Raw genomic sequence first — 87,993 nt, 5'->3', positions numbered from 1 at the left:
ACTACGCTGGCCACGAGGTCTCCGGTATTTCGTTCTTCTTGGTCGTTGAACCATCTACCGGAGACCTCTTCGTTCAACGATCACCGACACGCCTCACACGTGATCTTTCGAAACACGGCCTAGGGGCGCCAGCATCGCGCCGTGCATGTCGACGATGTGCCGTACGACGTCCCTGGCCGTCCACCTGGCGCACGGCGACGGGTCCGGCCACTGGTCAGGGCGCACGGACACGACCTTGCGCTCGAACGCGTCGGCGCGCCGCCGGTAGCGGTCGGCGATCTCACTCGTCATCAGGGCTCCTTGAGGCGATGGCGTCGAGGGACCGGCGGCATGTGCTCAGCCCGCCGCTGTTATGAAACCACCTCCATCTCCGATCTCTCTGAGAGAGCGCTCTCCCTCACCTGGAGGTCCCGTGTCCCGACCCTCGTCATGGGCGGCTCTCGCCCTGGTCGCCTCGCTGGTCGTCGCGCCGCGGGCGGCCGCGGCCGCGGAGCCGTTCACCGTCACCGACGTCGAGTCCGAGAGCGTCCCCGCCGGCGTGTACGCCTGGGGCAACGACGCGCCCTCGACCCCCGTCCTCACGGTCGAGCCGGGCCCCGCCAGGCCGGGGGCGCCCGCGGGCAACCGGGTGCTCAGGACTGTCTATGACGTGAGCCAGTGGGGCGGCTGGTCGCACGATCTGGCCGCACCCCAGGACTGGTCCCCGTACGAGGGCTTCTCCTTCTGGGTGGACGGCGCCGGCTCGGGCCGGCGGATCTTCTTCGAGATCAAGGACGGCGGCGCGGGGGCGGGCGCGGCGGAGCTGTTCGAGTCGTCGTTCACCGACGACGAGGCGGGCTGGCGGCAGGTGAAGGTGCCGTTCGAGAGCTTCACCAGGCGCGCCGACTACCAGCCCGGCGGCGCGCCCACCGACGGCGAGCTCGACCTGGTGGCCATGTGGGGCTACTCGATGCGACTGCCGGCCGCGCGGGGCACGCTGGAGTGGGACCAGGTCGAGCTCTACGGGACGGCGCCCCCGCGTCCGGCCCGGCTCTCCACCGCCCAGCCGGTCTACCCGGTGGACGAGAACGGCCAGGCCAGGATCAACGTCACCGTCACCACCGCGGACGGCCGGCCGCTGCCCGCCGACCTGGCGGTGGCGTACGGGACCGGCAGGGGCACCGCGACGCCGGGCGACGATTACACGGCGGCGGAGGGCACCCTGACGTTCCCGGCGGGGACGGCGTCCGGTTCGGCCAGGGCGTTCACGGTCAGGATCAAGAGGGACGGCCGGGGCGAGGTGGCCGAGACCATCCCGATCGAGCTGTCCGGCAGCGGCGTCAGGCCGCCGGCCGAGGCGCCCGTCATCGTGATCAACGCGCACGACCTCCCGTACCTGAACCGCAGCAAACCCGTCAAAGAGCGCGTCGCCGACCTGCTCGGGCGGATGACGCCGGAGGAGAAGATCGGGCAGATGACGCAGGCCGAGCGCGGCGCGCTGCGGCAGCAGAGCGACATCGCCACGTACCGCCTGGGCTCGGTCCTGTCCGGCGGCGGCTCCGCCCCCGCGCCCAACACGCCCGAGGCGTGGGCCGACATGATCGACGCGTTCCAGCTGCAGGCCCGGCGGACCCGCCTGCAGGTGCCGCTCCTCTACGGCGTGGACGCGGTGCACGGGCACAACAACGTGGTGGGGGCGACGATCTTCCCGCACAACGTCGGCATGGGCGCCACCCGCGACCCCGAGCTGGTCGAGCGGGAGGGCGCTATCACCGCGAGCGAGGTCAGGGCGACCGGCATCCCGTGGAACTTCGCGCCCTGCCTGTGCGTGTCGCGCGACGACCGGTGGGGCCGGGCGTACGAGTCGTTCGGTGAGGACCCGGCACTGGTGTCGCGGATGGCCACGATCATCGACGGGCTCCAGGACAACGGCGTGCTGGCCACCGCCAAGCACTACGTGGGCGACGGCGGCACCGCGTACGGCTCCTCGACCAGCGGCGACTACACCATCGACCAGGGCGTCACCAAGGTGGGCCGGAAGGAGCTGGAGGAGGTGCACCTGGCGCCCTTCGAGGAGGCGGTCAGGCGCGGCGTGGCCACCGTGATGCCGTCGTTCTCCAGCGTCGACCTCGGCGACGGGCCGCTCAAGATGCACGCCCACAAGGAGCTCGTCACGGACGTGCTCAAAGGCCGCCTCGGCTTCAAGGGTTTCGTGGTCAGCGACTGGCAGGCCATCGACCAGATCCCCGGCGACTACGCGAGCGACGTGCGTACCTCGGTCAACGCGGGCCTTGACATGATCATGGTGCCGTACGCCTACCCGGACTTCGAGAGCACGCTCAAGGCCGAGGTCGAGGCCGGGCGCGTGCCGCTCGACCGGGTGGACGACGCGGTGGCGAGGATCCTGACGCGGAAGTTCGGGCTGGGGCTGTTCGAGCACCCGTACGCCGACCGCTCGCGGCTCGGCGACGTCGGCTCGGCGGCGCACCGGGCGGTCGCCCGCACGGCCGCGGCCCGGTCACAGGTGCTGCTGAAGAACGACGGCGGCCTGCTCCCCCTGCGCCGCGACGCCAGGGTCTACGTGGCCGGCTCGAACGCCGACGACCTCGGCAACCAGGCCGGCGGCTGGACGATCACCTGGCAGGGCTCGTCCGGGCCGATCACGCCCGGCACCACGATCCTGTCGGCCATCCGCTCCCGCGCCTCCTCCGTGACGTACTCCCGCGACGCCTCGGCCGACCCGTCCGGGCACGACGTGGGGGTCGTGGTGGTGGGCGAGACCCCGTACGCGGAGGGCCAGGGCGACGTGGGCCGCGCCGGGCGCACGCTGGAGCTGTCGGCCGCCGACCGGGCCGCGGTCGACAGGGTGTGCGGGGCCATGAAGTGCGTCGTCCTGATCGTCTCGGGGCGCCCGCTGCTGCTCGGCGACCTGTCGGGCGTGGAGGCCGTGGTGGCCGCGTGGCTGCCGGGCACCGAGGGCGACGGGGTGGCCGACCCGCTGTTCGGCGCGGTCCCCTACACGGGGCGGCTGCCGTTCACCTGGTTCCGCTCCGTGGAGCAGCTGCCGATCAACGTGGGCGACCCCGCGTACGATCCGCTCTGGCCCTACGGGTGGGGCCTGCGCACGGACCGGGCCCGCGACCGGCTCGAGGCCGCGCGCGACGAGCTCGCCTCCGGTGACGGGTTCTCCAGGGCCGCCGCGGCGGTCCTGACGGTGTCCCGCCGCCACTGGAACCCCGACGGGTCCGTACGGGACGCGCGCGCCGTCCTAGCCGTCCTGAACGCGGCCGCGGCGCTCCTCGAACGCTCGAAGAGCGACCCGTACGCCGTGGACGACGCGGTCGTGTCGGTGGCCAGGGACATCGCCCAGAGCGCCGGCGGGCGGCCCGACCTCCAGGCGGCGGCCGACCACGAGCTGGCGGCGGGCCACCCGAGGAAGGCGGTGAGCCTGCTGGCCCGGGCCGCCCGCTGAACCTCCGGCCGGGACCTCAGGGGTAGCTCCCCTCCCCCGGGCGCGGCCCACCGTTGCGGTGGGCGGTCCCCTCGCGCCCGGGGGAAGCCATCCCGCCGGACCACCGCGCCCGGCGCGGGGCCGGGCTCTGGCGCGGTCGCGGCCAGGCCCGGCAGGCGGGCTCAGGCCCGGCCAGGCCCGGCAGACGGGTTCAATCGCGGCCAGGCCCGGCAGGAAGGTTCAATCCCGGCACAGGCAGAACGGGTGCCCCGCCGGGTCCAGGAACACCCGGAAGTCGTCGTCCTCGCTGGGCTGGTGGTCGTGCTTGACCGCGCCGATCTCGATGGCCTGCTTCTCCGCCGTGTCCAGGTCGTCGACCGTCAGGTCGAGGTGGATCTGCTGGGGCCGTTCGGGATCGGGCCACGTCGGCGCCCGGAAGTCGGCCGCGAGCTGGAACGCCAGCCGCCGGGGAGAGCCGCCGTCGCTCACCACCACCCAGTCGTCGTCGGCGTACGTGACCGGCCAGCCGAGCAGGCGGGAGTAGAAATCCGCCAGCGCGCGCGGATCGGGGCAGTCGAACACGACGCTCCGGAACTCGGCGATGCCACTCACCCGATTCACCTCTCCTCTTCGTTTTGCCGGCACGTGCGCCGACAAGAATCCATGGCATGGCTGCCAACTCGTTCATGGTCCCGCTGGGCACCCCGGCGCCCGCCTTCGACCTGACCGCCATCAACGGCGGCAGTGTCTCGCTCGAAGACCTCAAGGGCTCGCCCGCCACCCTTGTGATCTTTCTGTCCAACCATTGTCCGTATGTCCGCCACATCGAGAAAGGTCTCGCCGCTCTGGCCGCAGACTACGGCGCCAGGGTGTCGATCGTCGCGATCTGCAGCAACGACAGCGTGAACTACCCCGACGATGATCCGACACACCTGGCGGAGCAGGCGGCGCGGGCCGGGTTCGCCTTTCCGTACCTGCTGGACGAGACGCAGGAGGTGGCCAAGGCGTATCGGGCGGCGTGCACGCCGGACTTCTTCCTCTATGACGGGCAGTTCCGGCTCGTCTACCGGGGCGAGTTCGACGGTGCCAGGCCGGGCAACTCGGTGCCGGTGACGGGCGGGTCCCTGCGGGCGGCCATCGACGCCGTGCTCGAAGGGCGACCGGTGGGCGAGGAGCAGCGCCCGTCGCTCGGCTGCGGCATCAAGTGGAAACCGGGCAACGCGCCCGCCTGACTCACAGGGCTCCCCACCGCGGGCACCGCACCCGGCCGCCTCCGGACCCGTGCCCGGCCTCACGCAGGCGCGATGGGGGCGCGCGCAAGGATTAGCAGCGGCGCCCCCCGCCTCCTCACCGTGCGGGCGGACCGGCCGGCCGCCCGGCGCGGCCTATTGACCGGCGCCGCTGATCGCGGACGGGAGCGCGAGCAGCAGTTCGTGCGGCTCGCCACCCTGCCAGTGGCGGACCAGGCGGTTGCCCGCCTCACCCGGGTCGAAACCCTCACAGCCGAGAGGCCCGAAGCAGCCCGCCTGGTCCAGCATGAGGATCAGCGGGTCGTCGTCGGGCAGGCTGGCCGCGTAGGCGGCGGTGTCGAGGAGGGCCAGGGCCGTCCTGGCGTTGCGGCCCTCGTCCCTGGCCTCCACCCGGTCAAGGCGACGCCGGGCCTGGGTACGGAGATACGCGGCGAGCGATTCGGACCTACTCACGACTAACCTTCTTCGATCACGTACATGCGGCTACGACATCATCACGCAAGGTGATGTGGTTCCGTGGGACGTTTGCCAACTCCAGCCAGTCGGGACCCCCGGTCCATCAGCAGAATTGAGGTGCAGTGCATGATTTACGACATGAGTGCGTTCGACGATGTGTATGCCGGTAATGAGAAGTTTGCTCAGGAATTCGAGCATTCCGGCCTCACCGGCCGGGCGGCCCGCGGGCTGGCCGTCGTGACCTGCATGGACTCCCGCATCGACCCGCTCGGCCTGCTCGGCCTCAAGCCCGGCGACGCGAAGATCCTCCGCAACGCCGGCGCCCGGGTGACGGACGACGTGCTCCGTACGCTGGTCCTCGCCGTCTACGTGCTCGGGGTCGAACGCGTGCTGGTGATGCCCCACACGGACTGCGGCATGACCAAGGTGGGCGACTCGGACGTACACGCTCTCACCCAGGAGCGCGGGATCGACACCCGCAGCCTGGACTTCCACACCGTCCCGGACCAGCACGCGGCGCTGCGCCACGATCTCACCCGCATCAGGAGCACGCCGTTCCTGCCCAAGGACATGCCGGTGGCGGGCGCCATCTACGACGTCTTCACCGGCCGCCTGACACCTGCGGAGCTCTAGTCCGTACGGGCCTCTCCCACACCGACCGGAGACCCGGCCGCCCGCCACGGGGCCGCCCGCCGCCCGGCCCGCACACCTCAGCCGGTCCGGGCGGCCCGATCGGCCCGCACACGGCCGTCAGATCGGACGTGGCGCCCAAGATTCTGGACCTCCTGACCGCCGGCCCTCGATCCGCGGCCGCCCGGACCGTCATGGTCGTCGCATGACTGACATCTCCCCCACACCTGCCACCCTCTTCGCCGAGCAGGCGGCCGGGACAGGGCGAGCGGGCCGATCGCCGGCGGGCCGGGCGCTCCGGTTCGCCGCGCGCCGATGGCCGGCCTGGTGCGGGCTGGCCATGGCCGTCCTGTCGCTCCTGGATCTGGAGGACGGCCGCGGCCAGGCGGTCATCGTGTTCCTCGCCGCCCTCATCTATCTCGGCACCGCGATCGTCGGCAAGCCCGGCGTCGTGTGGATCCTCTTCGGCGCCAGCGTGGTGGCGATCACCGTGCTGCGTGTGTTCCAGGTGGATCCGTGGGTTCCGCTGATCGGCGGCGCCGTCGCCCTCCTCGTCCTCGGCCTGGTCAGCGATCTTCCCCGGCAGCCACGCCTCGCCGCCGCCCAGCTCCCGGCCATGGTCGTCTTCGGTGGCGCCGCCCTCACGGCCCTGTCGCTCTCGCCCGCCCTCGGCAGCTACCTCGTCGCCGCGGCCCTCATCGGCCATGCCACCCTGGACACGATCGTCTGGCGGGCCGACAAGGTCGTCATCCGCTCGCTCGCCGAGTTCTGCGCCGTCCTCGACCTCACGCTCGGCCTTCTGATCATCGCCCTGCAACTGATCTGACCTAGGCGGGAACCGAGAGATCCCGCCCACCACGGAAAATCCGGTGGGCCGGGGTCAGGTGGCGTCATCCAGCTGCTCGGCCAGCCGCTCCAGGCCGCCCTTGATGAGCTGCCCGTACTCGTCGTCGCCGAGCGCGCCGATCCCGTCCCGCGCCTGCTGGAGGTGCTGACGAGCGCGATCGAGGTCGCCCAGCTTGCGATAGCAGTCGCACAGGTTGAGGTGCAACGACGGATACAGGCCGGCCACGGAGAGCGTCACGCCTGCTTGGGCCGCCCGCTCGTCGGTGATCCGATCGGCGGCGGCGATCGCCCGCAGGTCCCATTCGAGCTCCTGGTGCACGTCCTCCTGCACGTCGGCCATCGCGTGGGCCAGGACGCAGACATGCAGCGGGTCACCTTGCTCACCGCCGATGTCGTCCCAGATCTGCGCGAACAGGTCGCGCGCGGCGTCAGGCTGCCCCCGGTGGTGATGCAACTCCACCCCCTGGCCGATCCGGGTCAGTGTTGGGTCGGTGATCATGAATGGCTCCTTCATCGACGCGGCATCCGCATGCCGGCCTGCGTGCCTCACGTGGCTTGACGACCTTCAAGCTTCTGATCGGGTGGCTCGCCCGGCAACCCCGGCAACCATCGAGCCGGCCGCCCAGAAGCCCGGCTCTCGGGCGAGGCTCGGCGCTCGCTCGCCAGGCGTTGTCGGCTGATCTCCCGAGCCCGCGGCCGACCGCGGCACCTCGACGACGAAACACAGGAAGCTGAGCTTGTTCTTGAATTCATCGAAGTCGTCCGGGAACAGCTCACGGGCGGCGGGGTCGGCCTGCGGCTCGCTGAGGACGGCGATGCGGAAGCCCGCGGCGGTGAAGGCGTCGGTCATCGCGTGCAACGGCCTGCGCCAGAAGGTCATCGGGAAGGGCTGCCCGTCGAACGTCCACTCGTCGGTATAGCTGGTGGTCGAGAAATAGCTGGGCCGGGGAGGATCCTGGATCAGGTGGTCCACGAACGGGTGCTGCACCGACGCGATCAGCCGGCCGCCGGGCCGCAGCACACGCCGCATTTCGCCCAGCGTCGGCCCCCAGTCCTCCAGGTAGTGCAGCACCAGCGACGCGACCACGTCATCGAACGCACCATCGGCGAACGGCAGCGGATCACGCACGTCGACCACGTGCAGGTCCGCGTCCGCACCGAGCCGCTGCCTGGCCAGCGCCAGCATCCCGGCGCTGGAGTCGATGCCCGTGACGACGGCACCGCGATCGCGCAGTGCCGCCGACAGGGGGCCTGAGCCGCACCCGGCGTCCAGGATCCTGCGACCGGCCACGTCCCCGGCGAGGGCCATGATCGCGGGCCGCGCCAGATGCGCGTTGATGATGTTGCTCTCGGTCTCCGCCGAGTACCCCTCGGCGAAGCTGTCGTAGTCATTCACCGCCTGGGCCGGATCCGCGGGCTGGGGCGGGGTCGAGACCCACGCGGGACGATCTGGCGTGAAGGTCTCGGGCACGTCGGGTACGCGTTCCATCGTCGCAGCCTAGCGATCTTGACTTCGCGATTCTGGATGCTTCTGGCAAATGTCCCAACCCACGCGCACCATCGGCGAGGTAGGCCGCTCAAGGTTCGAGGACGCAGGACACCCGATTCCCGATCCTCCCGAGCAGGGGCCGCCACAGAGCTCCACAGGCGCCTCAGAGCCCTCAGATGCCTCCTTGCACCCTCCGCCTCTGGGACGTCCAGGAGAGGCTGCCAGGACGGCATCCAGCGGCTCACCGACCCCACACTGCCCAGTCACCCGCAACGGAAGCCCGGGGGGTCAAGGCATCCGATGGAGGGTCATGAGCCGTCGGTCAACGGCATCCCGCGCCCGAAGGCTCGTTCGACGGCGATGCGGGTGAGCCACCCGAGGCCGGCGGTGAACAGCGGCGGCCACACGATCGGCCCGAAGCTGTAGGCGACCACCACCACGAGCGGGATCCACACGCGATGCAGAGCCTGGTGGAGCACGCCGGGCGGGCGAACCCCGGCGAGCCGCGCGAGGTCGATCAGGGCGAAGAACAGGAGCATGGCGACAGTGGTCGGCAGGCCGTACTTGACGCTCTCGAAGATCGCGAACGCGGCCAGGAAGAGCGCAAGCGCTCCCCAGCCAAGCCTCCGCAGCCGACCGGCCCCTCGCCGCCGACCGGCATCATCCGGCACGGGCCGGGACTCCCCGCCACGCCCGCGTCCTGTCGTCACCGGCACACCCCCAAGCCCGAATCGGAGCGCGCACCCGCGCCGAGCCCGAGAGCGACCTCAGGCGTCGATGTGGTCGCGGTCGACCTCGGCGGCGCTGTTGACGATGAACTCGCGCCGGGGCGCCACATCGCTGCCCATCAGCAGGTTGAAGATGCCCTCGGCCTCCTCCGCGTCCTCGATGCGGACGCGGCGCAGGATGCGGTGCCGCGGGTCCATGGTGGTCTCGGCCAGCTGGTCGGCGTCCATCTCGCCCAGGCCCTTGTAGCGCTGCACCGGGTCCTTCCACCGCTTGCCGCGCCGTTCGAGGTCGCGCAGCACCTTCTGCAGCTCGGCGTCGGAGTAGCAGTAGATGTACTTCTCCTTGCCCCGCCCCGGGTTGGTCAGCTCGATGCGGTGCAGCGGCGGCACGGCGGCGAACACGCGGCCCGCCTCGACCATCGGCCGCATGTAGCGGTGGAAGAGGGTCAGGAGCAGGCAGCGGATGTGGGCGCCGTCGACGTCGGCGTCGGCCATCAGGATGACCTTGCCGTAGCGGGCGGACTCGATGTCGAACGAGCGCCCGGAGCCCGCGCCGACGACCTGGATGATGGCGGCGCACTCGGCGTTCTTGAGCATGTCGCTCACGGACGCCTTCTGCACGTTGAGGATCTTGCCGCGGATCGGCAGCAACGCCTGGAACTCGGAGTCGCGGGCCAGCTTGGCGGTGCCGAGCGCCGAGTCGCCCTCCACGATGAACAGCTCGCTGCGGTCGACCCCGTCGCTGCGGCAGTCGACCAGCTTGGCCGGGAGCGCGGAGTTCTCCAGCGCGCTCTTGCGCCGCTGGTTGTCGCGGTGCTCGCGGGCCGCGATGCGGGCCTTGGCGGCGGCGACGATCTTCTCCAGGACGGCGCGCAGCGGCTGCTTGTAGCCGCGCGGCGGGTTGGTGAAGAGCTCCTTGAGCTCGCGCGAGACCACGTGGGAGACGATGCGGGTGGCCGCGGAGGTGCCGAGCACCTCCTTGGTCTGCCCCTCGAACTGCGGCTCGGGCACCCGAACCGTGACCACGCCGGTCAGGCCCTCGGAGATGTCGTCCTTGGTGACCGGGTCGTCGCCGTTCTTCAGCAGCCGGGTCTCGCGCAGCAACTCGTTGATCGTGCGGACCATGCCGCGATCGAAGCCCGTGAGGTGGGTGCCGCCCTTGGGGGTGGCGATCACGTTGACGAACGAGCGGACGGTCGACTCGTAGCCCTTGCCCCAGCGGACCGCCACGTCGACGGTGAGCTCGCGCTGCACCTCGGTGGGCGTCATGTGGCCCTGGTCGTCGAGGACGGGCACGGTCTCGTGGAAGTGCCCCACGCCCTGCAGGCGCAGCACCTCGCAGACGGCCTCGTCGCGCGCCAGGAACTCGGTGAACTCGGAGATGCCGCCGTCGAAGCGGAACTCCTCCTCCACGCGCTCCTCGTGCCTGCTGTCATAGACGGCCAGGGTCAGGCCGGGCACCAGGAACGCGGTCTGCCGCAGGCGCACGTGGATCTCGTCGAGCGAGACCTCGGCGTCGGGCAGGAAGATCTGCTTGTCGGCCCAGAACCGCACGCGGGTGCCGGTGGGGTGCTTGGGGCGCTTGTCGCTGATCCGCAGCCCGGACTTCTTCTTGAACTTCGCGCCCGGCCCGGGGCCGTCGAAGATGCCGGTGACGCCGCGGCGGAAGCTGATCTCGTAGACGCGGCCGTCGCGATCGACCTCGACGTCGACCCGCGAGGACAGGGCGTTGACCACGGAGGCGCCGACGCCGTGCAGGCCGCCGGACGCGCCGTAGGAGCCGCCGCCGAACTTCCCGCCCGCGTGGAGCTTGGTGTAGACGAGCTCGACGCCGGCCAGGCCGGTCTTGGGCTCGACGTCCACGGGGATGCCCCGGCCGTTGTCGCGCACCTCGATGGACCCGTCGGGATGGAGCTCGACCTCGATGCGGTCGCAGTGGCCCGCGAGCGCCTCGTCGACGCCGTTGTCCACGATCTCCCAGAGGCAGTGCATGAGCCCGCGGCTGTCGGTGGACCCGATGTACATGCCAGGGCGCTTGCGGACGGCCTCAAGCCCCTCAAGCACCGACAGGTGACGAGCCGTGTAACCCGCCTCCACTAGCGTCACTCCAGCTCCCCTGGTCTAGGCATCGAACACGTGTGCGTAGCTTACCGTTCTTCCCGTACGCGCGCGTACAAGCTTGCCACGCTGTCATGTTTGCCGTTACCAACGGACTGATCGTCATTACTTTCGGACACATTCCGCTCTGGGCGTAGCGACCGGGCGGTTGGGAACGTCCACGTCCGGTTAGATGTTGTTCCAAGTGACTGACGCCAGATCCTCGCTTCGGCGGGGGTGACCCGAAAGGCGATACGTGACTGGAGCTCTCGCCCCCGTTAAGCCGCTGACGGCCCTCGACCGCTGCGACCGCTGCGGCGCCCAGGCCTACATTCGCGCGACCCTGCCCGTGGGTGGGGAGTTGCTGTTCTGCGCCCACCACGGGCGTCAGCACATCGCAGCGCTGCGCGAAAAGGGCGCCGACATCCTGGACGAGTCGGCTCGGCTCAGCGAAACCCCTTCCAATGCCCCTAACGACGAGCGCTGAGGCGGCGCTGGTCGTGCTGAGATAACCACATATTGCACGACGCAGAACGGCGACTCCGGATTTGTCCAGAGCCGCCGTTCTGTCACGCCCGGGGCCGGCCAATCGCTGCGCCACGCCACGCCCGAAGCCGACCCACCGCACCGCCGCACTCAGGTCGTGAAGATTCAGTGGCCTCGAACGACGCATCGCCTTCGTCGACGACGCCATTGCGCGCGTTGCGGGCGAAACCGCCAGGAGAATGTCACGCCTGGCCCAACTGGACCCGGCGGGCGGGCGGGTCAGCGGACCCGGTAGTGGTACCCGCCCACGACCTCGAAACCCTCGCCGCGATACAGCGCCTGGGCGGCCAGGTTCGGGGCGGTGGTCACCAGGTAGGCGCGCTCGGCGCGCGCATGCCGTACGAGCGCTCGCAGGACCGCGCGGGCCAGCCCTCGACGGCGGGCCTGCGGCAGGGTGGCCATGCAGTAAATGCCGAGCATGTCACCACATGACGCAGCCGGCTCCTCCATACCTGGAGTCCCAGGTACGTCCCCCTGTGCCGCGTCCGGCGTGTCGCCCTGCGGTACGGCGCGGCCGACGGCGAGCGCCACCCCGTCCTCCTCGTACGCCGCATACCACGCCGGCACTCCCGTGCAGATGCGCTCCGCATCCTCGAAGCCGCTGCCGTAGCGGCCGTCCACGGCCCACCATGCCTCCAGCCAGCCCCGCCACGGCCGGTCCTCGATCCGGACCTCGCGTGCAGCCCGACCAGCGGGCGAACCGGCCATGACGACGGTCGGGTCCACCAGCTCGTAGCCTCTCCGCTCCAGCGCCTCGTCCAGCCCTGGCGCGGCGTTGGGGCCCAGCGAGAAGACGCAACGCTGCCCGCGCTCCCCGTAGAAGCCCTCCGCCGCTTCGATGGCGCCGTCCAGGTCGGCGGGCCGCGTGAGCGCGAGTACGGAGTTGGCCCGCTTGGTCACGCCACCGGCGTAACGAAACACCCATCCGTCGTGGACGTGCTGCTCGTAGGCGGGCCATGCCTCGTGGACGAGGAGGTCGTAATTCACCCGAGCAGCGTATTCGACCCATTTCGCGAGGAATAACCGACCCGCATCCTGAAGCAACCGCCCTCCTTGAGGCACCGCCCCGCGGCCATGTCTCAGGACTTCGCGGAGAGCCGCCCATGCCGCATCGCGACAGCAGCAGCCGCACCTTGCGACGGTGACCTCACCGCACCTCGCGGCAACCCTCACCTCACCCCCCTTGACCAACCGGACTGCAGTCCGATAGTTTCTGATCGTCCGATTAACCGGACCATGGTCCGAATAGAGGAGTGCAAGGATGACCACACTCATCACCCGGGAAGAGCTCAAGGCGGCCATCGACGCCGGCGCGGTCACAGTCGTTGACGCGCTGGGCGGCGATTACTACGCGAAGCAGCACCTTCCCGGCGCGATCCCGCTGGTCGAGGCCGAGGTCGCCGGCCGTGCCGCAGAGCTGCTGCCCGACAAGGACGCCGCGATCGTCACCTACTGCAGCAACCCCGCCTGCACCAACAGCCAGGCGGTCGCCACCCGCCTGGAGCGGCTCGGCTACACCCGCGTCCGTAAGTACCGCGAGGGCATCGAGGACTGGGCCGCTGCTGGTCTTCCCCTGGAAGGATCGAGCATCGACTGACGGGCACGCCACCCGGCGCCGGACAGGGGCGATGGCCTCGCATCGCCCCTGTCCGGCCTCTTCCCTGCCTCAGAGCTTGGAGAAAATTCCGAGCTGTCACACTCAGCCGGGCTTCCTCGTCTCCCTGGCGATAGCGCTGAACTGGCGACGAAGGAGCCCGCTATATGCAAGCCATCACGGCACGAGACCGCCAGGCCGGTCTCACCGGCCTGACCCTCACGGACATGCCGTACCCGCAGGCCACCGTGCACGACGTCATCGTCCAGGTGCACGCCGCAGGTTTCACACCGGGGGAGCTCGACTGGCCCGCCACCTGGTACGACCGCGCCGGCCACGACCGGACCCCGAGCATCCCCGGCCACGAGCTCTCCGGCGTGGTCGCCGAACTGGGGCACGGGGCAACCGGCTTCAGCGTAGGTCAACGGGTGTTCGGCCTGGCCGACTTCACCCGCAACGGAGCATTCGCCGAGTACGTCGCGGTCGAGGCGCGCAACCTGGCACCGCTGCCGGCGGAGGTGGACCACACCACCGCTGCCGCGCTGCCGATTTCCGGGCTGACCGCCTGGCAGGGCATGGTCGATCACGGCCGCCTTGCTTCCGGCCAAACCGTGCTCATCCACGGCATCGCCGGTGCGGTCGGATCAATCGCCGCACAGCTGGCCCGCGAGGTCGGCGCCCGAGTGATCGGCACCGGCCGGTCGTCGGACCGCGAGCGGGCGGGTGAGCTGGGCGTCGACACCTTCCTCGACCTCGAGACCCAGGAGATGGAGGAGATCGGCGCGGTCGATCTCGTGTTCGACCTGATCGGCGGGGAGGTCCTCGATCGGTCGACTCCCCTGGTTCGATCCGGTGGCACCCTCGTCACCATCACGCAGCCGGATGTCCGGCTTGTCGACGGCCGATCTGTCTTCTTCGTCGTCGAACCCGATCGCTCCCGTCTCACCGACCTCGCCGACCGGGTACGTGCTGGGAAGCTGCACCCGCTGGTGAGCACTGTCCGGCCGCTGGCTGAAGCACCCATCACGCTCGCCCCAGGGACGCGCGCACGAGGCAAGACCATCATCCGTGTCCAGGAAAACTGATCAGGAGACCGGCGTGACTCGAATCCGTACGGCCGGTGCGCTGTTGGCCGGGACCGTGTTGGCGCTGGCCACGGGCTGTTCGTCCGCTGACCAGGACGCCTCCGCCACGATCCGGGCCGCCGCCACGACGATCTCGGCCCCGAACCCCGATCGTCCCGCTGAAGCGTTCAAGCCGCTGTTCCAGCAGGCCCTCCCGAACGTGGAAGGCAAGACGTTCACCTCGGCGATCGTCGACTTCCCAGCCGACGCGAAGGCGCTACCGCATCGGCACGGCGACGCGTTCGTGTACGCCCACGTCCTCGAGGGCTCCGTACGCAGCCAGGTCGCGGGCAGCCCCGCGCGCACGTACCACAAGGGCGAGAACTGGGTTGAGCAACCGGGTGCGCATCACATCCTCACCGAGAACGCCAGCGCAACCGAGGAAGCAAAGCTCCTGGTCGTCTTCATCTCCGACACCGGCGATGAACTCAAGAGCGACGACCACCACTCCTAGCAGCGACGACACTCCCGCATCAGATGACCGAACTGGAGGAATCATGACGAACGCCCACCGCACCAACATCGGTGAACAGCATCCAACCGCCTACAAGGCCCTCATCGCCTTGTCGATGGAAGCTGACAAGAACGCCGCGGCGGCGGGACTCGACCCGCTCCTGGTCGAGTTGATCCGGATCCGCGCCTCGCAGATCAACGGTTGTGCCTTCTGTCTGCGCATGCACACCCGCGAGGCGCTCAAGAAGGGCGAGAACCCCGACCGGATCGCCGTTCTGCCCGCATGGGCCGAGTCCGCCTATTTCTCCGAGCGTGACCGCGCCGCGCTCCGCCTGACTGAGGCAATCACGCTGGTGTCGGTCGGGCACGTCACCGACGAGGACTATGCTGCCGCCGCCGACGTGCTGACCTCGGATCAGATCTCGGCTGTCGCCTGGTTGACCACGGTGATGAACTCCTTCAACCGGGTCGCGATCACGAGCCGCTACCACGTCGGCGACTGATCGGAAGCGCCGGCCGATCGGATTGACCCGGACCTGCGCCTGGGCCCCGGTCGGCGGCGCGACGTGGCACAGCCTCATGGAGGCTTTCCGGCAGCCGATCGGCGCCGTCCCCTTTGACGCGTTCGGCTACGCCGACCCGCCTGGCCGAGCAGGTCTGCGCGAATGCATTGCTCGGTATCTGACTCGCGCTCGTGGATTCGGTTGGCTCGTGGTCCCGGACCACTCCGCGGCAAGGCGGGACGGCGGGCGCGTGTGCTCAGATCCCCGGCAGGCGTACGGCGATCATGGCGATGTCGTCCTTGTACGCCACGGGCAGCTGGAGCAGTCTGTCGCAGAAGTGGTCAAGAGGCTCACAAGCCAGCGTGGCGGAGCCGCGGCGGAGCCGTTCCAGCCCCACGTCGAGATGCTCTCCCGGCACTTCCACCAGGCCGTCGGTGTAGAGCAGCAGCGTGCTACGCGCGGGAAGCACCGCGACGGAGCTGCTGCGCGACACGTCGCAGCCGGTGCCCAGGAGGGGGTTGGCGGCGCCTTCGAGGAAGCGCGCCTCGCCCTCGTGGGTGACGAGCAGGGGCGGAGGGTGGCCGGCCACTGAGTAATGAAGCGACCAGCCGCCGCTGTCCGGAGCTTCCAGGTGGGCGAGGACGCAGGTCGCCGTGCCCTCGCCGTCCAGCAACTCGGTGGCGACGTCCACACGGCGCAGGATGTCACCGGGAGGCTCCTGGCGGTCCATCGCCAGCCCTCTGAGCATGTTGCGCAGCTGGCTCATCGTCACCGCCGCCGCCAGGTCGTGGCCGGCCACGTCGCCGATCGTCAGCACGGTGGAGCCGTCGGGCCGTACGAAGGAGTCGTACCAGTCGCCGCCGATCTCCGCCGAGCTGGCGCTGGCCCGGTAACGGGCGGCGATCTCCAGCCTCGGCACCCGCGGCGGGTCGGGGAGCAGGTAGTTCTGCAACGCCAGGGCCATGCACTGGGTGCGCTGGAACCGCATGGCGTTGCTGAGATGGACATGCGCGTGAGCCAGCATCCGGCCCATCAGATCGACATCATCCGGATCGAGCTTTTCGCGCTCCCCGTAGCGCCCGGCGGCGACCACCGCCGCCACCGCGCCGTCCACGATCACCGGCACCATGGCGACGCTGTTACCTTGCGCGCGGGCAAAATAGTTCTCGGCGCCCGGCGGTACGCTGCCCGGGAGCGGTTCTCCCTTGGGGAAGCCCCGCAGGATCGGGAGGCGGGTCCTGATCACCGTGACGAAGTCGCGCTCTTCGTCGATCGTCTGCGGGCCTACCTTCGGTGGGATGCCCGTCCGCGCGACGCTGATGAGGCGTTCGGCGACGAAGGGCAGCCGGATCGACTCGCACTCGAACTCCGGCAGCAGGAAGATGGCGCACACGTCGGCCAGCGCGGGCACGATCACGTCGGCCAGTGTGCGTAGCACCTCATCCAGGCTCCCGAGGTCGGCGGTGGCCGCGGCGGCGCGGTCGAGCAGTGCCCTGCGGCGTTCCTCCTGCCACTCCTGCTCGACGTCGGTGAAGGTGCCGACCCACTCGACCACCTCACCGCCCTCGACGACGGGTACGGCGCGTTCGCGAACATGCCGATAGGTGTCGTCAAGTGTCTTCACGCGGTAGACGTAGTCCCAGCGATCCAGCCGTTCGACGGCCTTGCGCCATGCGACCACGGTCGGTTCGCGGTCGTCGGGGTGCACGGCATCCAGCCAGCCGTTTTCGCGGGACTCCCACGGCTGCCCGGTGAACCGGTGCCAGCCGGGACACGGCTCGATCACCTCCCCCCTGGGATCGGACACCCATATCTCCTGCCCCTCCAGCTGGATCAGGCTCTGGTAGCGATGCAGGAACCTGTCCCGCTCCGCGGCGACGGAGGCGCCCAGCCGTGCGGACTCGGCCTGGTCCATGACCTCCACGGCCGTGATCATCACGCCGTACTCACCCTTCTCCGGTGAGATCCTCGACACGCCGGCCGAGATGTGACGCTTCCGTCCAGCCGGCCGGTGATCGCGGTACTCGAACGGGATCTCCTTCAGGCTGACGGCCTTTCCCGTTTCCCTGACCTGATCGAGCAGCGTGAAGAATCTCTCCTGGGTGATGTCGTGAAACGCTTCCCTCGCCGGGGATCCGAACGGGCGTTCTCCCACGATCTTCTGGTAGGCGTCGTTCATGTAGATCAGCCGATGATCGGCACCGCTGAACACCGCCACGCCCACCGGGGCGGGATCGAAGACGCCGAGCGGCAGGTCGCCGGCTCTTCTGGTGTGCTCGTCCTTCATCCGTGCCTTCCTGTCCACCAGCATCGGCGCACTGGTCGTCGATCTCCCCTGCTACGGGCCTGTGGCGTGCGCCGTGCACCTCGGGCGCGTCTGGGTGGCCGGTGTCCGGGCCCCGGCAGGGGAAGTGGGTTCGTGCGGGCTGCGTAGGACGGGCTACGGCCGCGGGTCGTCGACCCTGAGGTCGTCGCCGGTGTTGGAGATGAAGACGGCCAGGATCTTGGCCCGTTCGGTCCGGCTGGTGTTCTCGGCGAGGACGTAGGCGTGGACGGGCTGCTCCGAGGCGGAGTGGGCCGCCGCGGTCACCGTGGCGACGGCCGGCAGGGCACCGGCGATCGGCATTCCGATCATGCTTGGTCTCCCGTTCAGTCTTCTGCGACGGGGATGCTCGGCCTCATGGCTCGCACGAGGCCTTACCGGGGAGGGCGCCTGATCGCGCGGCACGTTCGCGCGCGGAGCTCATCGCGACACTCGTCGCGGCTCGTCGTCGCCCGGCCGGGGGAACGCAGCAGGTGGACGCGTGCCGTCCGGCACGATCGACCTCATCTGCTCACGAGCATTCCGTTGTCTGTCCCGTTGTGGTTCTCGTCAGGGAGACGAGGCAGCTTCTCGGAGTGTGACAGCTCAGAGGCGAGAAAGCTTGTCCGGGTTGATGACCCTGCGGTACGCGGTGATCAGGCCGTCGGTGATCTGCAGCGTGTCCACGGAGTAGACCTTGCCCTCCCGCTGGAACACCAGGGCGGGCTCGCCGCCGACCTCGACGAGGTCGATGCGGTCCGGACGCCACTGGCGGCCCACGCGCACCATCACCTCGGCGATGCGTACACCACCATGGATGGGTTTGCGCGCGGCGGCGGCCTTGTCGCCGCCATCGGTGACGTAGACGGCGTTCGGGTGCAGCAACCTGACCAGCCCATCCAGATCCCCGGCCTCGTAGGCGGCACGGAAGACCGCCAGCACACGTTCACGCTCCGCCTTTGACGCCTGCGGCGAGGACGGCTTCGCCGTGGCCACCCGCCGCCGTGCCCGCGAGGCCAGCTGCCGGGCACCCGGCACGGACACATCCAGCACCCGGGCGATCCGCCCGAACTCGAGACCGAAGACATCGTGCAGGACGAAGGCCACTCGCTCCGGCGGGCTCAACTCCTCCATGATCAGGAGCATGGCCGTGCCGACGGACTCGTCGACCAGGACTCGCTCGGACGCGTCCGGCCCCGTCAGCAGCGGCTCCGGCAGCCATGGCCCGACGTAGGTCTCACGGCGGCAACGGGCACTCTTGAGAATGTCGTACGACCGTCGTGCGGCCACCGTCACCAGCCAGGCCCGCAGATCATCGATCTCCCGCAGATCTGCTTCGGCCGCCCGTAGCCACACATCCTGGGTGACGTCCTCGGCATCGGCCACACTGCCCAGGAGCCGATAGGCCACGCCGAAGACCGCGGGCCTGTGGCTCTCCCAGTCGGCTCCGAGCACGTGCTCAGACCGGCCAGGCGCATGCCCGTCGCCCATACAGATCGCCGCCTCCTCTCGCGTACGGATCCAGCGTAGTCATCCGGGCCCGGGATCCACGCAGGCAGGGGCCGGGCGCCGGCAGCGAGGAAGGAGATGAAGATGTTGCACAGGGCGCCGTTGCGGCGGCTGGGCGTGTGCGCCCGGTGAGCGTCACCCTGGGTGGAACCCGGCCACGGTCGGCGGGTGGTGCCCACCCGGGCCACCGTAAAATATGGGAGCGCTCACGGGTACGGGGGGAAAGTCTGTGTTGATGGTGTTGCCGCCGTCGGAGGGGAAGGCGTGCGAGGGGAGCGGCCCGCCCGTGGGGTCGCTGTCGTTCCCCGCCCTCGACAGGCACCGCAAGCGCGTGATGAACGCGCTCGTCCGGGCCTCCAAGCGGCGCGACGCCCTCGGCGTGCTCGGCCTCACGCCCGGGCTGGCCGGTGAGCTGGCCAAGAACGCGGCGCTCAAGACCGCTCCCACCATGCCCGCCGCCGACCTCTACACCGGTGTCCTCTACGACAATCTCGGCCTCGGCACCCTTGAGGAGGAGTCGAGGAGGCGGGCTGAGGAGTCGGTGCTGATCTTCTCCGGCCTCTGGGGTGTGGTGCGGATCACCGACCACATCCCGCCCTACCGCCTCTCCATGGGCGTCAGCCTCCCGCCTCTCGGGGGGCTGGCCGCGTTCTGGCGACCGCTGATCGCCAAGGAGCTGGATCGGGTCGGCGGGCTGGTGGTGGATCTCCGTTCGGCCACGTACGCGGGTGCCTGGCAGGCCGGGGAGCGTTCGGTGACGGTCCGGGTGTTCAGGGACGGCAAGGTCGTCAGCCACATGGCCAAGGCGACCCGTGGCGAGATCGCCCGGGCCCTGCTGCGGCACGACGCCGCTCCCGGCAGCCCTGACGAGCTGGCCAAGACGTTGGATGCGCTGGGCTACACCGTCGACCTTGCCGAACCGGTCCGTGCCGGGCGGCCGTGGACCCTGGACGTCCACGTCACCGACCACTCCTCCTAGAGGGCGGGACCCGGCCGGGCGACCGTCCGTTGGATCCTGGCACGGCCCTGGGGGTCCGCCTCCGGCGCCTGGGACACGGGACGGCCCCAGGCGGCCTGGTCGCGATGAACGGCGTGGCTCCGCGGCGACGAGCGGAGTGACCAGGTCAGGCAAGGACGAGGCCGACCATCCCGCTGATCCACGCGAAGCACCCAGGAGACGCGTGCGCCCCGGGCGGCTCCGAGGAGCGCGCCCGGGGCGAACAAGCACCCGAGCACCCAGGCGACCGGGCGACCGGAGCACACGAACGGCCAAGGACCGGAAGACCGGCAACGCCCGGCACCTGTCCGGGCGTTCTGGAGGAGCCGGGCTCAGTCCAGGTAGTCCCGCAGCACCTGAGAGCGCGACGGGTGGCGCAGCTTGGACATGGTCTTCGACTCGATCTGCCGGATGCGCTCCCGCGTCACCCCGTAGACCTTGCCGATCTCGTCCAGCGTCTTGGGCTGCCCGTCGGTGAGCCCGAAGCGCATCGAGACGACGCCCGCCTCCCGCTCCGACAGCGTGTCGAGAACGGAGTGCAGCTGCTCCTGGAGCAGCGTGAAGCTGACGGCGTCGGCCGGGACGATGGCCTCGGAGTCTTCGATGAGGTCGCCGAACTCGCTGTCGCCCTCCTCGCCCAGCGGGGTGTGGAGGGAGATCGGCTCGCGGCCGTACTTCTGGACCTCGACGACCTTCTCGGGCGTCATGTCCAGCTCGCGGGCCAGCTCTTCCGGCGTGGGCTCGCGGCCGAGGTCCTGCAGCATCTGCCGCTGGACGCGGGCCAGCTTGTTGATCACTTCGACCATGTGGACCGGGATGCGGATGGTCCGCGCCTGGTCGGCCATGGCCCTGGTGATCGCCTGCCGGATCCACCACGTGGCGTAGGTGGAGAACTTGTAGCCCTTGGTGTAGTCGAACTTCTCGACGGCCCTGATCAGGCCGAGGTTGCCTTCCTGGATCAGGTCGAGGAAGAGCATGCCGCGGCCGGTGTAGCGCTTGGCCAGCGAGACCACGAGCCGGAGGTTGGCCTCCAGCAGGTGGTTCTTGGCGCGGCGGCCGTCCTCGGCGATCCACTCCAGCTCGGCCTTGACGTCGACCGGCAGCCCCTCGGTCTCGCCGCCGCCCAGCTGCTCCTCGGCGAACAGGCCCGCCTCGATGCGCTTGGCGAGCTCGACCTCCTGCTCGGCGTTGAGCAGGGGGACCTTGCCGATCTGCTTGAGGTAGTCCTTGACCGGGTCGGCGGTGGCGCCGGCGGCGGCGACCTGGGCGACCGGGGCGTCATCGTCGTCGTCGGAGAGGATGAGGACCTCGTCCTCGCTCTTCTCCTTCGCGGCGACCTCGGCGGCCTTGGCCTCCTCGTCGGGCTCCGATTCGGACTCGGAGTCGTCGGAGTCACCCTCGTCGGAGTCGCCCTCGGCGGTGATCTCGTCGTCCTCGACGTCGAGATCGTCGAGGTCTTCCAGCTCGACGTCGCCGTCGAGCTCGAGGTCCTCGTCGTCGTCCCCGTCGGCCCGCTCGGGTGCCTTCGGCTTGGTCTCGGCAGGCCCAGCGCTCTTGGACTCGGCCTTCTTGGCGGCGGCGGGAGCCGCGGCCTTCTTCGCCGCCGGAGCGGCCTTCTTGGCGGGGGCCGGCTTCTTGGCGGCCGGCTCGGCTTCGGCGGTGCCCACGACCGCGGTCACGGTCTCGGGCTGCTGCTCTTTGGCGGCCGCCGCCGTCTTGGTCTTGACGGGCGCGGCGGTCTGGCGCTTTGCTGATCCTCGAGACTTCTTCTTCGGCGCAGCCGAATCCGCGGCGGTCACCACCACGGTCACGCCCTCTTTGCTGAGGTTCCGCAAGAACGCGGCGGCGTGCGACATGGGGATGTCCGCCTCCTCGAAGGCCTGACGGACATCCTCAGACTCGAGGAAACCCTGCGAGCGCCCACGCTCGAGCAGTCGCTGAATGACGGGCTCGTTCAGCTCTTGTGGCTTCGAGCGAGTCGAACTTGCAGGCGACACGAACACCTCTCGAACGAACGCGTGGCGACAATGGACCCAGATGCCCGCTGGGGGGCTGTTGCCTCTCTCGGAGATCGGTGAGGCCGTGCGGACCGCGACGGACCTGCACAGCATTGTGGCACGACCCCGCACTCCATACGGCCACCTCCCGGCGGTTGACCTCCACCCTAGGCCGACCGAGACAGTAGTGCGTACGTAAGCGGGGCACTGATACCCGAAAGCAACCGTTATGACTGTTTCATTCAGTCACTCTTCGTGGCCGGCGGGACGTGAATTGCTAGCGCAGTAACGTCATCATCCTGTTCATATCCAGACAACATCCGGTCAACCAGGAAGTCCAGCAACATATGCGGACTACTTACGACCTCAGGCGGCGCTTCGGTCACAACACTGCAAATCTCTGCCAACCCGGCATCCAGTCCGCGCTTCCTGTTCTCCACGAGACCGTCGGAGTAGAGCACGGCTGTATGGCCGGGCGGCACCACGAACCGGAACTGCCTGCGGCTGGTGGGCCAGCCTAGCGGAGTGCCGGGCACGGCGTCGCACAGAATCGCCGTGCCCTGGGGCGAGACCAGTACGGGCGGCAGGTGGCCGGCCAGGGCCATCGTGCCCTCGCCCGTGACGGGCTCGACCACCATGTAGGCCAGCGTCGTGACCTGCTCCTCGTCCTCGGTGGCCTCGAAGACCCGGTCGAGGCCGGTGAGCACGGCCGCGGGCGGCGGGTTGGTCAGCGCCAGCGCCCGCATGGCGTTGCGGATGCGGCCCATGCCCGCCGCGGCCTTGACGCCTTTGCCCATGACGTCGCCGACGACCGCCGCGACACGCCCGTCCTGCAGCACGAAGGCGTCGTACCAGTCGCCGCCGACCTGGACGTGGCGGCTGCCGGAACGGAAGCGCTGGGCCAGCTCCAGGCCCTTGACCACGGGCAGGCGGTCGGGCAGCAGGCTGCGCTGGAGCGTCTCGGCGGTGCGGTGCTCGCGCTCGAACAGCGTGGCCCGCTCGACCGCCAGCGCGCACTGACCGGCCAGCGCCTCCAGGAAGACGCCGTCCTCCTGCGAGATCTTCTGCGGCCTGGTGAAGGAGAAGCGGAGCGCTCCCAGGGCGCGCCCGGCGGCCAGCAGCGGCAGGCCCACCCAGGCGCGCTCGTCGTCGTGGGTGAGGAAGCCCGCCAGGACCTCCTCGTCGTCGCCCGCCTCCAGCAGCTGGGCCTTCAGCGACTCGGGCGACTCGGCGAACACCGGCCGCCGGCTGTTGACGGCCATGGTCATCACGTTGGAGTGGGACAGCGGGATCTCGTCACCGGTGACCCCGGAGGCCTCCAGGATGCCCTCGCCGTTGATCAGCTTGAGCGCCGCCCGGTCGGAGTCGAGCAGCGCCACGGCCGAGCGGTCGGCGGCCAGGGCGGTGCGGCCGACGTCGATGATGACCTGCACCACCTGCTCGACCGTCAGGGCCTCGGCCAGCTGCGCCGTGGCGCCCTGGAGCCGGGCGGTGCGCAGGGCGGCGGCGCCGAGCTGGTCGGTCAGCCTGCCGCGCATCTCCTCGGCCTCGCGCTGCGGCGTGACGTCGGTGTTGGCGCCCACCCACTCGACGACCCTGCCGTGCCTGATGATCGGCACGGCCCGGACCTCGAAGTGGCGGTAGCCGCTGGCGCGGGTGCGCACGCGGTAGTTCCACTCGAACATGGTGCGGCCGCGCAGCGCCTCCTTCCAGGCCTCCTCGGTCTGCTGGCGCTCCTCCGGGTGGACGACCTCCAGCCAGCCGTTGGCGAGGTATTCCTCCAGGCCCTGGCCGGTGATGGCGCGCCACTGGGGCGCGTCCTCGACGACCGCGCCGGTGGGCGAGGTGATCCAGACCAGCTGCGACTGGGCCTCGACGAGCGAGCGGTAGCGCTCCTCGCTGCGGCGCAGCGCCTCCTCGGTCTGGCGGCTCTCGGTCACGTCGAGCCCGATCAGCGCGATCGCGCGCAGCTCGCCCGCCTCGTCGTGGACCGGCGAGAACGACAGCGACCAGTGCCTGGTGTCGCCCTCGGCCGAGCGCACGCGCACGCGCCCCTCGGTGACCGGGGCGTCGCTCTCGATGACGGCCTGCACCGCGTGGGTGATGACCTGGCTCAGGTCGGCGGCGAGCACCTCGACGGGCTGGCTGCCGGCCATCCGCTCGGCGGGCACGTTGACGACGTCGCTGAACACGTCGTTGACCCGCTGGATGCGGCCGTCGCCGTCGAAGAACGCGAAGGCGAACTCGGCCTCCGACAGCATGCCCTTGAGGAGGGCGGAGTCTGAGATGTCCACATCCGACTCCCGGGGACGGGGAACGGAGGTCTCGGCGCTCATGGTCGGCACCTCCGTCGCGTGCCAGGGTCTCCCACGCGGCACATCTCCATAACTGTGTATCGGCGTAGCGCAGCTCCGGGCGACCGGATTCTGCAGTACATCATCGGCGATGGGCAGGTGTGGACGGAAGCCCCCGCCGTGGCCCGGTCGCCTTTAGGGTCTACGCATCCTGTCAAAGTCGCTCCACGTTGCGCAGCAAGATCAGGTTACAGCGCCAGATTGCCGGGAGCCGAGTCCCGGCCCCAACTACGTGGCCGCGCGCTTGGCCTCCTGCTTGGCGGCCCGCACGCGGGCCAGGCTGTCGGCGTCGACCACGTCGGCGACCGACCGGTGTGATCCCTCCTCGCCGTACGGGCCCGCCGCCTCCCGCCAGCCTGGCGGCCGAACCCCCATTTGCTTGCCCAGCAATGCCAGAAAGATCTGGGCCTTCTGCTTGCCGTATCCCGGCAGGGCCATCAATCGTTTCAACAACTCTTTGCCGTCGGCGGCGTCGGCCCACATCCGCTCGGGGCGGCCGTCGTAGTGCTCGACGAGGTAGGCCGCGAGCTGCTGGACCCGGGCCGCCATGGACTTGGGGTAGCGGTGCACGGCCGGCTTGCCCGCCAGCAGGGCGGCGAACGCGTCGGGGTCGTAGGAGGCGATCTCGGCGGCGGTCAGGTCGTGCCCCAGCCGCTGGGAGATCGTGTATGGCCCCGTGAACGCCCACTCCATGGGGATCTGCTGGTCGAGGAGCATGCCGACGAGCAGGGCGAGGGGACTGCGGCCGAGGAGATCGTCTGCCTCGCTCCGCTGGGCGAGCTGGATGCGCATGGAGACAGCTTCGCACGGATGGGCGCCCGGTGACGTGAACCCGACCGTCGCGGAGCCTTGACAGTCGCCGGATAAAAGGTGAAATGAGAGCGCAAGTCGCCCTGCAGACATTCCTGGGGGTTTGCCCCCGGGTCCCCAGAGGAATCTCACTCCTATGCTCGCTCTGGCCACAAGGTTCCTGCGGGAGCCGGTCAGTCTCAGGCTGGCCGAAGAGTTCCTGACCGTGCCCGTGGACACGATCGACCGCTGCGTGGCCGACGTGTGCGCGTGCGCACGGCATCTCGGCGTCTCGGCGACGCCGGAGATCGTGGAGCGCATCGCCCGCGAGCGCCTGCTCGCGATCGTCAACTCAGCTCCGCCGCCGCGAAGTTCCCGCTGAGACAAAGAAAGGCCCGGAAGTCCGGATAAGTGCCGTCCAGAACTCCCCTATAACATCGGGGTCACCAGGCCGAGTTCCTCGCACCGTTTGAGCCTGGAATACGAGAGAGTGAAGGTGTGCGCCGACACCGACGAGATCCCCGGGAGAGCAGCCCGCCAGACGACGTGTTCAAGGAGATGGTGCAGGCGGCCCGCGAGCTGCTCGCCGTACGCACCCCGCTGGACGCGGAGCTGATGGTATCCGACATGATCGGCGCCTGGTGGGGCAGACGGGTCAGGGGCGGCGACGTCGAGCAGGTGCTCGGCGAGGGGCTGGTCGACTACGCGGCCAAGGCCGGCACCCCCGCCTCGCTGACGCTGCTGATCTGCCTGGCCTATCTCGGCACGGCCCGCCAGGGCGCCAAGGCCGAGGGCGCGGCGCTGGCGATGATGGAGTCGGGGGTGGCCAGGCCGGGCTGGGCCGACCGGGTGGGCGCGGTCAAGCCGACCGGCTGCTATGTCTCCCGCGACGCGTACGGCGACCAGGACACCGTGATCTGCACCTTCGCCTACCGGCACAACGACGACGCGCTCCCGGTGGACCGGCACGCGCTCGTGCTGGTCGTCGACTACAACATGAGCGGCATGGCCCGCGACGCCTGGGTGTCCTCGCAGGTCGACAAGTTGCTGGAGCAGGCCAGGGCCGAGGCGGCGGGCAACCCGCTGCTGGTGTTCTCGGAGATCGAGCCCGACCAGGCCAGGGCGCTGCTGGAGTCGGCCATGAAGGCCACGCGCGAGCCGAAGACGCCGCCGCCGGTCAGCGACAGCTACAGCGCCTACCACGCCTTCGCGCGGGCGCGGCTCAAGGCGCTGCCGCCGGGGCGCAAGAGGCCGGCGCCGCTGCACACCGAGGCCCCGTACAGCAGGGAGCGGCGGGCCATGCTGGCGGCGGAGTTCCTGGCCTCCGACGCGGCCGAGCACCTGTCCGACCCGTCGGCGGCCTCGCGCTGCGCCGACCACATCATCGACTACGGCTGCGACCAGGACTTCAACCGCCCGCTCCGGGTCAGCCCGACCAAGTGCCAGACGTTCCTGCTCGACTGGCTGCCGCGCAAGGTGATGCTGAGCGTGGCGGAGCAGGAGGCGATGCCGCACGTGATGTCGGCATGGGTGCGCTTCGCCGCCACCCGTACGGGCCTGCCGGAGCAGGGCCTCAAGGCGACGCTCGACGCGGTGTGGGAGGCGATCGGCAAGTTCCCCGAGGCCTACCGCGACCCGACGTCGTTCGGCCTGGACCGGCCGCTGCTGGAGCGGCTGCTGCCGGACGGCGACCTGTCGGCGCTGGCCAGGCGGGCCTTCGCGTTCCCGTTCCTGCAGGGCTCCCACAACGGCATCGACCTCGACCTGCTCAACCCGGCCGACGAGGCCGACCGGCGCACGCTGCTGGAGATCGACCACGGCGGCACGATCGACCAGGAGCACCTGGCCTGGCACGAGGAGATCGCCACCCGGCTGTGGGAGGGCGACCCGCCCCAGTTGTGGGAGGCCGCGCAGCGCCTGCTCGACCTCGGCCACGACCGCCACGACGTGCTGCACGTGCTGATCGAGATCGCCGAGCGGATCGGCGGCGACCCGGAGGAGCTGGCCGCCGCCCTCGACGACATCGCCGACATTCCGGATGAGATCTAGGTACGCCCGCCCCCGCCGGCTCTCGACCACCGGGATAGGCCCACCGGGGCGGGCGAGGGAAAGATAGCCTCTACTGCCATGGTGATCGACCTCAACGCGGACCTGGGCGAGGGCTTCGGGATCTGGCGGCTCGGCGACGACCTCGCGCTGCTCGACGTCGTCACGAGCGCCAACGTGGCCTGCGGCTTCCACGCGGGCGACCCGGTGACCATCAGGCGCACGTGCGCGGCGGCCGTCGACCGCGGGGTGACGATCGGGGCGCAGGTGTCCTACCGCGACCTGGCGCACTTCGGCCGCAGGGAGATGGACGTCGAGCCGGAGGAGCTGTGCGCCGAGGTGCTCTACCAGATCGCGGCCGTCGACGGCGTGGCCAGGGCGATGGGCGGCCGGGTCTCCTACGTCAAGCCGCACGGCGCGCTCTACAACCGGATCTGCCGCGACGAGACGCAGGCGGCGGCGGTGATCGACGCGGTGGCCGACTACGACCCGTCGCTGCCGGTGCTGACGCTGCCGGGGTCGGCGGTGCACGCGGTGGCGGCGGCCGAGGGCGTCCCGACGGTGTGCGAGGCGTTCGCCGACCGCGCCTACACCCCCGCGGGGACGCTGGTGCCGCGCAGGGAGCCGGGCGCCGTCATCCACGACGCCGGCGCGGTGACCGCCAGGGCCCGCCAGATGGCCGTGGAGGGCTCTGTGACGGCCGTGGACGGAAGTTCGGTGCCGATCGCGGCCCGTTCCATCTGCGTCCACGGCGACACGCCTGACGCGGTCAGGCTGGCGCGGGGGGTGCGGGACACGTTGCTGGCGGCGGGAGTGGTCCTGCAGGCGTTCGCGTGATCCGCCCGGCCGGTGAGCACGGGCTGCTCGTGGAGACCGGCTCGCTGGAGCTGTCGCACCGGCTGGACGCGGCGCTGCGGGCCGAGCGGCCCGCCGGGGTGGTCGAGATCGTGCCGGGTCCCGAGACCGTGCTCGTCGTGGCTCCGGGCGCCGACCAGGGACGGCTGCGCGCCCTGCTGGCGGACGTCGTCGCGCGCGAGCGCGGCAGGGGCGGAGCGCGTACGGCCGAGGGCGAGGTCGTGACGATCCCCGTCGTCTATGACGGCGCGGACCTCGGTTCCGTGGCGGTGCTGGCCGGCATCACGGTGGACGAGGTGGTCTCCCGGCACGCGGGGCGCGAGCTGGTGGTGGGCTGGCTGGGGTTCGCCCCGGGCTTCGCCTATCTGACCGGGCTCGATCCGGCGCTGCGCATGCCCAGGCTGGACACGCCGCGCACGTCGGTGCCCGCCGGGTCGGTGGCGGTGGCGGGGCCGTACTCCGCGGTGTATCCGAGCGCCTCGCCGGGCGGGTGGCGGCTGCTGGGGCGCACGTCCGTGCGGGTGTGGGACGCGGCGGGCGACCCGCCGTCCCTGTTCAGGCCGGGCATGCGCGTACGGTTCGTACCGGCATGATCGAGGTGCTGGCGCCCGGTCCGTACGCGACCGTCCAGGACCTGGGGCGGCCCGGACTGGCCCACCTGGGGGTGCCCCGGTCGGGAGCGGCCGACGCGCCGAGCCTGCGGCTGGCCAACCGGCTGGTGGGCAACCCGGAGAGGCTGGCGGGGATCGAGCTGACGTTCGGCATGGCGCGGCTGCTGTTCCACGACGGGGCCTGGGCCGCGCTCACGGGCGCGCCGGTGGACGGCCCCGCGGGCATGGGGGCGCCGTTCTGGATGCCGCCGGGGTCGGAGCTGCGGCTCGGGACGCCCGCCTGGGGGCTGCGCACCTACCTGGCCGTGCGCGGCGGGATCGCGGTCGAGCCGGTGCTCGGCAGCCGCTCCACCGACTCGCTGTCGGGGCTCGGGCCCGAGCCGCTGCGGGCGGGCACGCTGCTCCCGGTCGGGAGGCCGGAGGGCGAGATCCGCGCCGACCTGGCGCCGCCGCCCGGGCCCCGGCCCGCCGTGCTGCGGGTGACGCCGGGGCCGCGTGACGACTGGTTCGCGGCGGGCGCTCTGGACGTGCTGTGCGCGCGGCCGTACTCCGTGAGCCAGGACAGCAACCGCGTCGGGGTACGCCTGCGCGGCGCCGAGCTGGTCAGGGCCAGGCAGGGCGAGCTGCCGAGCGAGGGCGTGGTGACGGGCGCGATCCAGGTGCCGCCGAGCGGGCAGCCGATCGTCTTCCTGGCCGACCACCCGCCGACCGGCGGCTACCCGGTGATCGGCGTCGTGCGCGAGGCGGACCTGCCGGTCGCCGCCCAGCTCAGGCCGGGCGACGAGGTGCGGTTCACAGTGCGACCCGCCCGCTGACGCAGGTCACGACCGAGCCGCCGACCCACACGGCGCCCTGCTCGTCCGTGGAGATGCGCACCCGGCCCGAGCGGCCGAGCACCGTGCCCTGGCTCGCCACGTACGGGGCCGCGGCGCGGCCGGTGCGCAGCAGCCACTGCGCCATGGAGGCGTTGAGGCTGCCCGTCACGGGGTCCTCGATGGTGGAGCCGTGCGCGTGGGTGAACGCCCGCACCTCGAAGGCGTGCGGCGACCCCTCCGGATGCGGGCCGGCCACACCCACCTTGCAGGGGACGAGGCCGGGGCGCAGCGCGAGCACGGCGTCGGCGTCGGCCAGCAGCACCGCCACCCAGCCGGGGCCGTTGTCGGCCCACTCGGCGTCCACGATGTCGGCGCGCCTGATCCCCAGCGCCCCGGCGATCCGATCGAGGAGCGGCTCCTCCACGGGCCCCGACCTCACCAGCGGCGGCGCCTGGAAGGCCAGCCCGTCGCCCGTCCTGCGGACGCGTACCGGCCCGGCCGCGCACTCCTGCACGATCTCGTCCGCGTCGCGCGGCGCTCCCCCGGCCTCCAGCCAGGCGTGGCAGGTGCCCAGGGTCGGGTGACCGGCGAACGGCAGCTCGGCGGACGCGGTGAAGATCCGCACCCGGTAATCGGCCTCGGGCGTGGTGGGGGGCAGCAGGAAGGTGGTCTCGGCCAGGTTGGTCCACGCGGCGAACCGCTGCATCTCCTCGGCCGTCAGTCCCTCGCCGTCGAGCACGACCGCGAGCGCGTTTCCGTAGTAGGGGGTGGCGGTGAAGACGTCCACCTCGGTGAAGGGGCGCAACATGCCCGCCAGTCTGGCAGACGGCCCTCACCTCACGCGCTGCGGTCTCAGCCGGAGGTGGAGCGGCGGGTGCGGGGCTGCGGCTTCTTGCGGCCCGCCACCAGCGTGTCGCCGGGGGCCGGGGCCGGGTCCTCCGCGCCGGTGGCGTCGCCCTTGGCGCGCGGCCGTGGGTGCGGGGCCGTGTCGTCGCCGGCCTTCGAGGCGGGCTCGGCCTTCGCGTCGGAGGCCGCCTTCGCGTCGGGGGCCGGAGGTTTCTCGGGCTCGCGGAACGAGGCGATGACGCGGTCGGCCTCCGTGTCGGCGGCGAACTCGCTCGCCGCCTCCGACTCCCTCCGCCGGATCACCACCATGTGGTCCACCGACACCCGTCCCGCGCCGACCACGGCGAGCAGGAGCGAGGCGGCTCCGAGGAGGATGAGCTCGTTGAGGCTGATCGGGTTGAGCGGCGGCGCGACGAGGAAGACCGCAAGCGCCTCGGCGAAGAGCACGAGGCCGGTGATCGCGACGGCCAGGCCGGCGATGAGGAGCGCGCCGCCGATGAGCTCGGCGAGCATGGTGAACGTGGCCCACGCGCCGGGGGCGGGGGCGCCCTGCTCGAGGAACTTCGCCCCGGTGGCCTTCAGCCCGTCTTCCAGCTTCGTCCAGCCGTTGGCGAAGAAGATGCCGCCCACGCCGACCCGGGCGACTAACGCGGCAAGATCACGCAGGGCCTGTTTCACGGTAGTTGTCTGCCCTAATCGGGACACGGCACACCTCAATCACGGCTGAGCAGCATGGCCACCGCGATGGCGGTCAGGCTGAGCAGGACGACACTGACGACCACGGTCGTGTGCAGGGCGTTGACGAAGGCCCAGCGGGCGGCGTCCATGAGCGCGCCTCCCGCGCTGCCGCCGACCTCGTGGGCGACGTGCGCGGCCGACGCGAGGGACTGGCGGGCCTCGTTCATCTCGCCCGCGGGCACGCCGGGCACGGCGGGCAGCGCCGGGGCGTACACGATCGTGGTGATCGTGCCGAGCACTGCCACGCCGAGCCCGGCACCCAGCTCGTACGCGGTCTCCTCGATGGCCGCGGCCCCGCCCGCCTGGGTCTCCGACGCCGAGGACATGATCGTGTCGGAGGCGGCGAGCAGCGCCACCTGCACCCCGAACCCGATGCCCACGAAGCAGAGCGCGAGCATCACGGGATGGCCTTCGACGCCCCAGCCCAGGGTGGGGGTCAGGGACAGCGCGACGAGCCCGAGCCCGCCGCTCATCGTGGCCCGCATGCCGATCCTGGGCAGGATGTGGGCGGCGGCGAGCCCGCCGGTGATGGCCGAGACGACCAGCGGCAGCATCCTGATCGCGGCGCGCAGCGGGCTGTCGCCGAGCACGAGCTGGAGGTACTGGGCGAGCATGAGCTGCAGGCCCACCAGCGAGAACACGCCGAGCAGCACGCCCGCCACGCCGGTCGCGAACTCGCGCCGCCTGAACAGCCCGATCTCCAGCAGCGGCACGCGCAGCCGCCGCTGGCGGCGGACGAAGGCGCCCAGCAGGCCGAGCCCGCCCAGGAACACCAGCACCGACGCCCACAGCGGCATGAGGGTGCCCGCGCCGGCCTCCTTCAGCCCGAACGCCAGCGCCAGGATGCCGAATACCGACAGCACGGCGCTCCGGCCGTCCCACGGGCGGTCCTTGCGCACGGGAGAGTCGGGGAGCAGGCGGACCGCGGCGGGCAGCAGGGCCAGCAGGATCGGCACGTTGATCAGGAAGACGGCGGGCCACCAGATGCCGACGAGGACCCCGCCGATGAGCGGGCCGACCGCGGCTCCGGCCGCCGCGACCGCGCTCCAGACGCCCAGCGCGATGGCGCGCTCGCGCCTGTCGGTGAACACCTGGCGGATCAGCGAGAGCGTGGCCGGCATGATCATGGCGCCGCCGACGCCCAGCAGCGCCCTGGCCCCGATGAGGGCCGTCGGTGTGGGGGCTAGCGCGGCCCCGGCCGAGGCCAGGCCGAACAGCACGTAGCCGCACAGGACCAGCCGTTTTCGCCCGTACCGGTCGCCGAGCGTGCCGAACACGATCAGCAGCGGCGCGACCACCAGGGAGTAGACGTCGATGATCCACAGCAGCTGCACCGCGGAGGGATCGAGCGCGGCCGTCAGCGCGGGCACCGCGATGTGCAGCACCGTCGCGTCGATGGTGATCAGCAGCAGGCTCACGCACAGCAGCACGAGAATGGACCAGCGGCGGTCCCGCTGCTCCCGATCGGCATTCTTCCGGACGGGCGCGGCCTGCGTGACGGTCATGGGCCTCCTTGCAGGCCGATCCGTCGACAGGGCCCGCACGTGCTCTTGGGTCGGTGGTGCGGGAAGCTCCGCTCGACGCGCACTGCTCCTGGGCTGGTCAGCCGCGACTTCCACCGCTCCGGCTTCCGTCGCAGCTTAGGGCATGTCCGGGACTTGTCATAGCGGTATCGGACGATCCACCCGCACCCTCGCACCTCTCTAGAGAGATACAGCCATATGTCGGCATCTATCCAACTTTCGCCCTCCCGCCGATCATAGAGACGTGGGGACGGACGCAAGTGGCACGAATGGCAATATTTCCGACCGATCCTCACGTGAATGGTGTGACGAGGCCCTGAACAGGCTGAACGCCGGCCGCCCCGAGTCCGCTCTCGACGCCGCCCGCCACGCCGCCGACCTGGACCCCGGGGCGGAGTGGGCGTACCGGCTCATCAGCCTCGCCCACGAGAGGCTGGGCCGCGACGCCGACGCCGCGCCCGCCGCCGAGCGGGCGGTGCGGCTGGCGGGCGGCTCGTGGCCGGCCCGCCTGCGCCTGGCCTCCGTCCTGCGCCGCCTGCCCGGCCGCTGGCGGGACGCGGTGGAGCAGGCCGCGCTCGCCGCGCGGTTCGCGCCCGAGGAGCCCGGCCCCGAGGTGGCGCTGGGCGACCTGGCCCTGCTGCGCGGCGACCACGCCGGCGCCGAGCGGGCGTACCGGGCCGCGCTCGCCCTCCACCCCGGCCATCCCCAGGCACGGGTGAACCTCGGGCTGTCCCTCCTGCGCTGGGAGCCGCCCCGCCCGCACCACGACCCCGCCTGGCCGGTGGACCCGCGCCAGACGGGCCGGGCCAGGCGGGCGCTGGAGGTGTGGTCGCGCCAGGTCCGCCTCCTGACGGCCGTCGCCACGCTCGCGATCGTCGGGGCCGCGCTGTTCCTCGACTGGGGCGCGCAGGCGCAGCTGAGCGGGTTCGCGCTGCTCGTGCTGCTGGTGCCGCTCACCGTCCGCCAGGCCCGGCGGGTGGGCGTCTGGTCGTACGTGCCCGCGATGCTCGGCAGGGACCCCTGGCTCGGCGCGGCGGCCGGGTCCGCTGCGGTGTCGGCGGCCGCGTTCGCCGCCTGGCTGCTGCTGGGGGCGATGCCGTCGGTGCCGCCGGTGTTCGACCCGATATGGGCGGGACTCGCCGGAATCGTCGTGCTGGGCTGGCCCGCGCTGGCCGCCGTACGCGCGCTGGCGGAGGCGTGGCGCGGCCGGCCGCTGAAGGCGCTGGCGGAGATCGGGCGTGTCCGGACGGACACCCCTCCCGCCCAGGCGGAGCGGGTCGCGAGGCGCGACGCCGTCGTGACCCTCTGGGTGGTGCTCGCCAGGACGTGGTCCGTGCTGGTCCCGCTGGTCGGCGGGGCGCTGGCGGTCGAGCCGGGGGCGGCCGTGGCGGCGCTCGCGGTGCCGTACCCGATGGTCCGCGGCTACCTGCGGGTCCGCCCCCGCGGCGACCGGTGGCTGGCCGTCGCCACCGCGCTCGTCGTCCTGTCGGCCCTCGCCTGCGCGCTGGGCGGCCTGTCGCCGGCGCTGGGCCTGCAGGAGGACCGGGCGGCGTGGGCGTGGCGGGCCGGGCTGGGGGCGATGGGGGCGGCGGTGGCGGTGTTCGCCGTACGGGCGGCGCGGGCCTGGTGGCGGGGCGGGCCGGGCCCGTGGCGCTCCTCGCTGCTCATGTGCGACCTGCCGGTGGGCGCCGAGCCGTCCGTGGCGCTGGACCCGGAGGTGCGCCAGACCTTCTCGTACGCCAGGAGCGTCGTCCTGTCCTACGGCGACTCCCTCGGCCCCAGGGTCGCCGGCGCGGTCGCGTCCGTCACGTCGTCGGGCGAGCTGCGGGTGATCATGGAGTCGGAGGCGTGGGAGGCCGTCGAGGAGGACCCCAGGGTGGCGGTCTTCGCGGCGGACCCGTTGCAGCGGCGGTTCTGGGTGGAGGTGCGCGGGATCGCCCTGGCCGACGCGGACGTGCTGCGCGTCACCCCCAAACAGGTCCTCGTGGGCGAATTCCCCGGACGGCACCAGCGGCGCTAGAATCTTGTTCTATGCGTACGCTGCGCACCCCCGAAGAGCGCTTCGCGAACCTGCCCGGCTTCCCGTACGAACCCCGCTACGCCGAGATCGACGGCGGCCCGCGCATGGCGTACGTCGAGGCGGGCCCTTCCGGCGGGGAGCCCGTCGTCCTGCTGCACGGCGAGCCGAGCTGGTCGTTCCTCTACCGCCACGTCATGCCCGAGCTGGCCGCGGCGGGGCTGCGCGCCATCGCCGTGGACCTCGTCGGGTTCGGTCGCTCCGACAAGCCGGCCGACCAGGCCGACCACACCTACGCCAGGCACGTCGAGTGGACCCGGGCCCTGCTGTTCGACGCGCTCGACCTGAGCGGCGTCACCATGGTCGGCCAGGACTGGGGCGGCCTGATCGGCCTGCGGATCGCCGCCGAGCACCCCGGCAGGATCGCCAGGATCGTCGCGGCCAACACGGGCTTGCCCACCGGTGACATTCCCATGCCCGAGGTCTGGCACCGGTTCAGGAACGCCGTGCTCAAGGCGCCCGTGCTGGACATCGCCCGGCTCGTCCAGGCCGGCTGCAGGACGGAGCTGCCGGAGGAGGTGCGGGCGGCCTACGACGCGCCGTTCCCCGACGAGTCCTACAAGGCGGGCCCGCGCGCCATGCCGGGGCTCGTCCCGATCACGCCCGACGACCCGGCCTCCCCCGCTAACCGCGCCGCCTGGGAGGTTCTCACCACGCTCGACCGGCCGTTCCTGGTGGCGTTCTCCGACGGCGACCCGATCACCGGAGGCATGGCGCCCGTCCTGCTCAGGTCGATCTCGGGCACGTCCGGGCTGAGGCACCCCGTGATCAGGGGCGCGGGACATTTCCTCCAGGAGGACGCGGGCGCGGAGCTCGGCCGGCGGATCGCCGGCTTCGTCGCCGCCACCTGACGCGGCGAGCGCGCGGGACCGCGACCCCAGCGTGTCAGGAACGCCCAATCGTCGGCCCGGTGCGGTATAACCGGGGGCGGACCGGGGAGGCGTGATGCAGGAGTCCGGCAGGGCCCAGGCCGCGGGGAGGGCCGCGGCGCGGGATCTGTTCGAGAAGGTTCGGCTGCGTTATTACCAGATTCCGCCGGCCGTGCGCCGGGTCCTCTACGTGGTCGTGCTGGTCGCCGTCATGGGCGTGGGCGCGGCACTCGGATGGGATCTGCTCAGCACCTTCCCCGCCGTCCTGCTGCTGCTCGCGTTCGTCGCGCTGGCCATGCGCTTCCCCCGCGCCGCCGCCACCGTGCTGGTGGTCGCGGGCTGGATCCCGCTGGCGCTCGTGGTCTTCTCCGGGCTGTTCCCCGCGGGCTCCGGCTCGGTGCACCTGATGGTCGCGCTGGCCCTGCCCGTCGCCGCGGCCGCCCACCTCATCCGCTGGGTGGCGCCCTGGGCGACCACGCTGCTCGCGCTCGCCTCCGCCGGGGTGATCGCGGTGCCGCTCACCTTCGTCGCCGCCGGCGCGGCGGTCTGGGTGGCGTACGCCGTGGCCGCCGCCCTGCTGATCTACCGGTTCGCGCTGGCCCGCAGGGTCAGGGCGGCGAGCGCGGCGGCCGAGGAGCGGCAGGTGCGGGTCCGGGTCCGCGAGGGCCGGCCGGAGGCACTGCCCGACAAGGCCGGCGGGCTGCCGCAGATCTCCGTCGAGGAGGCGCTCGGCGAGCTGGAGAGCATGGTCGGCCTGGCCCCGGTGAAGGAGCAGGTGCGCTCGATCGCCGCCTCCATCGAGGCGTCCAGGCTGCGCGCCGAGGCCGGCTACACCACCGAGCGGCCGACCAGGCACTTCGTGTTCGTCGGCCCGCCCGGCACCGGCAAGACCAGCGTGGCCCGCGCGCTCGCCAAGATCTTCTACGCGTTCGGCCTGCTGGAGACCCCTTACGTGGTCGAGGCGCAGCGGGCCGACCTGGTCGGCGAGTTCCTGGGCGCGACCGCGATCAAGACCAACGAGCTGGTCGACCGGGCGCTCGGCGGCGTGCTCTTCATCGACGAGGCGTACGGGCTGGTCAACTCCTCCGACGGGCAGCCCGACAGGTTCGGCGCCGAGGCCGTGCAGACGCTGCTCAAGCGCGCCGAGGACGACCGCGACCGGCTGATCATCATCCTGGCCGGCTACGAGCAGGAGATGGGCTCGTTCCTGTCCAGCAACCCCGGCCTGGCCAGCAGGTTCGCCACCCGGGTGCGCTTTCCCGGCTACTCCCCGGCCGAGCTGGTCGAGGTCACCGAGCTGCTGCAGCGGCGCAGGGGCGACACGATGGACGCCGCGACCGGGCGGGTGCTGCTCGGCCTGTTCGAGGACGTGCACCGGCGCGGCCTGGTCGACGAGCTGGGCAACGCCCGGTTCGCGCGCAGCCTGGTCGAGGCCGCCGCGCAGGCGCGCGACGTGCGGGTGGTGGGCGCGGGCGGCACCCCGACCACGCAGGATCTCGTCACCACGACCACGCCCGACGTCACCAAGGCGTTCGAGGACCTGACGGCCCGCTTCCGCGGCTACGTCGCCACGCCCACCCTCGAGGAGGCGCTGGCCGACCTCGACAGGATGGCGGGCCTGGCGCCGGTCAAGCGGCAGGTGCACGCCATCGCCGCTCAGCTGCAGGTGGCGCGGATGCGCCAGGAACGCGGGCTGCCCACGCCGCAGCAGATGCGCCACTTCGTGTTCGTCGGCCCGCCCGGCACCGGCAAGACCACGGTCGCCAGGGTCGTGGGCCGGGTCTTCGCCGCGCTCGGCCTGCTGGCCAGGCCCGACGTGGTCGAGGCGCACCGGGCCGATCTGGTCGGCCAGCACCTCGGCGCGACCGCGATCAAGACCAACGAGCTCGTCGACCGGGCGCTCGGCGGCGTGCTCTTCATCGACGAGGCCTACAGCCTGGTCAACCCCGGCTACCAGGGCGGCGACGCGTTCGGCGCCGAGGCCGTGCAGACGCTGCTCAAGCGGGCCGAGGACGACCGCGACCGGCTGGTCATCGTGCTGGCCGGCTACGAGCGCGAGATGGACGCGTTCCTGTCCACCAATCCGGGCCTGGCCAGCCGGTTCAACCAGCGCGTGGCCTTTCCCAGCTACTCCCCGCGCGAGCTGTCCGAGATCGCGGTGCTGCTGGCGGACAAGTCCGGCGACCGCTTCGACGACGAGGCGCTGCGCGACCTCGACGAGGTGTTCGCCTGGGTGTGCGAGGAGCGGCTGATCGACGGCCTGGGCAACGGCCGTTTCGCCAGGTCGCTGTTCGAGCGCGCCGCCATGCGCCGCGACGTGCGGCTGGCCGCCCACGCCTCGCGGGGCGGATCCGCCAGCTCGGCCGAGCTGACGACGATCACCAGCGAGGACGTGCGTACCGCGGTCGACGAGCTGTCCGGGCGCTGACCCTGCGGCGCCGGCTCCGGCGCCGCTGACATCGCCGGAACGGCTCTCCGAGTTCGCTCTTTGTGTCGGCTCGATGTCGTAGAGTGAGCGGCGTCGGTCGCGCGTAGGAAGGGGAGCGATGGCGGGGTTCCTGGCCCGCAGGCTGCTCAACTACGCCGTGCTGGTCGTCGTGGCCGCCAGTCTCGCCTACCTTCTGGCGGCCACGGCGCTCGATCCCCGGTCCAACTACGCCGACCGCACGCCCAAGCCGCCGCCCGCCGTCGTCGACGCGCAGCTCTCGGCGCTCAACCTCAACGACAAGACGCCGCTGATGCAGCGCTACGCCACGTGGGCGAGCGGGGTGCTGCACGGCGACTTCGGCAAATCCGTGGGGGGCGCCACGGTCAACGACGACCTCAGGCGGCGCATGGGCGTGACGTTCCGGCTCGTCGTGCTGGGGCTGCTGTTCGGGAGCCTGCTCGGGGTGCTGGTGGGCGCGCTCGCCGCGGTCAAGCAGTACGGCTGGTTCGACCGGCTCTCGACCGCGCTGTCCTTCGTGGTGCTCGCCGTGCCGGTGGTCGTCCTGGCCAACATGCTGATATTGGTCGCCGCCTGGGCCAACGAGCACGTCTTCGGCAGCTCGGTGCTCCTGGTGAGCGGCGAATACAGCGTCGGGCTCACCGCCGGGTTCTGGGGGCAGCTGCTCGACCGGCTCCAGCACCTCGTCCTGCCGACGATCTCGCTGTCGCTGGGGCTGACCGCGGTCTTCAGCCGCTACCAGCGCAACATGATGCTCGACGTGCTCGGCGCCGACTTCGTCCGCACGGCCAGGGCCAAGGGGCTGAGCAGGCGCCGGGCGCTCACCCGGCACGCGCTGCGCACGGCCCTCATCCCCGTGGTGACCTATTTCGCGTTCACGTTCGGGGCGCTGCTGGTCGGCGCCACCTTCACGGAGAAGATCTTCGGCTGGCACGGGCTGGGCGAGCAGCTGATCAACTCCATCTTCAGCAACGACGTCAACACCGTGGCTGCCATCTCGCTCCTCGCGGCCGTCTCCGTGCTGTGCGCCTCGCTCGCCTCCGACCTGCTGCGCGCCGCCCTCGACCCGAGGGTGCGGGCATGATGACGCTCTCCGAGGAGGAGCTGGCTGAAGAGCTGTCCGACGGCGGCCTGACCCGGGCCCCGTCCCGGGTGCGGGTGGTCTCGGGGCGGTTCTTCTCCTCCCGGCAGGGGCAGATCGGGTTCGCGGTGCTGACGCTGATGTTCGTGCTGGCCTTCGCGGGGCCGCTGTTCGGCAGGTGGACCTACACCGACAAGGACTTCACGGCGTTCATGCAGCCGCCGTCGGCCAGCCACTGGTTCGGAACGCTCCAAACCGGGTCAGACGTGTACGCGGTGACGCTGCGCGGCATGCAGAAGTCGCTCGTCGTGGGGCTGCTCGCGGCCCTGGTCTCCACGGCGCTGTCGGCCGTGGTCGGGGCGTTCGCGGGCTACTTCCTGGGCTGGACGGACCGCGCGCTGAGCTGGCTGACGGACCTGCTGCTCGTGCTGCCCGCCTTCCTCATCCTGGCGATCATGTCGCCGCTGTTCGGCGCCGGGCAGTGGCCGCTGTTCGTGATCATGCTGGCGCTCTTCCTCTGGATGGTCACCTCCAAGATCGTCAGAGGGATGACGATCTCGGTCAAGGAGCGCGAGTTCATCCAGGCCGCCCGCTACATGGGCGTCTCCCCCGTCCGCATCATCTTCCGCCACGTGATCCCCAACCTGTCGTCGCTGCTGATCGTCGACGCCACCCTCAACGTCAGCAGCGCCATCCTCACCGAGACCTCGCTGTCGTACTTCGGCCTCGGCATCCAGCCGCCCGACGTGTCGTTCGGCACGCTGATCGCCGACGGCTCCAGGACGGCCGTCTACGCGCCGTGGACCTTCTGGTTCGTGGCAGGGCTGCTGGTGGTCACGGTGCTCGCGGTCAACCTCGTCGGCGACGCGCTGCGCGACGCGTTCGACCCCTCGGCCTCGCGGAAGGTGCGGCGGTGAGCCCGGTCCTGGAGGTGCGCGACCTCAGCGTGTCGTTCGACGATGTGCGGGCCGTTCGCGGGGTGAGTCTCGACGTACGGCCGGGCGAGGTCCTCGGCATCGTCGGCGAGTCCGGCTCGGGCAAGTCGCTCACCTCGGCGGCCGTCATGGGGCTGCTGCCGCCGGGGGCGCGCGTCACCGGGTCCGTGCGGCTGCACGGTCGGGAGCTGATCGGCGCGCCGGAGCGGGAGCTGAACGCCTTCCGCGGCAAGTCCATCTCCATGGTGTTCCAGGATCCGCTGTCCGCGCTGACCCCGGTCTACCGCGTGGGCGACCAGATCGCCGAGGCCGTGCGCGTGCACCAGCGGGTCGGCAAGGAGGCGGCCATGGTCAAGGCCGTCGAGCTGCTCGACCTCGTGGGCATTCCGCGGCCGGGCGAGCGGGCGCTCGCCTTCCCGCACGAGTTCTCCGGCGGCATGCGGCAGCGCGTGGTCATCGCGATGGCCATCGCCAACGATCCCGACGTGATCATCTGCGATGAGCCCACCACGGCACTCGACGTGACCATCCAGGCGCAGGTGCTCGACGTCCTGAAGAAGGCGCAGCGCAAGACCGGCGCCGCGATCATCATGATCACGCACGATCTGGGGGTGGTGGCCGGGTTCGCCGACCGGGTGCTGGTCATGTACGCCGGGCGGCCCGTCGAGGTGGGCGACGTGGACGACATCTACTACCGGACGCGCATGCCGTACACCGTGGGGCTGCTCGGCTCGATCCCGCGCGTCGACCGGGGCGGCCGCCGGCCCCTGGCGCCCATCGAGGGCAGCCCGCCCTCGCCGGCGGCGCTGCCGCCCGGCTGCCCGTTCGCGCCGCGCTGCCCGATGAAGATCAGCGCGTGCGACGAGGGTGAGCCGCCGCTGTTCGAGGTGGGGGCCGGGCATCGGGCGGCCTGCATCCGCTGGTCGGAGGTGCGTCCCCCCGAGGGCGCGCCCTCCCACGGCGGACCGGCCCACGCACCCCCCGTCCACCCGGCACCCGGCCATCCGGAGCCCGGCGCTCCGGAGCCCAGTCATCCGGAGCCCGGCCACCCTGCTCCGGTCCACCTGGCTCCGGGCCACCCGGCGAACGGACACCCGGCTCCCGTTCACCCGGCGCACGGACAGGCCGGGCGTGGCCAGGCCGCCGCGGGGCCCGGCCGGCCTGCCGCGCCGGAGCCGCGGGAGCGCGGCAGCCGCACGGTGCTGGAGGTGCGCGGCCTGGTCAAGGAATATCCGCTGCTCAAGGGGGCGGTCTTCAAGCGCAGGGTCGGCACGGTGCACGCGGTGGCCGGGGTCAGCTTCGACCTGCGGCAGGGCGAGACGCTGGGGCTGGTCGGCGAGTCGGGCAGCGGCAAGACCACGACGCTGACGCAGATCCTGGAGCTGGCCGCGCCGCAGAGCGGCCGCATCGTCGTGCTCGGCCACGACACCGCGCGGCTCGGCGGCTCCGAGCGCAAGGCGATCCGGCGCGACATGCAGGTCGTCTTCCAGGACCCGCTGGCCTCGCTCGACCCGCGCATGACCGTGCACGACATCCTGGCGGAGCCGCTGCGCACCCACGGGCGGCGGCCGGGGCGGCGGGTCGGCGAGCTGCTGAGCCTGGTCGGCATGGACGCCGCCCACGCCGCCCGCTACCCGCAGGACTTCTCCGGCGGCCAGCGCCAGCGCATCGGCATCGCCAGGGCGCTGGCGCTGGAGCCCCGGCTGCTGGTGCTCGACGAGCCGGTCTCGGCGCTCGACGTGTCGATCCAGGCAGGGGTGATCAACCTGCTCGGCTCGCTCAAGGCCCGGCTGGGGCTGTCCTACCTGTTCGTGGCGCACGACCTGGCCGTGGTGCGCCACATCGCCGACCGGGTGGCCGTGATGTATCTCGGCAGGATCGCCGAGATCGGCGAGGTCGACGCGGTCTTTGACGGCCCGGCGCACCCGTACACGCAGGCGCTGCTGTCGGCGATCCCGCTACCCGACCCGGTACGTGAGCGCGCGCGGGAGCGGATCCTGCTCGAAGGCGACCTGCCCAGCCCGGCCGACCCTCCGTCGGGCTGCCGGTTCCGCACCCGGTGCCCGAAGTTCCGCGCCGAGCTGACCGACGAGGAGCGCCGGCTCTGCGTGGAGTCTGAGCCGGAGGTGCGGCCGCTGGGCGCTGACCAGGGGGCAGCCTGCCACTACGCGCGCAGGCGCGACGTCGTACAGGAGGACCGTTGAAAGCATCACGTCTTGTCGTGGCCGCCGCCGTGGCCGGGTCGCTGTGTCTGGCGGGCTGCGGCGGCGGCTCGGGGGGCGGCTCGGCCGGGCCGCCCAGCGACGGCGACGAGCGCACGATCAAGGCCTTCGACATCAACGAGCGGCCGCGCGAGCAGGTGAAGGACGGCGGGACGCTGCGGTGGGGCATCAACGAGTTCCCCTCGCAGTGGAACAGGAACCACGTCGACGGCAACCTCGCCGTGGCCGCCGTGGTCACCAACGCGCTGCTGCCCACGCCGTTCGTGTCCGACGAGAAGGCGGAGATCTCGCTCAACCGCGCCTACGTCCTCGACGCCGAGGTCACCGAGCAGCGGCCCAAGCAGGTGGTCACGTACCAGCTCAACCCGAAGGCGAGGTGGTCGGACGGCAGGCCGATCACGTGGGTCGACTACCAGGCCCAGTGGCACGCGCTCAACGGGCGCGACCCCGCCTTCCACATCGCCTCCTCGACCGGCTACAAGGACATCGAGAAGGTGGCGCGGGGCGAGGACGACTACGAGGTGGTGGTGACGTTCGACAAGCCGTTCGGCGACTGGCAGTCGCTGTTCGGGCCGCTGATGCCGGCCTCCACCAACCGCACGCCCGCCGCGTTCGACAACGCCTGGCTGAACAAGATCCCCGTGACGGCCGGGCCGTTCAAGTTCGGCGGGTTCGACCAGACGGCCAAGACGATCACGCTCGTGCGCGACGACTCCTGGTGGGGGCAGCGAGCCAAGCTCGACAAGATCATCTATCGGGCGTCGGAGCAGGACTCCCTGGTCGGGGCGTTCAGCAACGGGGAGCTGGACATCATCGACGTGGGGCCGTCGGCTCCCGACTACGCGCGGGCCAAGGGCACGCCGGGGGCGGAGGTACGGCAGGCCGCCGGACCCGACTTCCGACATTTCACCTTTAATGGGTCCAGCGAGCTGCTCAAGGACCGCAACGTCCGCCAGGCCATCCAGCTCGGCATCAACCGCCAGGCCATCGCGCAGTCCGACCTGCAGGGCCTCGACTGGCCGATCGCCCTGCTGAACAACCACTTCTTCATGAACACCCAGGAGGGCTACCAGGACAACGCCGGCAAGCTCGGGGTGTACGACCCCGACCGGGCGCGGCGGCTCCTGGACGCCGCGGGGTGGAAGCTGAGCGGCCAGGTCAGGCAGAAGAACGGCAAGCCGCTCAGCCTGCGGTTCGTGGTCCCCTCGGGGGTTCAGGTGAGCAAGCAGGAGGGCGAGCTGGCGCAGAGCATGCTGGCCCAGATCGGGGTGAAGCTCACCATCCAGGCGGTGCCGAGCGACGACTTCTTCACCAGGTACGTCATCCCTGGAAACTTCGACATCACGCCCTTCGCGTACATCGGGACGCCGTTCCCGGTCTCCAGCAGCTACGGGATCTACGCGAACTCCCCTGACGGCAAGAACTGGAACGCCAACTTCGGGCGCACGGGGTCGGCCGCCATCGACCAGGCGATGAGCCGCGCCGCCCAGACCCTCGACCCGGCGCAGGCCCGCACGGCGACCAACCAGGCCGACGCGCTGATCTGGCAGTTGGTCAACGTGCTGCCGCTCTACCAGCGCCCGCAGAACGTCGCGACGCGGCAGACGCTGGCCAACGTGGGGGCGCGCGGCTTCTACGACCTCCGCTACGAGGACATCGGCTTCACCCGCTGACTGACCGTGGCCGGAAGTGTCGGCCGCTTCCGGTAGAACAGCAGGCGTGACGACGAAGGTGACCTGGCCGCAGATCCTCGCATGGCGCCTGCGCAGGCAGTTCGTGAGCGAGGGTGGGGCGTCCGATGCCGTGGCGGTGGCCCGGCGGCTGTGCGGCGTCCAGGCCCAGGTCGCCTCGTCGGCCCGGCTCGCGGTGGCGATCAGATGCGGCGGTCCGGCCCATGACGAGATCGATCGCGCCCTGTGGGTGGACCGCACGCTGGTCAAGACGTGGATCATGCGTGGCACCCTCCACCTCGTGCCCTCCGACACGCTGGCCGACCACTGCGCCGTCCTGGGGACGTCGCGCTTCTGGGAGAAGGGCTCGTGGCAGCGCGGCCACGGCGTCACGGCCGGCGAGATCGCCACCCTCATCGACACCATCCCGGGCGTCCTGAGCGCAGAGACAACCGCACTGCGGGCCACCGGTGAAGAGACCTCTGACCGTCGAGGAAAGGGTGCGCCCGCGTCCGGCGATCGGCCACCGGGTGTGGCCGCAGCCGGTGCGCGGACGCTGGGGGCTCGGCCATCCGCCGCCGCCGGAGCATCTGGTGATCAGACACCCGTCACCTGGGCGTCGGACGACCGGCCAACCGGTGCCAAGGCGTCGGACAGCGGGTCATCTGGCTCAGGGACGTCCGGTGGCGGTGCGACCGGTGGCGGTGCGAGCGACGGTGGTCCGATCGGCGGTGGTCCGATCGGCGGCGGTGCGAGCGGCGGCGGTGCGAGCGGCGGCGGTGCGAGCGGCGGCGGTGCGAGCGGCGGCGGTGCGAGCGGCGGCGGTGCGAGCGGCGGTGGCGCGAGCGGCGGTGGCGCGTACGACGATCTGGAATGCGGCGGGCGGGCGATGACCAGGGAAGAGCTCGTCGAGGCCGTGGTGGCGGCGACGGGAGACGCCCATCTCAAGGAGGCGCTCACGTCCGGCTGGGGCGCGCTGCTCAAGCCGCTGAGCCACCTCGGGGAGCTGTGTTACGGGCCGCCCCGCGACGGCAGGGTCACCTTCACCACCCCGCGCGCATGGCTGCCGGGATGGCCCGCCGCGCTGCCGCCGCACGAGGAGGCCGGGGTGCGCGTCGTCCGGGCGTTCCTGGGCGCGCACGGGCCGGCGACGCCGGAGATGTTCGACGCGTGGTTGTTCCGGGGCACGGCGAGGAAGGCGCTGCTGAAGGGCTGGTTCCGTGACCTCGCGCCCGAGCTGACGGAGGTCGAGGCGGACGACGGCCGGCGGCTCCTGATGTTGACCGAGCACCTCGACGACCTGGCGGGCACCAGCCCTTCGAGCGAGGTCCATCTGCTGCCCGGCTTCGACCAGTACATCCTGGGAGCTCCGCGTGACCTGGCCCCGCTCATCCCGCCGCCCCTCAAGGCCAGGGTGAGCCGCCAGGCGGGGTGGATCTCCCCCGTGGTGGTCCATGAGGGCCGCGTCGCCGGGGTCTGGGAGGCCAGGGACGGCCGGCTCACGGTGGACCTCGCCCACCCGGTCCCCCAGGCGTCCCTCGACGAGGCCCTCGCCCGCGTCCACGCCCTGCTGCCGTAGCACACGGTCCGGCACGCTCCTCGGGAGTCGCGTGCCGGACCGGTGGATGGCCGGAGGCGTTCGCCATGGCCCACGCCTTGCGGTCCAGTCTCTCCTTGATGGCCGGGCCGAGGAGGGTCGGGTCAGGTGGCGCTGGTGGCCATGACGCGGTCGACCAGGCCCTTGGTGCCTTCCTGGCGGGCGCAGTGGGCGCAGCAGTACCAGTGCTCGCCTGACTGCACCCCATGCCCGATGACCTTGGTGCCGCAGTGCTCGCAGATGGGCGCCATCGCCTCGATCGCGCACTGGAAGCAGTCGAAGGTGTGCACGGCCCCCTGCGCGTGCACCTCGAACGCCATGTCGTAGTCGTTGCCGCAGGTCTCGCAGACAGTCATGATGATCTCCTCTGCACTCGGTCCGCACCGGGAATACCCCGTTACGTGGTGCTTCTTGCTCAATGAACGTCCAATTTCCCTAGATAGGCGTCGTAATCAGGGTCAGGAGCGATTCACCGCGAAACGGAGCACCAGGGGCAGGCCCAGCAGGCCGAGGGCGGCCAGGGCGGCGGGCAGGCCGAGCCAGGCGCTGAGGCCGGCCACGAGCAGCGGGCTGATCACGAAGCCCGCGTAGGAGACCGTCGACATGCCCCATACCAGCGTCCCGCTCGGGTCGTCGGCGGCGGCCCGGCTGAGCAGGGCGGGCACCAGCGGGCCCAGCGCCAGGCCGGTCAGCGCGAAGCCCGCCATGGAGACCGGCACGCTCCCGCCCAGGCCCGCCAGGGCGATTCCGGCCCCGCCGCCCACCCCCGCCACCAGGTACAACGCCCGCAGCGGCACGCGCGGAAGCGCCTGCATGACCAGGCGCGCGGCCGTCACCGCCGCCATGTAGACCGACGGCGCGGCGCTCGACAGGAGCGGGGTGGCGCCGCGATGGTCCTCCAGCAGCAGCACCGACCACTGCTCGACGGAGTTCTCGATGACGAGCACGCAGGCCGCCAGCGCGCCCAGCACGATCGCGGCGCCCCACAGGCCGCGCTTGCCGGTCTCCTTGGAGGGCGCCGGCGAGGAACGGCCCCCGGGCAGGGAGAGCACCGGCAGGGCCGCGGCGATCACGATCAGCGCGATGAGCAGCAGGACGGCGCCGACGTCCAGGCCCAGGGAGCGCGCGAGGCCGGTGGCGGGCGCCGCCGCGATGACCGTGAGGGGGAAGGCCGCGTGCACCGGCTGGAAGAGACGGCGCCCGGTCTCGCGCTCGGCACGCCCGGTGGCCAGGTTCAGCGCGACCTCGAGCGCCCCGCTCGCGGCGCCCACCAGCAGCAGCGCCACCGGGAGCTGCCACGGCGCGGACACCAACGCGATCCCGGCCACGCTGAGCCCGAACAGGGCCGTGGCGGCCATCAGCGCCGCCCGCTCGCGGCCCCGTGCCAGCCGCCCGGCCAGCGCCATGGCGGGCAGCGCCCCCACAGGTACGGCGCTGAGCGCCAGCCCCAGATCGCCCGCCGAGATGCCCAGCTCCAGCTTGATGGCGGGCAGGAGAGCCGACCAGGACCCCCAGAACACGGCCCACGCCGCACACACCGCGATCAACGGCATTTACCACCGCCTCTTGATATTTCGGCAATGCCACAGTAAAGATCGTCGATGTCCTTATATCCCCCTGCCGAAGGGACATCCGTGCTCACCCGTACGGTCATCGCGACCGCCCTGGTCGCGGCCGGAATCGCCGCCACCCCCTCCGCCGCGTACGCCGCCGGCGCCGCGTACACCCCGGAGCGCGTCTGCGGCGCCGGATTCCATCGTGTCAAGGACGGCCACCGGGCGATGCGGACCCGCGACGGGGCGGTGTTCGGGCACGTGTACCTCATGTACAGCAAGCGGAGCGGCAAGAACTGCGTGGCCGCGATCAAGACGGCCTACACCGGCACCCGCACGGTCACCGGCGCGTACCTGGAGGTGAAGGGCGGCGGCAGGTCGGAGGACGTGCAGAAGTACCGCTTCTACGCCGAGACCGGGCACATCGACGGCGCCTGGAAGTGCGTGCGGTACGCCGGCTGGACCCGCGACCCGCACAACCGGGTCGAGGCCTGGGGCGGGCGCAAGAGCTGGGGCAACTGCCAGGGCTGAGGAGCGCGCCCACGCGAGGTTGTCTGTCAGTTCTTTCGCGGAAGGTGTCACACCTGGACGGCCTGCCTCGTCCTCCCGGAAAAGAACGGACAGGGAGTCACCTACCTATGACCCAGCGCATCGATGTCGCCCAGCAGGTCCCGCAGGCGTAGCACCACCTTCTCGCCGTGGAGAAGCCGCTGCACGACAGCGAGCTGCCGAACGCCACGCTTGGACTGGTCAAGCTGCGCGCCAGCCAGATCAACGGCTGCGGCTACTGCGTCGACATGCACAGCCGTGACCTGAAGAAGTCCGGTGAGAGCGACGAGCGGCTCTGGTAGGTGGCCCGGCCCGTGAGCGCGAACGCGTACTGACACCCGACGGGCGCGCGCGGCGGGCGCCGCCTCCCCCGCCGCGCGCCGCCCGCCGCGCGGGCGGCGCAGGCCCGTCACCCTGCTGCTTACAGCGAATTTATCGGGAGTTCTGTAGATAACAGAGATAACAAGGGAATCACGGGGGGCTCACCATGAAGAGGCTTGTGGCGGTGCCGCCGCACGTTGCCAGGCACAAGATCCGCGACATCCGCTCCGCCGGCCGCCGCAGGCCGCAGGCCGACCACAAGGTGATCGACCTTCGGGCCTACGCCGGCCGCAACGTCATCCGCTTCCCCGGCGGCCCCACCCCCGCCGCCTGAGCGGTCGGCTCAGCCGTAGAGCCGCTTGCTGTACGCCTCGCCGTAGTACTGCTCCAGCTCCTCCAGGCTCTCGGTCACGTGCTGGAGCTCCTTGACGAGCGTCGCGTGCGAGGGCAAGGGGTCCGGTTCCCACGCCTCCGGCTTCCACAGCGAGGAGCGCAGGAGCGACTTGGCGCAGTGGAAGAAGATCTGCTCGATCTCCACCACGAGCGCGAGGCGTGGGCGGTGGCCCTTGACGATCATCTCGTCGAAGAACGGGGCCTCGCGGACCAGCCGGGCCCGGCCGTTGATGCGCAGGGTCTCGTTACGGCGCGGGATCATGAAGATCAGCCCCGCGTGCGGGTTCTTGAGGACGTTACGGAACCCGTCGGCCCTGCGGTTGCCCGGCCGGTCGGGGATGGCGATGGTCGTGTCGTCGATGACGTGGACGAACCCGGCCGGATCGCCCTTGGGCGACACGTCGCAGTTTCCGGCCTCGTCGGACGTGGCGATCAGGCAGAACGGGGAGGCGGCCAGCCACTGGCGGTCCCGCTCGTGCAGGCGTACGCGCTCCTTGTTCGCCGCCCTCGGCATGACCTCGCCGAGCAGCTCGCGCAGCTCCTCCTCGGACCCGATCTCCGTCCAGCTCATCAGCGCTCCCTTCGGGGGTTTCCGCCATTTTGGCAGAGAGCGCGCTGGGCCTTCACGGCCGTTCCGCGGGACGAGACGCCCGCCGGTACGCGGGACGAGAGCCCAGCCCGCTCACCAGCGGCGGGCGTGCGCCATCATCCCCAGGTACGCGTCACGCTCGGCCGTGAACCTGCCGGGGTCCATGCCCTGGCGCTCGGCCCGCAGGTGGAGCAGGGTCAGCTCGGTCGCCGCCTGCTGGTAGTCGCTCATGGCCCGCCCGAGCCCCGCTCCCCTGGCCCATCTGCGGGCCGCCTTGCGGGCGGACAGGGTGCTGAGCATCCGTACGTCGGCGTCGGTGACCAGCCCGGTCGGCCGGTAGCCCGGCAGGTAGACGCCCATCCTCGCGACGAGCTGGCGGCGCTCGACGACAGTCACGACGATCAGCAGGACGAGCGCCGCCATGATCACGAGGTACGCGGCCCCCAGCCAGGCCAGCGAGCCGGTGGTGGCGGCGCCGTTCCAGAGACCGTGCAGGAAGACGGCGGCGAGGTAGCCGAGGGGGATCGCGGCGTACCTGGCCGCGGTGCGCCGGGTGAGCGCGTACGCGACCCCGAGGCCGATCATGGACGTGTAGACGGGATGGCCGAGCGGGTCGATCAGGCCGCGTAGCACGAACAGCTGGACCGCCCCGCCGGCGCCGTTCTCGCCGTACGCCAGCAGGTAGTAGCCGATGTTCTCCACGGCGGCGAAGCCGAGGCCGGCCATGGACGCGTACACGATGCCGTCGGTCAGCCCGTCGATCTCCCTGCGCCTGCGCAGGAGCAGCAGCAGCGCCGAGCCCTTGAGCGCCTCCTCGACCACGGGCGCCAGCAGCACGGTGCCCACGTCGTTGACCACCGCGGCGCCGTACCCGGCCCTGCTGAACAGCGCTTGGCCCAGGAGGGTCAGCGCGATGCCCAGCACGACCGCCACCCCGGCGCCCCACACGAACGCGAACGCCAGGCTCAGCTTGGGCTCGGGCTCCAGCCGGTCGAGCGAGAGCACGGCCGCGAGCAGCACCGGCAGCGGCGCCACGGCCAGCAGCGCCGAGAGGCCGAACCCGAGAGGCCCGCCCGACAGCAGCATGACGGCCAGCACGATCAGCGCCAGGACACCGGAGACGACCAGTCCGATCACGAGGGCGATGCTGGGGCGCTGGGCTGTCATGGTGGTGCCTCTCTCTTCCGCCGGTGTGCCCACTATGCGCGGCGCGCATCTACAACCGCTTAACGGTCACTTGATTCGCGGTAATAGGGATCCGCGACGATCTGCTCGCCGTCGGCGTAGGTGTACACCTCCCGCCCGTCCACGAACACCCGCAGCGCGCGGCTCATGACGTCCAGCGGGTCGCCCGACCAGATCACCACGTCGGCGTCGAGGCCCGGCTTGAGCGCGCCGACCCGGTCGTCGACGCCCATGATCCGGGCCGGGTTGAGGGTGATCGAGCGCAGCGCCTCGGCGGGGTCCATGCCCTCCTTGACCGCCAGCGTGGCCTGGTGAACGAGGAAGTGGATGGGTACGACGGGGTGGTCGGTGGTGATGGCCAGTTCCACCCCCGCCCGCGCCAGGATGCCGGGGTTGCGCAGCGAGCGCTGGCGCAGCTCGACCTTGGAGCGGGTGGTGAAGAGCGGGCCGATGATGACGGGGACGTTCCTGGCGGCCAGGGCGTCGGCCAGCAGGTGTCCCTCGGTGCCGTGGTTGATGATCAGGCGGTAGCCGAACTCGTCGGCCAGCCTGAGCGCGGTCGCGATGTCGTCGGCCCGGTGCGTGTGCTGGCACCACGGCAGGTCGCCGTCCAGCACCTGGGTCAGGATCTCCATCGTGGCGTCGCGGTCGAACGGCTTGTCCTCGGCCGCGGCCGCAGCCCTCCTGGCGCGGTAGTCCTGCGCCTTCATGAAGGCGTCCCTGATCACGGCGGCGACGCCCTGCCGGGTGGAGGGCAGCTTCTTCTGGTCGCCGTACACGCGCTTGGGGTTCTCGCCGAGGGCGCTCTTGACGCTGGCGGGCTCCTTGAGCAGCATCTCGTCCACGGTCCTGCCCCAGCACTTGATCGCGACCGTCTGCCCGCCGATCGGGTTGCCGGAGCCCGGCTTGATCACGGCGGTGGTCACGCCGCCGGACAGTGCGTCGGCGAAGGCCAGGTCGGCGGGGTTGATGGCGTCGAGGGCGCGCAGGCGGGCGCCGTTGGGGTCGGTCATCTCGTTGGTGTCCTGGCCGGCCCAGCCCTCGGCCTCCTCGTGCACGCCGAGATGGCCGTGGGCCTCGACGAAGCCGGGCAGCACCCAGCCGCCCGCGGCGTCCACGACGGTGGCGTCGTCGGGCACGGCCACGTCCCGGCCCACCGCGACGATCTTCCCGTTCTCGATGAGCACCGTGCCGCCGTCGATGGGGTCGCCATCGACAGGCACGACATATCCACTGGTAATGGCAAATTTCATGACTCGTAACCTAGCGGGTCCTGGGTAGCAACCCCAGATGACCTCCAACCTGTACAGACGCTGGCTTCTCGAGATGTGGAACGGCGACTTCGACCTCGCCCGCGACCTCGTCACCCCCGGCTTCGTCGGCCACTGGCCGGGCATGGACGTGCACGGCCCCGACGGGTTGATCGAGGCCCTGCGCATGGGGTTCCAGCCGTTCGACGACGTCAAGGTCACCCTGGACGTGGGGCCGGTCGTGGACGGCGAGCACGTCGCCGCGAGGTGGACCTTCAGCGGCACGTACAAGGGCGGCCTGCCGGGCGCGAGCGCCGCCGCCGGGACCAGGGTGGCGTTCAGCGGGCACGACCTGCTGCGCGTCGAGGGCGACAGGTTCGCCGAGTACTGGGTGATCTCCGACGCGCAGACCTTCAACAGGCAGCTGGGGATAGGCTGACATATCCGTATTCGCACAGGGAGATGGCGGATGTCGCAACCAGAAGGGTCCCCCCGGGCCCTGGCCCCCCGGTCGCTCGGCGACGAGGAGCTGTCGAGCCTGCTGGCCGGCCAGCGGTTCGGCGCGCTGGCGACGTACAAGCGCGGCGGCCGCCCTCACCTGTCCACCGTCAACTACACCTGGGACCCGGAGCAGCGGGTGGCGCGGATCTCCACCATCGCCGACCGGCTCAAGGTCCGCCAGCTCCACGAGGATCCCGGCTGCGCCCTCTACGTCGCCAGCGACGACTTCGGGGTGTTCGCCGTGGCCGAGGGCGAGGCCGAGCTGTCGCCGGTCAGCAGCGAGCCCGGTGACGAGATCGGCATGGAGCTGCTGGCCATGCAGGAGGGCATCGGCGACCCGTACGCGTTCCTGCGGCAGATGGTCGAGGACCGGCGGATGGTGATCAGGATCCGGGCCGCGCGCCTGTACGGGACGGCGCTGCCCGTGCCCTCCTGATCGCCCGGCGCCTGTTGTAGGCCACCGACGCGATCACGACCAGGACCAGCCCCAGGTCGATGCCCGCCGACAGGCGCATGGCGTGGACGTGGTGGCCGCCCTCCGCCGCCGCGAAGAAGACGGCGCCGATCACAGCCACCCCGCCCGCGCCCGCGAACTGCTGCGCCGTGCTGAGGATGCCGGAGCCGATCCCCGCCTGGTGCGGCGCCACCTCGACCAGCGCCGCCCCGATGAGCTGCGGCAGCACCAGCCCGTTGCCCGCGCCGACGAGCACCAGCGCCACCATGATGTACGGCAGGCCGAGCCCGCCTGCTACCACCAGCAGGACCAGGCCCAGCCCGATGACCGCGCCGCCGATCATCACGACGATCAGCCCGTACCTCTTGACCAGCGGCGTCCCCAGCAGCGACGTGACCGAGAACAGCACCCCCATCGGCGCGAACGCCAGCCCCGCCTCGAAGGCCGTCAGCCCGATCCCGCGCTGCAGCAGCAGGGTCAGGGTGAACATGAACGAGGCGAAGTACGCCATGAACGCCACGATCGACCCGACACCCGCCTGGTAGGAGTGCACCTTGAGCAGCGCCAGGTCGAGGATCGGCCGGCCGCCGCGCCCCGCGAGCACCCGCTGCCAGCGCCAGGTCAGCGCGAACACGGGCACGGCCGCCGCCATGCTGATCCACGTCCAGAGGGGCCAGCCCAGGCTGTTGCCGAGGCCGAGCGGCACCAGCATCAGGGCGAGCCCGGCGGCCAGCCCGGCCGCGCCCGGCAGGTCGAGCCTGGCCTTCCTTGCGGTCTCGACCTCGGGCAGCAGCCAGCGGGCCAGCGGCACCACGACCAGCCCGACGGGCAGGTTGATGAGGAAGATGACCCGCCAGCCGAGCCCCAGCACGTCGGCGGTCAGGAGCAGGCCGCCGAGCACCTGCCCGGCGATCGAGCCGAGGCCGCCCGTGACGCCGTACCAGCCGAGGGCCCGGCCGCGCTCCTCCGGCGGGTAGACGGCCGAGATGACGGCCAGCACCTGCGGCACCATCGCCGCGCCCGTCAGGCCCTGGAGCAGGCGGGCGGCCACCAGCTGGGCCGGGTTCGCGGCGATCCCGCACAGGAGCGACGCGATCGTGAACGCGGCCACGCCCCAGACGAACAGCCGCCGGTAGCCGAACCGGTCGCCGAGCCGCCCTGCGGTGATCATGCCGGCGGCGTAGGTGAAGGCGTAGCCGCCGACGATCAGCTCCAGCGCGGCGGGGCCCGTGTGCAGGTCGTGCTCGATGGAGGGAGCGGCCACGTTGACGACGAAGAAGTCGAACTGCGCCATGAACCAGGCCGACAGCAGCACGGCCAGCATTCCCCCGGATCTCACGACATTCAGGCTAGAGCGTGGACGAACACCCGCCTTTAACCGGCCCGCGTGTCGAATGCTCATCGGGCGGGCACCGCCGGGTTACCCTGCCCTCAACTGACAGTCATGAGATCACGTCACCGTCGAGTCGTATGCCTCTCCCCACCCGAGGAGACCCATGTTCAGACGACTCGCCGTCATCCTCGCGATCTCGTCCACCCTCCTGGCGACCCCCGCCCACGCGGACACCGTCATCAACGTCGCGCACCGCGGCGCCTCGGCGTACGCGCCCGAGAACACGCTCGCCGCCTTCGAGCTGGCGGGCAAGCAGGGCGCCGACATGTTCGAGCTCGACGTCCAGGAGACCAGGGACCACGAGCTGGTCCTCATGCACGACACCACCCTGACCCGTACCACCGACGCCGAGCGGGTCTTCCCCGATTTGGCGCCGTGGCACGTCGGGGACCTCACGCTCGATCAGATCCGCGAGCTCGACGCCGGTTCGTGGCGCTCGGACGCGTACGAGGGCGAGCCGGTGCCCACGCTCGGCGAGGCGCTGCGCGAGATGAGCGGCTCCGGCATGGACCTGCTGCTGGAGATCAAGTCGCCGGAGCTCTACCCCGGCATCGAGGCCCGCGTCGCCTCCGAGCTGCGCCGCCATCCGGGCTGGCTCGCGCCCGGCCGGCTCGTGGTGCAGTCGTTCGGCTGGGAGTCGATGCGCGCCTTCCACCGGCTGCTGCCCGCCGTGCCGATCGGGCTGCTCGGCACGCCGTCCACGGCCGAGCTGCCGGAGCTGGCCGGCTTCGCCGACCAGATCAACCCGCCGCACTCCGGCCTGACCTCCTCGTACGTACGGCGCGTGCACGCCCTCGGCATGGACGTGTTCGCCTGGACGGTGAACGACCCGGACACCATGCGCCGCATGCTCGCCTACCAGGTCGACGGGATCATCACCAACCGGCCCGACGTCCTGGACGACCTGCTGAGCACCTGACCGACGGCCACGTCGCCGGGGCGCGGCGCGACCTCCATGGCGGCCGGCGCCCGCCACAGGCGCTCCCGCGTCAGCGCGATCACGTGGTCGTAGAACCGGGTGAAGGCGACGCGGCCCAGGGCGGAGGTGAAGGCGTTCTCGCTCATGGCCCGCAGTCTCGGCCGTACGGCGGGGCCCGGTCTTGTACGAACCGCTCGCCCGGCCCGTCATCGCCCGGAGGCTCACATATCCGGACGTTGTCCCGTCGGACTACTGAGACACCGGCTGAAATCGCAGAAGGGAACCTCTGCCATGTCCATGCCCACCCCGTCCGCCGAATCCGCCGCGTCCTCGACGCGCGAGCACGACAACCTCCGGTCGCGGCTGCCCGACCCCGTCTCGCTCTTCCCCGAGGTGGCACAGATCGCCGGCACCTTGACCAAGGCCGTCCTGAACGGCGCGATCCCGCACACCACCGTCCACCTGGTGCAACTCCGTGCCGGGCAGATCGTCGGAAGCACGTACCACACCGTCAGGCAGGCCGGCCTCCTGCGCAAGGCCGGGGAGACGGAGGAGCGCATCACCGCCGTGGCGTCCTGGCAGGACGCCACCTCCTTCAGCGACGCCGAACGGGTCGCGCTGGAGCTCGTGGAGGCCGTTCTCACGCCGAACCCGTTCGGCGAGCGCGTCTCCGACGAGCTGTACGCCCGGGCGTCCGCCCACTATGACGACAAGGCGCTGTGGACGCTGACCCTGGCGATCAGCCAGATCTTCTTCTTCATCCCCGTCGCCCTCATCGCCAGGCCGATCGCCAGCAAGGCCCCCGGGAAGAACTACACCAAGTAGCTCGCCGACGGGGGCGGCGAGGAGGTCACCCTCCTCGCCCTGCGGTCCCGGCCCCCTGCGTGCCACGCACCGGGCCGGGACACCGCCTCTTTCCTTAGCTGCAACCGCTGGTGGAGCCGCAGCCCTCGCAGACGTAGCAGCTTCCGGCCGGGCGCATCTTGGTGCCGCAGGTCATGCAGAGCGGCGCGTCGGCCGTGAAGCGCTGGTGGCTCTCCAGCGTCAGCTCCTGGACGGCCGGCTGCCGCTCCTCCTCGGCCTTCGGCTTCTCCTCGATGGGCGCGGACTGCGCCAGCGCCTCGCGGTCGACCGTCTCCTGGAGAGCAGCCGGGTCCTCGCCGCGCTGCTGCGCCGCGCGCTCGGACGCCGAGAAGATGCCGAGCGCCGCCCGCTCCTCGTAGGGCAGGTGGTCGAGCGCCAGGCGGCGGAAGATGTAGTCCATCACCGAGGTCGCCATCCGGATGTCCGGGTCGTCGGTCATCCCGGCGGGCTCGAAGCGCATGTTGACGAACTTGCTCATGTACGTCTCCAGCGGCACGCCGTACTGGAGCCCGATGGAGATCGCGACGGAGAAGGCGTCCATGACGCCCGCCAGCGTCGAGCCCTGCTTGGACATCTTGAGGAAGACCTCGCCGAGCCCGTCGTCAGGGTAGGACGAGGCGGTCATGTAGCCCTTGGCACCGCCCACCGTGAAGCGGGTGGTCATGCTCGGCCGCTGGTTCGGCATGCGCCGCCGGGTCGGCCGGTTGACCTCGATGACCTTGACCTCGGGCTCCTTGGGCTCGTCCTTCTTGGAGCCGTTGCCGGCCGACAGCGGCTGGCCGACCTTGCAGTTGTCGCGGTAGACGGCCAGGGCCTTGAGCCCGAGCCTCCAGCCCTCCAGGTAGACCTGCTCGATGTCGTCGATCGTGGCCGACTCGGGCAGGTTGACCGTCTTGGAGATGGCCCCCGACAGGAACGGCTGGGTGGCCGCCATCATGCGCACGTGGCCCATGGGGGCGATCGCCCGCTCGCCCATCGCGCAGTCGAACACCTCGTAGTGCTCGCTGCGCAGCCCAGGCGCGTCCACGACGTGGCTGTGCTCCGCGATGTACTCGACGATGGCCTCGATCTGCTCCTGCTGGTAGCCGAGCTGCTTGAGCGCCCTCGGGATCGTCTGGTTGACGATCTGCATCGAACCGCCGCCGACGAGCTTCTTGAACTTGACCAGCGCCAGGTCCGGCTCGATGCCGGTGGTGTCGCAGTCCATCATCAGCCCGATGGTGCCGGTGGGGGCCAGCAGGCTGGCCTGGGCGTTGCGGTAGCCGCTCTTCTCGCCCAGCCTGAGGCACTCCGACCACTGGCGCGACGCCTCGGCGTGGATCTTCGCGTCCATGGAGCCGATCGTGCGCAGGTTGTCGTTGGCCGCCGCGTGCTTGCGCATGACGCGCTTGTGCGGCTCGGCGTTCCTGGCATAGCCGTCGTACGGCCCGACCACGCCGGCCAGCTCGGCGCTGCGGCGATAGGACACGCCGGTCATCAGCGAGGTGATCGCCGCCGCCACGGCCCGGCCGCCGTCGGAGTCGTACGCGTGGCCCGTCGCCATGAGCAGCGCGCCGAGGTTCGCGTAGCCGATGCCGAGCTGCCGGTACGCCCGCGAGGTCTCGCCGATCTTCTCTGTCGGGAAGTCCGCGAACGTGATCGAGATGTCCATCGCGGTGATGATCAGCTCGGTCAGCTTGACGAAGTCGGCGACGTTGAAGGAGTTGTCGTCCTTGAGGAACTTCAGCAGGTTGATGCTGGCCAGGTTGCAGGAGGAATTGTCCAGATGGACGTATTCGCTGCAGGGGTTGCTCGCCGTGATGCGGCCGGTCTCCGGGGTGGTGTGCCAGTCGTTGATCGTGTCGTCGTACTGCACGCCCGGGTCGGCGCACTCCCAGGCGGCCTTGGCCATCTTGCGGAAGAGCCCCCTGGCGTCCACCGTCTCGATGACCTGGCCGGTCAGGCGGGCGCGCAGGCCGAACTCGCCGCCCTTCTCCACCGCGCGCATGAACTCGTCGGAGACGCGCACGGAGTTGTTCGCGTTCTGGTACTGGACGGAGACGATGTCCTTTCCGCCCAGGTCCATGTCGAAACCGGCGTCACGCAGCGCGCGGACCTTGTCCTCCTCGCGCGCCTTGGTCTCGATGAACTCCTCGATGTCGGGGTGGTCGACGTCGAGCACGACCATCTTGGCCGCCCTGCGGGTGGCTCCCCCGGACTTGATCGTCCCCGCGGAGGCGTCGGCGCCGCGCATGAAGCTCACCGGCCCGCTGGCGGTGCCGCCGCTCGACAGCAGCTCCTTGGACGAGCGGATGCGGGACAGGTTGACCCCCGAGCCAGAACCGCCCTTGAAGATCACGCCCTCTTCCTTGTACCACTCCAGGATCGACTCCATCTGGTCGTCCACGGAGAGGATGAAGCACGCGCTCACCTGCTGCGGTGACTTGGTGCCCACGTTGAACCAGACCGGCGAGTTGAACGCGAACACCTGGTGCGCCAGCGCGTGCTTCAGCTCATGATCGAAGATCTCGGCGTCCTCGTCGCTGGCGAAGTAGCCGTGCTCGATCCCCGTCCTGGTGTAGACGCCGACGACCCGGTCGATCAGCTGCTTCAGGCTCCACTCGCGCTGCGGGGTGCCCACCGCGCCGCGGAAGTACTTGGTCGTCACGATGTTGGCCGCGTTCACCGACCAGAACTCGGGGAACTCGACGCCCCGCTGCTCGAAATTGACCGATCCGTCGCGCCAGTTCGTCATGACGACGTCGCGACGCTCCCACTGGATCTCGTCATACGGGTGCACGCCCGGCTTGGTGAAGATCCTCTTCATCTTCAGCCCCTTGCGCGGACGCTTGCCACCGCGCGCGACTGAACCGCTGGCCGTCTCCGTCATGACTCCCCCTTCTCCGCCTTCAACTGTGAGATCTCGGCCTCGAAGTCCGCCAGGCTCTCGAAACCGCGATAGACCGATGCGAACCGCAGGTAGGCCACCTCGTCGAGGTCCCGCAACGGGCCCAGGATCGCCAGGCCGACCTCGTTGGAGGGGATCTCGGCCGCGCCCTTGGCCCTGATGGCCTCCTCCACCCGCTGCCCGAGCTGCGCCAGCGAGTCCTCGCTGACCGGCCTGCCCTGACAGGCCCGCCGCACGCCCGCGACCACCTTGTCCCGCGAGAACGGCTCCGTCACCCCGCTGCGCTTGCTCACCATGAGCAGCACGGTCTCCTGCGTGGTGAACCTTCGCCCGCACTCGGGACACGTACGGCGGCGCCTGATGGCCGCGCCGTCGTCCGTGGAGCGGCTGTCGATGACCCTGGTGTCAGGGTGGCGACAGAACGGACAGTGCACGCTTTCGCCTTCCTGGACCTGCGCCACCACACGCGTGCGAGACCCCCGCCACGGGACGCTCGCGCACACCCCACGGCTGACCGTGGAGCGGACGCGTAAACACAAGGTGTGGTGAACTACATCGGTGTAACTACTAGATGTTGTGGTCCAACCGTAGAAGCGTGCGACCATGAACGCAAGTTGAGCGCACCCATCCAAGCGAAGTCGCTGATCAGCCTGCCGCCACCGCCCGGACCCGGGCGTGTCGCTCCCGAAAGGGGATCTTTGTGCTGCTGGAGGCGTCACAGGTGTAGCTTCGGAGCTCGTCCGTGAACAAACCTCACAACGGTATCCGACGCCTCGGCACTCGCGTACGCCCCTTGTCCGGATGGTGGACGGAGGGGCGGGCGCGGCACGCGGTCAGGCCGGGAAGCCACGGCCGGCCGCTACGCGCGAGCGGTGGCGATCAGCGTAAGCCGGCCGTGTCGACGGGCCGCACCGTGTCGCCCTCATGCACCTCCACCCACGACGAGCCCACCTGCCCGGTCACCGCCCCTTCGACCGCCGCCTGCCCGGCCGCCCGCGTGCCGAGCCAGAACCAGCCGAGCGACACCATCACCAGGGCCACCACCAGCACGATCCGGCCGCGCCGGGTCAGCCGCAACGGTGGGGCCGACCGCCGGCGCGCTCGCGCGGCCGACCGCCGCTCGCGCCACCCCGCGCTCGCCCGCCTCTCACGCCGGCCCACGCGATCCGGCCGCTCAGGTCGCCCCGCGCGATCCGGTCGCCCACTCCACCCCGCACGATCCGGTTGCTCACTCCGGCCCGCGCGATCCGATTGCTCACTCCGGCCCGCTCCGATGCGCCCCCATCGCCGGCGCCGCCCCTTCCCAACGCCCGCACGCGGCCGCGACGGCCCACGCCGGCCGTCCATGCGACCCCCTCGCACACCCTCCGCACCTCCCGGACGCCCCGTCCGAACGCCCGCCGCACCCCTCAGGCGACCCGCTCGAACACCCTCGCCGCTTTTCGGACGATCCGGACGAACGCCGTCGGAAGCCCTCGGGCCACCCGCTTGGACGCGGTCCAACGCCCCCGGGCGACCTCCCCGCACCCGGAGGCCCCGCAGCCTTTTCCCGAGAGCGCCATCCCGGACGGGCCCGTCTCCCCGCCCTCTCGGAACGCCACCTCGGCCGCCCGCGCCCTTCGCCCTGGAACCCCCGGAACCCCCGGAGCCTCTGGGCGCCGTTCGCCCCGCGGACGCCCGTCTCGGCGTGTCGTCGGCAGGCGCGCCCGCCGCCCCTCGATCCCCCATCCCCGTCCCCGCCTTTCGAACCGTGTCGGCACCGCCCCCGGCGCGGCGCCCTCGCTCCATGCCCGCGCCAGGCGTACGGCCGGTCGCCGACTCCGCGTCCGCGCGAGCTCCTCCCCTGCCCGGCGGTGCGGCGGCGGTCTCGCCGGCTCCGGCCGGTCGCGGTGGCGGGACGAGCCGCAAATGGGCCCTTCCCCCACGACTCGAACGGGGCCCCAACCTCTTGCCTGAATTGCCGCGGGACCCCGCCCCGGCCCGCGTATTGTCTCCACGTCGATCATTGCTCTGCGTGGCGTCGGCGATGAGTGTGAGTAGTTTGGTGTCTTGGCTGGTCGTGTCCGCATTTGTGGGTGTTCGCATGGTTGACCTCCCGCCGTGCGGCCCGAGGAAATGGACCACATAAAGATCAGCAAATCGAACACGGTGTCGATCGAACTCCCGTACGATGTTGTACACCACACTGGCGACAATTTCGAGGAAGACTCGAACAATTGTTTGAAGATGATCTTCAACAGCGATACGGTCGCTGTGTGCGACATCAGGACCACGGACCGGGAGGTGCGCCGGTGAGGCGGCCCGCCAGGCGAGGAGGAAGAGCATGAGTGAGCAGGATGGCGCCAACGGGGTCAGTGACCTCGCGGTGCGCCGGCGCGACTCCCTGGGCCTGACGCCCAGGCAGCGCAAGATCCTCGAAGTCATCCGCGACTCGGTGCAGCAGCGCGGCTATCCGCCCTCCATGCGCGAGATCGGCGAGGCGGTCCAGCTGACCAGTACGTCGAGCGTGTCGCACCAGTTGACGGCGTTGCAGCGCAAGGGCTACCTGCGGCGCGACCCGCACCGGCCGCGCGCGCTCGAGGTGCGCCTGCCGGGCGAGCCCGTGCTCTGGGTCGACCCTGACGCGTCCGACGAGGAGCCCACGATCAGCCGCCCCACGGCGGCCTACGTCCCCCTCGTGGGCCGCATCGCCGCCGGTGGGCCGATCCTGGCCGAGGAGAGCGTCGAAGACGTCTTCGCGCTGCCCAAGCAGCTCGTCGGTGAGGGCACGCTGTTCCTGCTGCAGGTGAGTGGTGACTCGATGATCGAGGCCGCCATCGCCGACGGCGACTGGGTGGTCGTGCGCCAGCAGCCGGTGGCGGAGAGCGGCGACATCGTGGCCGCCATGATCGAGGGCGAGGCCACGGTCAAGACGTTCAAGCGGAAGGACGGCCACGTCTGGCTCGTCCCCCACAACGCCAACTACGAGCCCATCCCAGGCGACGAGGCCAGCGTCCTGGGCAAGGTCGTGGCGGTCCTGCGCCGGCTGTAGCGGGCTGGGGGTTTCCGGCGCGCGTCCGACCGCAACCTCCGCCGCGCGCCGGGGGCGCCCGGCTGCCGCACCGCTCTCCGGAGTGTGTCCAACGGCTGTCCGGGCTTCGGCGCACGCCACGACAACCCCCGTTCCCTGGGGTACGCCCCATGCTCGCTCAAGGCTCCCCTTCCGGGGACGCCTCGTTCTGTGATGTCGCACGGTATGGTCGCCGGATCCGGGCACGCCTCCGGATCCGGCGACGACCGACCCCCGGCCTACCGGGCCGCGTACAACTTGTGGGCCGCCGTGATCGCCTGGTCGGCGAAGGCGAGCACGTCGGTCCTGCGCTCGAACGGCGACCCGTACAACGACGTCCTCGGCGTCCCGAAGTGGTCGCCCAGCCCGCTGACCGCGCTCACGACCGTCGGCAGCGCGCTGTCCTCCTCGCGCAGCCGCAGCGCCTCCTTCACCACCCGGTGCCAGCGCTCGGGGAACGCCTCCAGCGCGTACCGCCCCGCCCCGGCCTTGGACGTGATCTCGCCGGTCGCCAGCGTGTAGTGCAGCCGGGACACCCCCGTGACCACCCAGACCGCGCCGTACCCCCCGAGGCAGAGCAGTCCGGCGGGGGTGAGCAGGTGGGAGGCCCGGGTCACCAGGCGGCGCCAGTAGTGGTCGAGGTTGGCGTCCGTCCAGGCGGCCAGGGCCGCTGGATCGTGCCAGATGTCGAGCTCGTCAGGCTTGGGGCCGCGGCAGGTCAGGCCGTAACGGGCCAGCGTGTGCCAGGTGACGGGGTTGAGGTCGCCCCGCGGGTCGAGCTTGCCGTCGTGCGCGCGAGGGCGCGCCCCCAGCTCGGACGGGCCGCGGCGCAGGTCGTCCCAGGTGAGGTAGCAGCCCTCGAACGGGTACGCCCCGAGCCGGGTGTGAATGCGCTCCAGCACCTCGTACGGCGGCGCGGCCGCCGTAACCGCGACGAAGTCCACGTCGCTCGTGCCCGGCCGGTAGTCGCCCAGGGCCGCGGAGCCCTCCAGGTACAGGCCCTCCACCAGGCCAGGAGCCTCCGCGTCGGCCAGCGACAGGTAGGTCTCGACAATGGCATCGATCTTGGGGTAGGGCGTCATGGCCGCCCAGCCTGCCACAATCGGGAACGCCGCCTCATCACATTCAACAATCCTAGAATTGGTGGGTGAATGAGGCATATACCCCGGAAGACCTCAAGGCTACACACGATGGCCTCAAGTGGTCGCAGGCAGGGCCCGGTGTGATCCCCGCCTGGGTGGCCGACATGGACCTGCCCACCGCGCCCGAGGTGGTCGAGGCGCTGCGCAGACGGGCCGCCGGCGACCTGGGCTATCCCTCGTGGCTGACCGAGCCCGGCGCGGGCCCGCTGGCCGAGGCCTTCGCCGAGCGCATGGCCGGCCGGTACGGCTGGCAGGCCGACCCCTCCCTCGTCCGTTCCTTCAACGACCTCAACCAGGCGCTCCAGGTCTTCCTCCAGGTCTGGACCCGGCCGGGTGACGGCGTCGCCGTGCACGTCCCGGCGTACCACCCGTTCCTCGGGACGCTGGACCTCATGAAACGCCCCCTCCGTCCCATCCGGATGGAACCCGAAGGGGACTCGTGGCGGTTCGATCCGCCCGACCTGTCGGACTGCCGGGTGCTCCTGCTCGTCAACCCGCACAACCCCACGGGGCGGGTCTTCACCCGCGAGGAGCTGACCGTGCTGGCTGAGCAGGCCGAACGCCACGACCTGCTGGTCATCGCGGACGAGATCCACGCCGACCTGACCTTCGAGCCGCACCGGCACATCCCGTTCGCCACGATCCTCCCCGAACGCACCGTGACGCTCACCTCCGCCACAAAGGCGTTCAACCTGGGCGGGATCCGCTGCTCGGTCGCCCACGTGGGGCATCCCGGCGTGCGCGAGGCCCTGGCCGCGCAGCCGCCCTTCGTGTACGGCTCGGCGAACCTGTTCGGCGTGGAGGCCACGGTGGCGGCCTGGCGGCACGGGGACGCCTGGCTGGAGAACACCCGCGCCCTGCTGGACCGCAACCGCCGCACGATCGCCGCCCGCCTGCCCGACACGATCGGGTACCGGGTCCCGGAGGCGACGTACCTGGCGTGGCTGCACGTGGGACGGCCGGGGATGGCGGAGGTGTACGAGCGGGAGGCCAGGGTGCTCCTGAACGACGGCGCGGCGTTCGGGCCGGGCGGCGAGCCGTACGTCCGCCTGAACTTCGCCACCACGGAGCCGATCCTCGCCGAGATCCTCGACCGCCTGGCCCGGGCCGGCATCGCCTGACCCGGACCGGCGGCCCTGCCGGAGGGCACCCTCCGGCAGGGCGCCCTCCGGCCGGCCGATCAGAAAAGGCCGGTCAGGGAAGCACCGATCAGGGAAGGCCGGTCACGAAAGGGCGGTCACGAAAGCGCGGTCGGGCAGGGCGGTCAGGGAAGGGGCGGGAGGTCGGGCGGGGTGGCGGCGGGGTGCTCCTCCAGGGCCGCCAGCGCCAGCTCGATCGCCTTGTCCAGTTGCGGGTCCCGCCCCGCCACCCGGTCCTGGGGCGTGATCACCACCTCGACGTCCGGGTCCACGCCGTGGTTCTCCACCCCCCAGCCCGGCCCCTCGAGCCAGAACGAGTAGCGCGGCTGGGTGACCCGGGTCCCGTCCACCAGGGAGTACCGCGAGTCGATGCCGATCACCCCGCCCCACGTGCGGGTGCCGACCAGCGGCCCGATCGAGCGGTTCTTGATGCCGGCGCTGACGATGTCCCCGTCGGAGCCGGCGAACTCGTCGGTGACGGTCACGATCGGCCCCCGGGGAGAGTCCTCCGGGTAGCGCATCGGCTCGTACCCGCGGGCCAGCGCCCACCCGGTGACCTTGCGCGACAGCTTCTCCAGCACGAGCTCCGACAGGTGCCCGCCGCCGTTGCCGCGCACGTCCACGACGAGCCCGTCGTAGGCCATCTCGGTACGCAGGTCGCGGTGGAACTGCGCCCACCCCGACGCCACCATGTCGGGCACGTGCAGGTACCCGAGCCGCCCGCCGGACGCCTCCCGCACCGCGGCGCGGCGGCCCTCCACCCAGTCGTGGTAGCGCAGCCGCGACTCGTCGGCGATCGGGGTGACCACGACGCGGCGCGGGTCGCCGCCGGAGCCGGGCCGTACGGTCAGCTCGATGGGCTGGCCGGCGGTGCCTGACAGGAGCGCCAGCGGGCCGCGTACGGGATCCACGGGACGCCCGCCCACCGCGACGATCGCGTCGCCGGGACGGACGGCCACCCCCGGGGCGAGCAGCGGCGAGCGGGCGTCGTGGTCGGAGGACTCGCCGGGCAGGATGCGCGTGACGCGCCATGTCCCGTCGTCGTCCCTGGCGAGGTCCGCGCCGAGCAGCCCCTGGCGGCGGCGCGGGTCGGAGCCCCCGCCGGCCGCGGAGGCGTAGGCGTGGGACGTGCCCAGCTCGCCCTGCGTCTCCCAGAGCAGGTCGATCAGCTCGGAGTGGGTGCCGATGCGCTCCACCAGCGGCTCGTAGCGGTCGAGCACGCCCTGCCAGTCGACGCCGTTCATGTCCTCGCGCCAGAAGTGGTCGCGCATGAGGCGGCCGGCCTCGCGGAAGCCCTGCCGCCATTCGGCGACGGGGTCGATCTGGACGGCGATCCGGTCGAGGTCGATGGTGACCGGGTCGTCGCCCTCGGTGGCGGCGCGGGTCTGCAGGCCGTTCTTGCCGTTGGTGACGATCCGGCCGCCGTCCCCGCTGACCTCGAACGAGCGCACCTCCTTGGCCAGCTCGGCCTTGGCCCGCTTCTTGAGGTCGTAGCGCTCCAGCACGACCTCGCCGGACGGCTCGGTGCCGTCGCCGAGCTGCCCGGTGAGCGGGTGGCGCAGCCACAGCAGGGCGTCCTTGGCGGTGCGCAGGTTGCCGTAGCGGCCGGCGGGCACCGGCACGGGCACCACGCGCGAGGCGAGCCCGTCGGGGTCGACCTCGGTACGCGGCGGCTCGTCGTCCTTCTTGTCGTCCTTGCCGCCCGCCTGCGCGGCCTTGTCCTCCTCGCCGTTGAAGCCGCGCCCCTGTAGCGAGGGGTCGAACGGCGACGGCGTGGTGGCTTTCAGCGGCACGAGGTACGGCCTGCAGCCGTTGGGGAACGACAGGTCGAAGACGTGCGCGTCGTAGACCGGGTCGAACGTCCGCACCGACAGGAACGCCAGGTGCTTGCCGTCCTTGGTGAACACCGGGTCGAAGTCGGCGAAGCGCTCCGGCGTCACGTCGATCACCGACGTCCCGTCGACGCGCCCGATCTTGATCTGCGACAGCGGCTCGTGGTGCGGGTGCACCCAGGCGATCCACCCCGAGTCGGGCGAGAACGTCAGCCCGCTGACGTCCCCCTGCGTGGTGCGGTCGAGCTCCCGGATGTTCCCCGTGTCGAGGTCCACGAGCAGCAGCCGCCCGTCGTGCGTGGCGACCGCCACGTGCTTGCCGTCGGGGGCGGCCTCCAGCTGGAGCACCCGCCCGAGCTGTCCGGCGGCCAGCGTCCTGATCTCGCCGCCCGGGGTGCCGATCTCCAGCCCGTCCTCGCCGGTGGCGTCCGAGACCCACACGGCCCGGCCGTCGGCGTCGAGGGCGCGCGGCAGGCGTACGCGGACGCCGGGCTCCACCCGCAGCGCGCCTGCGGGCCCGTCGCGGTGCGTCACCCAGTGCGCGGTCCCGCGGATCTCGACGGCGCTGGCCCGCCCGGTCGCGTCCGGGGAGAACGAGCCGGCCCGCGTGGGCGCGGGCCGCCTGGCCCGTCCCGGCCGCGGCCCGCCCAGCCGCACGTCCAGCTTGTACGGCTCCGCGTCCAGCCCCTCCAGCAGCCACAGGTCCCCGGCGTGGCTGTAGACCACCCGCTCCCCGTCACCGGCGGCGTGGCGGGCGTAGAACTCCTCGTGCGAGCTGTGGCGGCGCAGGTCCGAGCCGTCGGGCAGCGCGGAGTAGAGGTTGCCGACGCCGTCGACGTCGGACAGGAAGACGAGCCGGCCGCCCACCCAGCCGACCGACCAGTACTGTGCCGCGCTGTCGGCGAACAGCCGGGCGAACTCGCCGTTGCCCTCGGCGTCGACCCAGATCTTGCCGGCCGTGCCGCCCCGGTAGCGCTTCCACTGGGACGGCTCGCGCCACATCGGCGACACGGTCGCCACCTGGGCGCCGTCCACGGCGACGTCGCTGAGCCACCCGTACGGCAGGCGCGTGGCGGGCCCGGCGTCGAGCGGCACCGCGTACGCCCAGTTCCTGGCGTGCTCGTTCTCACCGGCGGAGCTGATCGCGAGCACGTCGCCTCCGGCCGTCCATCCGCGGACGCCGGTCGTGGCGCTGCCCCAGTAGGTCAGCCGCTCGCCCTCGCCGCCGTCGATCGCGGCCGCGTACACCTCGGGCGCACCCTCCTTGCCGCTCGTCCAGGCGATGCGTGTCCCGTCGGGCGAGATCCTCGGGTGCGAGACCGGGACCCGGTCGGCGGTGAACCGCCAGGCCCGGCCCCCCGACAGCGGGGCCAGCCAGATGTCGTCGTCGGCGACGAAGGTCACGAGGTCATCGTGTAGATGCGGGTATCTGAGGTATGCGCCATTTGTCACATGTGCACATTAATGCCAGGTGCCAAGAGCGACCCAAGAATTATCCCCCGGACGGCCTCCCAAGGTCAGCGAACGGCCAACTGCGGGATGTGCCGGAAATGTGCGGGAACAGCGAGACTATGAGGTTTCTCGCCCGTCCACACCAACTCCCGGCACGTCTGGCCGCCGCCGCGGTGTTCCTGGACACGGGGCTCAACAAGATCGACGCCGACGAGGAGACCGCCGCGGGCCTGCACGGCATGGCGGCGGGCACGTACCCGTTCCTGCGCGACATGGACCCGAACACCTTCGTCAGGGTGCTCTCCAGGTGCGAGGTCGCGCTGGGGACGGCGCTGTTGCTCCCGTTCGTGCCGTCGCTGGTGGCGGGGGCGGCGCTGACGGGGTTCGCGGCGGGGCTGGTCGGGCTCTATCTCCGGACGCCGGGGATGCGGCGGGAGGGCAGCCTGCGCCCGACCCAGCAGGGCGTTCCGATGGTCAAGGACATCTGGCTGCTGGGGATCGGCCTGTCGCTGGTGATCGAGGAGCTCGGCCATCGATGATCTCCAACCCCCCACCGCTAAGGCGAACAAAGCAGGGTAGCCGGGACATATGGTACAAATCGGCTACACCTTGATGTCGGAGCAGACCCCCGCGCGGGAGCTGGTCGACTACGCCGCGACGGCGGAGCGGGTCGGCTTCGACTACGCGGTCATCTCCGACCACTACTTCCCGTGGGTCGAGGAGATGGGGCACTCGCCGTACTGCTGGTCGGTGCTGGGCGCCGCGGCCCAGGTCACCGAGCGGCTGCCGCTCATGACGTACGTGACCTGCCCGATCATGCGTTACCACCCTACCGTCGTGGCGCAGAAGGCGGCCACGATGGGCGTGCTGAGCGGCGGGAGGTTCACGCTCGGCCTGGGGGCGGGCGAGAACCTGAACGAGCACGTCGTCGGCCAGGGCTGGCCGCCGGTCGACACCCGGCACCAGATGTTCACCGAGGCGATCCAGATCATCAGGGAGCTGTTCGGCGGCGGCTACGTCACCTACCAGGGCTCGTTCTACGACGTGGACTCGGCCAAGCTCTACGACCTGCCGGAGCAGCCCGTGCCGCTCGCCGTCGCCGCGTCGGGAGGCCAGTCGGCGGAGATCGCGGCCGAGTACGGCGACGTGCTGGTGGTCAACGAGGTGATGCCGGACGTGGTCCGGCAGTTCAACGCCGCCGGCGGCCAGGGCAAGCCGGTCTACGGGCAGCTGGCGCTCTCGTACGACACCGACGCCGAGGCCGCCAGGCAGCGGGCGCACGCGCTGTGGCGGTGGTCGGCGTGCGGCGGCTGGAAGGTCATGGCCGAGCTGCCCGGACCGGTGAACTTCGAGGCCGCCACCAGCACCGTCCGGGCCGAGGACGTGGCGCGGACCGTGCCGTGCGGCAGCGACGTGAACGCGGTGGTGGAGGGGGTCAGGAAGTACACCGACGCGGGCTACACGCACGTGGCGCTCGTCCAGGTCGGGCACGACCAGCAGCAGGCGTTCTTCGACTGGGCGGAGAAGGAGCTCCTCCCCGCCCTCCGCGAGCTCTGACCCCCTCCGGGGTGTTACGGAACGATGTTGACCAGTTTGGGGGCCCGGACGATCACCTTGCGCGGCGAGTTCGTCAGGTAGGGCGCCACCTTCTCCGAGGCCAGGGCCAGCGCCCGCAGCTCGTCCTCGCTGACGTCCGGCGAGACCTCCAGCCGGTCGCGCACCTTGCCGGCCACCTGCACGACGCAGGTGACCGACTCCTGGACCAGCAGCTCGGGCTCGGCCACCGGCCACCCGGCGACGGCCACGGGACCGGTGCGGCCCAGCCGCTCCCAGCCCTCCTCCGCGGTGTAGGGGGCCACCAGCGACAGCATGATCGCCAGCGTCTCCGCGGCCTCGCGCACGGCCGGGTCACCGGCGCCCGGCCCCGAGTCGATGGCCTTGCGCGTGGCCGAGGTCAGCTCCATCATGCGGGCCACCGCGACGTTGAAGCGCTGCCCCTCGATCAGCTTGGTGACCTCGTCGATCGTGTGGTGGGTGACCTTGCGCAGCGCCAGGTCGCCGCCCTCGAACGGCACGCCGGGCGCGGCCTCGACCTCGGACATGACGCGCAGCGCGCGGGCCAGGAACTTCTGCGACGCGGCCGGCGACAGGTCGGCCCAGTCGATGTCGTCCTCGGGCGGCCCGGCGAAGACCATGGTCAGGCGTACGGCGTCGACGCCGTAGTCGTCGATCTGCTGCCCCAGGTCCACGCCGTTGCCCAGGGACTTCGACATCGCCTTGCCGCCGTTGATCACCTGGCCCTGGTTCAGCATGCGCCTGAACGGCTCGGAGAAGTCGACCATGCCCATGTCGTGCAGGACCTTGGTGAAGAACCGCGAATACAGCAGGTGCAGCACGGCGTGCTCGATGCCGCCGACGTACTGGTCGATCGGGCCCCACTTGCGCACCTGCTCGACGTCGAACGGGCCGTCGGTGTAGCCGGGCGAGCAGTAACGCAGGAAATACCACGACGAGTCGACGAACGTGTCCATCGTGTCGGTGTCGCGCCTGGCCGGACCGCCGCACTTGGGGCACTCGACGTTGACCCACTCGGTGGCGCTGGCCAGCGGGGAGACGCCCTTGGGCGCCAGTGCCTCGCCGCGCATGTCGGGCAGCGTGACCGGCAGCTGCTCGTCGGGGACGGGCACCTCGCCGCAGTCGGGGCAGTGGATGATCGGGATCGGCGTGCCCCAGAAGCGCTGGCGCGACAGCAGCCAGTCGCGCAGCCGGAAGTTGACCGCGCCCGTGCCCCTGCCCTCGCGCTCCAGGATCTCGATGATCTTGGCGATGGCCTCGACCTTGCTCAGCCCGTCGAGCGGGCCGGAGTTGACCAGGGTGCCCTCGCCCGGCGTGGCCTCGCCGGTCTCGCCCGGGTCGGCCAGCCCGGTGTGCACGACCACCTTCACCGGCAGCCCGAACTTCAGCGCGAAGTCCAGGTCGCGCTGGTCGTGGGCGGGCACGGCCATGATGGCGCCGTGGCCGTAGTCGGACAGCACGTAGTCGGCCGCCCAGACCGGGATGCGCTCGCCGTTGACCGGGTTGATCGCGTAGCGGCCCAGGAAGACGCCGGTCTTGTCCTTGTCGGTGGACAGCCGCTCGATGTCGCTCAGCTTGGCGACCTCGGCGCGGTAGGCCTCGAAGGCGGGGCGGTGCTCGTCGGTGACGATCTCGTCGGCCAGCGCGGCGTCCACGGCGACCACGAAGAACGTGGCGCCGAACAGGGTGTCGGGGCGCGTGGTGTAGACGTGGACCGGCTCGTCGCGGCCCTCGATCTCGAACAGCACGTCGGCGCCCTCGGAGCGGCCGATCCAGTTGCGCTGCATGGTCAGCAGCCGCTCCGGCCAGCCGTCCAGCTGGTCCATGTCGTCCAGCAGGCGCTGCGCGTAGTCAGTGATCTTGAAGTACCACTGCGTCAGCTCGCGCCTGATGACGTCGGCGCCGCAGCGCTCGCACTTGCCCGCCACGACCTGCTCGTTGGCCAGCACGGTCTGGTCGTTGGGGCACCAGTTGACCAGGCCGCCCTTGCGGTAGGCCAGGCCGCGCTCGAAGAACCGGTTGAACAGCCACTGGTTCCACCGGAAGTAGTCGGGGTCGCTGGTGTGCAGGCGGCGCGACCAGTCGAAGGACAGCGCGTAGCGCTTGAACGAGGTGGCCTGCGTCTCGATGTTGGCGTAGGTCCACTCGGCGGGGTGCGCGTTCCGCTTGATCGCGGCGTTCTCCGCCGGCAGGCCGAAGGAGTCCCAGCCGATCGGGTGCAGGACGTTGTAGCCCTTCTGGAACCAGTAACGCGCGATGACGTCGCCCAGTCCGAACGCCTCGGCGTGGCCCATGTGCAGGTCGCCGGAGGGGTAGGGGAACATGTCGAGCATGTAGCGGCGCTCACGCGGGTCGGCCGGGTCCTCGTTCGCCCGGTATGGCTCCTGCTCCTCCCATCGCTGCTGCCACTTGGCCTGCAGCGCCTGCGGATCGTACTCACTCACGGCTACTGTCCTTCTGGCTTGACTCGGACCCATAAGAAAACCCCTCGTGCACAACGAGGGGCAGCCGCGACGGCGAGAATCTTCAGGGCCGTCGCGGCCCGCTAAGAAGCAGGGTCGCGGAACGCATGTGTCAAGCCTAGCGCACGTCTTCGGCTGAATGCAGATACTCGATCAGGCTCCGCAGGCACAATGGATCCTTCAGATGCAGCGAGACCTGATGGTGATGTATCCGTTGTGACCTCATTCGTCCCAGAAGAATACCCTTGTCGCCGTGGTGTACCCAGCTGAGCCCGACCGGCCGGAGGTGGACCTGCCCATGCAGGACCCGCCGACGGATCCGCGCGGCTTCGCTCGTTTCGCTGCGGAACCACCTGCGTCTCTTGGAAAATCCCATGAGATCATGCCTGGTACGTCAAATCCGGATATAACGGGTTATCCGGACAGAACCTCGGGAGGGCCGGCAGCCATGGCAACGGAGAATTCCGGACCACACCTGCCACCATCCTGGCCCGAGGCCCCGAGGCCGGCGAACCAGGACCCGTCGTGGCCGGAGCCGCCGCGCAAGGACGACTCCTGGCCCGAGCCCCCGCGCCGCCCCCGCCACCAGGCACCCCAGGCGGAGCCCGCCCGTCCCGAAGCCCAGCGCGCCCGCCAGGACGCCTCAGGCCCCTCGTCGTGGCCCGACCTCCCCCCGGCGCAGTCCTCCTGGCCCGACTCCTCGACGCAGGGCAACTCCGGACCCTCCTCCTGGCCCGACTCCACATCCCCCGGCAACGCCGGGCCGTCCTCCTGGCCCGACGCGTCGCTCCCGGGCGGCGGGGCGCACCCGGGGCAGGACACCCCGCCGCGGGGCGGCGCAGGTCCCTCCTCCTGGCCGGACGCGTCCCCGCAGGGCGGGGCGCCGGCCTGGCCCGACGCGCCGCGACGGGACACCGGACGGACGGACCCGCCACGGCAGGACGTGCCGATGTCGTGGCCCGACGCGTCCTCCCCGGAGATCCCCACCTCCTGGCCGGAAGCCTCGCCCCCGCAGGGCGGCCCCGACCCGTCGTCCTGGCCGGACCCCTCGCCTCAGGGCGGCGCCGGGCCGTCCTCCTGGCCGGACACGCCGCCGCAGGGCTTCACAGGCGGCCCCCAGGGCAGGGGAAACCACTCCCAGGGCCAGGGAAACCCGCAGGGCATGGCAGACCACCCGCAAGGCATGGGGTCCCTGCCGAACGGCATCGGCGGCGGCGCACCGCAGGGCGCCCCGGACCGGCCCGGCGGAGCCGCCGGAGCGCCGCAGCGCGGAGGGGGCCCGGCCGCGTGGCCCGACGCGCCGCCGCAGGGCCAGGGCTCCCGGGCCGGCGACCGGCCCCAGGTGCCCGACCCCGTCCCGGCGTGGGCGCAGCCGCCCGCCCAGCCCGCCGGTTCCTGGCCGGACGTCCACTCCCCCGGCCAGTCCCCCGGCCAGTCCCCCGGCCCCTGGCCCGCCTCGGACCGGAACGCGGACGCCTCCCCCGCCGACCGCACGGCGATGTACCAGGTGGACGACCTTCCGCAGGGCGCGCACGCGCCGCCCAGGAACCACCCGGCCGACGAGCGGACGGTCACCTACGCCCAGCACTCCGCGAACCTCCTCAACGACCGCGCCGTCCCCTCCTCCCCCACCATGGATTCTTCGCACCCCAGCACCGCGCCCACGCCCCCGGCCGAGGACCAGAACGGCGCCCCGCGCCCTGGCTCCAACCTGAACCGCGACCCCTCCGACCCCGACCGCCCGTTCGTGACCGCCGGCCAGATCAGCGGCTCGCGCACCCCGCCGCCGGAGCGCCAGCAGGAGCTCTGGAACACCGTCTTCGGTGACAACTACCAGGCGATGGGCGAGCAGGACCCGCTGGACGAGGAGCAGGGCAAGCCGATCTGGATCTACGCCCTGGGCGGCTCCGTGGCGGTCGCGCTGGTGATCGCGCTGCTGTGGGCGTTCCTCGCGGGCCCGCTGGCCGGCGAGGACCCGCAGAGCTCCACCGCCGCCGCCGAGCAGACGGCGACCCCGCCGCCGTCGACGCCCCCCACGAAGGCCTCCTCGATCGGCCCGCTGCCGAAGTACGCGGGCAAGCCCGCCCCGGTCGTCGGCAGGCTGACCGACGCCGCAGCCGGGATCTCGCTCCCGCGCCTGGGCGGCACCTGGCGGCTGGACCAGCGCGCCACGATGAAGTCCACCTACGGGTACGAGACCCGCCAGTACGTCCTGGTCGCGGAGGACACGGCGGCCCAGGTGATGTCGGGCCCGCTGCCGCAGAAGCTGGCCTCGTACTACGACCAGGACAACCTGGAGCCGGTCATCAGGCAGGTCGTGCTGGACGCCCGCAAGCGCTTCTTCCCCGACGGCAACAAGGTCAAGAAGATCGCCCAGCAGGCCATCAAGGTGGGTGACTCGACGGGCCGGCTGATCGCGTACGCGCTGACGTCACCGACCGAGAAGGCCACGATCGTGACGATGGCCGTCAACACCGGCGGCGACGTGCCGGCCATCGTCTACATCTCGATCCCCGCGGAGAGCAAGCAGCTCATGCCCGACGTCCGCACGGTGATGAACCAGCTCAAGCTCAACGCGTAGGGCTAGAACCTGCACTCCATGTGCTTGATCCCGTTGATGAACATGGAGTGCAGCCGATCGGGGGTGCCGCCCTCGATGCGGGGGACGCGGCGCAGCAGCTCGCGGAACATCACCGTGATCTCGCGCCGCGCCAGGTGCGCCCCGAGGCAGAAGTGCGGCCCCGGCCCGCCGAAGCCGACGTGCGGGTTGGGGTCGCGGGTGACGTCGAAGCGGTACGGGTCGGCGAAGACGGCCTCGTCCCTGTTGGCCGCCCAGTAGAACAGCACCGCCTTCTCGCCCTTGCGGTAGAGGTTGCCGTTCATCTCGTGATCGCGGGTGAGCTTGCGGCGCATGAAGTTGACCGGGGAGGCGAGCCGGACGATCTCCTCCACCGCCTTGGGCGCGTGCCCGTCGATGTCCTGGAGCCACACGTCGCGCTGGCCGGGGTTCTCGGTGAGCAGGTGCAGGCCGTGGGAGATGGCGTTCCTGGTGGTCTCGTTGCCGGCCACCACCAGCAGGATGAAGAACGAGCCCAGCTCCTGCAGCGTCAGCCGCTCGCCGTCGATGTTGGCGTTGACCAGCGAGGAGATCAGGTCGCTGGTGGGGTGCTCGGCGCGATGGGCGGCGAGGTCCTGGACGAGCTGCTGCAGCTCCATGCCGGCGTTGAGCAGGCGCTCGGCGAGCTGGCCGAGGTCGGAGCCGCCGTATTCGGGGTCGAAGCCGCCGAGGATGATGTTGGAGCGGTCGAAGACGAACTGGTAGTCGCGCTCGGGGATGCCCATCATGTCGCAGATGATCTTCAAGGGGAGCCGGGCCGCCACCTCGGTCACGAAGTCGCAGCCGGGACCCTTGGCCAGCAGGTCGTCCACGATGGCGGCGGCCGCGGCGGCCACGTCGTCCTCGAACTGCTTGATCATCTTGGGTGTGAAGGCGCGCGAGACGATCCGGCGCAGCCTGGCGTGGCGCGGGTCGTCCATGTTGATCATCGAGCCGAAGTACTCGGCGAACTCGGCGGGCATGTCGGGCACGTTCGTCGCCCCGCCGTCTCCCGAGCAGAAGACCTCGGGGGTGCGGCTGGCCTCCAGGATGTCGGCGTGCCTGACCAGCGCGTGGTAGCCGGGCCCCCTGGGCGCGATGTCGATCTCCATCTCCTCGAAGAAGGCCGGGGCGGGCAGGGCACGCAGCCGCTCGAACGCCTCCTCGCGCTCGCTCATGGGCCTGGCCCAGAAATCGCGGTCCGAGAGGTCGAAGTCGAGGACGCTCATGAGGCCATCATTCGGAAAGTGGCCACTTACGTCAACGCCTCCGAAATTCCATCGCTGTCAGTGACGAAGTGGCACTAGGGTGACGTTCATGTACTTCTTCCACCTCCGCTAGCGATCCGCCGGCGGGTCGCGGACGACCCCACCGCCGGCGATGCGGGACGGCTGAGCGAGCGCCGTCCCGGGTCGCGACGTGGGAGAAGGACAGTTGGCTGCATTTGCCGTGGCCAGGGCCGTGCATGGAATCGAGCCCCTGGTCGCCGCGGAGATTCGACGTTCCCGGCTGGGTGTGGTGCGCGGGGTGCGCCACCGCGAGGTGTGGTTCGAGGCCGCGCCGGGGGCCGACCTGCTGGGGCTGCGGACGGCGGACGACGTGCTGCTCGCCGCCGCCGTCGTGGACGGGATCGGCCACGACCGCACCGCGCTGCGCCGCCTGGCCCGCGCGGCGCGCGACGTGGACGCCGCCGGTCTGGCCGGCGCGAGCGGCGGCCCGGCCGGTTGCGCGGTGGAGGTGTCGGCCTCGTTCGTGGGGCACCGCACCTACACGAGGTTCGAGATCGAGGACGCGGTCGGGGCCGAGCTGGCGCGGCCGCTACGGCTGCCGTACCACTCCAGGAGGGACGGGGCGCGCCCGCCGGAGGGCGCCATGGCGTGGCGGGTCACCATCGAGGGCGACCAGGCGCTCATCGCGCTGCGCCTGGCCGAGCGGCCGCTGCACCGGCGGACGTACAAGACGGCCTCGATCCGGGGCACGCTGCACCCGCCGGTGGCCGCCGCGATGGCGGCGCTGGCCCGCCTCGGGGAGGCGGGCACGGTGCTCGACCCGTGCTGCGGCGCGGGCACCACGCTCATCGAGGCGCGCGCGCTGGCGCCGGGCGCGCGCCTGCTGGGCTTCGACCACGACCGCGCCGCGCTGCGCGCCGCCGCCGCCAACGCGGGCGGCCGGGCGGCGTTCCGGTGGGGCGTGGCCGACGCGGGGCGGATCCCCGTGGTCGGCGGCAGCATGGACCGGGTGCTGGTCAACCCGCCCTGGGGGCGCCAGGTGCCGCCGCGCGGGCTGCTGGCGCGCGGCCTCGGGCCGCTGTGGCGGGAGGTCCGGCGGGTGCTGTCCGGCGACGGGCTGGCCGTGGCCCTGGTGCACGGCGAGGTCCCGCGCGGGTTCGCGGTGGAGGAGACCGTACGGGTGAGCCTGTCGGGGCTGCATCCGGCGATCGCCGTCCTCAGGAGAGCGAACCTCAGGAGGTGAAGCCCCGCGGGCGGACCTGCGTCATCTCGGCCGAGGAGGAGGTGCCGAGCCAGTCGAGGACGAGGCGGTTGACCTCGGCCGGGCGCTCCAGGTGGAGGAAGTGCCCGGCGCCCGCGACCTGCTCGGCCCGCGACCCGGCGGGCAGGTGGGCCAGGGCGCCCTTGGCCAGGTCGGCGCTCAGGCAGCCGTCCTGGGCGCCGTGCAGGTAGAGGACCGGGCCGGTGGTGCCGTCCTCCAGGGCCGGGTAGCGGCCGGAGGGCGGCGTGGTGCCGAGCATGGCGCGGTAGTAGCCGAGCGCCGCGCTCAGGTTGGCGGGCTCGCCGATGCTGCGCCGTACGAACTCCAGGTCCTCGGCCGGGTCGTGGCCCGGCGACCAGTCGCGCCAGAGGCGCTCGAAGAAGCCGGGGCGCGCGGCGGCCCGCTCACCGAGGCCGGTCTGGAAGAGGAAGATGTAGAAGGAGCGCTTGAGCTGGTCGTAGTCGAGCAGCCCCGCGCCGAGCGAGCCGGGCGGCGGCACGGCCAGCGCGACCGCGCGGCGGAAGCGGCCGGCCAGGTGGTAGGCGGGGAAGGCGCCCCAGTCGTGCCCGATGACGACCGCGTCCTGGTCGCCGCCGAGCTCCTCGTGCAGCGCGCGGACGTCGGCGACCAGCGCGGCGCCCTCGTACGCGCCGTCGGCGGGCACCTCGGTGGGGGCGTAGCCGCGCATGAACGGCGCGACGGCGCGGTAGCCGCGCTCGGCCAGCGCGGGCATCAGGTGCCGCCAGGTGTGGGCGGTGTCGGGGAAGCCGTGCAGGCACAGCGCCAGCGGCCCCTCACCCAACGTCAGATACGCGAACTCCACACCATTGGCGTGGACAGTCCTGATCTCCATGACTGCGAAACCTAGCACTCGGCCCCGTCCGAGGAGTACCACCACGGGCGGTGCCCCCGGCCGCCCCGCCGCGTGTTCGCCGCCGCGCCGGTGGCTGCTCCGGGCGTGCCGGTGCACGTGATCGAGGGCCGGCCGTACGGCACGCTGCTCGTGCGGCCGGACGGGTTCGTGGCCTGGCGCGGGGAGGAGGGCCTCGCCGAGGCGCTCGGCGCGTACGCCGGGACGGCTAGGACGCCTTCCTGATCAGGTCGGCCCCCTTCTCCCCGATCATGATGGCGGGGGCGTGGGTGTGGCCCCGGTTCAGCGTCGGCATGATCGACGCGTCCACCACCCTGAGCGCCTCGACACCGCGTACCCGCAGCTCGGGGTCCACCACGGAGGCGTCGTCGGTCCCCATGCGGCAGGTGCCGACGGGGTGGTAGAGCGTCTCGCCGCGCTCGCGGACCCACTGCGCGAGCTCCTCGTCGCTCTCCGGCGCCCAGTAGGGCTCCATCGGCCCGCCCGCGTACGGCCTCATCGCCGAGGTGGCGAACACCTGCTTGGCCATCTTCAACCCCGCGACCAGCCGCTTCATGTCGGCCTCCGCGGTCAGGTAGGCGGGGTCGATGACGACGTCGCCGCCGTTGAGCCCGACCCTGCCGCGGCTGTCTGGCTGCAGCAGCACGACCCCGACGGTGAGCCCATGACCGGTCGGCGGGGTGAGGCCGTGGTCGAGGAACGGCACGGGCGCGAAGATCAGCTCGATGTCGGGCGCCGGCTCCTCCTCCGAGGTCCTGATGAACGCGACCGCCTCCCCCACGTTCGTGGTGAGCATGCCGGAGCGCAGCAGGAGGTAGCGCAGCAGGTTGCCGATCGACTCCGCCCTGGCCAGGGTCACCGGCTTCGTGCACTCGACGAACACGCCCGTCGAGAGGTGGTCCTGCAGGTTCCTGCCGACCTCGGGCAGCTCGCGCACGACCTCGATCCCGGCCTCGCGCAGCTCGCCGGGGTCGCCCACGCCGGAGCGCATCAGCAGGTGGGGCGAGCCGATCGTGCCCGCCGACAGCACGACCTCGCGCCTGGCCCCGATCCGGACGCCGCCGTGCTCGACGCCGATCGCCCTCCGGCCGTCGAACACCACCCGCTCCACCGTGGCCCCGGTGATCACGTGCAGGTTGGGCCGGTCCTCGGCCGGGCGCAGGTAGCCGTCGGCCGCGCTCCACCTGCGGCCCCGGCGCTGGGTGACCGGCGTGGGACAGTAGCCCTCGTTGGAGTGCCCGTTCAGCTCGCCGAGCCGGGTCAGCCCGAGCTCCCCGCACGCCTTGAGGAACGCGGCCGTGGTGACGTTGGGACTGCGCAGCTCGGAGATGTAGAGCGGGCCCTCGGTGCCGTAGACGCCGCCCTCGTTGCTCCCGACGCGGTGCTCGGCCCTGGTGAAGTACGGCAGCACCTCGTCGTACGACCAGCCGGGCACGCCCCACTGGTCGTAGTCGCGCTGGCAGCCGCGCACCCACATCTGGGCGTTGAGCGAGGACGAGCCGCCGATCACGCGGCCCCTCGGCCAGTAGAGCTCCCGGCCGGACATCTCGCCCTGCTTGGCCGTGGTGTAGTCCCAGTCGTAGCCGGTCTTGAACAGCTTCGCGAAACCCGCCGGCATGCGGATCTCCAGCTTGCCGTCGGACCCGCCGGCCTCGACCAGCGCCACCGTCACGCCGGGGTCCTCCGAGAGCCGGTTGGCCAGCACACACCCCGCGGACCCCGCCCCGACGATCACGTAGTCGTATTCCATGGCACCTGCTTACTCCAGCCGCGCGGGCACGTCCATATCCACTTGTGACCTCGGTTACCTACCAGTCGGTTTGTTCGCCTGCGAGGATGGCGCCGAGCCCCCGGGTAAGAGGAGGAAGGCGTCATGCTCAACCTGTCCGTCGTCCTTGAGGACAGCGCCAGGAACACCCCCGATGGCACGGCCATCGTCTTCGGGGACATGCGGCTCCCCTATTCGATGATCGACACCGTCGCCAACCAGGTCGCGAACCTGCTCGTCTCACGCGGGGTCGGCAAGGGCGACAAGGTGGCGCTGGCCTGTCCCAACCTGCCGTACTTCCCGTTCATCTATTTCGGCATCCTCAAGGCCGGCGCCACGGTGGTGCCGCTCAACGTGCTGCTGCAGTCGCGGGAGATCGCCTACCACCTCGACGACAGCGACGCCAAGGCGCTGTTCTGCTTCGAGGGCACGCCCGAGCTGCCGCTGGGCGAGCGCGGCAGGGCCGGTTTCGAGGCGGCGCAGGGCTGCGAGCACTTCTTCGTGCTGCCCGCCACCCCGCTCGCGACCGAGTCCCCGTACGGCGAGTCGATCTGGGCCGCGCTGGGCGGCATGGCGAGCGACTTCGAGACCGTGCAGACCGCCCCCGACGACACCGCCGTGATCCTCTACACCTCCGGCACCACGGGCCAGCCCAAGGGCGCCGAGCTCAGCCACCAGAACATGCTGATGAACGCCATGGTCAGCGACACGATGTTCCCCGGGTCCGACGAGGGCGACACCTACCTGGCCGTGCTGCCGCTGTTTCACTCCTTCGGCCAGACCGTGGTGATGAACACCGGCTTCCTGCGCGGCGCGACCGTCGTGCTGATGCCCCGCTTCGACCCGGGCGAGGCGCTGGCACTCATGGTCAAGGAGGGCGTGACGTTCTTCGCCGGGGTGCCCACCATGTACTGGGGCATGCTCTCCAAGATCCACGCGGACGGCGTGGAGGTGCCCCGCAGCCTGCGCATCGCGGTCGCGGGCGGCGCGTCCTCGCCGGTGGAGGTGCTCAAGGACTTCGAGCGCACCTTCGGCATCGGCATCCTGGAGGGGTACGGCCTGTCGGAGACCTCGCCGGTGGCCAGCTTCAACCAGCTCGGCCGCCCCACCAAGCCGGGCACGATCGGCACGCCGATCTGGGGCGTGGAGATGAAGCTGGTCGACGGCGACTGGAAGACCGTCGACGGTGAGGGCCCCGGAGAGATCGCCGTCCGGGGGCACAACATCATGAAGGGCTACTACGGCCGCCCCGAGGCGACGGCCGAGGTGATGAAGGACGGCTGGTTCCGCACGGGCGACATCGCCACCCGCGACGCGGACGGCTACTACTCCATCGTCGACCGGGCCAAGGACATGATCATCCGTGGCGGGTTCAACGTCTATCCGCGCGAGGTCGAGGAGGTGCTGATGACCCATGAGGCCGTGTCGCTGGCCGCCGTCGTGGGCGTGCCGCACGACTCCCACGGCGAGGAGATCAAGGCGTACGTCATCCGCACGCCCGGCTCGGAGATCACGGAGGACGAGCTGATCGCCTGGGCCAAGGAGACCATGGCGGCCTACAAGTACCCCCGGGTGGTCGAGTTTCGCGAGTCGCTGCCGATGACCGCCACCGGCAAGATCCTCAAGCGCGAGCTGCGGTAACCGTCCTTACCCACCCTCGGCCTTCGGCGGGGGCGTGGCGTTCACTCCCGCGAGGGGACGCCACGCCGCCTCGGGTCCGCCCGCGTTCCCCACCGCGCGCGCCGCTCATCGGCGCGGCCGGCTGGCCGGCATGTACGTGAACGACACCGCCTCCATCAGCGGCCGGCGCTTGGTGTTGTGGAACGAGGCGATGCGCCACGTGCCGTCGCCCTCGCGGACCACGGTGCAGGTCCGCACCTTGGTGAGCTTGCCGCGCTTCTTCGCGACGTCGCCCCGGCCGGCCACGACGGCGGTGCCGGGCCCGTAGAAGCGCACCTCGTCGATCTCGTTGACCATCGTCGTCCCCTTCAGCACGCTGTCGAACAGCGCCTGGTGACCGGCCGCGATGTCGTCGCGGCCGTCGTAGACGGTGCCGGCATAGATGCAGATGTCAACTCAAGGAAGAGGAGTGAGGTTTGCCCACCGATCCGAGCGTCACCTTCCGGCACTACCTGAGCGCCATGGTGCTCAACAGCCTCGCCGCCGCCGAGGCCGCCGGGCTCAACGCCACCGACTACCACGCGCTCAACCTGCTCGACCTCACCGGGCCGCTGACCTCCGGCGAGCTGGCCGTGCGCGCAGGCCTCACCACCGGAGCCACGACCCGCCTCATCGACCGCCTGGAGCGCGGCGGCCACGCCCGCCGTGTCCCCGACCCCGCCGACCGGCGCAAGGTCATGGTGGAGTCGGCCGGCACGCCGGAGGGCCTCATCGCCGCGGCGAGGAACGCGTGACCCGGCCTCTGGCGCTCTTCGACCTGGACAACACGCTGATCGACCGGCTGGCCGCCTTCAAGCGGTGGGCCGCCGAGTTCGCCGCCGAGCGGCGGCTCGGGGACGGCGCCGTGCCGTGGCTGGTGGCGCTGGACGCCGACGGGTCCCTGCCGATGGACGCGTTCTTCTCCCGCGTACGCGAGCGGTTCGGCCTGCCGGAGCCGGCCGGGGAGCTGTGGCTGGCGTACCGGGCCCGGCTTCCCCTCCTGGTGTCGTGCCGGGGCGAGGTGCTCGACGGGCTGGGCCGGCTGAGGGCCGCCGGGTGGGTGGTGGGGATCGTGACGAACGGCATGGCGGACAACCAGACGGGCAAGCTGGAGCGCACCGGGCTGGCGGCGCGGGTGGACGGGTGGGCGATCTCGGAGGCCGAGGGCGTGCGCAAACCCGACGTGCGGCTGTTCGAGATCGCGGCCCGCCGGTGCGGTGCGGAACTGGGAGCGGGCGGGTGGGTCGTGGGGGACGATCCGGTCAAGGACATTCAAGGTGGGCGGGCCGCCGGGCTCCGGACCATCTGGATCGACCGCGGAGTCACCGCCGGGAGCGCCGGTGAGGGCTCTGGCGTGGAGGCAGGTGGGGGCTCTTCCGCGGTCGCGGCCGATCACGCCGTGGGCGACGTGCTCTCCGCCATCGAGCTCCTCATCCGATCGGGCTCCTCATCCGGGTGAGGCGAGCCGCTGGAGGCGGATAGCGTGGCCGGATGCGAGATCGCCCGGATTCGTTCGACGAGGGGCTGCTGCGGCCCGCACTCCGCGCGTGGGGCGTGGAGGCCCGCACGCTGGACTACGCGCCGGTGGGCTTCGGCGACTATCACTGGATCGCCGACCGGCGCTGGTTCGTCACGATCGCCGACGTACGCCGCCGCGACGTCGACGATCTCGCCCTGGCCATGGACACGGCGTCGGCGCTGCGCGAGGAGGCGGGGCTCGGGTTCGTGGTGGCGCCGCTGCGCACGACCGAGGGCGCGACACTCCTGCGGCTCGACCGCCACCGCTGGGCCATGAGCGTCTTCCCCTTCGTGGATGCCGCCTCCGGCCGGTTCGGCGAGGAGCGGCCGGCCGGCGAGCGGGCCGCGATCATCGACCTGCTCGCCGCCCTCCACACCACCCCGCCCCCGCTGTCCACCCCGCCGCGTCCTCTGCACCTGGCCGGCCGGGCAGGGCTGGAGCAGGCGCTCCAGGACACGCGCCCGCCCTGGTCCGGCGGCCCGTACTCCGAACCGGCCAGGGAGCTGGTCGCCCGTCACGCCGGGACCCTGCGCCGCAGGCTCGCGGAGTTCGACCGGACGGCGGCCGTCGCAGGGGAGCCCGTCGTGACGCACGGGGAGCCCCATCCCGGCAACGTGCTGGGCGCGGGCGAGCGGCGGTGGCTGGTCGACTGGGACACGGTCGGGCTCGCGCCGCCCGAACGCGACCTCTGGCTGGTGGCCGAGGACGCCGACGATCTCGCCCGCTACGCCGCCGCCACCGGCCGCACCCCCGACCCCCGGGTGCTGGAGCTCTACCGGCTGCGGTGGGCGCTCGACGACGTGGCCGAGTTCGTCCAGTGGTTCCGCGCGCCGCACGGGCGTACGGCGGACGCCGAGCTGAGCTGGACGAGCCTCACGGGAACCCTCGAAGCCCTGGCGTCCGAGGACCGCTTTCCGCCGCTCGCCACCCCACCCGACCCACGGTCCGAGCGGCACGGCGAGGAGGAGCAGATCCCGTGAGCGTCAGCCAGGTCGCCACCCACGACGTCGAGATCCACGACGAGATCGTGATCAAGCGATACCGCTCCTGGGACCGCCTCGAACCCCACCGCGAGTGGACCGCGCTCCACCTGCTCGCCGAGCACGCCCCCGGCCTCGCCCCCACCCCGCTCGGCGCCGACCTCGACGGCACCCCGCCCACCGTGGTGATGAGCCGCCTGCCCGGCACCCCGCTGCGCGGCCAGGTCGCCGGCCCCGAGCAGGTCAGGGCGCTCGCCGCCGCCCTCACCCGCCTCCACCGCACCGTCCCCGCCGCGGAATCGCTCAAGCCCGCCGCATGGCACCCGGCCGCGGCCGTCGCGCACGTACGCGCCCGCGTCGCCGAGGACCCCGACCTCGGCGACTCCCCCACCGTCCGGCAGGCCCGCGCCCTGGGAACGGCCTGGCTGTCGGGCCCCTCCATCGACCGGCTCCCGGCCGATCCGTTCCCGCCGGTGCTCGGCCTGGCCGACGGCAACCGCGCCAACTACCTGTGGGACGCCGCCGGCGCCCGCGTCCACCTCGTCGACTGGGAGGACTCCGGCCGCGCCGACCGCGCCTTCGAGCTCGCCGACCTGTGCGAGCACATCTCCCACGCGGACGGCCATCTGGACACCGACCTGCTGCTGGCCCAGCTGGATCTGTCAGCGGGCGAGGCGGCCCGCGTGCGGGAGTTCAGGCGGCTGATCGCGCTGGGCTGGCTCCTCATGCTCGGCCCCGGCGGCCCCGCCACCCACCGCAACCCGCCCGGAACCCTCGACCACCAGGCGCGACGCGTCCTCACCCTCCTGGACGGCTGACGTCCCTGACTTGCTCATTGCATACTGTAGCCATAAAGTCACCCTCAGCAGTGATGTCTGGCAAAGGAGAGCACGTGGGCAGGCACGCCAAGCCCCATGGTCCCAAGGACGAGCCACCAGAGCCCCAAGAGGACGCCGCCGAGGACGAAACCCGCACCAGCCGCGGCAAGCACGCCAAAGACCGGAAAGCATCCACGTGACCGCACCGTCGGCCCACCCGGTAACCGGGTAACGGGTGGGCACGACCGGCGAGCGGCGCCTTCCCCTCGACGGGCTCAGGGCCAGTCGCGGGCCGGGCGCAGCGGCACGTCGGAGTGGCCGTTCTCGTGCAGCTTGACCCCCAGCACCTGGTGGAGCTGGACCTTGTTGCGCTCGAAGCCCACGATGCAGCCCGCCATGTACAGGGCCCACACCCGGGCCGTGCCCATGCCGACCTCCTCCACCGCGTCGTCCCAGTTGGCGTCGAGGTTGTCGCACCAGTGGCGGAGCGTCTTGGCGTAGTGCTCGCGGAGGTTCTCCTCGTGGCGGATCTCGAAGCCGAGGTCCTCCATCTGCCGGATGAGCCAGCCCACCGACTCGAGCTCGCCGTCGGGGAAGACGTAGCGGTTGATGAAGCCGCCCTTGTTGAAGGTCTTCTCCTTGCCGGTCGGCCGGGTGATGCAGTGGTTGAGCAGCCGGCCGCCCGGCTTGAGCTTGCCGTACAGGAAGGCGAAGTAGCCGGGGATGTTGGCCTTGCCGATGTGCTCGGTGAGGCCGATCGAGCTGACCGCGTCGAAGCCGCCCTCCTGGACGTCGCGGTAGTCCATGAAGCGGACCTCCGCCAGGTCCTGCAGGCCGGCGTCGACGATCGCCTTCTGTGCCCATTCGGCCTGCTGCCTGCTCAGCGTCACGCCGAGGGCCTTGACGCCGTAGTGCTTGGCGGCGTGCATGACCATGCCGCCCCAGCCGCAGCCGACGTCGAGCAGGCGCATGCCGGGCTTGAGGCCGAGCTTGCGGGCCACCAGGTCGAACTTGGCGAACTGGGCCTCTTCGAGGGTGGCGTCCTCGGAGGGGAACGCGGCGCAGGTGTAGGCCATGGACGGGCCGAGCACCCACTCGTAGAAGCGGTTGGAGACGTCGTAGTGGTGATGGATGGCCTCGGCGTCGCGCTGCTTGGCGTGGCGTGAGCCCAGCCGGGCGAGGGCGCTCTGGCGCATCTCCTGCGGGGGCGGCGGCACGCGCATGAGGAGCGGCTTGACGCCGAGCGAGCGGACGGCGGCGATCTTCTCAGAGGTGGTCAGGTCGTTGGTGGTGATGTTCCACATGCGGTCGAGCAGGGTGTACATGTCGCCGTGCACGTCGATGTGCCCGGAGATGTACGCCCTGGCCAGCCCCAGCTCGCCCGGCGCCTGCGCCAGGTAGGCGACCGCGATGGGCGACTTGACCTCGATGCTCAGGTCGGCCCCGTCCGGCCCTGCCTTGCTGCCGTCGTATGCCTGGAATGCGACGTTTGCTTCCGTGCCGACGATCTTCTCAAAGATGGTTGACAGCCCCACCGGCTCACCTTCCCGCTACACATTTTTCGTACAGGTCCAGCAAGCGACCGCTCGGGTCGTATTCCCGCTTGACCGGCCAGTAGGCATCGCCGTTGTACAGCCGCCAGAACTGCTCGCGAGCGTAGAAGGAGGTCGAGTAGAGCGACTTGTGGCCGTCGAGCTCGTGCACCTCGTGCTCGATCAACCGGTTGTAGTAGCCGTCGAACTGCCCCCGCGGCAGCGGCACCATGCCCCAGAATCCGAAGTTGACGTAAAGCTTGCCCGGTTCGAGAGGATAGAGCGGCCAGCGGGAGCCGGCCCTCAACGGGCACATCCACACCGGAGTCATCCCCACTTTCGCGTGGAAGAACTCCAGGAACTCCGCCCCACGTTCGACCGGGACCTCGACGTCCTGGATGACGGACTCCTGGACCGGCTGCCCCCGCCACCGGTCGATCCGGGCGGTCACGCCGTACTTCCTGTCCAGCGCCACGAGGCGGCGGTAGACGTCGGAACGCATGTAGCGGCGCGGCATGAGGGAGCGGACGACGGGCTGCTGCACGCCGAACGCCCGCGAGCACCAGAACCAGTCGGTGTCCCAGCGCCACAGGTAGTCGCGCGTGGTCAGCCAGTCGCGGTTGCGCCGTCTGATGGACTGGTAGTAGATGCGCATCCCCGTGTAGTCGGAGACGTACGGGGCCCGCTCGGCGAACCGGCCGACCGTGAGATAGATCTCCTGCGGGCCGAAGAAGACGCCGTCCACGAAGTCGACGCTCTCGCCGTCGTGCACCATGCTCTCGCAGATCTCCTGCATGGCGAGCATGCACTTGGCCGCGTCGGTGAACCTGATGTGCGTCAGGCGCACGTACGGCTGGACCTTGCGCAGTTTGATCCTGATGCGCAGGGCGTAGCCGAGCGTGCCGTAGGAGTTGGGGAACGCCCTGAACAGCTCGCGGTGCTCGTTGTCGTCGCGGGCCACGATGACGCGCCCGTCGCCGGTGAGGATCTCGAGCTCCTCCACCGACTCGTGCGGCAGGCCGTCCCTGAAACTGGTGGACTCGATGCCGAGCCCGGTGACGGCGCCCCCGAGCGTGATCGTCTTGAGCTGCGGCACCACGTACGGCATGAGCCCGTGCGGCAGCGTGGCGTCCACCAGGTGCTCGTACGTCGTCATGCCCTGGACCTCGGCGGTCATGGTGTCGGGATCGACGCTGATGACCTCGTCGAGATCCCTGGCCGAGAGCTTGGCCGTCTTGCCGGAGTCGCGGAACCTGAAAAGGTTGGACGTCGACTTGGCCAGGCGAGGGGCGGCATCACCCGGAATCTCGGCGTACGACTGCCGGATCTGCTCTACTGCCTGCTGGTGTGTCGACAGCTTCGTCGTCACAGCCCCTCCTTCGTAGAGATCGTCCGTAAGAAGGTATCTCTAGCGCGCGACCCGGAACAGACCGGGGTCGTTAAAGACACGAAAACTGTTCATCGTGCCAGGTGAAATGCCTGGATGGAAGTGGTTACGCCAACTTCCTGCGGATCATGGGGGACACGCCGTTGACCACGTGGTCCACCTCGCGACCCTCGACGGCCGCCGCGAGGTTGTCCAGGGTGGCCGCGAGCAGGCGGCCCGTGGCCTCCGGCGTGACGCCCGCGACGTGCGGCGACAGCAGGACGCCGGGCAGGTCGCGCAGCGGGTCGCCGGCGGGCAGGGGCTCCTCGTCGAAGACGTCGAGCGCGGCGCCGCTCACGTGGCCCTCGCGCAGGGCCGCGACGAGCGCCGGCTGGTCGACGACGCCGCCCCGCGCCGCGTTGACGAGCAGCGCGCCGCGTTTCATGCGGCCGGGATCGACCAGGCCGCGGGTCTCGTCGGAGAGCGCGATCACCACGACCACCACGTCGCTCTCCGCCAGGAGCGTCTCCAGGGGCTCGTAGCCGGGGTCCTCGCGCGGCGTGCGGGTCCAGTACGTCACGTGGCAGCCGAGCGCGCGGAACAGCCCGGCGCTGGTGGCGCCGATCGGCCCGTAGCCGACGACGCCGACCCGCCGGCCGCGCAGCTCGCCCGGTTGCAGGCCCTGCTGCGGCCACTCCCCCGCGCGTACGGCGGAGTCGGCGGCGGCCAGCTTGCGCAGCAGCGCGAGCGTGGCGGCCAGGCACCACTCCGAGACCGCCACCGCGCTGACGCCCGGCGTGTTGGCCAGCGGCACCCCGGCCGCCGCCAGGGCGCCGAGGTCGTGGCCGTCGACGCCGACGGACGGCTGCTGCGCGAACGCCAGCAGGGGCGCCGCCTTGACGGCCTCGGCGTCCAGCACGAGCGTGCCCGTCCAGTCGCCGAGCACGATCTCCGCCTCGGGCAGTGCGGCGAGCAGGGCGTCACGGTCGCGGGAGGCGGGCACGCGCACGCTGACCCGGTCACCGAGCGGGGCGAGCAGGCGGCGCATGAGCTCTTCGGGGAGCGGGGGGAGGGCGAGCAGGTTCCAGGGGCTCATGCCCCCACAGTAAAGCTGCTGATCACCTGCCGCATGAGCCCCCTGTTACGCGCCCACTGGGCCTCGGTGACCGTCCAGGACACGATGTAGGCGGTGTCGCCGATCGCCAGGGCCCGCCGTACCTCGTGATAGCGGGTGCCGGGGCTGACCCAGCGGGCGTCGCCCTCGCTGCCCGCGGTCCAGGAGAACTCCCACTCCACGGCCCTGGTGCCCTGGTGCACGACGGCCCTGCGGCCCCGGTTGACGACGGTTGCGGCGTTCTGCCGCATCGCCTCCTCCGAGTCGCGCAGGATCTGGTTCGGGTCGAGCGTGGCGTAGACGGCCTCGACGCCCAGGTGCGCGGCCCCGTCCCGGCGGGTCCACT

At 71.3% G+C, this 87,993-nt stretch carries 79 protein-coding genes and 1 pseudogene (1 of these 80 cut by a window edge); 42 read left to right on the top strand and 38 right to left on the bottom strand.

The window, feature by feature from the left end:
- Positions 1-93 precede the first annotated feature (93 nt).
- On the bottom strand, positions 94-291 hold the full coding sequence (locus tag FH608_RS40380) for a maleylpyruvate isomerase N-terminal domain-containing protein (RefSeq protein WP_139635686.1): 198 nt from the start codon (positions 289-291) through the stop codon (positions 94-96).
- A gap of 121 nt (positions 292-412) precedes the next feature.
- On the opposite strand from FH608_RS40380, the gene FH608_RS40375 reads away from it, so the two are divergent.
- Positions 413-3,451, top strand: coding sequence for a glycoside hydrolase family 3 N-terminal domain-containing protein (locus tag FH608_RS40375; protein ID WP_226900329.1), 3,039 nt, complete (start codon positions 413-415; stop codon positions 3,449-3,451).
- A 219-nt stretch (positions 3,452-3,670) separates the two neighbouring features.
- Here FH608_RS40375 and FH608_RS40370 read toward each other — a convergent pair whose 3' ends face one another.
- Entirely contained in the window at positions 3,671-4,042 is a 372-nt protein-coding gene (locus FH608_RS40370; protein ID WP_139635685.1) for a VOC family protein, read from the bottom strand.
- Positions 4,043-4,098: 56 nt separating this feature from the next.
- On the opposite strand from FH608_RS40370, the gene FH608_RS40365 reads away from it, so the two are divergent.
- The gene (locus tag FH608_RS40365) at positions 4,099-4,662 is read left to right on the top strand and encodes a thioredoxin family protein (protein ID WP_139635684.1); all 564 of its coding nucleotides are present in this window, start codon (positions 4,099-4,101) and stop codon (positions 4,660-4,662) included.
- Positions 4,663-4,815: 153 nt separating this feature from the next.
- On the opposite strand, the gene FH608_RS40360 is transcribed toward FH608_RS40365, so the two are convergent.
- Positions 4,816-5,133, bottom strand: a complete 318-nt coding sequence (locus FH608_RS40360; protein ID WP_139635683.1) for a hypothetical protein — start codon at positions 5,131-5,133, stop codon at positions 4,816-4,818.
- 141 nt (positions 5,134-5,274) lie between these two features.
- Here FH608_RS40360 and FH608_RS40355 point away from each other — a divergent pair, with 141 nt between their 5' ends.
- Both FH608_RS40355 and FH608_RS40350 read left to right on the top strand, forming a co-directional pair.
- Entirely contained in the window at positions 5,275-5,769 is a 495-nt protein-coding gene (locus FH608_RS40355; protein WP_139635682.1) for a beta-class carbonic anhydrase, read from the top strand.
- Positions 5,770-5,971: 202 nt separating this feature from the next.
- Entirely contained in the window at positions 5,972-6,592 is a 621-nt protein-coding gene (locus FH608_RS40350) for a hypothetical protein (protein ID WP_139635681.1), read from the top strand.
- A gap of 54 nt (positions 6,593-6,646) precedes the next feature.
- On the opposite strand, the gene FH608_RS40345 is transcribed toward FH608_RS40350, so the two are convergent.
- The 4 genes and pseudogenes from FH608_RS40345 to FH608_RS40330 form a co-directional block, all read right to left on the bottom strand.
- Complete coding sequence (locus FH608_RS40345) at positions 6,647-7,111, bottom strand: hypothetical protein (protein ID WP_139635680.1); 465 nt, start codon at positions 7,109-7,111, stop codon at positions 6,647-6,649.
- Between the two features lie 204 nt (positions 7,112-7,315).
- Positions 7,316-8,101: pseudogene (locus tag FH608_RS40340) on the bottom strand (class I SAM-dependent methyltransferase); the annotation flags it as partial.
- 308 nt (positions 8,102-8,409) lie between these two features.
- Positions 8,410-8,811, bottom strand: a complete 402-nt coding sequence (locus FH608_RS40335) for a DUF4260 family protein (RefSeq protein ID WP_193318897.1) — start codon at positions 8,809-8,811, stop codon at positions 8,410-8,412.
- Between the two features lie 57 nt (positions 8,812-8,868).
- Positions 8,869-10,935, bottom strand: coding sequence for a DNA gyrase/topoisomerase IV subunit B (locus FH608_RS40330; protein ID WP_139635677.1), 2,067 nt, complete (start codon positions 10,933-10,935; stop codon positions 8,869-8,871).
- A gap of 247 nt (positions 10,936-11,182) precedes the next feature.
- Here FH608_RS40330 and FH608_RS40325 point away from each other — a divergent pair, with 247 nt between their 5' ends.
- Positions 11,183-11,413, top strand: coding sequence for a DUF7455 domain-containing protein (locus tag FH608_RS40325; protein WP_139635676.1), 231 nt, complete (start codon positions 11,183-11,185; stop codon positions 11,411-11,413).
- A 278-nt stretch (positions 11,414-11,691) separates the two neighbouring features.
- Here FH608_RS40325 and FH608_RS40320 read toward each other — a convergent pair whose 3' ends face one another.
- Positions 11,692-12,459, bottom strand: a complete 768-nt coding sequence (locus tag FH608_RS40320; protein WP_139635675.1) for a GNAT family N-acetyltransferase — start codon at positions 12,457-12,459, stop codon at positions 11,692-11,694.
- Between the two features lie 274 nt (positions 12,460-12,733).
- On the opposite strand from FH608_RS40320, the gene FH608_RS40315 reads away from it, so the two are divergent.
- The 4 genes from FH608_RS40315 (at position 12,734) to FH608_RS40300 (ending at position 15,146) form a co-directional block, all read left to right on the top strand.
- Positions 12,734-13,069 (top strand): rhodanese-like domain-containing protein, encoded by a 336-nt coding sequence (locus FH608_RS40315; protein ID WP_139635674.1) that lies wholly within the window; start codon positions 12,734-12,736, stop codon positions 13,067-13,069.
- A 164-nt stretch (positions 13,070-13,233) separates the two neighbouring features.
- Positions 13,234-14,151: an NADP-dependent oxidoreductase gene (locus FH608_RS40310; RefSeq protein WP_139635673.1), complete on the top strand. Its 918-nt coding sequence runs from the start codon at positions 13,234-13,236 to the stop codon at positions 14,149-14,151.
- Positions 14,152-14,164: 13 nt separating this feature from the next.
- Entirely contained in the window at positions 14,165-14,644 is a 480-nt protein-coding gene (locus tag FH608_RS40305) for a cupin domain-containing protein (RefSeq protein ID WP_139635672.1), read from the top strand.
- A 43-nt stretch (positions 14,645-14,687) separates the two neighbouring features.
- On the top strand, positions 14,688-15,146 hold the full coding sequence (locus FH608_RS40300) for a carboxymuconolactone decarboxylase family protein (RefSeq protein ID WP_139635671.1): 459 nt from the start codon (positions 14,688-14,690) through the stop codon (positions 15,144-15,146).
- A gap of 256 nt (positions 15,147-15,402) precedes the next feature.
- Here FH608_RS40300 and FH608_RS40295 read toward each other — a convergent pair whose 3' ends face one another.
- The 3 genes from FH608_RS40295 to sigJ form a co-directional block, all read right to left on the bottom strand.
- Positions 15,403-17,433: a SpoIIE family protein phosphatase gene (locus tag FH608_RS40295; protein WP_139635670.1), complete on the bottom strand. Its 2,031-nt coding sequence runs from the start codon at positions 17,431-17,433 to the stop codon at positions 15,403-15,405.
- A gap of 153 nt (positions 17,434-17,586) precedes the next feature.
- Positions 17,587-17,781 carry a cupin domain-containing protein gene (locus FH608_RS40290; RefSeq protein ID WP_139635669.1) on the bottom strand — a complete coding sequence of 65 codons (195 nt, stop codon included), beginning with the start codon at positions 17,779-17,781 and terminating at the stop codon, positions 17,587-17,589.
- Between the two features lie 273 nt (positions 17,782-18,054).
- Positions 18,055-18,939 carry an RNA polymerase sigma factor SigJ gene (gene sigJ / locus FH608_RS40285; RefSeq protein ID WP_139635668.1) on the bottom strand — a complete coding sequence of 295 codons (885 nt, stop codon included), beginning with the start codon at positions 18,937-18,939 and terminating at the stop codon, positions 18,055-18,057.
- A 247-nt stretch (positions 18,940-19,186) separates the two neighbouring features.
- Here sigJ and FH608_RS40280 point away from each other — a divergent pair, with 247 nt between their 5' ends.
- Positions 19,187-19,936: a YaaA family protein gene (locus tag FH608_RS40280; protein ID WP_139635667.1), complete on the top strand. Its 750-nt coding sequence runs from the start codon at positions 19,187-19,189 to the stop codon at positions 19,934-19,936.
- Positions 19,937-20,286: 350 nt separating this feature from the next.
- Here the strand turns inward: FH608_RS40280 and FH608_RS40275 are convergent, their stop codons facing one another.
- The 3 genes from FH608_RS40275 to FH608_RS40265 all read right to left on the bottom strand — a co-directional run bounded on the left by FH608_RS40275 (position 20,287) and on the right by FH608_RS40265 (position 25,097).
- Entirely contained in the window at positions 20,287-21,951 is a 1,665-nt protein-coding gene (locus FH608_RS40275; protein ID WP_139635666.1) for an RNA polymerase sigma factor, read from the bottom strand.
- A gap of 242 nt (positions 21,952-22,193) precedes the next feature.
- The gene (locus FH608_RS40270; protein WP_139635665.1) at positions 22,194-24,287 is read right to left on the bottom strand and encodes a SpoIIE family protein phosphatase; all 2,094 of its coding nucleotides are present in this window, start codon (positions 24,285-24,287) and stop codon (positions 22,194-22,196) included.
- Positions 24,288-24,533: 246 nt separating this feature from the next.
- The gene (locus FH608_RS40265; protein WP_139635664.1) at positions 24,534-25,097 is read right to left on the bottom strand and encodes an HhH-GPD-type base excision DNA repair protein; all 564 of its coding nucleotides are present in this window, start codon (positions 25,095-25,097) and stop codon (positions 24,534-24,536) included.
- A gap of 154 nt (positions 25,098-25,251) precedes the next feature.
- Here FH608_RS40265 and FH608_RS40260 point away from each other — a divergent pair, with 154 nt between their 5' ends.
- The 5 genes from FH608_RS40260 to FH608_RS40240 all read left to right on the top strand — a co-directional run bounded on the left by FH608_RS40260 (position 25,252) and on the right by FH608_RS40240 (position 29,421).
- Positions 25,252-25,476, top strand: coding sequence for a hypothetical protein (locus FH608_RS40260; RefSeq protein ID WP_139635663.1), 225 nt, complete (start codon positions 25,252-25,254; stop codon positions 25,474-25,476).
- A 176-nt stretch (positions 25,477-25,652) separates the two neighbouring features.
- Positions 25,653-27,143 carry a hypothetical protein gene (locus FH608_RS40255; RefSeq protein WP_226900335.1) on the top strand — a complete coding sequence of 497 codons (1,491 nt, stop codon included), beginning with the start codon at positions 25,653-25,655 and terminating at the stop codon, positions 27,141-27,143.
- Positions 27,144-27,221: 78 nt separating this feature from the next.
- On the top strand, positions 27,222-27,977 hold the full coding sequence (locus tag FH608_RS40250; protein WP_139635661.1) for a LamB/YcsF family protein: 756 nt from the start codon (positions 27,222-27,224) through the stop codon (positions 27,975-27,977).
- The gene (locus FH608_RS40245) at positions 27,974-28,588 is read left to right on the top strand and encodes a 5-oxoprolinase subunit B family protein (protein WP_139635660.1); all 615 of its coding nucleotides are present in this window, start codon (positions 27,974-27,976) and stop codon (positions 28,586-28,588) included. The genes FH608_RS40250 and FH608_RS40245 overlap by 4 nt, the downstream gene beginning before the upstream one ends.
- On the top strand, positions 28,585-29,421 hold the full coding sequence (locus FH608_RS40240; protein ID WP_139635659.1) for a 5-oxoprolinase subunit C family protein: 837 nt from the start codon (positions 28,585-28,587) through the stop codon (positions 29,419-29,421). The genes FH608_RS40245 and FH608_RS40240 overlap by 4 nt, the downstream gene beginning before the upstream one ends.
- On the opposite strand, the gene FH608_RS40235 is transcribed toward FH608_RS40240, so the two are convergent.
- From FH608_RS40235 to FH608_RS40225, 3 genes are read right to left on the bottom strand one after another with little or no spacing between them, the layout of a single operon-like run.
- Entirely contained in the window at positions 29,399-30,229 is an 831-nt protein-coding gene (locus FH608_RS40235) for a PhzF family phenazine biosynthesis protein (RefSeq protein ID WP_139635658.1), read from the bottom strand. The genes FH608_RS40240 and FH608_RS40235 overlap by 23 nt on opposite strands.
- Before the next feature lie 44 nt (positions 30,230-30,273).
- Positions 30,274-30,945, bottom strand: a complete 672-nt coding sequence (locus FH608_RS40230; protein ID WP_193318896.1) for a DoxX family protein — start codon at positions 30,943-30,945, stop codon at positions 30,274-30,276.
- A gap of 35 nt (positions 30,946-30,980) precedes the next feature.
- The gene (locus FH608_RS40225) at positions 30,981-32,510 is read right to left on the bottom strand and encodes an MFS transporter (RefSeq protein WP_139635656.1); all 1,530 of its coding nucleotides are present in this window, start codon (positions 32,508-32,510) and stop codon (positions 30,981-30,983) included.
- 262 nt (positions 32,511-32,772) lie between these two features.
- Between FH608_RS40225 and FH608_RS40220 the strand changes: the two genes are divergently transcribed.
- The 8 genes from FH608_RS40220 to FH608_RS53280 all read left to right on the top strand — a co-directional run bounded on the left by FH608_RS40220 (position 32,773) and on the right by FH608_RS53280 (position 45,407).
- Positions 32,773-34,548: a tetratricopeptide repeat protein gene (locus FH608_RS40220; RefSeq protein WP_139635655.1), complete on the top strand. Its 1,776-nt coding sequence runs from the start codon at positions 32,773-32,775 to the stop codon at positions 34,546-34,548.
- An 11-nt stretch (positions 34,549-34,559) separates the two neighbouring features.
- A complete protein-coding gene (locus FH608_RS40215) occupies positions 34,560-35,456 on the top strand; it encodes a haloalkane dehalogenase (RefSeq protein ID WP_139635654.1) in 897 nt (298 codons plus the stop codon).
- Positions 35,457-35,550: 94 nt separating this feature from the next.
- On the top strand, positions 35,551-37,902 hold the full coding sequence (locus FH608_RS40210) for an AAA family ATPase (protein ID WP_139635653.1): 2,352 nt from the start codon (positions 35,551-35,553) through the stop codon (positions 37,900-37,902).
- Between the two features lie 118 nt (positions 37,903-38,020).
- Positions 38,021-39,004 (top strand): ABC transporter permease, encoded by a 984-nt coding sequence (locus tag FH608_RS40205; protein ID WP_139635652.1) that lies wholly within the window; start codon positions 38,021-38,023, stop codon positions 39,002-39,004.
- Positions 39,004-39,918, top strand: a complete 915-nt coding sequence (locus FH608_RS40200; RefSeq protein WP_139635708.1) for an ABC transporter permease — start codon at positions 39,004-39,006, stop codon at positions 39,916-39,918. The genes FH608_RS40205 and FH608_RS40200 overlap by 1 nt, the downstream gene beginning before the upstream one ends.
- Entirely contained in the window at positions 39,915-42,140 is a 2,226-nt protein-coding gene (locus FH608_RS53285; RefSeq protein WP_226900328.1) for an ABC transporter ATP-binding protein, read from the top strand. Before FH608_RS40200 ends, FH608_RS53285 begins: the two co-directional genes overlap by 4 nt.
- Positions 42,137-43,831, top strand: a complete 1,695-nt coding sequence (locus FH608_RS40185) for an ABC transporter family substrate-binding protein (protein WP_226900327.1) — start codon at positions 42,137-42,139, stop codon at positions 43,829-43,831. The genes FH608_RS53285 and FH608_RS40185 overlap by 4 nt, the downstream gene beginning before the upstream one ends.
- Before the next feature lie 46 nt (positions 43,832-43,877).
- Complete coding sequence (locus FH608_RS53280; RefSeq protein WP_226900326.1) at positions 43,878-45,407, top strand: DNA glycosylase AlkZ-like family protein; 1,530 nt, start codon at positions 43,878-43,880, stop codon at positions 45,405-45,407.
- A 122-nt stretch (positions 45,408-45,529) separates the two neighbouring features.
- On the opposite strand, the gene FH608_RS40165 is transcribed toward FH608_RS53280, so the two are convergent.
- Both FH608_RS40165 and FH608_RS40160 read right to left on the bottom strand, forming a co-directional pair.
- Positions 45,530-45,781 (bottom strand): hypothetical protein, encoded by a 252-nt coding sequence (locus FH608_RS40165; protein WP_139635651.1) that lies wholly within the window; start codon positions 45,779-45,781, stop codon positions 45,530-45,532.
- 102 nt (positions 45,782-45,883) lie between these two features.
- Entirely contained in the window at positions 45,884-46,978 is a 1,095-nt protein-coding gene (locus FH608_RS40160; protein ID WP_139635650.1) for an MFS transporter, read from the bottom strand.
- Between the two features lie 81 nt (positions 46,979-47,059).
- Here FH608_RS40160 and FH608_RS40155 point away from each other — a divergent pair, with 81 nt between their 5' ends.
- From FH608_RS40155 to FH608_RS51945, 3 genes are all read left to right on the top strand, one after another.
- Positions 47,060-47,509 carry a hypothetical protein gene (locus FH608_RS40155; RefSeq protein ID WP_139635649.1) on the top strand — a complete coding sequence of 150 codons (450 nt, stop codon included), beginning with the start codon at positions 47,060-47,062 and terminating at the stop codon, positions 47,507-47,509.
- Between the two features lie 167 nt (positions 47,510-47,676).
- Positions 47,677-47,829 carry a carboxymuconolactone decarboxylase family protein gene (locus FH608_RS40150; protein WP_226900325.1) on the top strand — a complete coding sequence of 51 codons (153 nt, stop codon included), beginning with the start codon at positions 47,677-47,679 and terminating at the stop codon, positions 47,827-47,829.
- A 185-nt stretch (positions 47,830-48,014) separates the two neighbouring features.
- Complete coding sequence (locus FH608_RS51945; protein ID WP_193318894.1) at positions 48,015-48,182, top strand: hypothetical protein; 168 nt, start codon at positions 48,015-48,017, stop codon at positions 48,180-48,182.
- A gap of 9 nt (positions 48,183-48,191) precedes the next feature.
- Here FH608_RS51945 and FH608_RS40145 read toward each other — a convergent pair whose 3' ends face one another.
- From FH608_RS40145 to FH608_RS40135, 3 genes are all read right to left on the bottom strand, one after another.
- The gene (locus FH608_RS40145; RefSeq protein WP_139635648.1) at positions 48,192-48,812 is read right to left on the bottom strand and encodes a pyridoxamine 5'-phosphate oxidase family protein; all 621 of its coding nucleotides are present in this window, start codon (positions 48,810-48,812) and stop codon (positions 48,192-48,194) included.
- A 111-nt stretch (positions 48,813-48,923) separates the two neighbouring features.
- A complete protein-coding gene (locus FH608_RS40140) occupies positions 48,924-49,997 on the bottom strand; it encodes a PrsW family intramembrane metalloprotease (RefSeq protein WP_139635647.1) in 1,074 nt (357 codons plus the stop codon).
- 59 nt (positions 49,998-50,056) lie between these two features.
- The gene (locus tag FH608_RS40135) at positions 50,057-51,268 is read right to left on the bottom strand and encodes an amidohydrolase (RefSeq protein WP_139635646.1); all 1,212 of its coding nucleotides are present in this window, start codon (positions 51,266-51,268) and stop codon (positions 50,057-50,059) included.
- A 37-nt stretch (positions 51,269-51,305) separates the two neighbouring features.
- Here FH608_RS40135 and FH608_RS40130 point away from each other — a divergent pair, with 37 nt between their 5' ends.
- The gene (locus FH608_RS40130; RefSeq protein WP_139635645.1) at positions 51,306-51,704 is read left to right on the top strand and encodes an ester cyclase; all 399 of its coding nucleotides are present in this window, start codon (positions 51,306-51,308) and stop codon (positions 51,702-51,704) included.
- Between the two features lie 30 nt (positions 51,705-51,734).
- The gene (locus tag FH608_RS40125) at positions 51,735-52,202 is read left to right on the top strand and encodes a TIGR03618 family F420-dependent PPOX class oxidoreductase (RefSeq protein WP_139635644.1); all 468 of its coding nucleotides are present in this window, start codon (positions 51,735-51,737) and stop codon (positions 52,200-52,202) included.
- Here the strand turns inward: FH608_RS40125 and FH608_RS40120 are convergent.
- Positions 52,150-53,559 carry an MFS transporter gene (locus FH608_RS40120; RefSeq protein ID WP_226900324.1) on the bottom strand — a complete coding sequence of 470 codons (1,410 nt, stop codon included), beginning with the start codon at positions 53,557-53,559 and terminating at the stop codon, positions 52,150-52,152. The two genes, FH608_RS40125 and FH608_RS40120, sit on opposite strands and share 53 nt — an antisense overlap.
- A gap of 157 nt (positions 53,560-53,716) precedes the next feature.
- On the opposite strand from FH608_RS40120, the gene FH608_RS40115 reads away from it, so the two are divergent.
- A complete protein-coding gene (locus FH608_RS40115; RefSeq protein WP_139635643.1) occupies positions 53,717-54,532 on the top strand; it encodes a glycerophosphodiester phosphodiesterase in 816 nt (271 codons plus the stop codon).
- On the opposite strand, the gene FH608_RS40110 is transcribed toward FH608_RS40115, so the two are convergent.
- Positions 54,469-54,678, bottom strand: coding sequence for a hypothetical protein (locus tag FH608_RS40110; RefSeq protein WP_193318893.1), 210 nt, complete (start codon positions 54,676-54,678; stop codon positions 54,469-54,471). The genes FH608_RS40115 and FH608_RS40110 overlap by 64 nt on opposite strands.
- Before the next feature lie 145 nt (positions 54,679-54,823).
- Here FH608_RS40110 and FH608_RS40105 point away from each other — a divergent pair, with 145 nt between their 5' ends.
- Positions 54,824-55,357 (top strand): carboxymuconolactone decarboxylase family protein, encoded by a 534-nt coding sequence (locus tag FH608_RS40105; RefSeq protein WP_226900323.1) that lies wholly within the window; start codon positions 54,824-54,826, stop codon positions 55,355-55,357.
- Between the two features lie 94 nt (positions 55,358-55,451).
- Here FH608_RS40105 and FH608_RS40100 read toward each other — a convergent pair whose 3' ends face one another.
- The 3 genes from FH608_RS40100 to FH608_RS40090 form a co-directional block, all read right to left on the bottom strand.
- Positions 55,452-58,265, bottom strand: coding sequence for a vitamin B12-dependent ribonucleotide reductase (locus FH608_RS40100; protein ID WP_139635642.1), 2,814 nt, complete (start codon positions 58,263-58,265; stop codon positions 55,452-55,454).
- The gene (gene nrdR / locus FH608_RS40095; protein ID WP_111183346.1) at positions 58,262-58,717 is read right to left on the bottom strand and encodes a transcriptional regulator NrdR; all 456 of its coding nucleotides are present in this window, start codon (positions 58,715-58,717) and stop codon (positions 58,262-58,264) included. The genes FH608_RS40100 and nrdR overlap by 4 nt, the downstream gene beginning before the upstream one ends.
- Before the next feature lie 445 nt (positions 58,718-59,162).
- Positions 59,163-59,360: a hypothetical protein gene (locus FH608_RS40090; RefSeq protein ID WP_139635641.1), complete on the bottom strand. Its 198-nt coding sequence runs from the start codon at positions 59,358-59,360 to the stop codon at positions 59,163-59,165.
- Between the two features lie 1,246 nt (positions 59,361-60,606).
- On the opposite strand from FH608_RS40090, the gene lexA reads away from it, so the two are divergent.
- Positions 60,607-61,314, top strand: coding sequence for a transcriptional repressor LexA (lexA, locus tag FH608_RS40085; protein ID WP_139635640.1), 708 nt, complete (start codon positions 60,607-60,609; stop codon positions 61,312-61,314).
- A gap of 257 nt (positions 61,315-61,571) precedes the next feature.
- Here the strand turns inward: lexA and FH608_RS40080 are convergent, their stop codons facing one another.
- Positions 61,572-62,414, bottom strand: coding sequence for a nucleotidyltransferase domain-containing protein (locus FH608_RS40080; RefSeq protein ID WP_193318892.1), 843 nt, complete (start codon positions 62,412-62,414; stop codon positions 61,572-61,574).
- A 65-nt stretch (positions 62,415-62,479) separates the two neighbouring features.
- On the opposite strand from FH608_RS40080, the gene FH608_RS40075 reads away from it, so the two are divergent.
- Positions 62,480-63,595, top strand: coding sequence for a MalY/PatB family protein (locus FH608_RS40075; protein ID WP_226900322.1), 1,116 nt, complete (start codon positions 62,480-62,482; stop codon positions 63,593-63,595).
- Between the two features lie 143 nt (positions 63,596-63,738).
- Here FH608_RS40075 and FH608_RS40070 read toward each other — a convergent pair whose 3' ends face one another.
- Positions 63,739-66,849, bottom strand: a complete 3,111-nt coding sequence (locus tag FH608_RS40070) for a S41 family peptidase (RefSeq protein ID WP_264372942.1) — start codon at positions 66,847-66,849, stop codon at positions 63,739-63,741.
- A gap of 167 nt (positions 66,850-67,016) precedes the next feature.
- Between FH608_RS40070 and FH608_RS40065 the strand changes: the two genes are divergently transcribed.
- Positions 67,017-67,436, top strand: coding sequence for a DoxX family membrane protein (locus tag FH608_RS40065; RefSeq protein ID WP_139635637.1), 420 nt, complete (start codon positions 67,017-67,019; stop codon positions 67,434-67,436).
- 49 nt (positions 67,437-67,485) lie between these two features.
- Positions 67,486-68,454, top strand: coding sequence for a TIGR03557 family F420-dependent LLM class oxidoreductase (locus FH608_RS40060; protein ID WP_139635636.1), 969 nt, complete (start codon positions 67,486-67,488; stop codon positions 68,452-68,454).
- 14 nt (positions 68,455-68,468) lie between these two features.
- On the opposite strand, the gene leuS is transcribed toward FH608_RS40060, so the two are convergent.
- Entirely contained in the window at positions 68,469-70,949 is a 2,481-nt protein-coding gene (gene leuS / locus FH608_RS40055) for a leucine--tRNA ligase (RefSeq protein WP_139635635.1), read from the bottom strand.
- 433 nt (positions 70,950-71,382) lie between these two features.
- On the opposite strand from leuS, the gene FH608_RS40050 reads away from it, so the two are divergent.
- The gene (locus tag FH608_RS40050) at positions 71,383-73,515 is read left to right on the top strand and encodes a hypothetical protein (RefSeq protein WP_139635634.1); all 2,133 of its coding nucleotides are present in this window, start codon (positions 71,383-71,385) and stop codon (positions 73,513-73,515) included.
- A 2-nt stretch (positions 73,516-73,517) separates the two neighbouring features.
- Here FH608_RS40050 and FH608_RS40045 read toward each other — a convergent pair whose 3' ends face one another.
- A complete protein-coding gene (locus tag FH608_RS40045; RefSeq protein ID WP_139635633.1) occupies positions 73,518-74,759 on the bottom strand; it encodes a cytochrome P450 in 1,242 nt (413 codons plus the stop codon).
- Positions 74,760-74,964: 205 nt separating this feature from the next.
- Between FH608_RS40045 and FH608_RS40040 the strand changes: the two genes are divergently transcribed.
- Positions 74,965-76,002 carry a methyltransferase domain-containing protein gene (locus tag FH608_RS40040; RefSeq protein WP_226900321.1) on the top strand — a complete coding sequence of 346 codons (1,038 nt, stop codon included), beginning with the start codon at positions 74,965-74,967 and terminating at the stop codon, positions 76,000-76,002.
- Here FH608_RS40040 and FH608_RS40035 read toward each other — a convergent pair.
- Positions 75,992-76,873 (bottom strand): alpha/beta fold hydrolase, encoded by an 882-nt coding sequence (locus FH608_RS40035; RefSeq protein ID WP_139635632.1) that lies wholly within the window; start codon positions 76,871-76,873, stop codon positions 75,992-75,994. The genes FH608_RS40040 and FH608_RS40035 overlap by 11 nt on opposite strands.
- Positions 76,874-76,978: 105 nt before the next feature.
- On the opposite strand from FH608_RS40035, the gene FH608_RS51940 reads away from it, so the two are divergent.
- Positions 76,979-77,116: an aromatic-ring hydroxylase C-terminal domain-containing protein gene (locus tag FH608_RS51940; protein ID WP_153264414.1), complete on the top strand. Its 138-nt coding sequence runs from the start codon at positions 76,979-76,981 to the stop codon at positions 77,114-77,116.
- On the opposite strand, the gene FH608_RS40030 is transcribed toward FH608_RS51940, so the two are convergent.
- On the bottom strand, positions 77,100-78,641 hold the full coding sequence (locus tag FH608_RS40030; RefSeq protein WP_139635631.1) for a GMC family oxidoreductase: 1,542 nt from the start codon (positions 78,639-78,641) through the stop codon (positions 77,100-77,102). The genes FH608_RS51940 and FH608_RS40030 overlap by 17 nt on opposite strands.
- Before the next feature lie 123 nt (positions 78,642-78,764).
- Here FH608_RS40030 and FH608_RS40025 point away from each other — a divergent pair, with 123 nt between their 5' ends.
- Positions 78,765-80,300 (top strand): long-chain-fatty-acid--CoA ligase, encoded by a 1,536-nt coding sequence (locus FH608_RS40025; RefSeq protein ID WP_139635630.1) that lies wholly within the window; start codon positions 78,765-78,767, stop codon positions 80,298-80,300.
- Between the two features lie 105 nt (positions 80,301-80,405).
- On the opposite strand, the gene FH608_RS40020 is transcribed toward FH608_RS40025, so the two are convergent.
- Entirely contained in the window at positions 80,406-80,723 is a 318-nt protein-coding gene (locus tag FH608_RS40020; RefSeq protein ID WP_226900334.1) for an SgcJ/EcaC family oxidoreductase, read from the bottom strand.
- A 32-nt stretch (positions 80,724-80,755) separates the two neighbouring features.
- On the opposite strand from FH608_RS40020, the gene FH608_RS40015 reads away from it, so the two are divergent.
- Genes FH608_RS40015 through FH608_RS40000 form a run of 4 tightly spaced genes read left to right on the top strand, consistent with a single transcriptional unit; the run spans position 80,756 to position 83,635 of the window.
- Positions 80,756-81,073 carry a MarR family transcriptional regulator gene (locus tag FH608_RS40015; RefSeq protein ID WP_226900320.1) on the top strand — a complete coding sequence of 106 codons (318 nt, stop codon included), beginning with the start codon at positions 80,756-80,758 and terminating at the stop codon, positions 81,071-81,073.
- Positions 81,070-81,777, top strand: coding sequence for an HAD family hydrolase (locus tag FH608_RS40010; RefSeq protein ID WP_139635628.1), 708 nt, complete (start codon positions 81,070-81,072; stop codon positions 81,775-81,777). Before FH608_RS40015 ends, FH608_RS40010 begins: the two co-directional genes overlap by 4 nt.
- 32 nt (positions 81,778-81,809) lie before the next feature.
- Positions 81,810-82,817 carry a phosphotransferase gene (locus tag FH608_RS40005; protein WP_139635627.1) on the top strand — a complete coding sequence of 336 codons (1,008 nt, stop codon included), beginning with the start codon at positions 81,810-81,812 and terminating at the stop codon, positions 82,815-82,817.
- Entirely contained in the window at positions 82,814-83,635 is an 822-nt protein-coding gene (locus FH608_RS40000; protein WP_139635626.1) for an aminoglycoside phosphotransferase family protein, read from the top strand. Before FH608_RS40005 ends, FH608_RS40000 begins: the two co-directional genes overlap by 4 nt.
- Before the next feature lie 275 nt (positions 83,636-83,910).
- Here the strand turns inward: FH608_RS40000 and FH608_RS39995 are convergent, their stop codons facing one another.
- The 4 genes from FH608_RS39995 to FH608_RS53275 all read right to left on the bottom strand — a co-directional run.
- Positions 83,911-85,170, bottom strand: a complete 1,260-nt coding sequence (locus tag FH608_RS39995; RefSeq protein ID WP_139635625.1) for an SAM-dependent methyltransferase — start codon at positions 85,168-85,170, stop codon at positions 83,911-83,913.
- Positions 85,171-85,174: 4 nt separating this feature from the next.
- A complete protein-coding gene (locus FH608_RS39990; protein WP_226900319.1) occupies positions 85,175-86,536 on the bottom strand; it encodes an FAD-binding oxidoreductase in 1,362 nt (453 codons plus the stop codon).
- A gap of 124 nt (positions 86,537-86,660) precedes the next feature.
- Complete coding sequence (locus FH608_RS39985; RefSeq protein WP_139635624.1) at positions 86,661-87,629, bottom strand: NAD(P)-dependent oxidoreductase; 969 nt, start codon at positions 87,627-87,629, stop codon at positions 86,661-86,663.
- On the bottom strand, positions 87,626-87,993 hold the 3' portion of the coding sequence (locus FH608_RS53275) for a serine/threonine-protein kinase (protein WP_226900318.1). The gene runs 1,162 nt beyond the window's last position; the window shows 368 of its 1,530 coding nt (coding positions 1,163-1,530); its start codon lies beyond the right edge, outside the window — the gene reads right to left on this strand; the stop codon is at positions 87,626-87,628. Before FH608_RS53275 ends, FH608_RS39985 begins: the two co-directional genes overlap by 4 nt.

This window comes from Nonomuraea phyllanthi (assembly GCF_006334985.2).
GTDB lineage: Bacteria > Actinomycetota > Actinomycetes > Streptosporangiales > Streptosporangiaceae > Nonomuraea > Nonomuraea phyllanthi.
The sequence above is the reverse complement of the archived record's forward strand: the minus strand, read 5'-3'. Positions and strand labels throughout refer to the sequence as shown.

Coding starts and splice junctions, on each gene's coding strand:
- FH608_RS40315 (WP_139635674.1), top strand. CDS start 12,734: ATGACCACACTCATCACCCGGGAAGAGCTCAAGGCGGCCATCGACGCC.
- FH608_RS40025 (WP_139635630.1), top strand. CDS start 78,765: ATGCTCAACCTGTCCGTCGTCCTTGAGGACAGCGCCAGGAACACCCCC.
- FH608_RS40365 (WP_139635684.1), top strand. CDS start 4,099: ATGGCTGCCAACTCGTTCATGGTCCCGCTGGGCACCCCGGCGCCCGCC.
- lexA (WP_139635640.1), top strand. CDS start 60,607: ATGAGTGAGCAGGATGGCGCCAACGGGGTCAGTGACCTCGCGGTGCGC.
- FH608_RS40240 (WP_139635659.1), top strand. CDS start 28,585: ATGATCGAGGTGCTGGCGCCCGGTCCGTACGCGACCGTCCAGGACCTG.
- FH608_RS40290 (WP_139635669.1), bottom strand. CDS start 17,781: ATGATCGGAATGCCGATCGCCGGTGCCCTGCCGGCCGTCGCCACGGTG.
- FH608_RS40235 (WP_139635658.1), bottom strand. CDS start 30,229: ATGTTGCGCCCCTTCACCGAGGTGGACGTCTTCACCGCCACCCCCTAC.
- FH608_RS40045 (WP_139635633.1), bottom strand. CDS start 74,759: ATGAGCGTCCTCGACTTCGACCTCTCGGACCGCGATTTCTGGGCCAGG.
- FH608_RS40260 (WP_139635663.1), top strand. CDS start 25,252: ATGCTCGCTCTGGCCACAAGGTTCCTGCGGGAGCCGGTCAGTCTCAGG.
- FH608_RS40005 (WP_139635627.1), top strand. CDS start 81,810: ATGCGAGATCGCCCGGATTCGTTCGACGAGGGGCTGCTGCGGCCCGCA.
- FH608_RS40140 (WP_139635647.1), bottom strand. CDS start 49,997: ATGACAGCCCAGCGCCCCAGCATCGCCCTCGTGATCGGACTGGTCGTC.
- FH608_RS40110 (WP_193318893.1), bottom strand. CDS start 54,678: ATGAGCGAGAACGCCTTCACCTCCGCCCTGGGCCGCGTCGCCTTCACC.
- FH608_RS40345 (WP_139635680.1), bottom strand. CDS start 7,111: ATGATCACCGACCCAACACTGACCCGGATCGGCCAGGGGGTGGAGTTG.
- FH608_RS39985 (WP_139635624.1), bottom strand. CDS start 87,629: ATGAGCCCCTGGAACCTGCTCGCCCTCCCCCCGCTCCCCGAAGAGCTC.
- FH608_RS40250 (WP_139635661.1), top strand. CDS start 27,222: ATGGTGATCGACCTCAACGCGGACCTGGGCGAGGGCTTCGGGATCTGG.
- FH608_RS40310 (WP_139635673.1), top strand. CDS start 13,234: ATGCAAGCCATCACGGCACGAGACCGCCAGGCCGGTCTCACCGGCCTG.
- sigJ (WP_139635668.1), bottom strand. CDS start 18,939: ATGGGCGACGGGCATGCGCCTGGCCGGTCTGAGCACGTGCTCGGAGCC.
- FH608_RS40105 (WP_226900323.1), top strand. CDS start 54,824: ATGTCCATGCCCACCCCGTCCGCCGAATCCGCCGCGTCCTCGACGCGC.
- FH608_RS40100 (WP_139635642.1), bottom strand. CDS start 58,265: ATGACGGAGACGGCCAGCGGTTCAGTCGCGCGCGGTGGCAAGCGTCCG.
- FH608_RS40165 (WP_139635651.1), bottom strand. CDS start 45,781: ATGACTGTCTGCGAGACCTGCGGCAACGACTACGACATGGCGTTCGAG.
- FH608_RS40270 (WP_139635665.1), bottom strand. CDS start 24,287: ATGAGCGCCGAGACCTCCGTTCCCCGTCCCCGGGAGTCGGATGTGGAC.
- FH608_RS40295 (WP_139635670.1), bottom strand. CDS start 17,433: ATGAAGGACGAGCACACCAGAAGAGCCGGCGACCTGCCGCTCGGCGTC.
- FH608_RS40350 (WP_139635681.1), top strand. CDS start 5,972: ATGACTGACATCTCCCCCACACCTGCCACCCTCTTCGCCGAGCAGGCG.
- FH608_RS40380 (WP_139635686.1), bottom strand. CDS start 291: ATGACGAGTGAGATCGCCGACCGCTACCGGCGGCGCGCCGACGCGTTC.
- FH608_RS40225 (WP_139635656.1), bottom strand. CDS start 32,510: ATGACCGTCACGCAGGCCGCGCCCGTCCGGAAGAATGCCGATCGGGAG.
- FH608_RS40145 (WP_139635648.1), bottom strand. CDS start 48,812: ATGAGCTGGACGGAGATCGGGTCCGAGGAGGAGCTGCGCGAGCTGCTC.
- FH608_RS40210 (WP_139635653.1), top strand. CDS start 35,551: ATGCAGGAGTCCGGCAGGGCCCAGGCCGCGGGGAGGGCCGCGGCGCGG.
- FH608_RS40065 (WP_139635637.1), top strand. CDS start 67,017: ATGAGGTTTCTCGCCCGTCCACACCAACTCCCGGCACGTCTGGCCGCC.
- FH608_RS40060 (WP_139635636.1), top strand. CDS start 67,486: ATGGTACAAATCGGCTACACCTTGATGTCGGAGCAGACCCCCGCGCGG.
- FH608_RS40080 (WP_193318892.1), bottom strand. CDS start 62,414: ATGACGCCCTACCCCAAGATCGATGCCATTGTCGAGACCTACCTGTCG.
- FH608_RS51945 (WP_193318894.1), top strand. CDS start 48,015: ATGAAGAGGCTTGTGGCGGTGCCGCCGCACGTTGCCAGGCACAAGATC.
- FH608_RS40125 (WP_139635644.1), top strand. CDS start 51,735: ATGTCGCAACCAGAAGGGTCCCCCCGGGCCCTGGCCCCCCGGTCGCTC.
- FH608_RS40355 (WP_139635682.1), top strand. CDS start 5,275: ATGAGTGCGTTCGACGATGTGTATGCCGGTAATGAGAAGTTTGCTCAG.
- FH608_RS40135 (WP_139635646.1), bottom strand. CDS start 51,268: ATGAAATTTGCCATTACCAGTGGATATGTCGTGCCTGTCGATGGCGAC.
- FH608_RS40300 (WP_139635671.1), top strand. CDS start 14,688: ATGACGAACGCCCACCGCACCAACATCGGTGAACAGCATCCAACCGCC.
- FH608_RS40205 (WP_139635652.1), top strand. CDS start 38,021: ATGGCGGGGTTCCTGGCCCGCAGGCTGCTCAACTACGCCGTGCTGGTC.
- FH608_RS40030 (WP_139635631.1), bottom strand. CDS start 78,641: ATGGAATACGACTACGTGATCGTCGGGGCGGGGTCCGCGGGGTGTGTG.
- FH608_RS40160 (WP_139635650.1), bottom strand. CDS start 46,978: ATGCCGTTGATCGCGGTGTGTGCGGCGTGGGCCGTGTTCTGGGGGTCC.
- FH608_RS40035 (WP_139635632.1), bottom strand. CDS start 76,873: ATGGAGATCAGGACTGTCCACGCCAATGGTGTGGAGTTCGCGTATCTG.
- leuS (WP_139635635.1), bottom strand. CDS start 70,949: ATGGGTCCGAGTCAAGCCAGAAGGACAGTAGCCGTGAGTGAGTACGAT.
- FH608_RS40130 (WP_139635645.1), top strand. CDS start 51,306: ATGACCTCCAACCTGTACAGACGCTGGCTTCTCGAGATGTGGAACGGC.
- FH608_RS40200 (WP_139635708.1), top strand. CDS start 39,004: ATGACGCTCTCCGAGGAGGAGCTGGCTGAAGAGCTGTCCGACGGCGGC.
- FH608_RS40265 (WP_139635664.1), bottom strand. CDS start 25,097: ATGCGCATCCAGCTCGCCCAGCGGAGCGAGGCAGACGATCTCCTCGGC.
- FH608_RS40255 (WP_226900335.1), top strand. CDS start 25,653: ATGGTGCAGGCGGCCCGCGAGCTGCTCGCCGTACGCACCCCGCTGGAC.
- FH608_RS40215 (WP_139635654.1), top strand. CDS start 34,560: ATGCGTACGCTGCGCACCCCCGAAGAGCGCTTCGCGAACCTGCCCGGC.
- FH608_RS40050 (WP_139635634.1), top strand. CDS start 71,383: ATGGCAACGGAGAATTCCGGACCACACCTGCCACCATCCTGGCCCGAG.
- FH608_RS40115 (WP_139635643.1), top strand. CDS start 53,717: ATGTTCAGACGACTCGCCGTCATCCTCGCGATCTCGTCCACCCTCCTG.